Genomic DNA, 88,101 nt, shown 5'->3' with positions numbered 1-88,101 from the left:
ATCTGCAAGCCTAGCCCTTGAGTTATTATTCAAAAATCAGCTGCCTGATGTATTCATTTCAGATGAGGCTGAATAGTTACACTAAAATTAATTATTCCCATTCGATAGTTGCAGGTGGTTTACCTGAAATATCGTAAACAACACGAGAAATACCATCTATTTCATTGATGATACGGTTTGAAACCACACCTAAAAACTCATAAGGTAAATGTGACCAGCGCGCTGTCATAAAGTCGATTGTTTCCACACAACGAAGTGATACAACCCAATCGTACTTACGTGCATCACCCATAACCCCTACCGATTTAACAGGTAAGAATACAGTAAACGCTTGGCTTACTTTATGGTAAAGCTCAGCTTTGTGAAGCTCTTCGATGAAAATCGCATCAGCGCGGCGTAATAAATCACAGTATTCTTTTTTGATTTCGCCAAGTACACGCACACCTAAACCTGGTCCAGGGAAAGGATGACGGTAAAGCATGTCGTACGGTAAACCTAGCTCTAGGCCAATTTTACGTACTTCATCTTTGAATAATTCACGTAATGGCTCAACAAGGCCCATTTTCATGTCATCTGGTAATCCGCCCACATTGTGGTGAGATTTAATAACATGCGCTTTACCAGTTGCAGATGCCGCTGATTCAATTACATCAGGATAAATTGTACCTTGCGCTAACCATTTTGCATTTTTAAGCTTTTTGGCTTGCTCATCAAATACATTAATAAACGTGTGACCAATGGCTTTACGTTTATCTTCTGGGTCTGACTTACCCGCTAGATCATTTAAAAACTGCTCTTCAGCTTCAACCTTAACAATGTTTAAGCCAAATTTATTACCAAACATGTCCATTACTTGTTGGCCTTCGTTTAAACGAAGTAAACCATTATCAACAAATACACATGTTAGTCTTTCGCCAATTGCACGGTGAATAAGCATAGCCACAACCGATGAATCAACACCACCAGAGAGGCCTAAAATAACTTCGTCATCGCCTACAGTTTCTTTAATACGCTCGATAGCATCATCGATAATTTTTGCAGCAGTCCACAATTTTTCACAGCCACAAATATCAATAGCAAAACGCTCTAATAAGCGCTGACCTTGATGCGTGTGTGTTACTTCTGGGTGAAACTGTACACCGTAAAAACGTTTTTCTTCGTTAGACATTGCAGCATGTGGACAAGTAGATGTTTTAGCTGTTGTTGCAAAACCAGCTGGAATATCCATTACTTTGTCGCCATGGCTCATCCATACGTCGAGTATGCCGTTGCCGCCATCGGTAATGCTGTCTTCAATTGCATCAAATAATGCACAGCTGCCTACTTTTTCTACTTGTGCGTAACCAAACTCTTTTTTATCAGAGCTGTGTACACTTCCGCCAAGTTGAGCTGCCATTGTTTGCATACCGTAGCAAATACCTAGCACAGGCACGCCTGCATTAAATACATACTCAGGAGCGCGCGGGCTGTTTTCAAGTGTTGTTGATTCTGGACCACCAGAAAGAATAATACCTTGTGGGTTGAACTCGCGGATTTGCTCTTCAGTCACATCCCATGCCCAAAGTTCACAGTAAACACCAATTTCACGCACACGGCGGGCGATTAATTGAGTGTATTGTGAACCAAAGTCTAAAATGAGAATTCGTGAATCGTGAATATCTTTGCTCATGGAGTATCTCGTAAAGTCTGATGCTAAATGCCGCTTTGAATACCAATTTTATTAAACATTACTAATTCTTGCAGGCTAAATAACTCTCTAACCACGTTAAAAACTTCTTATTTAGAAGAAACTAAAAATCGAAATTTTTGCCTCGTTATTGAGCCATTTATCTGTCGCAATAATTGACCACTTTATTAATGCAATTGGTATTTATATAAACGACTAAAAAGAGGGCTTGCAAAGCAAGCCCAGTATATTAAATTAATTACGCTGCTTAACCTAAGCGGTAATTTGGTGCTTCTTTAGTGATTTGCACATCATGAACGTGCGACTCACCCATACCTGCTGAAGTAACACGTACAAATTGTGGTTTTGTATTTAGCTCTTCAATTGTTGCACAACCCGTTAAGCCCATAGCGCTTCGTAGGCCGCCCACTTGCTGATGAATAATCGTTGCAATAGGACCTTTGTAAGCTACGCGACCTTCTATACCTTCAGGTACTAACTTGTCTGCTTCGTTTGATTTTTGGAAGTAACGATCTGATGAACCTTCTTTTTGATCCATCGCGCCTAATGAGCCCATACCACGGTAAGATTTGTAATAACGGCCTTGGTATAATTCAACTTCACCTGGTGCTTCTTCAGTACCAGCAAGCAGTGAACCCACCATTACACACGATGCACCAGCAACAAGTGCTTTAACAATATCACCAGAAAAACGAATGCCACCATCAGCAATAACAGGAATGTCGCGACCTTTTAAGCCTTCAACAGCATCTGAAATAGCGGTAATTTGTGGAACGCCACAACCGGTAACAATACGTGTAGTACAGATAGAGCCTGGGCCGATACCTACTTTAACTGCATCCGCTCCGGCATCAGCAAGTGCAATCGCACCTTCAGCTGTTGCTATGTTGCCTGCAATAATTTGTAAGTCTGGGTACTCTTTACGTGTTTTAGTAACACGGTCAATAACACCTTGAGAGTGGCCATGCGATGTATCGATAAGTAAAACATCAATACCCGCTTCTACTAATGCAGCAATACGCTCATCAGTACCTGCACCAACACTTACAGCTGCACCTACACGTAAACGACCTTGGTCGTCTTTACATGCGTCAGGTTTGTCTTGGGCTTTTTGGTAATCTTTTACTGTGATCATGCCTTTAAGTTTAAATTCATCATCAACAACAAGGATTTTTTCAATGCGGTGTTCGTGCATTAAGCCTAAAATTTCTTCGCGTGCTGCGCCTTCTTTAACGGTAACAAGCTTTTCTTTTTTAGTCATAACGGTAGAAACAGGCTGTTCAAGCTTAGTTTCAAAACGCATATCACGACTAGTAACAATGCCTACAAGCACATTATTGCTATCGGTAACCGGAAAGCCTGAAAAACCTTTTTCGTGCGAAAGCTCAATTGCATCTGCAATTGTTAAATCGGCAGTAACCGTTACAGGGTATGAAACAATACCTGCTTCGTAGGTTTTAACTTTACGTACGTTTTTCGCTTGTTCTTCAATAGTCATGTTTTTATGAATAAAACCAAGACCACCTTCTTGCGCAAGGGCAATAGCTAAACGAGCTTCTGTAACAGTATCCATAGATGCTGAAATAAGCGGCAAGTTAAGTTTGATACCACGCGTTAAGCGAGTTGAAATATTTGCCGTGTGTGGCAAAACAGTAGAATGACCAGGTACTAAAAGTACGTCATCAAAGGTAAGAGCTTCTTTAGCGATTCTAAGCATTTTGGCAACTTCTCACATGTGGATCTAAGATAAGGAATTGCGGCCAAATTTTAACAGCGTTGTTGGCATGAGTAAATAATATTTCGCAAATATTTATGATAAAGTAGTGCAATAAATAGTTTTAGGTTGTTTTTTATGTTTTCGAAGCCTTCGCAGACGGTTTACACCGTGTCGCGCCTTAATAGAGAAATTCGCACAATCCTTGAGCAAGGTTTTGCATCTTTAGTGCTCACGGGCGAAATTTCTAACTTTATTACCCCTGCATCCGGCCATTGGTACTTTTCGTTAAAAGACGATAAAGCACAAATTAAAGCCGCTATGTGGCGTGGGAATAATCGCAACCAAAGCTATCGCCCTGCAAATGGCGCGCAAGTTACAGTAAAAGCGCGTGTATCACTTTATGAACCTCGCGGTGACTACCAGCTTATTGTTGAGCATATGGAACCGGCCGGCGAAGGTCAGCTAAAACAAGAATTCGATGCACTTAAAATGCGTTTGGCCGCCGAAGGATTATTTAGCTCTGCGTATAAAAAACCACTTCCGCAAAACATTAATCGTATTGGTGTTATTACCTCTGCAACCGGCGCTGCTATAAAAGATATTTTAACGGTACTTAAACGCCGTGCGCCGCAGCTAGAGGTAATCATTTACCCTGCTATGGTACAAGGCAAAGAAGCACACCTACATTTAATTAATCAAATTGAATTAGCTAATGTTCGTGATGAAGTAGACGTACTTATTTTAGGACGAGGCGGCGGATCACTTGAAGATTTATGGTGCTTTAATCACGAACAGCTCGCACGGGCTATTTTTGAAAGTGAATTACCTATAGTAAGTGCAGTAGGCCATGAAATAGATACAACCATTAGCGATTACGTTGCTGATGTTCGTGCAGCCACTCCATCAGCCGCAGCTGAGCTTGTAAGCCCAAATACGCAAGAGTTACACAACAAAGTAACGCAATTGGTTAATCGTTTATCTAACGCGTTTAAGCACGGTATTGCCGATAAACGCGCATTAGCAACACAGTTACAACACCGCCTTAATTTGTGTCATCCGCGTAATCAGCTTAGTCAAAAATCACAACGTTTGGATGAGCTAAGCATTGCGCTGCAACAAGCTATGCGCAATCGTTTATATCAACAAGAACGCACACTCAATAACTTAACGCCGCGTTTGATGCGCCAATCACCTGATAAAAAACTCGCTTCAGCAAGCCATCAACTCTCGCAATTACAAGCTAGGCTAAACCAAGCTATACAGCATCAGTTACAACAAGCGAATAATAGCTTAGCACTGCAAGCAAGCAGGTTAGACTCGATAAGTCCGCTTAATGTTTTAGCGCGCGGTTATAGCATCACTAAAACACAGCAAGGAAAAGTAGTTAAATCTGTGGGGCAAATTAAAACAGGCGATGTTTTAGTTACAGAGTTAGTCGATGGCTCTATAGAATCACAAATTATTTAAAGCTCTGTACTTAGCAACATTTTAAGTTCGCTATCGCTCGATGTGGAGGTAGTGCTTTTAAATTGTTGCCAAAACTCTTGTTCCATCAACTTATCGTTTAGCTCTCGCCATTGAGCATTACCAAATGTGTCGTTATCAGTGGGGGCGGCAAGTTCAAATTCACATACTGTTTTTTTACATTTTGCACTAACAACGTCAGGAATAATTGATAAATCAGCTGTTAATAAAAAATCTTGTAATGCCATCTCAGTACGATAAGCCCATTCTTCGTCGCGCGTTTGATTTTCAAATTTATCACGTAAAATCTGCTCAAAATCTGAAGGGCTCCTCATTTTCTTTAAAACACTTTTGAGCGCCGCTTTCTGTTCGGCGAGCTGCTGCTTAAGCTGAGTTACTTGCTCTTCTAAAGGTAGTTCATCAAGCATTTGGGTTTCTGAATTGGTTGTTGGCGTGTCTTCAGCGGGCTCTATACTAGCGACTTGCTCAGGTGCTGAACCTGTATTACTCAATACCTCATTACTTTGTTGTTCAGTATGAAGCTTTTTCTGTTTTTCATAACTTGGCTGCGACTTAACAGATTCCGGATAACTTGAAGCTGCATTAAAGTAGCTCCAAGTTAAACCTACACCCGCAATAAACCCAATCCCTAGAGCCAATAAACTATTCTTGTTCATGTTAATTCCTTTTAAGTTTTATTATTTTTAATTACTTATAGCATTGCACTCGTGTGCGATTCGTTTTCAGGCTCAGGATTTGCTAAAAAGTTTTGGTTCATACTTTGCGCCGGACACTCACAATCCGGTCGACCAATAATTTTAGCGGGTACGCCAACAGCGGTTGTGTGTGGTGGAACATTGCTAAGTACAACTGAGCCCGCACCAATTCGTGCGCCCTCACCTACTTCAATATTACCAAGTACTTTAGCGCCGGCGCCAATTAACACGCCCGCTCTAATTTTAGGATGACGATCGCCCTGCTCATTGCCTGTACCGCCAAGCGTTACAGATTGAAGTATTGATACGTTATCTTCAATTACCGCTGTTTCACCAATAACAATACCGGTTGCGTGGTCAAACATAATGCCTTTACCCACTTTACATGCTGGGTGAATATCGACCCCAAACACTTCAGAGTTACGGCTTTGAATAAAGCGCGCTAGCTCTTTGCGATTTTGTTGCCACAAGCAATTAGCCAAACGGTGCGCCTGAATAGCATGAAAACCTTTTAGATTTAATATAACCGTAAGATAGGTTTCTGATGCAGGGTCGCGGTCTTTTACCGCTTTAATATCCTCGGCAACAAAAGATAGCATACGATCACATTTTACAAATGCTTGGTCAAAAAGCTCTCGGATAGTGAATGCAGATACCACCGCATCAGCCAATTTATTAGCAACAATAAAGCTCAATGCCGAACCTAAACAATCATGATTCAAAATGCATGAATAAACATGACTTGCTAATAATGGTTCACGTTTTACTACATCGTTAGCTTCGTCGCGAAGCTGTTGCCAAATTGCATGACGCATAATACTGCACTGCCTTAAGTTGATATAAAATAGCCTTTTCCCAAGTCTAACGGATTTAACCACCAAGGTGTTAATCCCTTAGTTATTTGTTCTGGTTATTAGGTATAACTGTTTATTAAGTTTCATTATTAAATAATAAAAATGCCTCGATGCTTATAGCACCGAGGCATTATTTTAACGCTTAAAAAACACTTAAATTATTGAAATACTTTATCGACTTTCATCACTTCAATATTTTTTGCAGGAATTGCTAATTTATAATCAGCAATCACTTTATCTTCAGCCACTAATTCAGCAGGTTTATTAGTGTTATAAATCATTGGTGATGTTTGCTGCGATGCTAAACGTTTTTGCATATCAGCGCCGTCACCAGTAATAAATACATAGTGAACATTGTCTGTTTGTAAGTTTTCTTTAATAACGCGATTAACATCAGCAAGCGTTAGCGTTTTAAGTTTATTAGTTACGTAACTTACAAAGTTATCAGTGTTGTAAAATTCGCTATCAAGCGCGTAACCTAATTGGCGATTTTGACTTGCAACCATTTGCGGCACAAAGTTAATTAAAAAGTTACGCGTAGCTTCAAAATCACCTTCGCTCATACCATTTTTAATTAGCTTATCTAGCTCAAACAAGGCGGTACGTGTTGCAAAGTGCGCATCGTTATTAGAGCGAAGTGGGCGTAACCACACTTGAAATATTTGCTCTGAGCGCCCTAGGTTTGCATCTGGCTTGGTTTGAAACATACCACGTGGAAAGTATTCAATGTATGCGTAATCGCCATAGTTCATGCCGCGAGTTTCACGAATGCGCTCATATAAAAAGCTGTTAGAACTACGGTGCTCACCAAAGTACGAACGCACAAGCCAAAGGGCTGTCCAGTCTTCACTGCTTCTAATTGTATCAATAGGAAAACCAAACGATACAGCAGTCGATTGCGCCGATTTTTCTACAATCGTTGCATGATGACCTTTAAGCACTGGCGCATCAGGAATACTTAAACGGCTTTGCTCACCTTTTGGTAGCGTTGCAAAATCGCTCATCATTTTAGCTTTAAGGTTTGCAGGCACAGCCCCAATTAAGCCAACCGTGAGTTTAGATTGCGTAAGCTCGCTGTTATAAAACGCTTTAACATCATCTAGCGTCAACGCTTCTAAATCCGAAATATCACCGTAGTTGTAACTTTCGTAAGGGTGATTTTTGTAAAGTGCACTGTATAGCACTTCTTTGCCTAGCTCTTCATCGTTAGATGCTTTTAAGCCTGACTTAATACCGTCGATCATTTCTTTTTTAAGGCGTTTAAAGTCGTCATCTCTAAAACCTGGGTTTAATAATTGCTCGCTCACAAGTGAATACCACTGCGCTGCATTGTCTTTATGAATACGTCCTTGGAACGACAGCATTTCTTTATCTATTTGATAGCCAAAGCTACCCGCAAGCGGATAAAGTGCTTTTTGAATATCTTTATAGCTTATCGCCTCTGAGCCACCTTGTGCAAGCATAGCCGCAGTGAGCGCAGCAACACCTTTTTTGCCTTGTGGGTCGGCAGCCGCACCGGTATTGAATAAAAAGTTAACATCAATTAATGGCGAGCTATTCGTTTTATCAAGCACTTTAAATGCAGGTGCCGCAGATGCTTGTTCAAGTTTTGCAGTAAGCGCATTTAAATCAACTTCTTGCTCAAAACCTGGGGCTTTATCAAGTGCCGACATAGTTAATGTGGTACGTGCGTTATCGGTAAAGTATTTATTAGCAACGGCTTTAATATCTGCGCTGGTAATGTTATCTGCCGATTTATACAGCTGGTTTATAACCTCAGGATCGCGCTCAAAATGCATGTAGCTGGCAAGGGTTGATGCAATCGCTTGCGACGAATCAAGACCATTAATAAAGCTGTATTTAAGATTCGATTTCAAATCACTCAGTTTTTGACCATCAACAAGTTCAGTGCGTGCTTTTGCATAAGTTCGGTTAATTGCATCGCGTGCAGTGACTAAATCGTCTGCGTTTTCTACTTTAACAAATACGTGTAATAAACCCGGATCTTTAGTCTCTGGGTTATAGGCAAACATTTGGCTGGCAATTTGTTTGTCGACCACTAGCTCTTGATATAAATCAGAGTTATTTGAAAAATAAAGCTGTGAGATTAAATCAAGCGCCGCTCTGTCTTTTTTAGCAGGCTCCCACGCAGCGCCTTTGTACGATACAAGCAACCAATGCCCTGGTAGTGCTTCATCTTGCTGGTGCAAATATTTTGGCGCTTGTTGAACAGGCTCAGCTTTAATATCGGCAACATAGTTACCTTTTTTCCAGCTACCCCAATGCTTTTTAACCATTGCCATTGTAGCTTTTGGCTCTACATCGCCCACAATAACAAGTGACACATACTCAGGCTTATAAAATTTAGCAAAAAACTCTTTTCCGTACGCCATTTGATCAGGCATGGCTTCTATGTCTTTAAAAAAGCCCATAGTGGTGTGTTTATACGTGTGCTTATCAAACGCTTCTTCGCGTACAGCGCTTAATAATTTACGAATTGGGCTCGCGTTGTTTTTTAAGTACTCACCTTTTACCGTTTGCGCTTCGGTTCTAAATTGCTCTTCGGTGTAGGTTAAGTTTTGAAAAATATCAGCTTCTAGCTCAAGTACTTTATCAAGATGCTGCTTTGAAAAGTTTAAATGGTAATTTGTGTAATCGTTTGTTGTATATGCGCGGTTATCAACACCTGAATTTTTTAATATGTCTGAGTACACATCTTCAGGGTATTTTTGTGAGCCTTTAAACATCATGTGTTCAAAAAAGTGAGCAAAGCCTGTTTTGCCCTCTTCAACTTCGTTACGCGACCCTACCGATACCGGAATTTGCAGCGACACTACATCAGGGTAATCGGTTTTAACAACCATGACACGTAAGCCGTTTTCTAGCTCTTCAATTAAGTAATCTTGTGAAAAAACACGGTCATCAGCTTTATTTACTTGTTCTTGTTGTGCTGTTGTTTGCGTGCTTTGGTTTTGTTGCATGGCGCAACCCGTTAACGCCAGTGATACCGCTAAGCTGGTTGCTAATAATTTAAATTTCATTGTTGTCCCTTTTTAAATTGAGCAAATTTGTTATCAGATTTAACTCTTTAATTATGCCCCAAAGCCAATAAATATAAGAGCCCCAAGGGAATTTATTATGTAAACAACTGTGTCAATTATAAATTATGGGAACAAGCACAATGAATAAACATCATGTTAGTTGAAAAACTTTCACTAAATAAATCTATCTAGACGTCTAAATGGCTGCTATATTAAATCCATCTAAACAAACTTAGCTGGAATGAGGATTATGGCTTTATCACTAAAAGAGAAGATAGTGGACACCAACCAAGGTGTTTATCTTATTGGTACTACCCCGCCTAAAATTGGCACCGATAAAGCGCAATTAAAAATCATTGCAGAAAAGCTATTAGGTCGCTTACACGAAATTGAATACGACGGCGTGATAATTTACGACATTCAAGACGAAAGCAGCCGCACTAATCAAGACCGCCCATTTGCGTTTAAACAAACCGTTGATCCGCGTGAATACAGCCATTTACTTCGTAATTTATCTGCACAAGATGTGATTACTTATAAAAGTGTGGCGCAGCGTGGCGTAGGCGAATTTAAAGATTGGCTAAGTAAAACTAAAAACGACTACGATTTACAAAATGTTGTTTTAGTAGGTAGCCCATCATCGATAGGCGATATAAAGCTAAGCCTGCCAGATGCGTATAAAGCATTGGCTGAGCAATCAGATGATTTCTTTTTAGGTGGCGTTACGATTGCTGAGCGCCATTCAAGTAAACGAAATGAGCACGAACGATTAATAGAAAAAACAGCACAAGGTTGTCAGTTTTTTATATCGCAAGCTGTTTACGACGCACAAGCTACTATAGAGCTAATTACTAGCTACGCACGTACATGTAAAGCACAAGGGATTACACCTCAACGTATTATATTAACGTTTACCCCGTGCGGCGGCGAAAAAACCTTAGACTTTATGCAATGGTTGGGTATCTCAGTGCCAGAGGCAACTAAATGGCGCATGCTTGATGCAGACAATACATTAAGCGAATCAGTCCGTATTTGCCGCGAAAACCTCGACTTAATACTTAAAAGCTGTGCGCATTTAGATGTACCGCTGGGCCTAAATATTGAAAGCTTAACAAACCGTAAAGAAGAAATTGACGCGTCAATTAACCTATACCGTTTATTAAAAGCCATTATGGAATTAAACCTTGCGGAAAAGCTAATAGCTTAAAGACTAGGTTAGAGCTAATTAACACCCTTCTTGGCAAGCCTAATGGCTTGCTTTTTTATGTCCGTTCTTTGAAAAATTAATTAATAAATACAAGTAAAAATTTGCAGCTTAAGCTATCCATGAAAGCTATTTTTGGTTATTACTCTCAAGCCTTTTTAAGGCAAACCCCATAGAGGAGCACATAACACCAAAAATTATTCCCTCATTAGATATAAATCTAATGCTAGGAAACGTTTCAAATAAGCTTATTATTGCTAAGGAAAAAATAAAACCTATCGCAGAAAAAACCAGCCAAGTTTGTGTGGCATGAGTCATGACGAACCTCCTTTTATTGTGCTTTTTTAGCGAGCTTGTACGCTTGTTTATTTTTATACATTGCGTGGTCTGCATCACTTAATAGCGCTTCAAAGGGCTGCTTTTGTTTATTAGTAAAACTATAACCAATACTAAGCGATAAATCGCAAACGTCTTCTTTGAGTAAGGCTTTTGAACACTCAGTCGAAATTTTATCCATGATGTAGTTAATTTTGCTTTTATCGCTTACTTGCATTACTGCAACAAACTCATCGCCACCTAAGCGCCCTACTATATCAGCATCTCTTAAATGCGTTTTTAGCGTATCTGCCAATATAATTAAGGCTTTGTCGCCCACTTCATGTCCGCAGGTGTCGTTTAATTTTTTAAAGTCGTTTATATCAATAAACAAACAACACACGTCAAAGCCTAAACGTAGCGCTAAGTTAAGTTTTTGCTGGGCTAATAAGTTAAGTGCTCGGCGGTTATAAATATTCGTTAATGAGTCTAACATGGCTATTTCGCGCATTTGCTCATAGCTATACACAAGCGCTAGGTCGTCTTCAATTAAATCGCGTAGTTGCTCTATGAGTTCAAAGTATTCATCGGTATAGCTTGTTTTTTTAGTGTCTTTTAAACATAGCGTGCCAAATACTTCGCCTTCAGGCCAATGAATAGGTAAACCTAGGTAGGATTCAACACCATCTTCAACTACTTCTGGTAGGGTGTTCCATGCATCGTTATTGCTTGCATCATTAACATATAAAATATTTTTAGTTTCAGCAACGTACCGACAAAACAGAGGTGTTTGAGGAGGGAGTATAGGATTGGTCTCAAAGTTAGATCCACCTTCGTTGCTTCTAATAACAACGCGATAGCCTTTGCTTGTTGCCTGAACTATATAACCAGACGGGGCTGAAAAAAGCCCCGTTATAAGGTCGATTGTTTTTTGCCATTTATGCAAAGATATTTGGCCATCAATACCAGAAAATGCCCATTGATCAATTTCAAACATTGCTTTACCTCGGCTATTTAGTAGCTCCAGTATAGGCAAGAAAGCAAAGTAAAAGCTATTATTTACGACGTCTACTTGGCTCTCTTTTACCAGTGATGCGTTTTTTATCGCGATCTTTTCGCGACTTGTTAGTATTTTTACGATTATCTTTTGGCTTTTTATTAGGATCTGGCTCGTAACCTTCTAACCACTGCGGCGTTAAACGCGTATCGAGTAGTACTTCAATTTCTTCTAGCAGCCATTGCTCATCAAGACTTACCAGCGACATAGCAAGTCCTTGTTCGCCAGCACGACCTGTACGGCCAATACGGTGCACGTAATCCTCGGCAATGTACGGTAGTTCAAAGTTAATTACGTATCTAAGTGTAGAAATATCTAAACCACGCGCAGCTACATCGGTTGCAACAAGTACGCGTGTAATACCTTCTTTAAAGTTTTGCAATGCACGGTCGCGTGCGCCTTGCGATTTGTCGCCATGGATTGATTCGGTTTTTAAACCGTCTTTACACATTTCTTTAGCAAGCTGATCAGCCATTTGTTTTGTGCGAGTAAAAATAAGCACTTGGCGCCAGTTTTTCATACCAATCATGTGCGATACAAGTTCGCGCTTACGATCCTCATCTACAGCGTAAATAACTTGCTCTACTTCAACTGCGGCTGAGTTACGTTTATCAACTTCAATTAGTTCTGGGTTTTTAAGTAACTTTTTACTGAGTTCAAACACGCTGTCATCAAACGTAGCTGAAAATAGTAAAGTTTGGCGATCGCCCGGGATATGTCGCAATATACGTCTAATTTCATCAATAAAGCCCATATCAAGCATGCGGTCAGCTTCGTCAAACACTAAGGAGTCTACGCTTGAAAGTACCACACTGCCTTTAACTATATGATCAAGCAAACGCCCAGGTGTTGCCACTATAACTTGCGCTGTTTTAAGTGCTTTTATTTGAGGGCCAATACTTGCGCCACCATAGGCTAAAGCGCCATTGATATTAGTGCCTTGTGCGTACTTTTCAAAGCTTGCAAATACTTGCTGAGCAAGCTCACGGGTTGGCGTTAAAATGACTACACGTGCAAGGCCTTGCTCATCTTTTTTATGGGTATTTAAAAGCTTATGTAATAAAGGTAAAACAAAGGCGGCAGTTTTACCCGTTCCTGTTTGCGCGCTGCCCATTACATCACTTCCGGCTAAAATAGGCGGAATAGTTCTAATCTGAATTGCGGTTGGTTGAGTGTAATTATTTTGCTCAATCGCTGTTAATAATAACGGGTCGAGATTAAGTGATGAGAACGTAGTGGCAGACATAGGCTTAGCTTTAAAATAACAAAGAGCGCTATTGTACGCATATTACTGTACTGCGTAAATTAACCAGTCCAGAAAAGTATTTAATCGTGGTTGCTCACTTTCGCTTTAGCGCTAAAACAATAAAAAAACCAATAAAAAAGGCGCTAAATAACAGCTGTATTTAGCGCCTTTTATAATTTGCTGTAGCTTTATGCTGGCTTTAGTGTCGCTTTACGCTCGTTGTAAAACGCTATTAAATCGTCAACTGTTGCTTGGCAGTATTCGCGTATACCCGAAACCACCATGTGCTTTTCACCACTACCCACTTTAACGCCGTTTTCCAACAGGTTAAAACGTAGTGTGATTTTTCCGCGCTTACCAGCATACTCAAAACTAGGCTCTGCAAACTCAAGTTCTGGTTCTGTAATATCAAGATTATCAAGATTGATAAGCATTGATTCGTAAATCACCATCGGACGAGCAGGGTTTATCATTACCTCTTGCTTACCCATTAATGGAATAATTACATGCGGAAAAGTAGTACCAGAAAACTCAACATAATTTTTTATAAGACTATTAGTTAATGCTGGGCATTGGCTGGTTTTACCGCTGCGCTTTACCTTTAAAATTACTTTTTCGCCATTGGTTACATCAAACTCATCAGCTCCCTCAGGAAAATTAAGTTTGGTGTTTTCATCAACCATACCGGCAAAAGTAAATTCCATTTGTTCACTAATACCGTAGCGGTCTAGTACCAATGAAAAAAGTAAGTCTCCTGGCGCGCAAAACTTTTTGGCATCTTTGTCGTGAAGTGGATTGTAATCGTCGGCAACGCATTTAGCGAATCGACAACCCTGCTCACGAGAGATAGAAACATAATCAGCATGCTGCTGAAAAAAAGGACTTAACATAGTTTGTTCACTGCTTAAACTGCTTATAACCTATCTATATTACCAGAAAAAAAATATTGAGAGGTCGAATCTGTTAGATTAATGGCTAAATAAAACAGAGCAATAAAAAACAATGACTTTTTATTTATTAGCGCTATCAATTATATGTGTTTTTCCGTACTGCAAAATATCAATAATGCGACAACCCCTTTGGCACTACTTACTAGCTTTAGGTGTTGTAAGTGCGTATTTTCAAGGTTATATAAATTTATATGCTCTCCTGTTCACTGGGCTTTACGTTGTTTTATACTACTGTGTGCTAAATACAAAGCGGGCAATAATACGCGCTATATTAAGTACTGTTTTTATAGTTTCCTCATTGGCATTAGCACTTCATTGGGTACCTGGTTTTAATAACCTCCCTATTGTTATAGACGAGCGTATTACAAGCGATGCGATTACTTTTACCCTTTATGCTAACTTTGATAAAGCTATGGCTGGGTTATTCCTTTGTGCTTACTTTTATTCGAGTAAAAAAGCTTTAAAAGCAGGCCCATTAAACGTTAAACAACCTATTTTTATAATTATTGCTACTGTTTTAACTTCGCTCACTGCGGCTTTAACACTTGGACTTGTAAGCTTTAACCCAAAAGTGCCCAACTTTTGGTTAGCCTTTATTGCTATTAATCTTTTATTTACCTGTGTAGCTGAGGAAGCTTTGTTTAGAGGTTTATTACAAACCAAACTTAGCCAAATAATCACATCTCCTCGCCTAGCGCTACTTGCCCCAATAATGACAGCAGCAGTGTTTGCTTTGGCGCATTTTGCTGGAGGATTTAACTATGTATTGGTTTCATTTATTGCAGGCTTAGGATATAGCTATATTTTTTATAAAACGCAGCGCTTAGCGTGGGCTATTTTATGCCATTGGTTAGTTAATGTTTGCCACTTCTTTTTGTTTACTTACCCTATGCTCAGTAAAATCTAAATACATTTACAAATGCTAACAATTTACCTGTTGGCAAACATTGCCAGCATTTGATTTTGTTAGTAATTTACTACTTTAAATAATAAATTAAAGGACTAATAAATATGCCACGTTTTATAATGACAATAACAGTGCTGGCCACAATAACGGGTTGTTCAGGCATGACTTATCATACAGATATAGACAACGGTGTTTTATCTCAAGAAATTGGCACCTACGTTAATAAAAGAGATTTACAGCAATTTTATAGCGACCAAGAAGCACACGAAAGTGGCGCAACACTTTTAGGCCGAATAGAAGGTGAAAGCTGTGATGGCGACGGTATGGGTAACAATAATGTAAGTTACAATCGCTCTAAATCAAACGCGATTGATTTACTTAAAGCTGATGCTATGCGCAGGGGCGGGAATGCTTTTACTATTAATTCTTGTAGTGGAACGTCTGTATCGTACTGCGACTTATCTGTTTTATGCACCGGACAGGCCTACGACTATTAATAAGTAAAAGTGCAAATTATATATTAACCGCAAAGCTCAGTAGCACACGCTTTCCAGACTCGATTTTAGATACGCTGTGTTCGTACTTATCGGGTCTGAACAAATACACGCGATTAAATAAATTTATAATGCATTTTGAGCATTTAAATACCCCACCCGCTTTAGGTTTCTCTAATACAAAATTCAGCTTGTAATAGCGCCCTTGCTGCACAGGGTCAATATGGTTCATTACGCTATGATTAGTTGGGTAAGTAACAAGGTTTATCGAAAATGTGTTACTGCTAAAAATGGCTTTGTTTTTTACAGGTGCAATCATACTGCCTCCTATGAGTTTATATGCCGCATTGTAGCATTTAGTAAATTATGAATACTTTAGTTAAACAATATCAAAATACGATGTCATATAGCTAAACAGCCTGAAACAAAAAAGCCGAACTTATTTTACTAAGCTCGGCTTTTAAAAGTACATTGTTTAGCAATTATGCACTTGGGTATTCGCGGTACGCACGCTCTATATTTTTAGCCTGCTTTTTAGAAATACCTAAATGAGCAAGCGCTACACGTAAACGAGCACGTGATAAGTCAGAGCCTAATATTTCCATGGCATCAAGCACTGACGTACTTGATGTTTTGCCTGTAATTGCGACAAAAATTGGCTCTAAAAAGTCTTTAATTTTAAGCTCGTGGAATGTAGCCACTTCTTTTGCAATTGCAAAAATAGCGGGCTTATCAAAGCTACGCAAGCCTTCAAGCTGCCATACAAAAAATTGTAGCGCTTGGCGAATTACGTTTTCGTCTGCTTTGCCGGCTGTTAATAACGCAGGATCGTAAGTTGGAATTCCGCCTACAAAGTGCCCTGCTAGTTCAACCATATCCGACAGTGTATTAATACGTGTTTTAACTTCTGGTAATATTTTAGCGAGCATTTCGCCGTTAAACTTCCAATCAACAAAGCGCTGAATTAACTGTTCGTCGGTTAGGTTTTCGCGGATCCACATGCCGTTTAACCAGCTTAGTTTATCTACGTCAAATACCGGACCACCAAGCGATACACGCTTCATGTCAAAGTTTTCAATCATTTCATTAAGTGTGAATTTTTCACGCTCATCTGGCATTGACCAACCCATACGACCTAAGTAGTTAAGTACGGCTTCTGGCAGGTAACCCATTTCTTTATAGTAGTTAATAGACGTTGGATTTTTACGCTTAGATAGCTTTGATTTATCTGGGTTACGTAGTAATGGTAAATGACCAAGTACCGGCGCTTCCCAACCAAAATCTTCGTAAAGTTTTAATAACTTAGGTGCTGAGTTAATCCACTCTTCGCCACGGAAAATATGACTAATTTGCATATGGTGGTCATCAACTACGTTCGCTAAAAAGTACGTTGGGAAACCATCCGCTTTTAAAAGCACTTGCATGTCTACGTTTTCCCACGGGATCTCAATTTCATCTCGTAGGTAGTCGTTAAACTTAAATGTGCCTTCGCTTGGGATTTTCATACGTATAACGTAAGGTTTGCCTGCCGCTAAGTTTGCTTTAATTTCTTCATCTGTATGGTTTAAACCACGACCGTCGTATTTAGGGCGCAAGCCTTCTGCCATTTGCTCTTCACGCATTTGATCAAGCTCTTCGCTTGTTGCAAAGCAGTAAAACGCTTTACCATCGTCAACTAACTGATGCGCGTATTTTTTATATAAATCGCTACGCTCAGATTGACGGTAAGGACCAAATTCGCCACCCACATCAGGACCATGATCCCACTCAAGCCCTAACCAGCGTAAGCTATCCATAATCGCAAGTTCAGACTCTGGCGTGCTACGTACTTGGTCTGTATCTTCAATACGAAGTACAAATTCACCGCCTTGTTGTTTAGCAAAACAGTAGTTAAATAAGGCGATATAAGCGGTGCCAAGATGCGGGTCACCAGTTGGCGACGGGGCAACACGGGTGCGAATTGTCATGGTAAATTCTCTTTAAATAAGTGAGATAATAAAAGTGGTTTATGCAGCTACTTTGTTTAAGTAAGCAATAATATCGTTTGATTCATACAGCCATTGTACTTGGCCATTTTTCTCTATACGCAGACAAGGCACTTTAACTTTGCCGCCTTGTTCAAGAAGCTCTTGACGATATTGCTCATTATTTTTTGCATCACGCGTTTCTATGTTTAAGCCTTCGCGCTTAATGGCGCGACGTACTTTTACACAAAACGGGCATGCTTTAAATTGGTACAGTTTAAATTGTGAGGTTTGCTGATCAAGCTGTGCTTGCTCGTCGCTTGCACGCTTTTTACTGCGAGGAGTAAATACAAAATTAAAGAATAAGATTATACAACCTAAAAACCAACGAACTAATTTCATGTTCTGTGCTCTGCTTACAACAATTTAAGGAGCCAGATTTTAGCACAAATTTACAATCAAAAAAGCTCAATACTGTTATCTATCTTTGGTTCGTTATTAACTTCTAATTCACTGTAGGAGGCAACTCTATTACGACCAGCATTTTTAGAGTAGTAAAGCGCTAAATCAGCCTGGTTTACAATACTCGATACAGTATCAATACTCAATAACTCTAAAAAACCAATGCTAATGGTTAATTGGCCAATTTGTGGAAAAGGGTATTGGGCAACATTAAGGCGTAACCGGTTAAGTGCAACATGTGCATCACCCTCTGTTTCTGCTTGAAATAACATAGCAAATTCTTCACCACCATACCTAAATACATAGTCTTCTATTCTAAAATTATTTTTTAGTAGCCGTGCAATAAGTAAAATAACCTCATCGCCAATTACATGCCCGTAGTTATCATTAATATTTTTAAAGTTGTCGATATCGGCAATAGCTAAATACCAACGTCGCTTTTTATTGTTATCATTTCTTGGTAACAAAAAACCGTTACCCGATACAATCTCAATTACTTTTTTATCAAATGTTTGCCTATTTAAAAGCTCTGTAAGTGGATCTAACCGCGACTTATATAATAGCCCAAGCTGATTAGCATAAATATTTAAAATATGTACAGCTAACATAGTTGTTCGTTCTGGTAATTCTTGCTCGGTTTCTATTAATAAAGTGCCGACTACTTTTCCAAAATGATAAATAGGCACGTAACTTGTAGTACTACTAAAGGCATAGCTCACCCTAATTTTATTTTGAGTGACCTTTTGTAATAACAATGATGCTTCATCTGGGCTTAATTGCTCTAAATTACTATTTGAATTTATAAGAGTAGGGGGTATGGGGGCTGAAAAATTTTTATTGACGTAAATGGCAAAATTATCAACTTCGAGCAAGTCGCCAATTATTTGTATTAATGCGCTATCTAAATCACTTTCTTCCTCTTGCTGGGTAAGCTTAATAATCCATTCGTGCCCACACTTATTTGCCTTCATTACACTGCCTAAACTAATTAAACTTTTATTAGTCTAGACAATACTCATGAATTTACTAAGTTATGAGGTAATACTTATTAACTAATCCTTTAGAACAGGTATTAAAGTAATACTAAGTCGTCGCGATGCAATACTTCTGCGCCACTATCGTAATCGAGTAATTGGCCTATTTGACTAGAGTGCGCACCCTTTATTTTATTTACCTCAACGCTACTAAATCGCGTTAAGCCCCGTGCAATCACTTGATTTTTAGTATCTATTAAATCAATTAAATCACCGCGTTCAAAACGTCCAAATGCATTAGTAACGCCTTTAGCGAGTAAACTTGCGCCTTTATTTTGAAGGGCGCCAATAGCACCTGTATCAATAACAATTTGACCGGTACTTTTAGGCCCGGCTAGTAACCATTTTTTACGGCCATCTTTTGGGGCGGTGAGTTTTAAAAAACGCGTGCCTGGTAACTCGTCACTCATACATTTTAAAATAACGTTTTTACCTGCACCTTTAGCAATAATAACTTCAACGCCTGCGCGCCTTGCAATATCGGCGGCTTGCAGTTTAGTTGCCATACCGCCGGTGCCTAAATTTGTGCCACTGCCACCAGCAAGTTGGCGCAGTTCATCGTTTATATGTGTTACCTCGCCAATGAGGGTGGCATCGGCGTTTGTGCGCGGATCGCTGGTAAATAAGCCTTCTTGATCGGTAAGTAGCAATAGTTTATTAGCATTAGCCAAAATAGCGACAAGCGCCGATAAATTATCGTTGTCGCCTACTTTTATTTCACTGGTAGCTACTGCGTCATTTTCGTTAATGATGGGTACAACGTCGTAATTTAATAACGCATTGAGTGTATCGCGGGCATTAAGGTAGCGCTCTCTGTCGTCTACATCAGCGCGAGTAAGCAGCATTTGTCCTACATTTATCCCATATAAACCAAACAAGCTCTGCCAAATATGAATAAGTTGACCTTGTCCAATTGCAGCAAGCATTTGTTTATCAATTAAGCTTCTGCCACAGGGTTTTAATAGCTGTTCACGCCCAGCAGCTACCGCGCCGCTCGATACTAAAATAACGTGATGCCCCAGCTTTTTAAGCTCGCAGCATTGGCGTACTAATTCAACCATGTGCGCTTTATCTAGTTTATCGGTGCCGCCAGTAAGTACGCTTGTACCAAGCTTTACAACTATTACCTGTTCCCTTTGCATGTGCTTTTTACTAATCATTAATTAAAGATGAATTAATTTATACCAGCTCGGTATTTTTGAACAAGTTAAAAATATTCATGCTAGGATCTGATTTTATTAAATTATATAAATTACTCTCTATGCCTGCCAGTTTGTGTTTAATTATTGCCACCTTTTTATGGGGCAGCTCTTTTATAGCGCTTAAATATGCCATTGCCATTTACGACCCTGCCTTGGTAATATTTTTACGCATGCTCACCACGTTAGTTTTATCGCTTTGCTTATGGCGCTACGTTATTCGCTTTGAGTATTTAAAAGGTGATTGGAAGTATTTAGTGGGTATGTCGCTTGCTGAGCCTTGCTTGTACTTTTTATTTGAAGGCCATGCAATGGAATATACATCAGCCTCGCAGGCGGGTGTTATTGTGTCGTGCTTGCCTATAATTATTGCGCTGCTTGCCTTTTTATTACTTAAAGAATACATAAGCAAAGCCATTGTTGTTGGCTTTACGCTGTGTATTGGCGGCAGTATTTTACTTACGCTTCTTTCACCCAATTCTGAGCAAGCACCTAATCCGTTACTAGGTAACTTTTTAGAGCTGATGGCTATGGTGTGCGCTGCATTTTATACCGTAAGTATTAAACACTTAGCTAATCGCTACTCCCCCCTTACTTTAATTGCACTTCAAGGTATTAGCGGCAGCTTGTTTTTTGCACCGTTTTTGTTTTTTATCGACCTACCAAGCGAAAACCAACACGACTTAACCGCACTTATGAGTATTTTATACTTAGGTTCGTGTGTAACCCTTGGCGGCTACGGCATGTACAATTATGCTATTAGCAAAGTATCGGTATTAACCGCGGCTGCGTACTCTAATTTAATTCCTATTTTTACACTTATTTTGTCAGCCATTATTTTGGGCGAAGTGCTCAACGTGTGGCAATGGCTGAGCATATTTGTGGTATTTATTGGTGTAATGGTAAGCCAGCGCCATCAAGAACTTGTAGTTGATATACCTCTTAGTGAATCGGGTGAAGATATTTGCGCAGATACAAGCAATCTCAAATCAGTACCTGAGGCAAGCGAATCAAAAGGATAACAGGTCAGCAAGTACAATCCAGGTGTTTGTAAAAAGTCATGTTGAGATTGATGAATAACCTCAATCCCTGTTACTTTATAATTTTGTATCACCCCACTTTGCAGTTGCAAAGTAAACGCCTCTCCCACTTTTGCGTTTTGTAAAAATGCAAAGTGGGTGTCGTTATGCCCTGCTATTAGCGCGCCTTTTTCGTTTCCAAATTCTTTTCCGCCAAGCTCCCCTGCGGGTAAAAACTGGCTAGGCGCAAACGCTAAATTACGACCACTCGCTCCAGCCAATACACTTAATGTTTTATTATGACTTGGCCAATCAAGCTTTGCAGTAACGTAGCTGTCGGCGTAATACCACGGCTTTACTTTAGTGCCGGGTGATTTAAGCGCCTCTTGCCATGCTTGTTCAATTAATACTTGAGCAAGCCACGCTTTTGCCTGCATATAAGCACCGTGGCCAAATAATCCAAGCCCAGCTATTAGTAAGCCCGCGCTTAGCCACTTTTTCATTTACGTGCCCTGCTTAATTTAAATGATTGGTTTATTTTAAGAGCGCCATAGCCGAGTAATAAAATACATCCTAGCAATATATGTAACCTGCTTTGCCCATCGGTTTGCGGTAAACGCATTGCCATACCTTGTGGTACTGCATTAGTAGCTTGCGCCGTTTGCTTTGCCACTTCTTTTATTTGAGTTTGTTCAATCGCTATAAAAGCAGTAAACGGGCTAAGTAATTGATGAGTAAGCGCAAGCCCCTGTACTTCATCTTTAACGGTACTTTGCTCGTTGTATAAAAGTAATGACTTAATTTTTTGGCGTGCCCACAGTTTTGCTATACCTTTTGCATCTGAGCTATTTTGTGTACTTAATCTAATACTTAAGGGCCCTTGTGCAGTTTGCCCAGCAAGTACCACTCTTTTAACATTATTAAGTTTTATAGCGACCATGATAGGCTCGCCAAAATATAAATCAGGTAGTGGTGACGGCCAAAAATCTAAGCTGTTACCGCTTTCATCGCTTAGCGCCAAATTAGTAATCGCTGGATGTGCAAGCTTGTCAAACAATTGCTGCATTTTAGGTTGCACCTCGCTTGTGCTGCCTATAAACGTAAATGAGCCTTTGCCTATATCTGCCGCTCGGCGCATAAAAAAGCTGTTAGGTGCGCTGCCAATACCCACTGTAAATAAACGGCTATCACCTAATTTACTTTGAATGTTTTTAAACAATGCGTCTTCATTACTTACGCTGCCATCGGTTAAAAATACAACTTGGCGTACAAAACCATCAAACTGGCTGCCATCAAGTACGGCATTAAGCGCACCTTGTATTTCTGTGCCGCCGTCGGCTTCTAGGCTATAAATAAATCGCTCTGCACGGCGTAAATTAAAGTCGCTGGCTATAAGTGGTTTATCGCTCATTGGAGTCACTATGTTATCAAAACCAATAATATTAAAACTGTCGTCGCTATCAAGTAATGACAGCGCATAAAACAAGGCTTTTTTAGCTTGCTCCATAGATTGCCCGTGCATAGAGCCTGACGTATCAACTACAAATACCATTTCGCGAGGTAATCGCTGAGTTTGTGTAAAGTGATCCCCTGGTGGCATTAGCATAGCAAGCCCGTATCGGTCACCATTTTCAAACTGCTGAGTAAAAAATGCGGCTTGAGCTTGCTCTTTTTGCAATGGTTTAAACTCCAGTACAAAGTCGCGATTAACTGCATTTTTCTCATTTAACGCTATTTTATATTGCCCAAACGCGGTGTTTTGCACATTAACATTATGAAATTTAGAATTGATATCCACCAGCTCTAAGCCCACGTCTATATCAATGTTTAAGCTAAATTGGCTACTTGGTGTGTTATCAGTTTGAGTACTATTTTGAGTGATGTTTTGAGTGCTGTAAACAGGGCTCAACCATCCCGTTGGGAGCGGATTAACATGCGTTTGGTTTTGAGTATTAACTTCAACTTCACCACTAATCGCGTGATAACGCGGTGTAATGGTAGTAGGAAACCTAATAGCAAATGTGCCGCTGCTGTAATCAATTATTTCTTGGTACTCAAGATCAATAATTACTTGCTCACCAGGGCCAATGTTTGCCACATTCGTAATAAACATATTGGCGCGTTGCTGGCGTACGAGGGCCGCTTGCTTACCTGCTTTTTTAGCCTCCTCGTATTTTTTTTCAGCTTCCACTTTTTTATCAATTTGGCCTTTAATGACTCGCTCACCTATACGCATCGTCATGGCATGTACGGCGCTTTCATCTGGCAGTGGAAAAACATAGCGCGCATTAACCGCAAACGGGTTTTCGTTTTGATAGGTCTGCGTTACTACAACATGATTAATCAGGCCGGTTAAGGTCATATTAGCGTCGCTTTTTAATATTATTGCTGGCCCTGCTGGCGCACCATTGCTATCAAAAAGCTCTAACTTGGGTGATTGCGCATGGCTTTTAAAGCTCGCTAACAGCACAATCACTATGAATATAAAAATGCTTACTTTAGTAAGCATTTTGGTTGGTTTACTCAATTTAAACATAAATCACTCCATCGAACGCTTAGCTTTACTTAGATTCAGTTAGTTTTAGTTACTCGCCGTTTGGCCATTTACACTATTCATTGAGCGAGTGGTAAGCGTTACGCGTCTATCAAAAAAGTTGTCTTCCACCGTGTTGCTGTTAGCCAACGTTTGCTGCTCGCCAAATGCCTGCGTGCTTAAGCGCTTATGGCTCACACCGTGTTTTATTAAATAGCTTTGCACGGCATTTACACGCGCTTTAGAAAGTAAAAGATTTGCTTGCTCATCGCCGCGCTGATCGGCAAAGCCACTTAAATCAAGTGCGAGTTGTGGTTGGTTGTTTAACAAGGTAATGAGTTGATCTAACTGCAGCGCAAAATGCGGGGCAATAACACTTGAACCTGTTTTAAATTGTACTGTCATCGCCAATAAGTTATTAATTTGAACTTGAGTTAACTGCTCATTTTGATTGGCAAGCACTTCTACCTGTTGCTCTAACATATTGTTGTGGTTAAGCACGTGTTGGTAATCGCTGGTTTTTTCTTTCATAACCGTAATGGCACGCTCTTGCTCTGCAATTTTGTTATCAGCTACTTTTGAATCACCTATTAAGCCACCGGCAAATGCCCCAATAAACGCACCAATTGGCCCGCCCACTACGCCGCCAATAATAGCGCCTGCACCTAGCCCAATAGCCGTTTCTTTATGGGCTTCTTTTGATGGCGAGTTAGATGTTGAGGCAATTGCTGGAGTACAAAAACTAGCAACCAGTGTTAATGCAATTAATGTCTTCTTCATGATTTGATCCTTAAACTTACTTTTTAATTTGTGACGTTTTGTTTTGATGGCTGTATTAAAACAAGCTCAAGTGGCAATAAAGGGGATCAAAAATGGCAAACTGCTGAGCAATTGTGGCAAAAAAATGGCAATTGCCTTTTTAAGCGTACTTAGCTTAAAAACTTCGATATAGTGCACAGCAGAGCCGATAGGATAATGATTAAGATGAAAAAAATAGCCATCGTTGAAGATGAACCCGCAATCCGCGAAAACTACATAGAAATGCTGAGCGCACAGGGCTACCAAGTAAGTGGCTTTGCCGATCGCGCTTGCGCAGAAGCTGAATTTAAAAATGCCCTGCCCGATTTAGCCATTGTTGATATTGGCCTAGGCCATGAAATAGATGGTGGTTTTTTACTGTGCCAAACATTGCGATCGCTTTCTAAAACACTGCCTATTATTTTTTTAACCGCCCGCGATAGCGAAATAGATACCGTATGCGGCCTGCGCATGGGCGCCGACGACTACCTAACAAAAGACATAAGCTTGGCTCACTTGGCTGCACGTATTGGTGCGCTGTTTCGCCGAATGGAAGCACTTGAGCAACCCGCTGATGCAAACGCACTCATAACACGCGGGCAATTAACGCTCGACACACAACGTATGCAGGTATTTTGGCAACAACAATTAGTTGACTTAACCGTAACCGAATTTTGGATGCTGCATTCACTCGCCCAGCGACCAGGCCATGTTAAAAGCCGTAACGAATTAATGAGCGATGCTAAAATTTATGTAGACGACAGCACCATTACTTCACACGTAAAACGTATCCGTAAAAAGTTTATAGCACTCGACAGCGCCTTTGATTGCATAGATACCGTGTATGGCATGGGCTATCGGTGGGAACAACACTAATGCTACGATTTGGTCTGCGCAGTAAATTTATATTACTTTCATGTTTTTTGTTTTTGCTGCCGTGGCTTGGCTACGAGTACGTATGGGAAATGGAAAAGTTTTTACGCCAAGGCCAAGAAAAAACCCTCGTAGGCACTACTCGCGCACTTGCTACTGCACTACATGAGCGCCCCGCATTATTTGACGAGCAAACCAACTTTTTAGACCAAGTAGTAAAAGGCCGCGATTTATACGCTTATAATCTTAAAAATCCTATTCAGCTCGACGGTAAACTTAACGATTGGGACAGCTATCAACCGCTATTTTGGCATTACGATAAGCGCTACTTACAAAAAACAGATAACAAACATCAAGCCAGTGACTTATCGTTTGATCATATGGTGGGAAAATTTGATAACTACTTATACGCCGTATTTAAAGTCACCGACAATACCCTTATTTATCGCGCTAAAAATAGCTTAAGTATTACCAATAACGATTATTTACAAATTGGCTTAAAAACACCTGACGGCCAATTTAATACCTATATAATTGCGCCACGCCAAGATGGCTGGGTTAATGCGTTTGATGCAAATACCAAAGCCCCTTTTACAAAAATTCAGGGCTATTTTGAAAGTACCGAATCAGGTTATAACGTAGAGCTGCGCTTTCCAATTAGCATGCTGGGCAACAAACTTGGCTTTGCTATTGTTGACGTTGATAATAAAGAGGCATTATTAGAGCCTAAAATAATGTCGACCTCAAACTTAAATAACCCAAACGATTTGGGCTCGGTATTAGTCCCTTCTCCAGAAATTAGCCGTATTTTAAAAGGTATGGGCCACAGTGGTAGCCGCATTTGGGTGGTCGATAACCATCATCGCGTACTTGCGCAGTCGGGTACTATTCAAAATGCAGATGGCGTTTGGGCTGATGGACTTGCTAACCAAGCACCTGAAACTTGGTGGCAGCGCTTTGAGCAAAATTACTTACACCCAATTTACTATAAAATTTTAACGCGTCCCGAAAATGAGTTTTTAGATACTCTGCACGATGTAGCTTCTATGCAGGGCACACATTTAGCGAAAGCATTAAAAGGACAACCAGCATCGTCTTGGCGCTTAACCCCCGACAGCAAAGCCGTTATTTTATCGGCCGCTTATCCTATTTGGATCCAAGACCAAGTAATTGGCGCGGTAATAGCAGAGGAAACCACAAACGGCGTACGTACGCTGCGTAACAAATCACTCGAAAAACTGTTTAACGTTATTTTAGCTGTGATGCTAATTGGTACTGTGACTTTATTCTTTTTTGCCTCACGTATATCGAACCGAATTAGGCGGCTGCGCGATACAGCTGAACAAGCAATTGATGCGCAAGGGCGTGTTACTGGCAGTATTAATTACAGCGACGCTAACGATGAAATTGGCGACCTGTCTCGTAGTTTTTCAAACATTGTGAGCCGACTTGGTGGCTATACCGATTACTTAGAGAATATGTCGTCGCGGTTATCCCACGAACTGCGCACGCCGGTTGCCGTAGTGCGCTCATCACTCGAAAACTTACAAAGCTTGCCACAAAACGAGCTGAGTCAAAAATACCTCGATCGCGCCAGCGAAGGCGTTGAACGCTTAGGTAAAATAATAACCACCATGAGTGAAGCAACTCGCCTTGAGCAAAGTATTCAAAGCAACGAGCCTGAGCCTTTTGATTTACAAAAAGTAATAAATGGTTGCATGCAAGGCTATCAGCTTACTTACCCAAACCAGTTATTTACGCTTGATGTATGCCAAAACAAATTACCTATGCAAGGTGCACCGGAGTTTATAGCTCAGCTGCTTGATAAACTTATTAATAACGCGCTGGAGTTTAGTGAGGCCAATACGGCTATTAATGTAAGCCTTAAGCAGAGCGAAAATAAAGCAACATTAACAGTGAGTAACACAGGCCCCGCGTTACCCGAAGGATTAACTGAACATATTTTTGACTCTATGGTGTCGGTACGTAGCCAGCAAATGCAGCAACAGCCACATTTGGGGTTAGGTCTTTATATTGTAAGGCTGGTGTGCGACTACCATAAAGGCAGTGTAACAGCGCAAAACAACGAGCAAGGTAATGGTGTCGTGTTTACCGTAACACTGCCGTTAGCTAATGGTTAGGGCTGTATTTATACCGTTATATTTGTAGCCACAGCATTATATGTAAATAGTAAGTACGTAATAAATTCAGCTGTATATTTTTAGTTAAAAAGAGTTACTTTAATTTACCTTAACTCCATATAAATTAACAAACAAATTCCCCTCATCCCTTAAAACCCGCCGGTTACAATTTAGTACAACTTCAAATGTAACTATTCACTTTTAATTCAGTCGAATGACCATACCCTACATCATATTAAAGTATTAAATTGAAGGAATACTCATGAAACCATCACTAGAGCGTGAAGAACTAGACTTTATTTTTGACTTATACAGGCCCTCTAAAAAACCTGAGCCTGAAAATGTAAAACCAAAAAGTACAAACTACAAAGAGCTAAGAAAGCACGACGCGACCAAAAACCAAGGCGTATCGCACTACTTAGTCTAATTTTATTACGCTTGGGACTTCTCATGTTCTAAAAATGCTTTAATGCAGTTTATTTCTGCAAGTTTTACTTCTTCGCCTATTTCAGGGCCTTTTTTGCCATTTTTAAGTGCATTTTGCACTACCAGCTTCTTATCCATTTTTTGCAGTTCAGTATGAATTGCTCGCAGCTTAGCTGATTGCGGGTATGGCTTATCAACAAGTGTTTCACCACGCCCTTGTGCATCGCATTGGCATGCTTGGGTAAACGCTATAAAACGTTCTGGGTGCACCAACGCATTTAAGTTAGTCACTATTAGCTTGTGAATGGTTTGCGGCCTTAACTGATCAATCGTGTGGCAAAGGGTGTGATTATCACTGGTGAGTACGCCAATATCGCGAAAACGGTTAGGCACTTTTAAGCGCTCACAAAACGCCTCAATAACTGCAACACCTTCGCGTTCGTGCCCACGTAGGTTTCCATATTTTTTAAAACTAAGCGCTTTTCCAAAATCATGGGTTAGTGCAGCAAAACGTGTTTCTAAATTAAAATTTAAATCGGCTGCACGCCTAAGTACCAGCATAGTATGTACAAATACATCTCCTTCAGGATGATGGTTTGCCGGTTGCGGTACATTAACCATGCGCTCAAGTTCTGGAAAAATACCTAAGCCTTGCAGTGCTTCAAAATAAAGCTCAGGGTACTTTTCACCCAGTGCTTTTTCAGTTTCAAGCCACACGCGCTCAGGTACTAAATGATTTAGCTCACCTTTATTTTTAAGCTCGCGCATTAATGCATACGTACTTGGGTGAATACGCCAATCGCTGCCATAACGCGCTAAAAAACGGGCAATACGCAGCACTCGAACAGGGTCTTCTACAAATGCCTCAGTGGTGTGGCGCAGTGTTTTATTTTGTAAGTCAGCTTGGCCATTAAACGGGTCAATAATATTACCGCGTTCATCAAGCGCCATTGAATTTATGGTTAAATCGCGTCTTGCTAAATCTTCTTCGAGCGTTACCGTTGGGCTGGCATCAACCACAAAGCCAGTATAGCCTTTGCCGCTTTTACGCTCTGTGCGCCCAAGTGCATATTCTTCTTTTGTTTTTGGGTGTAAGTAAACCGGAAAGTCACTACCTATTGGCACAAAACCAAGCGATTCCATCGTTTTTGGTGTTTCCCCAATCACTACATAGTCGTTATCTTTTGATTTTATATTTAGCAGTTTGTCGCGCACTGCACCGCCAACGAGGTAAACTTGTTTTAAGTTACTTTTCACTTTATTCCCAATAACACTTGCCCAATTGTTTGACGCTAATCATATCATTAATTAAAAAATTCTGCGGTATTTGCCAAGCTTAAGTAAGCTCATTACAATGGCGCATTATTTTTAGCTATAGCCTCATAATTAATGAAAAACCATTCATCAAAAAAAGAACTCATGTTACTACCCATTTTATTAGTGGTTATTTTGATGTGTGTGGCGGGTCACTTTTTATTACAAGCAAATTTTCAAGACAGTAATGTGGTTGAATACATGTTGGCAGCACTGCCATTTGCTATGTTTGGGTTGGTTATTGTGGCGTTTAAAATGGCGGCTAAAAGCGAAAAAGATGAGCAAAACGAGCAGGATTCTTAATCCTGCTTTATCTTTTTAGAGCGCTCTATTTATTTAAAGTACGTGGTACCCAAACCAATCTGGTTTAATTGCTTGAGCTTGCCCACTAGGCGTGAGCTTAATGTTTAGCTGGCTGTCGAGTAAATCAATGGCAAAGCAATCGTCCACATCATGTAAATCATCTTTATGAATATGACTAAGCCCTGCGAGCAAATCGTTTTTAGCGCGCTCTTTAGCTTCATGGCTACTGCTTGCAACATACAGCGCAAAGTCATGTTGCTCAGCCATGGAATCACTTCTGTAAGCGCCTAAATTTACAAAATAGAGTTGTTTATTTTGCTCCACATAGCTATCAACAACTTCTACTTTAAAGCCATCAATATGATTAATTGCCATGTAGCTATCCATGTGAACACTACTTCTGTCGCCTACCCATTGGCTTTTTAACTTTGAGTAGGTTTGCTCTATATTCTCCCCTACTACAAAGCGAATATCGTGCATTTCAATGTGGCAACCTTGAATCCGGCCACCTAAATACACCATAAATAACTGCATGCTTTTCCTTAACCTAAATTATCAACATCAATATTATGCTTTTTAATCAACTTATAAAAATCTGAGCGATTGCGCTTGGCAAGCTTAGCGCCTTCAGCTACGTTACCACCTGCCATTTTTAAAGTGTTAATTACATAGTCGCGCTCAAACTCTTTTTTAGCGTCGTTTAGTGATAATGGTTCTACGTTTGTTTCGTTACTATTTAGCGCAGCTAACACCAAGTGCTCTGAAATAACATCGCTTGGCGTTAATGCTACAACCTGCTCTACTACGTTTTGTAATTGGCGGATATTACCTGGCCAGTCGTAACGTACAAGCGCATGCATAGCATCGCTTGCAAAGTGTTTTTCAGTTTGGTTCATGCGCTTAGCAATGCTTGCACTAAAGTGCTGTGCTAATAAGCTTATATCTTCGCGGCGCTCACACAGTGGCGGTAATTTTAAATTAACTACGTTTAAGCGATAGTATAAATCTTCTCTAAATTGCTGGTTTAAAATAGCTTCAGGAAGATTTTTATGTGTTGCCGACACTATGCGTACATCAATTGCTATCTCTTCTTGAAAACCTACTGGGCGAATTGTTTTTTCTTGTAATACGCGCAGTAACTTAACCTGTAAGTTAAGCGGCATATCGCCAATTTCGTCTAAAAATAACGTGCCACCCTGTGCTTGTTGAAACAAACCTTGGTGATCTTTAATTGCACCCGTAAACGAGCCTTTTTTATGACCAAATAATTCGGACTCTAAAAGCTCCCCTGGTACAGCACCGCAGTTAATTGCAACAAAAGGGCCACCGCTTACATGGCTATGCTGATGAATCGCCTGTGCGAGTAATTCTTTACCAGTACCACTAGCCCCCGAAATAAGTACATTAACTTGCGTTGGCCCAAGTAGTTTTACTTGCTCTAACAAGTGCAGCATTGCACCACTGCGCGTAACTATATTACTTTTAGGTGCAGCTTCATCGGCGTTAACACCATGAATTTCTATCGCTTTTGCAAGGCTGTCAAATAGCTCATCTTTATCCACTGGTTTAGTTATGAATGCAAAAATACCCTGCTTAGTTGCCTCTACTGCATCAGGAATTGAGCCGTGCGCTGTCATCATAATGACAGGTAATGCAGGGTAGCGGCTTTGCAACTGACGATGCAGCGCCATGCCATCCATTTCATCCATACGCAAGTCGGTTATTACGGCGTCAAACACTTGGCTTTTAAGTATTTGTAGTGCGGTTAAGCCGCTTTCACAGGTCGTTACTTCGTACCCTTTTGATTCGATACGAATAGCGAGCAGTTTTAATAAGCTAGCGTCGTCGTCAACGAGTAATACTTTTGCACCTTGCACTTTAGTTGCTGCCATAGTTACTGCTCCTTAGTTTCTTCTCGTAGTAAAAGCTGCTGCTCAATTGTTGCTAACGATGAGAGGGTTTCTTGCATTTTATTGTTAAGTGCTTGTTGCTCTTTTTTAGCATTTATTTGCATAGTCACTTGTTGCTTTTGAAGCCATAAATATTGCTTTATATCATCTGGCCAAAAGTAAGCAAGATCGAGTTTTAGCAACTTAGTCATTACTGTATTTGGATCATCATTTATGTTTAAGCACATAAATTTAAAAAAGCGTTTAAGATCGTTTTCGCCTGTAAAAATATCTTTTTTTGGCACCAATTTAAATCCGCCACACTGATTAGCGTGCCATGCAATAACTTGCTCTGCTGGAGGGTAGCTAGGTTCTATTTTTGGTCTGGGTTTTGGGCTTGGTTTGCTGTTTTTGTCGTTTTTTATTTTAGTATCGACCACAGGTGCTGGTGTAATTGACACACGCTCTTCTTGCCCATTATTAATTTCACAACCAGATATAACCATGCTGCTACTGAGCACACATAAAATAGCGATTAAACGCAAGCGCATGTTAATTAACTCCTAGATTTTTTGTTATGGGAATTTTAATTGAAAACCGGCAACCATGTGGCTCATTATGTTCAACAGTAAGTGTACCTCTTAGCTGTTCAACAGACTCTTTTACAATAGTTAAGCCCAGCCCACTGCCTTGCAGCGTAACATTTTTACTGTGTTTACCTTGATAAAATGCGCTGAAAATTTGAGTTTTTTCTTGCTCTTTAATACCGCACCCTCTATCGAGCACAGCGATACAAAGTTGATTTTGCTCAAGCGCTAAATTAATAGTAACGCTTTGCTTATCTTCTGAAAATTTTAAGCCATTTGAGATAAGCTGAATTAAAATCATCTCAATAAGCTCACTAGGTAAAGCAAGCGGTTTATTTGGTAAGTCATTTTTCCATTGCAGAGCCTGCTCACGCGCACTTAAGCGATGCTCAAAATGGCTATTTATTTTATTAATAAGGAGGCTAAATTCAACTTCGCTTAGACTGTCTTTACTGGTACGAATCGCATTATAACTCAATAAACTGTCAATCATTGTACGAAGGCGCACCATAGATTGGCTAATAAGCTCAAGTACCGCTTTTTGCTCACCTGTAATTGGGCCTACTATTTCATCAGTTAGTAAGTCAGTACCTTCGACCATTGAAGCTAACGGCGTTTTTAGCTCATGGGTGACATGGCGTAAAAAAGTATCTTTTTGCTGCTCAAGCATATGTAGTTGCTCTTGCACCCACTGAAGCTTCTCTCCTAGCTCAACTAGCTCGGCTGAACCTTTAACTGATATTTTTTGCTGCCAATGTCCCTGTCCTAACTTATCAATAACCGTGGTTAACCCTTTTAGTCGCCCACTTATGCGCCATAAAAAACCACCACCTACAATTAAAGTAAGTGGAATAAGTGCCACCAGCCAGTTTATAAATGAGGCTTGCAAGCTTGTCAGCTCATTTTGGTTATTGGTAATTTGCGCTTCGTTTTTATCACGTAACCATAAAGTAAGTTCAGCAATTAAATCGCTCACTGGCACAAATAGCTCAGCTTGTTGTTGTTTTTGCTCAACGAGTTTTACATGCGCGGTTTGTAAGGTGGTATATAAGCGTTGCCATTGGTTGATATACTCTTTATTCGTGTTTACAAATTTGAGTTCATCAATGCTTTGTATGGATGATTGCCATTTATCGACAATAAGCTTATCTAGCGATTCACTTTTTAATACCCAGTTTTGCCTAGTGGCGCGTTCAAGACTGTTGAGTTCTTGCTTTAAAGTGTTAAACGATTTAGTAACTTGGTAGTTGTTACTCACAATACTTTGAGTAACCGCTAATTGCTTATTAAGCGAATTTAAAAATACGATCACCACTATAGAAAGCGGAAGTAGCGAAAGCAGCATACTCATTGCAAATTGCCCAATTAAATTAGGCCGCCAGTTAAGCATTGCTTGGTATTTTTTAGCTATGGTTGCTGGCATTTCGTTTAGTCCTTTTAAGTTAAGCGCTCTATTATTAAGTGCTTACCTTATACACTAGCTGAACCAGCAATTATATTTAATACGATTAACAGCCAGCACTATAAAACAATGTGTCGCCAAATAGAGACAACGTAAACCATTGATTTTTTAAACCCTACCTTTAATCTCACTGCATAATGTTGCAAAAGGCGCACAAAAATTACAATAAACCCAGTAAAAAATTCTCACTCCCCTCAAGTTAAAACGCTAAGCATTTGAAAATTAATAACAATTATTATTGGCATCATTTTTGTAATGCTGTTACTAACTTTAATCAATAAGGAAATAATTATGAACAAACGCATTTTAGTAATTTCATCATTACTGGCTTTAGGCTTTTTAGGCGCTAATGCACACGCAATGGACGTTCACGCGACTTTTAACGAACTTGATAAAGACAGTAACGGCACATTAAGTGAAGCCGAAGCAGGTGAAGATGCTGTGTTACACGAGAATTTTTCTCAAATTGATACTAATCAAGATGGGCAATTGTCGCTAGATGAATTCAAAAAATTTATTCAATAAACTCATTTAATAAGGAACGTGATTATGAAACAACTTATAGCCGCTTTTTCATTAATGTTTTTAGCAATTAGTGCCACTGTAATTGCATCGCCAACAAATGTGCGTTTTGCCCACTTAGATAAAGACATGGACGGACAAATATCAATTGCAGAAGCAAAGGAAGACAAGGAAGTAATGAGACAATTTGCCGACTTAGATGAAGACGGTGATGAAAAAATCTCAAAAAAAGAATTTGAAAGCTTTAAACCTTAATCAGTAATTACTGATTAAGGTTTACTTAAGCTTGTTACAGGTAAACTGAGCTTAAAAGCATTTGCCATAATCCCTGAGGGAGTGTGTAAAAGGATTTAATGTTGGGAGTTAAATTACGGCAAGTGCTTTTTCCTTTTCACTTTATTTTAGCCACAAACTTTAAATACATCTTTTGGAAGGAACACCATGAAGATACTTCCCCTTATTGTAAGCATCTTAATGCTATTAAGCTTTGATGCCGCTGCACTTGATGTAAAGCAACGCTTTGATCACCTCGATAGCGACAAAAGTGGCTATTTAACGCATGACGAACTTGATCCCCAACCACAACTATTAAACACATTTGTAAAATGGGACAAAAACCAAGATAACCAAATTTCGTTAATCGAATTTAAAAATTACCTTACCAATAACCTCTACTGAGTATTTTTCATGAAAAAAACAAGCTATATAGCGCTTTTTGCGTTTAGTATTTTTAGCACATTAGGCTTTGCTGCAAGCAACAATGTTGCAGAGCAATTTGAAAAACTTGATAGAAACCAGGATGGTTTTTTAACACGTTCAGAAACCGCTGTAGACCCCGCTTTGTGGTCTCGGTTTTCAAGCTACGATCAAGACAAAGACGGCAAGCTAACGCTAAGTGAATACAGTTTATACGCTAGTAAATAAACCCTTTCAAAAGCTAGATATTTTATGTTCTAGCTTTACTGCTTTTTTCTTCATCATAATTTGTCTCACATATTGGTATTATAAAGTTGGGTTTGCTAGTGTTAACGCACTAACAATAAAAAATAATGCCTTATGTCGCTCAAAAAAATAATCAAACCACTCATACTAGCCAGCCTTTGCGCTAGTTCTAGTTACACTCTCGCACAAACAAAAGTAATTTATAACGCCAATGGTTATACCCCTTTATACAAAGGTGAAGTACAGCAGTTTTCTACCCTCGTTATTAAAAATGGCAAGGTAGTAAAACTAGGTAGCGAAACACTTAAAGATAGCTACCCAGATGCTAAGCTAATTGACGCGCACGGTAATACCTTATTACCTGGCTTAATTGATGCTCATGGGCACGTTATTGGCCTAGGAGATAATTTATCGCAACTTGACGTACGCGGCGCAAAATCGGTTGATGAAGTAACAAATAAACTAAAAGTATTTGCCGATAATAAACAAGGTTGGATTATAGGGCGAGGTTGGAACCAAGAGCTTTGGGCTGATACACGCTTTCCTACAGCTAAAGATTTAGACAAAATAGTTAGCGATCGACCTGTGGTTCTTTCGCGGGTTGACAGCCACGCCATTTTGGTTAATTCAAAAGCGCTCGAACTTGCTGGTATTACAGCCAAAACAAAAGCGCCTGAAGGCGGTGAAATAATTAAAGACGAATTTGGTAATCCTACAGGTATTTTTGTAGATAAAGCAGAATCGCTAATTACCCAGCATATGCCAGCCCCCTCAAAACAAGATATAAGTGACTCACTTGATGCAGCAGGTAAGCATTTATTAAGTTTAGGCATTACCTCTACTCACGATGCAGGTATTGATAAAACCACATGGGAGGTTTACAAAGAGCGCGGCGACCTTGGTAATTTACCATTACGTATTGTGGCAATGCTAAGTGGTGCAAGTCCTGATTTAGGCACAATGTTAAAGGCAGGCCGATACCACGACAAAAATGACTTTATGGAAATTCGCAGTGTTAAAGTTTACGCCGATGGCGCACTTGGCTCTCGCGGAGCCGCTCTGATTGAAGAATACGCAGACAGACCTGGTCACCATGGTTTAATGCTTGAAACACAAGAAAAACTCGAAGCGCTCTTTACACAAAGCTTTAAAAGCGGCTTTAGCGCAAATACCCACGCAATTGGCGATAAAGCAAATAAAGTAGTACTTGATGCTTATCAAAATGTGTTTAAAAAAACGGGCGGTATATTACTACGTAACCGAATAGAGCACGCACAAATTGTAACGCCTGAGGATATCCCTCGCTTTAAAGCGTTAAAAATAATCCCTTCAATGCAGCCAGTACATGCCACTTCTGATATGCATATGGCAGAGCAACGCTTAACTGAAAAACAATTAAGCGGTGCCTATGCTTGGCAAACATTTTTAAAGCAAGGATCGGTGGTTGCAGCAGGCTCTGATTACCCTGTAGAGCTTGCAAATCCATTTGATGGTTTGTATTCAGCCATTACACGCATGGATCATAACAAACTACCTGAAAACGGCTGGCGCGCAAGTGAAGTACTAAGCCGCGAAGATGCATTACGTGCATTTACTCTCGGTGGCGCTTATTCAGCCCATCAAGAATTTAAGGTGGGTAGTTTAGAAAAAGGTAAATGGGCCGACTTTATTTTAATTGATAAAGACTACTTTAAAGTGCCTGTTGACGAGATATACAAAACAAACGTACTGCAAACATGGGTAGCAGGAATAAAGCGATACGAAAAAACTAAGACAGAAAATACCACCGAAAAATAAAACTAAAAAAGGGTTAACGCAAGTTAACCCTTTTTGGTTGTGTAGGAAGGCACTTTTAGCTAAACATATTTTTCACATCTTTTAGCATGTCGTTGTACTCATCACTTGTGAATAGCTGCATAGACGGTATAACGCCTTTGTCTATATACGTTTGCAGCGCTGTCGACTTATCAGAAACTTGTAACGTGCCCTCTAAAATAGCCCCTACTCGAATAAAATCCACGTAACTTACTTTTTCAGGTTTGTAACTTGGGTCAGCCCAGCTCTGAGCTACATCAACAAACTCTTTAGGGAATTCCCACGCTTGCATAATAGATGAGCCAATTTTTCCACTCAGCTTTTGAATTGCGTGCGCTAAAAAGCTTGGGTTGGCAAATACCTCTGGGTGGCGCTCAGCTTCGGTTAAAATTGGTAATACACCAATATTATAAACAAGTGCGGCGAGTGTAATAGAATCGCGGTTTAGTGACGTGTGCTTACTATTTTTTAAATAAAATTCCATGAGTGATATTGAATGGCTAGCAACAGTTAATGTTTTTTGCCATGCCTTACCCATGTAGCCTTTAATTAGCTCATTATTTGATACAAATAATTGTTCCATAGCCATAGCTGTAGCAATGTTTTTAATTTGACGTAATCCAATACGAGTCACTGCTTGTTGTAAATTAGATACTTTTACAGAACGTCCCATAATCGCACTATTAGCTACTTTTATCATACGAGCTGAAAGCGCTGGATCTTGTGAGATTACATCTGACATTTGGATTAAATTCACATCTGGGTTATCTGCAGCTTGGCGAACCTTAATCGCTACTTCAGGTAGCGTTGGTAAAACCAACGTATCGTTATTTATTCTATCGACTAGAATCGTTAATAAAGCGTTTTCTGTAGACATAAAGCTGCCATCCTTTTGTGTTCAGCCTGTAAAGTAACTGCAAACTCAGGCAGTTAATTTTCGTATTAGTAATATAATTAGTATTGTCTAACTTACCGATAAAGTTAAGAAAATTATAGAAGTTTATTTTTATTTATAATGCTTTACCGCTCATGCTTGCCTTACAACGCCAAATACTTGCTATTTACCATTTAGTTTTGCTTTAATGCACTCACAATAAGGAAGCGTTTGTACATACTTAATATTTTAACTAAAGCAGTACAAATTATTAAACTTACTTTTTAACAGGCAATATAATGATCTTAAATAAAATTAGCCAAGCAATTATGCTCTCTGGTGTTGTTTTTCTTAGCGCATGTTCTGAACAAGCGCCGTCTTCTACCGACAACACAGCCGTAGAGCTTGCTCAAAAAAGCAGTGCACAGTCAGGCCCTAAGCTTATTAATGTAGATAAACAACGTTTAGATATTTACACCGACTTTAGCTTACAAAGTGATTTATCGCACTTAAGCGATAATCAACGAGCAATGGTTGCAAAGCTTATTGACGCTTCAAAAATAATGGATGAGTTATTTTGGAAGCAAGCATTTGGTGAAAATAAAGATGCTTTTTTAGCAAAACTAAACGATGGAAAAGTACGTAAATTTGCTGATATTAACTATGGTCCATGGGATCGTTTAAATGGTGATGAAGCATTTTTATCCAGCTATAAAGAAAAACCTCTTGGCGCACAGTTTTACCCTGCTGATATAACCAAAGAAGAGTTAAACAATGCAGACGTTGAAGACAAAACAGGGCTTTATTCTGTAATTAAGCGTGATGAGCAAGGTAAGCTTTACAGCGTACCTTATTCAAAGGAATACGCTGATGAGCTTGCAAAAGCCGCTGATATTTTACGTGAAGCAAGCAAACTTGCTGACGATAAAGAATTTGCTAACTATCTAAACTTGCGTGCCGATGCTCTACAAAAAGATGACTTCCAAGTATCTGACTTTGCTTGGATGGATATGAAAAATAACCCAGTAGATGTGGTTATTGGTCCAATTGAAACTTATGAAGATCAATTATTTGGTTACCGCGCAGCTTATGAATCTTACGTACTTATTAAAGATTTAAAATGGAGCGAACGCTTAGCTAAATTTGCAGCATTTTTACCTGAGCTTCAAAAAGGCTTACCTGTAGATGCTAAGTACAAACAAGAAGTACCAGGCTCTGACGCCGACCTAAATGCATATGATGTTGTTTACTACGCTGGGCATTCAAACGCGGGTAGTAAAACAATTGCAATTAACTTACCAAACGATGAGCAAGTACAGCTCGAAAAAGGAACTCGTCGTCTGCAACTTAAAAACGCAATGCGTGCTAAATTTGATAAAATTTTAGTGCCAATTTCAGAGCAGTTAATTGTACCAGAGCAGCGTAAACACATTACTTTTGATGCATTTTTTGCCAATACGATGTTCCATGAAGTGGCTCACGGTTTAGGTATTAAAAATACAATTACTGGTAAAGGTACTGTTCGTCAATCCTTACAAGAACACGCAAGTGCCCTTGAAGAAGGTAAAGCCGATATTTTAGGTCTATACATGATTGAACAGTTACTTAAAAAAGGCGAAATTACTGAAGGCACTATTGAAGATTATTACACGACCTTCATGGCAGGTATATTCCGCTCAGTTCGTTTTGGCGCATCAAGCGCGCATGGTAAAGCAAATATGATCCGCTTTAACTTTTTTGCTCAAGCAGGTGCTTTTTCTAAAAATGAAGAAGGCTTATACCGCGTTAATATGGAAAAAATGAGCATTGCAATGGCTAAGCTTTCTCGCTTAATTTTAACCTTACAAGGTGATGGCGATTACGAAAAAGTAGATCAACTAATTGCAACGCATGGCGACATTAAAGAAGAACTTGCTAAAGACTTAGAAAAACTAAGCAAAGCTAATATCCCTGTAGATGTAACATTTAAGCAAGGTAAGGAAATACTAGGGCTTAAATAAGTTTAGTTAAACTTAGTTAAACCCTAAAAAAGCGTTGCAGCTTATAACTGCAGCGCTTTTTTTAGCTCTGTGATTTGTAGATCTGTATAAGGCACTGCTGGGTGCTTACCCCAAATTGGCGCAGGCCATGCAGCATCACTCGTAAAACGCGCAATATGATGAATATGCAATTGCGGCACCATATTCCCTAAAGCCGCTATGTTTAATTTATCTGGTTTAAATACATCCATTAATAATTTACTTAGCTTGGCTGACTCTTTTAAATAAACAATTTGATCATCCTCAGATAAATCAATTATCTCTTTTAAGTTAGCCTGCCTAGGCACTAATACAAACCACGGATACAAGCTGTCGTTCAGTAAAAGCACTTTACACAGTGGCCAATCGGCAAGTTCTATACAGTCGCGTTTAAGTTCTGGCGCTAGTTTAAATTCAGGGTGAGTCATTGCTATGTCCTACTTTGTCTTTGATAATCGCCACTTTATAGCATTTAGTTGCAGTTGCACACGCTTGGCTTTACCATCAAAGCAATATTTATAATAAGCTAAGGCAACCTTGTGCTAAAAAAAATAAAACACCTCTCACTAGCTATACCGTTAATGGTTGGCGCTATTAGTGTTCAAGCAAAACCTTTATCGCTGGAGCGTATTTTTGACGATCCGAGCCTTTCTGGTAAATCGCCTGTACAACTTAAATTTTCGCCTGATGGCAGCCGTGTAACTTACCTACAAGGCAAAAGCGATGACTACAACCGCTACGATTTATGGGAGTACAATCTAAAAGATAACACCAACCGTGTGCTAGTTGATTCGGCAAAGTTATTTTCAGGCCCAGAAAACCTATCAGATGAAGAAAAAGCACGCCGCGAACGCCAACGTATTTTTGGTAAAGGCATACTTGAATACAAATGGTCTAAAGATAGCAAAGCACTTTTATTCCCACTCAATGGTGACCTTTATTATTACGATTTAGCCTCAGCTAAAAGTAAAAAACTAACCGACACTGAAGCATTTGAAACCGATGCACGCTTTTCACCTAAAGGTAACTACGTATCGTTTATTCGAGAGCAAAACCTTTATGCTTTAGAGCTTGAATCAGGTAAAGAGATTCAGCTTAGTAAAGATGGCGGCGGCGTAATTAAAAACGGCATGGCCGAATTTGTTGCTCAAGAAGAAATGAGCCGTATGACAGGTTACTGGTGGTCAGGTGATGAAACTAAAATTGCCTATACCCGCGTTGACGAAACCCCTGTAAAAGAAGCTATCCGTAACGAAATTTACGCTGACGAAGTTAAATTATTTAACCAGCGCTACCCGTTTACAGGTACCGATAACGTTAAAATTCAACTTGGTGTGGTTAAGCTAAACGACCAAAAAGTAGATTGGATTGATTTAGGTAAAGATGAAGACATTTACATTGCGCGCGCTAAATGGCTAAAAGACGGCAATACACTGTCGTACCAATGGCAAAATCGCTCGCAACATAAATTAGAACTGCGTTTTTATAACAGCGAAACTAAAGCCCAAAAAGTAGCACTGACCGAAAATAGCAAAACGTGGATTAACCTACATTTTGATCTTGAGTTTTTAAAAGACAAAAAACATTTTGTATGGGCATCTGAGCGAGACGGCTTTAAACATTTATATCTGTATCGCACAAACGGTCAACTTGTACGTCAAATCACCTCTGGTGATTGGGCTGTTGATAGCTTAAAAGGTATTGATGAGAAAAAAGGCATTGTTTACTTTGCCGGTCGAAAAGATACACCGCTTGAAAGCCATTTATACAGCGCGCCTTTATTTAAAAAAGGCGATGCCAAACGTATTACCGAAAAAGGTCAGTACCACAATGTTGTGCTAGCAAAAGACAATAAAACCTTTATCGATAATAGCTCGTCTGATAATAAACCAAACTCAGCAGCACTTCGTAAAGTAAACGGCGAATTCATTACCTGGCTTGAAGAAAATAAGCTTGATAGTAACCATCCGCTTACTCCTTATTTAAGCGACTTAGCAAAACCAGAATACGGCACAATTAAAGCCGATGATGGCCAAGTTATGCATTACCGTTTATTTAAGCCTAGCACCATTGCTGATGGCAAAAAGCACCCTGTTATTGTTAACGTATACGGCGGCCCGCATGCTCAGCGAGTAACGAATAGCTGGCGCAGTAAAAACTTGTACTTTCAGTACATGGCGCAACAAGGTTACGTAATTTTTCAACTGGATAACCGTGGTTCGTACAACCGTGGTAAAAAGTTTGAAGATGCTATTTATAAACATTTAGGTGTGGTTGAAGTTGCCGATCAAATTAAAGGCGTAGAGTTTTTACGTACACTGGATTACGTTGACCCACAACGCATCGGTGTTTATGGCCACAGTTACGGCGGTTACATGGCGCTTATGACTATGTTTAAAGCGGGCGATTACTTTCAAGCCGGCGTATCAGGTGCTCCAGTAACCGATTGGGCTCTATATGATACGCATTACACAGAGCGTTATTTAGGTCACCCCGATACAAATGCTAAAGGCTATGAAGACAGCGCAGTATTTCCATATGCAGATGGCTTAAAAGGCCCATTAATGATTTACCATGGAATGGCTGACGATAACGTATTGTTTACGCATTCAACTAAATTATTTAAACAACTACAAGATAACGAAAAACAGTTTGAAATGATGACCTACCCAGGCTCTAAGCACAGCCTACGTGGTAAACAAGTGCAAACGCACTTGCATCAAACAATTACAAATTTCTTTAATCGTCATTTTGATGTTAAATAGTTAAACAAGTTTAAAAAGTAGACTAAAGGCTGATTGATAAATCAGCCTTTTTTTTGCATTAATGGTTGTTAAGCCTAGATTAAACTCTCTTTTTAGCTACGCTTATTCAATGCGCAAAAGCGCCAATTTTTAAGGATGAATGTATGCCTAGTTTACGTAGCTTTAGTATATTTCAACGTTTCTCACTGTTAATAGCCATTGTAGTGCTTGGGCTTATAGTGCTGAGCATATCCAGCCTAACTAACCAATATAATGCCCTTAAAAACGAGCAGTACCTTAAAACACAAAATGTAGTAGAAACTGCTCACAGCATCATTGAGCACTTTCATGACCTTGAACAAAATAACTCACTCACCCAGCAGCAAGCTAAAACGCAAGCTCTTGAAACAATAAAAGCACTGCGCTATGACAGTACTAATTATTTTTGGATAAATGATTATCAGCCTACAATGATAATGCATCCGATTAAACCTGCCCTCGATAATAAAGATTTAAGTAATAATAAAGATCCCGATGGCAAAGCGCTCTTTGTAGAAATGGCTAATATAGTTAAGCGTGATGGTGAAGGGTTTATACCTTATAAGTGGCCAAAGCCAGGTAAAGACCAACCTGTAGAGAAAGTTGCTTTTGTTAAAGGGTTTAGTCAATGGCAATGGATTATTGGCTCGGGTGTATACCTTGATTCAATTGACGAGGCATTTAGCCAACAACGTAACCTAATTATAGTCAGTGCAATAATTATGATTATTGCTGTTATTTTGCTTAGTTACTTTATAGGTAAAAGTATTTTAATACCTACTCGCTTAGCAGCCGATATGATGAAGGACATTTCACAAGGCGAAGGCGACTTAACCCGTACATTAAATGAATCCGGTAACGATGAAATATCTGAACTATCGCGCTCATTTAATTTGTTTGTTTTAAAAATACGAGAGTCACTTGCTCATGTAGCACAAAGCGCAAACAGCGTAAGCAAGCATGCACAAATCGTTGACGAATCAAGTAAAACAAGCCACTCATTTATAGAGCTTCAAAACGATAGTTCAACCCAAGTTGCAGCTGCCATGGAGCAAATGACTCACCAAATACACGATGTGAGCCGTAACGCTGAAGCCGCAGAGCAAGCAGCTAAGGATGCAGCACAAAACGCATCAACGGGTAAAAATGTGGTTGCGCAAACAATTACAGCAATAGAAACACTCTCAAGCAACATTGAAACAGTCAGCCGTGTAACTGCTGATTTGGCCAACGAGAGTCATAATATAGGCTCGGTACTTGATGTAATAAGAAGTATATCGGAACAAACAAACTTACTGGCATTAAACGCCGCCATTGAGGCAGCTCGCGCAGGAGAGCACGGCCGAGGATTTGCAGTTGTTGCAGATGAAGTAAGAACATTGGCAAGCCGTACAGGGCAAAGTACTGACGAAATTCAAACCATGATCACTAAACTACAAGAAGGTGCAAAAGCAGCAGTAGAAGCAGTTAAATCAAGCCAAGCACTTTCGCTTTCTACCGTAGAACAGGCGTCGTCTGCCAATACTTCACTTAATGAAATAGAACGACTTGTTTCAATTATTACCGAAATGAACAGCCAAATTGCACGTGCCACAGAGCAACAAACTCAAGCCGCTGATGAAGTTAATTTACGTATTAACGAGCTATCACACTCAACAGAGCAGTCACTTAATAATACTAAACAGCTTACAAATGCCAGCGATAACCTTAAACAAAGTAGCCAAGGGCTTTCGAGCGTAGTTAATCGCTTTAAATTAGATTGATAGCGATACCGTTACCATGAAACGCAACAGCCCTGAATTAACAGGGCTTTTTTATTGCATGAAAGTTTTTAGCTTACATACAGTAACGTGCAAACAAGCTCGTTACTGATGCGGCAGTTGGCTTACCGTGCTGCCAATCACCACCTTCAACACCGCTTCCTGCAATGTCCATATGAACATAAGGTAGTGGCTGAACCGAATCGTTACCGTGTTTATCAAGCCCACCAACAATAGCCATAAATGCCATTGGGAACTGATGACCACGAGCGGTAACAGCCGATGCCGCGTTATTGCTAGATAAAACATCGTCAGCTAGTGTGCGTGGTTTAATAAAGTCGTAGTCTTCACGGCGTGAACGCGATACTTCAGCGCCATCGGCCCATAAGTCACCCAAATCAGCTATTTGACGTGAAACACCAGCGCTACGAGCTGGACCATTTTCAACATACGCACCGTAAGGACCCATTGCACGAGCTGCATGACCCGTTAATGTAGCTACAGTAAATAACGTTGGATTAACCTCTGTTTTAGCTAAATCTTTCATTTCGCTAAGCAGGTCGCCCATTGCTAAGCGCCCTTCTGCATCGGTATTACCAATACGTACACGAACACCTTCACGGCTAGTAATAATTTCATCTGGCACAAAACAATCCGAGCCAATAGAGTTACGAACAACAGCTAAGTACGATACCACTTTAACGCCTTTAGGCTGATAATCCGCAACGGCTTTCATAAAGCCAGCAACAGAAGCTGCGCCGCCTTTATCACGGCTCATGCCTGCCATATAACCGCCTACTTTTAAATCTGCACCGCCTGTATCGTATACAAGCCCCTTACCTACAAACATAAGTGTGCGAGTAATTTCGCCCTCTGGTACATATTCAAGCTTAACAACACGTGGGTGATGGCGCTCAACTGCATACGATGCGCGAGCAACTGTACTCAGCATTGGGTAGTTTTTATCAATAGCTGCAATATCGTCAATTACGTCAACCGCAATGTTTGAGCCTTTAAATAAATCAACACAGTAATCTGCAAAGCGTGGTGGAGCCATACGCTCAGGTTCAGTACCACACAGGTCACGCGCTGCATATTGGCCTGCTGCAATTGCATTAACAGCTTTAATCGTTTGCTCGCTTGCGCCAACTAAACCAATCTGTGTAATAGGTTCAATGCTTTCACCGTGATATTCACGCGCTTCTAATGGCTGCCATAAGGCTTGGCAAGCGCCTAAATAAGCAACTTCTAAAGCATGCTGATAACGGCTATCGCCATTTAAATTTGGTAAAAATAATGCAGGGTTAACACTGCCCGACGCTTTTGCTTCGTTAATTGCTAATTTAGCAGCATCAAAATAACGACGCACGTCGTCGTAATCTCTATTTAACGGACCGGTTGGCGCAAGTACAACGCGCTTGTTTTCAATTACTAATAAAGTAACTTGCTTACCGATGCGAGAATCTACGTTTGCTTGAGCTAAAATAGCATCACGTAATGAGTTATTTGGTAACTGAGAAAAGTCATTACTAATAATAATAAGCGCATCATGAGATGTGCATTCAAAGCTTGCACTAACCGCTTGAGGGTATGCCATAAATAAGGTCCTGTTAGAAAACATAAGCCCCTATTATCGTCGATTTATATATTGAAGACCAGCAAGGAGCGATGAGCTAATCACATAACCTATCAATAAATGGCAACTTGGAGTTACAGGCTTTACAGCTTAATCGAGAATACTAAGTTGGAAGTTTTGTTCTGGCTCGTTTTTAATCCCAACGCCTATGCCAAGTAATCTTACAGGCTGTTGTAGCCCTCGCTGGTAGGCCTTAGTAAGTAGTTGAACAAATATTTCTATATTTAGCTCGTGATATACCTGATCGGCTGAGGTCACTACAAAATTTGCAAACTTCACCTTAACACTCAATTTATTAATACGATTTTGTAACTGCTGTTTATTAAGCCTTAAAACTAATTCCTCTAACAACCTTGGCAGCTCATCTAAGCACTCCTGTAAACTCGTTTTGTTGTACTCGTAGGTATGTTCAACACTCAGCGATTTTCTTATGCGATCTGTGGATACTTTACCAACATACTCACCTGCACATTTTTGATAAAGCGACACACCAAAATTACCCACATGTTGCTGCATCCAGTTAATGCCTTTTTCACGTACATCCTTGCCGGTATATAAGCCTTTTAAATTTAGCTTTTCGAGCGTTACTTTGCCCACTCCTGGAATTTTCCCCAGCGGTAATTGCGCTAAAAAGTCATCAACCTCATCAGGCAAAACGACAAATTGACCATTCGGTTTATTTTCGTCACTGGCTATTTTAGCAATAAATTTAATCGGTGCAATACCAGCTGATGCAGTGAGCCCTGTAGCATTGTAAATATCGGCTCTTATTTGCTGTGCAATAAGTGTGGCACTGCCTTTACAAGCGGTGCTGTCTGTTACATCTAGATAGGCTTCGTCTAAAGAAAGAGGTTCAATTAAGTCTGTGTAGCGTCTAAATACTTCACGTATTTGGTTTGAAGCTTCTTTGTATACAGCCATGCGCCCTGGGACAATAACTAAATCGGGGCATAATTGTTTAGCATGATAGTTCGACATAGCCGATCGTACGCCATACTCTCTAGCTATATAGTTAGCGGTTGAGAGCACGCCTCGTCGGCTATTGCCTCCAATAGCAAGCGGTACACATGCAAGTTTTGGATTATCTCGCATTTCTACTGCTGCATAAAAGCAATCCATATCTATGTGAATAAACTTCTTCATCACCACAACAATAACTGGTTATTTATACAGTCATTATTATAGAATCAAATGTGATAAGCAAGCCTAGGGCCTGTTTATCTTTCGAGGTTAAATTTGCAGCAGTATATTTGGTATTTAGGCAAGGCAGAGCCTATGTAGTGTGGTTATTCCCCATAAATAGGCGATAACGTAGCACAAATGCCAAACATACGCTGCCCGAAGGGTTCTGCCTAGGGGCAATTTACTCTTTGTTGCTCGGCTTTTACTTAGCCCACTAGGTCACAAACCTCGCGCCGCGATTAAATAGCCCCTAGATTGAACAAATTTTAATCCTGAAAGGTCAACAGGCCCTAGTTAGCGATTAAAAAAAGCGCTTATTACCTTCTTGCTCTTTATAACCACGTAGCCAATACATAACCTCAAATAAAAATCCTGCCAACATTAAAATGATAGCGCCAGATTCATTCCCCATCGCGTAACAGGTAAAAGAGGCTATAAAAACCAAACAAGCTAAGGCCCAATTAATTATATTCTGCATATTTTTACCTTTGTGTGTTTTTGTGTGTCTGTGTAATTTAACTGTAGACCTAAAATTAAACAGGTACAATCATCTTATAAAAAAACATGCCATTAATTACCTTGAGCTCGTAACACCATGTTGATAATCTAAGTACTTTAAAAATCAAGGGCCAATAAATAATGCAAACGTTTAAAGATCAGCACCCTATTCATACCGATATCACCGTAGCATGGGCTGATATGGATGCGCTACAACACGTAAATAATGTAGTGTATTTACGTTACTTTGAAATAGCCCGGATCGACTTTTTAAATAAAATAAATCTGTTCGACACAATAAGCCCAAACGGTGTGGGCCCAGTAATCAGCGAAAATAGCGTTCGCTATAAACGCCCAGTAACTTTTCCCGACACACTCACTGTAGGCGTTACAATTACAGATCTTAAAACAGATCGCTTTACCATGAACTACACCGTTTACAGCCATGCACAAAAAGCAATAACGACTACGGGTGCATCTAAAGTTGTAATGTTTGATTTTACTACAGGGCAAAAAGCCCCAATCTCCGAGCCTCTTTTATCGGCTTTAATCAGCCATGCTCAAAACTAATTTAGTTAAGGAATTTTTATGCAATACAACCCACTAGGTAGCAGTGGCGTAAACGTATCTCGAGTGTGCCTAGGGAGTATGACTTGGGGTAAACAAAATACTCAAAGCGACGCTGATGAACAAATAGCCTACGCGCTCGAGCAAGGCGTAAACTTTATTGATACAGCCGAAATGTATGCTGTGCCTCCTTCGCCAGAGACCTATGGTAAAACCGAGGAAATTATTGGCAATTGGCTATCGCGTAATCAGCAAAAGCGCAGCGAAGTGGTACTAGCTACAAAAATTGCAGGCAATGGATTATCGTGGGTACGTGATGGCGGCAATATTACTCGCCAAACAGTAATAGAAGTCGTAGATGATTCACTTAAGCGACTTCAAACAGACTACATTGATTTATATCAACTACATTGGCCAAACCGCTCTACCCCTCACTTTGGCAGACAATGGCCCGGCACTCTTAAATTTACCGACGTAAATACACAAGAGCAACAAGCTAGTATGCTTGATATTCTAGAAGGCCTTAATGAATGTGTTAAAGCAGGTAAAATTAAGCACTGCGGTTTATCTGACGATACGCCATGGGGTATAAGCCAGTTCTTAAGTTTGGCCAAAGAGCATAACTTACCGCGTATGGTATCTATTCAAAATGAGTTTAGCTTAGCGCACGCTAAAGACTGGCCGTATTTAATAGAACAATGTGTACACGAAGATATTGCCTACTTACCGTGGTCGCCTTTAGCAGCCGGTTTATTAACGGGTAAATACCTAAACGGTGCTCGCCCTGAAGGCTCTCGTTGGACCTTCATGCAGCGTAACGGTATTTTTAGAGATACACCCAATGCAGAGCAAGCCACTAAGCAGTATGTTGAGCTGGCTCATGCAAACAATATTACTCCAGCACAACTAGCCTTAGCATGGTGTAACCAAGTAGATGGCGTAACTTCTTCAATTATCGGGGCAACATCTATAGCTCAATTAAAGGAAGATATAGACGCATTTAGCATAACGCTAAACGACGAAATTCTTAGTGATATTAACACCATATTTAGAAACCATCCGATGCCTTATTAAGCATGTATGAGTTAAAAGCAGCCTTGAATGAGGTTGCTTTTAAACTAAAATATTTGACCCTACTACAACCAACACTATACTTTTATTAAGTTTTCTTAATTCAACGAACACTTATCAATGCTGAAAAACGGATACTATGCATTTTGCTTATTAATTGTATTCAACGCGCACGCCGTTGAGCAAAAAGTACAACCTCTAGAAGAGATTATTTGGCTGCAAAGTTACACGCCCCCTTTTCATATAGCTAAAAGTGAAAGCGCACCACAAGGCGGTATTTGCGACAACCTAACCGAGCAACTCATCAGAACCATAACTGATGTAAAACATACCCGCTTAATTGTTCCTCAGCAGCGTATAAATAAATATTTAAATGAAGGAAAAAATGTATGTTTTCCGTGTGTTATTTATAAAAAAAATAATAACCAACAACTTAACTACTCAAATCCAACAACGGTATATCCCCCATTTTCAATTATCACGACTAAAGAGCTAAAGCCGCAATTAGAAGAAAAGCACGGCTCGCCTATTCACCTTATTAATTTATTAACCGACCCGCAATATGTATACGGGCAAGCGGCTGCACGTAAATTTACAACTAAAATTAATACAATTATTGAAAATACAAAACGAGATAAAGAGTCTTCGTTAAGTTGGAGTAGCGAAAATGAAAGTCAGGCTGTTATAGCACGCTTGAGTCACGGCTTTTTAGACTACTCAATTGATTACCCGTTTATGGCTGATTACTTTAATAAACAAGGGGAGTATACGTATATAGAAAGTGTGCCAATTGCAGAAAATGACATTCAATTTATAAGAGGAGCAATAGGCTGTGCGGCTAAAGCACCTAATAATTTTGCAGAGCAAGCCCTTAAAAAAATTAACCGCGCATTAAAAAATAATGTACTCCAATCGCCTGAGTATCAACAAAGTCAGCATAGTTGGCTTAAAACCACCTTTACTGACTTTGATAAACACTACCAACAGCAAGTCGTTAACTTTTACTTACTTGCCACTGATGCTCAAGCAAACACTGATCATTAGCATAAAGCGCCACTGCAAAAATACTTTTAGCTGTTACCTCACCTACGCCCGACGGTGTACCTGTCATTATTACATCACCGTCTTCTAAGCTCATAAATTCACTAATTTCTTGTAAAATTGAGTCAGGATTGTGCAGCATAAAATGAGTATCACCTCGCTGAATCACTTCATTATTAATTTTAAGTTCAAAGGTAAAGTGCTTCATTGCATCAGTTAGCGCTACAAAATCAGTTAAAATAACAGAGCCGTCGAACGCTTTAGCGCGCTCCCATGGAAGCCCTTTATTTTTTAATTTACTTTGCACAGTACGCTTAGTTAAATCAAGGCCGAGTCCAACACCTACAAATTTTTTATTTTTAACTACAAAACACAACTCGGTTTCATAATGCAGCGTATCGCCGTTGTGAGCTGCAAATAACGTATTAGTAATTGCGCTATTTGGCTTATTAAATAAAACCATTTGCTCTGGCGTTTCGTTATTTAGCTCTGCAATGTGTGCGGTATAATTACGCCCAACACACACTACTTTTGATGGTGTTAACTCTTCAGATACTAACTTTATTGAATGCATATAAATAATGTCTCAGTTATTAGGGCCTGTTGACCTTTCAGAATTAAAATTTGTTCAATCTAGGAGCTATCGGGCAACGCATGTTCGGCATTTTTGCTTCGCTATCGCCTATTTATAGGAAATAACCACACTACACAGGCTCAGCCTTGCCTAAACACCAAACATACTGATGAATTCAACCTAAAAAGAGAAACAGTCCTTAGCTAATAAGCGTTTCAAGTAAGCTCAAATTAATAGGTTTAAGTAAAACTCGGTCAATATTTAAATCTTTTATTTCTCTTGGATCTGGCTCTGCTCCACTTACAATCACTAAGCGTAATTCAGGGTATCGCTCATTAATTTGCTGGCCTAAGTCAACGCCACGACCATCAGGTAAATGCATATCTAACAATACCTTATTAAATTGCTGGTCGTGATTAAGTATTTGCAAACATTGTGCGCAGCTAGACGCAATGACGGTTTCAACACCTAAGCTTTCTAAAAGTAGCTGCGTAATTTGTGCTGCATCGTGGTCATCTTCAACCAGTAAAAAACGTTGTTTCTTCTCAGTTAAGTCCTTGCCACAGCTTATATCTTTAGCTTGCGGTGCATGCTCTGGCGCTACCAAGTAATCTTGTAAACATTGATATAAAGCCGCGCTATCAACAGGCTTTGGTATTACATCGTTAAAACCAAGTGCAGCAAGCTCTTCATGTATGCCTTTCATCGTAGCGGCAGTGAGCGCAATTATTGGGCCTTTATAGCCCATTTTTCTAAGCTCTATGGTAGCTTCCTTGCCGCCCATTACAGGCATATGAATATCAATAAAAATAATGTCGTAAGGCGCTTTATACGCATCTGCTATGCGTACTTTTTCAAGCGCTTGCTGGCCATGTTCGGCATAATCTACGCGCGCACCACAGGTACTGATCATATGACCAACTAGCATGCGTAAATCACGTAAATCATCAACTACTAATACTCGTCCGTGTACCTTACAAGGAGCTGATTTACTTTGTAATTGTGGTGCGCTACTAAAATTAAGCGTTTGGCGTTCTACTCCACTAATGTCACCCGGATAAACCGAAATAGTAAATGTAGAACCTTTGCCTATTTCAGAGTGCAAACTAATATCACCGTGCATACGCGCTAACAATTCAGCACATATTGCCAAACCTAAGCCTGCGCCACCTACAGAGCGTGATTCTACATCGGCTATTTGTTCAAAAGGCTTAAATATAAGTTCTTGTTTTTCAGGGGCAATGCCCATACCTGAATCTTTAATGCTAAAAAATAGCATTTCAGTGTCATCAACCCATTGCGTCCACGCATTAACAACAATTTCGCCTTTATCGGTAAATTTAACCGCATTATTTATTAGATTTATTAAAATTTGACGAACTCTTGTTGCATCCAGTCGTGCAACTAGAGGTAATGGCTTATGAGATTCAAAGCGCAACGTAAGGCCCTTATCAAGCACCGATACGCGCATTAGCGTGTATACATCGGCAAGCATGCTATCAAGGTTAACTTCGCTTAGGGTAAGTTCCAGTTTATCGGCTGCTATTTTTGACAAATCGAGCACATCGTTTAACAAGCTCAATAAGTGTTTACCGTTTCGATAAATAACACCCAATTCATTTTCTGCTTGCTGACTAAAGTCGCTCTGCATTAACAGTTCGGTGTAACCTAAAATAGACGATAGAGGGGTACGTAACTCATGGCTCAAATGAGCTAAAAATCGATCTTTTGAACGATTTTCGGCTTCAGCTTTTAAGCGTTCAACTCGCTCACCTTCTACATCTTTACGCGCTAAAGCATAACGAATAGCACGCGCAAATCGGCTCGAGCTCATTTCTGTTTTTATTAAGTAATCAACGGCGCCCGCATCAAGCGCAGCTGAGTCTAACTCATCATTAGATTGCCCCGTTAACATAATAATAGGACCGCTAAAACCGTTGGCTATCGCTTTTTTTAAAACGCTTAGCCCGTTAGATGCACCTAAGCGATAGTCGAGCAAACAAATATCGTGCTCATTTTTACTCAGCTTTTCAATTGCTTGCTCTGGAGAGCTTATCCATTCTACATTAAACGTATGTGAATCTAATTGTTGTAAATAGTCGCAGGTGAGTATGTAATCATCTTCATCGTCTTCAACTAGCAGCAGCTTAGTCACTTTATCTAACATAGAATCTCCCTTTAATCGTTAAATGTTGATGGTAGCTCTACAAATTCTACCCAGTATTTTCCTAGCGTTTTCATCAAATCAACTAAGCCATCAAACGTTACTGGTTTAGTGATGTAAGATGCGGCACCTAAGTTATACCCTTTTACCATGTCTTCTTCTTGTTTAGACGTAGTTAATATAACAACCGGAATTCCCTTTAAGCTAGGGTTTCCTTTTATGGCTTCAAGCGCTTCACGGCCATCCATTCTAGGCATATTTAAATCAAGTAATATAAGTCCAGGACGCGGCGAAACTGCTTTGTCTTCAAACTTACCTTTACGTTCTAAATATTCAAGTAACTCGACGCCATCTTCAACAAAGTGAAGCTCGTTAAGTACACGACTTTCAGCAAGGGCATCTTGTGTTAACAAACGATCATCTTCATCGTCGTCTGCCATTAAAATAGTAATCGGTTTTACTTTTGAATAGGGCATTTAAGCCTCTCCTTGCAATGTGAAAAGCTCAGCTTCCACAGGTAGTTTTATGATAAAGGTTGCACCTTCACCGTCTTTACTTTGGGCTGTAATTGTTCCGCCATGGCGCTCTACAATACGCCTACATACAGAAAGGCCAATACCCGTGCCTTTATATTGTGAGCGTCCATGTAATCGCTGAAACGGTACAAATATTTTATCGGCATAGTCTTGTGAAAAACCAATACCGTTATCTTCTATGGTAATAACTTGAAAACTTAAATGAGTATTATGATCAGAGCTGAAAATATCTTCATCTTGATAACTGATTTTTATGTGCGGGCTTATATTTGGACGCCTAAATTTAACAGCGTTCGACAACAAGTTTAAAAACAGCTGCTGCATTTGGCTTTTATCAGCCTGAATAACTGGCAAATCCTCCACATCAATTTGTGCTTCAGACTCTTTTATTGCTATCTCTAAATCACTTAATATATCAGCTACAACTTCATTTAAATTCGTATCGTCAAAGTCTTTGCCACGCGTTGTAATACGCGAAAACTCTAATAAGTCGTTTATTAGATTAGACATACGCTGCGCTGCATTTTTCATGCGCCCAATGTAATCCATCCCCTTTTCACCCAGCTCATCTTTAAACATAGTTTCGAGACGGTCACTAAAGGCTTGGATTTTTCTAAGAGGTTCTTGTAAGTCATGACTTGCTACAAAAGCAAACTCTTCAAGCTCTCGGTTACTTCGGCTCAATTCATCTGAATATAATGTTAGCTCTTGTGTCCGCTCAGAAACCTTAATTGCTAATGTTTCGTTTTGTTTTTCAAGCTCAAAACGATATTGTGCTGCATTTCTTAAATTAAGGCGCGTCATAATAAACATACCAATAATCAGCAACCCACTGGTTATTGCTGTTATAGCGAATGTAATTTTAGCCTCATTTTTAATCTGTGCTAATTTAGAAAAATGGCTTACTTTAAAGAGTAATTCACGGTCTTGAATTTCATTAACATACTCTCTAATTTGCTTATAAAGCTTTCTTCCTTTATGTGTATTTAATACATACATCGCACGTCTTTCTTTGTCATCTAGCGCAAGGTTTACAGTTTGTTTTAATTCTTTAATTTTACTATCTACAAGAACTAACAACTGGGCTATACGCTCAGCTTGACCGTCAATCTCAGAGTGAAGCGACTTGACATGATCTGTTTGCGCCTCAATTTGCCCAATAGCGTCATAATAAGGCGCTAAATAGTCAGCCTCTTCTGTCAATAAATAACCACGCTGCCCAGACTCAGCCTGCACTATGGATAGATGCAGCTTTTCAATTGCTGTGGTTAGCATGCTAGTGTTGTCTAAACTTTTTTGGGTTTGTGTTAAGCCTTGAATCGTATTCAATGCTAAAAATGCGTTGCCCACAATAATACCTAGCACAACCACCATAAATGTTGCCCACGTAATATTAGCCTTACCTTGCTGTTTTTTCTTGCTCATTTAGCTTCCCGAATTAAAGTTTATACAACACTTAATACTTATTGAGAGTCTGATATTTTTTGCAAACTTTCGCTGCACTGTTGGCAATTATTGATAATTTTATCAAGTGCATCTAACGCTTTTTCTTTTGGCATATCGTTTTCAAGTACCAATTTAATCAGCTCAGCATTCATCGAAATACGATTTAGCGGCCCTCTTGCATCGTGTACTAATTTATTGAGTTGCTCTGTTTGGTTATCGGATGTCATGCCCTTCCTCAAATCTATTTATATTCGCCAATACCGCCATATGCATTAAGGCGGTTATAAAGTGTTTTAGTACTAATACCCAGCATTTGTGCAGCAAGCGTTTTATTACCTTGCACCTTATCAAGCGTTGCATGAATAAGTTCTTTTTCAACTTCTTCAATTGTTTGCCCTGCTGATACAGGCTTTTCGGCAGCTTGATTATTAACGCGCGAAAAAGGTGACTCTAAGTTATCAGGTAAAATAATATCGCTAGTTTGTGGGTCGCTCATAATAAATGCACGGTGTATAGCATGGCGGAGCTCTCGCACATTACCCGGCCACTCATAGCTTTGCAGCTCTTTGAGCTGTGCGGCAGTCCAACTAAAGGCAGTGCCGTTTTCGTCATTAAGTTGATCTAAAAAGGCTTTTGCTAATAAAGGTACATCTTCTTTTCTATCGCGAAGTGGCGGTATATCAATAGGAAAAACAGCCAACCTAAAGTAAATATCTTCACGAATAACATTATTTTGTGCTAAATCGGTAAGCGAGCGGTTAGTAGCTGAAATAACACGGCAATTGGTTGGTATTTCTCTGTTACCACCTACGCGTGTTACCTTTTTAGTTTCAAGCACTCGCAGTAAATTTGGCTGCATATCAATTGGCATTTCAGTTACTTCATCTAAAAACAAAGTACCGTTATTTGATTGCTCAAATACACCTTCTTTACGTGCAATTGCGCCTGTAAATGCGCCTTTTTCGTGGCCAAATAACTCACTACCAATTAACTCTTTTGAAAGTGCGCCACAGTTGCTAGCAACTAATGGCCCTTCGCACTGGCTTGCGTTATGAATAGCTTGAGCCACTACTTCTTTACCTGCACCACTTTCACCCATAAGCATCACGTTAGCATTTGTTTTAGCTACACGTTCAATCATGTTGTAAAGCTTTTGCATTGGCTCAGATTCACCAATCAAACCGCCAAAGTGGCGTACAATACCGCTCGACTTTGCTTTTTTAACTGCTTTTTTAGGGCCATTTAAAACGAGTTCTAAATCTTCACGTTGTAATGGTTTTAATAAATGCCCTACATTTGGCTCACACATATCAGCTAAAATACCTTTAACTGAAGGATGACCCGAAATAAGTGTAATTTTTGGAGATTGCCCAATCGTTTTTAAGTGATCAAGTAAGTGCAAACCGCTACCATCAGGCAGCATAAAATCAAGCAGCACATGATCAAACGCATTATTTTCAAACCATTGATGTGCTTCTTTTAAACTGGTAGCTGTGCTTATATTGTGGCCGAGGAATTCGACTATGTGGCAAACAACGTCACTAAATTCAACGTCGTCATCTACTAAAAGTATGTCTAACATGATAAATCCCTATGCTTTTTTCTTATTCTACGCATCCTTGATATTAATTTAAAGGTGCGCCCAGAATCTAATTTTAAAATAAACTTAAGCGATTAAATGCTATTAATGTTACCAACCTAATATTTACGTATGCTGAAAAAAATCGATCATAAATTATGATTAATAATTAAAATCGTTTCTATTTATAGAATGGTAGCAACTATTATTAAAAACCTAAAAAAGGAGACGAAATGCAGCAATTAAAAACCTTAATACATTCAGGTATTAATATTGACCAAGGTACTCAATTTACACGCTTAACAGCTCGCGCTATTGTAATTAAAAATAATAAAATACTTTTAATGTATACAAACCGTAATGAAGACTACAGCCTACCCGGCGGTGGAGTAGATGACGGCGAAAGTATTGAGCAAGGCTTAATTCGCGAACTAAGCGAAGAAACTGGTGCACAACAAATAAGTGTAGTTAAAGCCTTTGGACTCTATGAAGAGTATCGCCCTTGGTATAAAGACGATTTTGATATTATTCATATTAAATCGTATTGCTTTGTATGCAGTATTGCCGACGAGTTTGGCAAAGCGCAGTTAGAGCATTACGAGCAGCAAAATGGCATGACAGCTAAATGGGTTGATATTAACGACGCAATTGCGCATAACGAGCGCACCATTGCTAACAGTGAAAAACAAGGGCTTTCTATTTTACGAGAAACTTACTTATTAAAGCGCATTGCAAAGGAGCTAATATAAAGCTCTGTGTTTGCCCCAGAGGGTGTTGTAAATTTTGCAACGCCCAGAATATTTTACTACCTCGAGCACCTCAATTTTTATATTTAAAAAATCCCCCTTCAGCAAAAATCTAAATTTAACTAATAAAATCAGATGGATAAAAACAAAAGCAACTTTTTTAAAAACTGGCTCTAGCCTTGCACCTTTTAAATAACTAAATTTGTAAGGAGATAGAAATGAGTAACACAGTTAAAACGATTAATCCCGCAACTGAGCAAACCATTGAAACCTATACACTACTTTCTCAAAAGGAAGCAGAACAGGTAATCGAAAAATCTCACGAAACATATTTAAAATGGCGATTAACGTCATTCACTGAACGTGCAAAATACCTTAATAAGTTAGCCTCACTCTTTGAAGATCAAAAAGAAGCTATTGCAAAACTCATGACCGAAGAAATGGGTAAAGTTTACGAGCAAGGCTTTCAAGAAGTTGAACTATGTGCAGGAATTTGTCGTTATACAGCCGAACAAGGCCCAGAAGTACTTGCTGACGAAGAACGTGATATGGACGGCGGCCGCGCAATTATCAGCTACCAACCAACAGGTGTATTATTAGGTATTCAACCGTGGAACTTTCCGCTTTATCAGGTAATTCGCTACAGTGCAGCTAACATCATGGCGGGTAACACAACCGTATTAAAACATGCTGGTAATGTATTTGGCATGGCTGAAAAAATAGAAGAGCTATTTAAACAAGCTGGTTTCCCAGAGTATTGCTTTAACAATCTACTTATCGACGGCAAAACAGCCAGTTCTTTAATTTCGCACAAAGCAATTAGCGGCGTAACCTTTACCGGTAGTGATGCGACAGGTAAAAAAGTAGCAGAAGAAGCAGGTAAACACGTTAAGAAAACAGTGTTAGAGCTTGGTAGTAACGACGCTTACTTAGTACTTGATGACGCAGACCTAGAGCTTGCAGTTAAAACCTGTGTAACCGGGCGCATGATCAATAACGGTGAAACGTGTGTTTCAGCTAAACGTTTTGTTGTTGTAGAGTCACTTTACGATGACTTTAAAGCGCAAATTAAAGAGCAATTTGAAGCCATGAAAATGGGCGACCCAATGGCTGACGATACAGACTTAGGCCCAATGGCTCGTGAAGATTTACGCGACGGCATTCACGACCAAGTAATGGAATCAGTTAAAGCAGGTGCAAACATAGTAACGGGCGGCGAAATACCTTCGCAAACGGGTTATTACTACCCACCTACTCTACTAGATAACTTAGCCCCTGGTATGCCAGCCTATGACGACGAATTATTTGGCCCAGTAGCTTCGCTTATTAAAGCCAAGGACAACGACGATGCAATGCGCATCGCTAACGACTCTCGCTACGGTTTAGGCGGCGGTATTTTCTCTAAAGATGAGAAAAAAGCCATTGAACTAGCTAAAAAGTACTTTGACACCGGTATGATCAATATTAACGGCTACGGTTTAGCACAACCTAACCTACCGTTTGGTGGTGTTAAAGAAAGTGGCTACGGCCGAGAGCACGGCGGCTTTGGTATGCGCGAATTTGTGAATATCAAATGTATTATGATCAATAGCTAATTTAGCCTTAAATACTAGTACATTAAAAAACCTAAAAGTGGGTAACCGCTTTTAGGTTTTTTTAACTTTAAAATTAGATTACAGAAGAGCTTAGTCTTTACTAAGTTCAAACCACAAAGCAACTACACAGTAATAACTGTAAATGAGCAGTTTGCTTTTTAATCATTATCAATATAAAAGAATAATATAATAAATTCAGAGGCACTAATTGCAGCTAGCTGCATTATCAGCAAAAACATAATACCAATCCCAGCCTGAGGGTCAGGTTCAATACCAAAGACAAGTACTGGCGCTAAAGTAATAGTACATAATGCAGCTATAATTCTAATAAAAATGAGCCGTTTATTTTTATAGTTTTTAGCGTTAGCTAAAAAATATAGAAGCAAATAAGGCAACAGCATAAACGCAAAGCCAATTTCAGTTGGCATCCAGTACTTAATAGCAACAGCAACTAAAGATAAAACAGCAAGCGCCTTAACTGGGTAGTATATTTTTTTATAATTCACATGCTTTCCTTTGCACGCAGTGCTTTATTAGCACCAAATAAAATATTGCCGAACAATATAAAAACTTTACCTATGCTATGCAATCTATTTCACTAGACCTAACCTGACAGGCAACAATGAGCGAGAAGTAGTCATTCAAAAGTTTTGATGTCTGAAGTCAAGATTTGATCCTCGTTGGCTTTTTCAAAACAAATGGGCACGAGCTTTTGTAATAGTGGCAAAACAAGCAAAGGCTCAGAGCGATTATCGACACAAACAACGGCATTTGCACTACTCAGCGCTCTCACCAATGCATCAACAGGGGTTATATCACCTACAGATTCAATAAAACAATTGTCTTTCTCAAATTCACTGATATCGTCGAAATATGCTTCAGGCGAAAACCAATATAACTCAAGCGACTTAACTACCACGTTATTGTTGTTTGATAGTTTTTTCCCTAAAACGATGAGGGGTTCGGCTTTTTTACCCAAACGGAGCTTAAGCAAAAGCGTTTTAATCAAACCCATGTGCTTACTATATACCCAATAAAATAGTGACATGTTTTATCGTGTATTATTAGGTACATTAAAACAATAGTTACTTTTGTGGACTACCAGCATTTGTGCTTTAAACTATTGGTTAATTAATTTAATCCACTCAATCGGATTCGACACAATGAATTGATATTTATTACCATCTTTTAATACGATTTCAATTGCATCACGTGTATAAGACAAAATACCCACAACTTTACCAGTGCACTTACTCACTTTTACAATTTCACGCCGTGCAAACATATAAGGTCCTAACCCAAATTGTGCATTAAACGGTGCAAAATGAATATCGGTGTTGGTTAACCAAAATCTGCCGTCGGCTTTGATTGCCCCTTGTTGAATCGTGGCGATTGTCGATTTGATTGTTATTGCATGCATAATAGTATCCCTTTATGTAGCTCTTAATGTGTCAGTTTTGCTGCTTTTAAGTCATTACCAAGTGACGACATTTAAGCTGGCTGTATTATCTTTTTCTTGGTTTGCCTACCGTTAAGTAGTGCGCCCAACCACGTATTTTTAACTAATAATAAATAACTTATTTGACCTATAAGTAATGTAACAACCACGCTAACTATAAACTTTACTAAAACTGGCAAATTAGTATTAATCAATGGCATCTGAATATAAATCAGCACTGGCACATGTATTAAATAAATCCAATATGATGCATTTGATATGCTGCGACTGAGCTTACTTTTGTGATTTAAAAAACGATGCCCAAGTAAAAACGTTATGGCGGTTAACAAAATAACACTTAGTCCTTGTGATAAAACATGCAATACATATAGCTCTCCCGCTGCGGCAAAATACCCCGTAGTTGCGGCAGCAATCACTTCATCTAAGCTTGGCGCGGCTGGTAATAAAGAAAAATAACCAGTCAGTGATATTGCAACACCCAAAATAAGAGGCCATAAGTACTTATGATATGACGAAATAAGCTGTTGTTTTTTATAAAGCCCCACTCCTAAGCAATAAAAACTGCCGTAAAAACCATACGACCACAACTGTGGAGTGAGTTTATCGGGAGCAGGAAATGGAATAGATTTCCCCATCAAAGAAAGCGTTAACACGATGGGAAGTACAACCCACATAAATAAAGGGTGAACGCTAAGCCCATCGAATTTATTACCTAATAAGTTAGTTGTTTTCAACAACCAGTGAATTAAGCAAAACTGGAATAAATTCCACAAAAACCATAAGTGCATAGTGCTAACAACAGGCTCTTTAATAACTTGAAACACAGCAAAAATCGGCGGTATTGGATTAGCTATACCGGCCCCAAAACTCAAGGCATGGTAGTAAATAGCAAAGCTTAGCGGTAAAAAAACAATAAAAGGCAGTAGAATATGTTTACTGCGATGACGTAAAAAGCCCGCGTTGCTCGATTTATCTATTAAAAGTGCACTGCAAAACCCTGCAATAATAAAAAATAACGGCATCCGAAATAAGTGCAGCGTATGCGTAATATAATCAAATAGACCATGTGTGCTTGGGTCTGCCGTAAACCAAATATTGCTAAAGAACGGACTGTAGGCTAAAGCGGCATGAAATACGATGCCGAGCAATAGCGCGAGGCTACGTAAATTATCAATATAGTGTAATCGAATGTCTTTATTCATTAATGTGCCCAACTAATTTTTATTAATAAAGCATAAATGAATGAGGTTTCATGGCACTAGTCACAAAGCTCATAGCCCGAGCTATGACAGATGTCACTGTTTTTACAATGCGAGTTCTGCAATAATTGCTAAAAAAATATGGCCGCAGTAATGGAATCAACTATACGACATACAACCGATTGGCATTTCTCAACATTGGCATCGTGGCTTGGGGTGACATCGGCGTGTGCCTATTATGCAAACTCAGAATTAGCACTATATTTGCAAATCATAGTAAGTGGTTCCATTTTAGCCATTTTGCTGTATGTGTTAAAACAACCCAATAAATTTGTTCACGGCGTAGCACTTGGCTATTTCCTGCTGATTTTGGTTATGATACAACTGAGTTCAACGTCCTTAGTTTTTATCCACCTAGTGATGTTCACAGCGGTTTTTAGTCCTCATTTTTCGCTTCCTAAAATACTGACTTGTGTTGTGGCCGTCATGCTGGTGTATGGTTTAACGCATTATTCGCGCTGGGAAAATGGCATTCCTTGGATCACGTTTACAATTTGGTTCTTCTTTTGCTTGATGAATTGGTTTGTTAGCCGGCGTATTGTCGAAAGTTTAAATACACATTACCAATCCCGCCAAAACTACAAAGAGTTAAAAGCCACCCAACACATGATGGGCGCGATGCATGCAGCGCAAGAGCGACAAAATATATCACGCGAGCTACATGACTCACTCGGCCATAAGCTTACCGCGCTCAGCATTAATTTAGATTTTGCTAAAAGAGCAGCAAATGAAGCCACCGTTGAAACCCTCTCTCTTTGCCACCAACTTAGCCAAGAAGTATTGGCAGAAGTACGCGAAATCGTTTCCACTCAACGCAATGACAAAACGATACTTAAGCAAGCTCTTGAGGCCATTTGCGAACTAACACCTAATTTACACTGTAATCTCCAACTAAGTAAGGGGACAGAGCAGCTCCCTCAAGACTACGCCCTGTGTGTATTGCGGTTTACCCAAGAGATGATCAGCAACACCCTTAAACATACCCAAGCAAACTATTTTACTTTGCATGTGAATGTCTCCCACGTTGGCCAACACCCGCTGTTAATTGCAAAAGCGTATCACAATCAACCAGAGACCCATTTACCTAAACAAGGAAACGGATTAGCAGGATTAAATGAGCGAATGGCACAATTTGGCGGTGAATTTTCACAACATATTGAGCAAGAAACACTGATCAATACCATGACATTACCACTAAATTTAGAAGAAAAAAGCCATGATAAAGTGCCTACTAGTTGAAGATCAGACCTTAGTTCGTTTAGGCCTCGCTAATTTACTTAACCTCGATAACGCCATTAATATAGAAGCCCAAGCTGAAGATGGCTTGCAAGCGCTTGCACTATTAGCTGAGCATAGTTTTGACATTGCTTTACTCGATATGAGAATGCCGAATTTAGATGGGCTCGGCGTGCTGCAAAAAATGCGCGAGAAGGGTGATAAAACCCCCGTGCTGATCATTACCACATTTGAAGATTGTGATGTATTAGTCAAAGCCCTTAATCTAGGTGCTCGTGGGTATGTGCTTAAAAACATTGAACTTGAAGAACTCATTAGCGCTATAAAGCAGGTCGTTGCAGGTGAGCGAGTATTGCAAAGTGCGGTGACTGATTTTTTACTCAAAAAGCAACTAAGCCCTCAACTCTGCTTAACGGGCAAAGAACAAACCGTACTGCAGTGTTTGTCTTTAGGTATGCCAAACAAAGTGATTGCCAAAAAATTAGATAACTCTGAGGGGACTATTCGTAATCATGTGTCACAAATTCTTGCCAAATTAGACGTAAAAGACCGCACTCAGGCCGTTATAAAAGCCATTAATCAAAACCTAATTTAATACGCGAACAACACCAAATTACTATTTTTGATTAGGGTATGTTGATGAGCAAAGAGCGCTTTTTAAGCGCCACTATTTGTCATTAGGCTTAAGTGGTGCAATTAACATAAATAAGAGTAAACAAAACCAGCTAATAAATAAACAGGCGACTATCCCGTCCCACTTTTTGTGGCCTAGCAATGGGTATGATTGGCATCACCCAAATCTTGATTTCAGACATTAAAGATCTTCAGTGTCTGCTCATGGCACTGAGCTCAAATTCGGCAAAGAGCGATAAGCCGTCACTCATGTAAGTTGTCATTAACTTAGTAAGAATAAGAGAAAACTTTCCTCTTTTTTACATGGTTATATAAGCCGCAGAAAGAGTAATATTTATAGTTGGCAATAACTTATGGTATTTGCTATTAATATAAGTTCACAAAATAAGGATGTTTTCGCACTAAAATAGGGAAAGTGTCCTCTGACAAAGATGCTAACTGGCTACCAATAGTTCATCATTTAAGGTTGTAATGAAGAAAATTTTAGTTATTGCGTTATCAACATATTTAGCTGGATGTGCAAGTTCTTCTGGTATTGTTGATGCAACAAAAGTTCCATCGTATTTCGATGGAGCACATTATTCAGGTAAGTTTACATTCGTAAATAGCGATACGTTTCCTAACCAAAAACAGTATCGGGTTTTTGAACAAGGAAGTGATAGCACAGCTCCGCTCAGTGAGTTGCGAGCTAAAGCTAATTATTCTGCAAGGTTTTTCTGTAGCAATAAAATAGGAAAGCCAAGAGTTGTAGTGGTATCGGAGATGACATCACAAGGGCCTCATATTTTGGGCAATTTTCCAAGATATGAACTCGTATTTATTTGCGTCCAACAAAAAGATGAGCCATTCCATGTAATGAATAGTGGGGAGGTAAATGTAGATAATACAAGTAATAAATATGAACAATTAAAGTTATTAAAAGAGCTTCTTGATAATGGGACTCTCAACGAAAAAGAGTTCAAAGTCGAGAAACAAAAGCTGCTGAATAAATAAGTAGCGCCAGTTAACAAAAAAATCCATGCGACCACCTTCGGCGGCGCACGATTTGGGCGTTACCAATGTCTGCAATTGGCACTTTCTAGCCACTCGACAACATAAACGTGGTAGTCGTGTTGTTGCTAGCCAATTCATTATTTTTGTCGGATGGCGTGGCTTCGCCACTTATCCGACCTACACTGCCTAATAGCTATAACTTCTCCTCAAACCTCGGCACTTTTCGCTTATCTGCCTTATTCATAGCAAGCTCTTGAATTTCTTCTTGCTTGTGCTGCGCCGATTTAGTTTCTAATGATTGCTGATTAGCGTTTTCGTAAGAAAGCTCAGTCAGTAGCGCAAAGTGATCAGAGCCATACTTAGCTAAGCGCTTAATACGTTTTACTTTAAAACCTTCGCTGTGAAATAAGTGATCGAGCGGCCAACGCATAAAAAAGTAACTTGCATGAAAGGTGTTATAAAAACCACGGCCTTTTCGAGGGTCTAAAAAGCCACTTATCTGCATAAACAAACGGGTGCTACGCGACCATGCTACGTCGTTTAAATCACCGGCAACTATGGTAGGTCGTGTTGGGTTTTTAAGTGCTTTAGCCACCATTATTAGCTCTGAGTCGCGCGGACGCGATGAGTCTTCTTCGGTCGGGCTTGGCGGTGCTGGGTGAATAAAGTGCCCTTGCATTTGCAGGCCTTCATCGTTTTCAAACAGAATATGAATTGAGGGAATATCTTCTTCTATGAGCTCACATATTTGTGCATCGAGTATTTTAAACTTGCTGTATAAGTGCATGCCGTAACGATTGTCTTTAGGGCATTCTATGTAATACGGGTAATTTTTTTTGATGACTGATAATTTATTTTCCCACCAGCTATCGCTCTCAAGCGTAATAAGTAGGTCGGGTTGATGCTCATCAACAAGGCTAATTAACTGCTCACTTTTATGGTTCGACATAAGTACATTTGCCGACATAATCCTTATACTATGATCTATATGCTTAGGTGCGCTTTGCACTTCTTTTTTAGCAAGCCACGTATACGGGTAAATCCATTTACCTTGTAAAATCATTATAAGTAATGAGGTTAAGGCTATAAACACGTAACCTATTTCGCTACTTTGCCATAATAAAAACAACGAAGTAACGGCGACAAAACTGGCAATATAAAAAACCTGTAAACGAACAAAGTCGCAGCTACGCACTAAGTAATGCTGGCTGTACGACATAGGTAGTAAGGTAACCAGTAAAAAAAAGCCAATAATTATAGCCAGCGCAATGAGCATTTTAATATCCTTATAAAGTTAATTTAGCGACTTAAAATTGAAAGTATTTCTCGAGTATCGTGCACCATATGGATAACTGTACGGTCTATTTCAATACTCACTGTACCATTATCTCTAGAGCGTTCAATCACTCTACCTCGTTTGTATAAATCACGATCTAAATAGTCGCCTCGGTGGTAGCTTTTACTTAGCACTGGTGGCGTCCAACCTGCACGAATTAGCTGCTTAGCCTCTTTTTTAGAAAGGTAGACATTGTCGTTATGCTTATGTGAATGATGCTTTTTTGTGGCCGTGTTTATGACCATGCTTATCTTTATGCGGTTTTGCATCTGCGCTTATTGAAAATAAAGCCAATGCTATTAGTACTGTGTGTATAGGTGCTCTCATAAATAATCTCTAGCATAATTAATAGCTAAAGATTAACAAACACGGATGAACATCATATGAAACAACTAACACTTATTTAACGTTGTTTATATTGTGTTTTACAGTGGCTTCGCATAATGGCGGGATCGCGTAATTTTAAATGTTTTGTTTTACGACCTGCATGGCGCTTACGCCACACTTTAAAACTGCCTTTTGAAACATTGTCTCGCATAAAAACCACCAGCTGCGGATACTTTAATCCGTATAGCTTCTCTATAGCCTCGTAGGGGGTTCTATCTTCCCACGCCATTTCGATAATGCGTGACTGCTGCTCTGCGTTAAACATGGTATATCTCACAAATTTTAACTTATACGCTAGGTAAAAATACTTAGATCAATGCAATTAAGCTCAGTAACTGTATAATTGGCGTTCAAGTTATGTACTTTAAAAGATATCGAATTTATATTTATGCGCGCAATATTTCTGTTTTTAGCCTTAACTTTTCCCTCGTTATTACTTGCAGCGCCAAGTAAAACTCTGCGCTGCGTTACAACGCACTACCCTCCTTTTACTATTTACGATGAAAAAGCCGATACATTTACAGGTTTAGATATTGATTACATTAAGTTTATTGAAAAAAACTTAAACCTCAAAATTGACGTTATTCATTTACCTTGGGCGCGTGTTAAAAAAGAGATGGAGCTGGGCTATTACGACTGCTATTTTTCATTGGCCAACTATAAAGAGCGTACAGAATATTTAGACTTTACTAGCGAGCCTTTGCATACCACTAAGTTTGGTTTATTCACGTTAAATGAAGATAATCTGCTTATTGATGATTTATCAAAAGCCGCTATAGCTATGTTACCCGGTGTTATTCTTCCCAAAATTATCGCTAAAAAGTACAGCCTTGATGAGAATAATCTGCTTCGTTCACTTTCAACTAAAGACACTTTTGAGCTACTTGAAAAAAACGCGTTGAATACGCAATAACTAACTATCAAGCGGGTTTGTGGTACTCAAAGGAATATAAAAACATTTATGCTCGGCAATTAAATGAGTTTACATTTCCTACTTACATTGCTTTTAAGCGTGGCGTAATTGATACAAAATTAGTTGATGAACAAATAAAGCGTTTTAAAGCACAAGCTCAATAATTAACTCTGCACACATTAAGAGATAACCAATGTTTACAAAACTACCAAAGTGGGTTGAATATGGCGCGTTTACACTGGCATTTATAGCGGGCATCGTTAACGCTGTAGGCTTATTAGGTTTTGAGCATCAAGCCATTTCGCACTTATCAGGCTCTGTTACTTTGTTGGGTATTAAGCTAATGAGCAATACCTCAGCCGCTTTGCTGTTATTTAGCATACTCATTAGCTTTATGTTGGGCTCGGCGCTTTCTGGTTTTTTACTTGCAGGGCGTTCATTAAAACTTGGCCGCCATTACGATACGCTCTTATTTATTGAAGGCGCTTTACTGTTAGCAAGTGCCTACCTACTTAATCAATCTTATGTTTATGCAATTACGCTTGCCTCTGCTGCTTGTGGGTTACAAAATGCGTTAGTCACTAATTACAGTGGTGCGGTCGTTCGTACCACACACTTAACCGGCATTTTTACTGACCTTGGTTTAATGATAGGTAAAGCCCTTAAAGGTGAGCAATTTGATACCCGTAAAGGCATTATGTTTTTACTCATTATTGCAGGCTTTTTATTAGGCGGTGTAGCCGGTTTTGTTTTATTTGAGCATTACTTAGTGCTGGCTTTGGTGTTTCCTGCTGTGGCTTGTTTTGTTTTATCAATTACGTATCGGGTTTACAGGTTACGTACGCTTTAACGCAACGAGTTTAAAAGCACATTAAAACCGCATATTATAGAGGCAATGCAATATAGATTACTTTCAAGGAATGTATGAAACCTTATTTTTTGCCGCTGTTATTACCCTTCAACCACACTGCGTTTGCCAACAATCAAAATAACGATGCAATAGAAACCATAACAACGACGGCATCACGTATTGAAGCGCTATCTACCCCACTGCCTTTATCAATAAGTACACTAAGTGAAGCGCAGCTAAATAGCATAGCGCCTACGCATATTGAAGAAGCCCTGCAACGTGTAGCGGGTGCTAATATTCAACGTGGAAATGGCCAAGAGTATTTACCCGCGCTTCGCTCACAAGTGCTTTCGGGCGCAGGCGCTTGTGGTGGCATATTGACTTTAGAAGATGGCATACCACTGAGAGCCGCTGGGTTTTGTAATATAAACGAGCTATTTGAAGCACACAGCGAAATGGCGCAGCGCATAGAAGTACTCAAAGGCCCTGGCTCTGCACTTTATGGCTCAAATGCTGTGCATGGTGTTATTAATGTAATAACGCCCGATACCACGCAAGGCGGTGGCTTAGTTGGTTTAGATTACGGCTCGTACGGCTATACTCGCTACAAATTACGTGCAGGACAAGATTACGGCAACAGCGGTATCGGCATTAACGCAAGTGTTACCGACGATAGCGGTTACCGCGACGACGAAAGCGTAGAGCAACAAAAAGTAAATATTCGCCATCGCTATTCAAATAATAATTTATTACTTACCTCAGGCCTTACTTATACAAATCTTGATCAGCAAACGGCTGGATTTATTACAGGCTTTGAAAGCTATAAAAACGAAGACCTCGCGCAAAAAAACTTTGACCCTGACGCATTTAGAAAAGCACGCGCATTTAGAGCATGGAGCAATGCAACCTGGCAATTAAATAACGATGATGTGCTCTCTACTACGTTATATTTTCGCGACCAAAGCATGGACTTTTTTAAGCACTTTTTACCCGGCACACCGCTTGAAACAAACAGTCAAACAGGCTTTGGCGTGCAATCGCTTTATCAACATAATTTACAAAGTAATGTAAAAATAAACCTAGGGCTTGATGGCGAATACACGCAAGCCGATTTTACTCAAAGCCAAAATGAGCCCACGCAAGGTTCTGCATTTTTAGTCGCGACAGTGCCACAAGGCAAACATTACGATTACGATGTAAACGCTACGCTTTATGCCCCTTTTGCATCTGTAGATTGGCAATTAAATAAGTGGTTACTAACAGCTGGTGTGCGCTACGAGCATATGCAGTACGACTATACCAATAATATGCTTGCAGGTAGAACAAAAGACGATGGCACAGAATGCGGGTTTGGTGGCTGCCGATACAGCCGCCCAGCGAGTGCTAAAAATAGTTTTAGTAATTTATCGCCAAAGCTTGGGTTGAGTTATCAGTACAATACAAATAACACGCTTTATGCGAACTTTTCTCGTGGTTACCGCGCCCCACAAGCCGCTGAGTTATACCAATTACAACGCGAGCAAACTACTGCAAATTTAAGCGCCGAAATAGCTAATAATGCAGAGCTGGGTATTAAAGGAATTTACGAAAAACTACGTTATGGTGTGTCGGTTTACGCTATGAGTAAACACAATACGATTTACCGTGATAGTGACTTTTTTACGGTAAATAATGGCAGCTCTCGCCATCGCGGTATTGAGCTTGAACTTGATTACCAGCTTACAAATACACTCTCACTCAACTTTGCAGGCACGCACGCAAAGCATACTTACACTGACAACCAAGTGCTTAACGGTCTAAATATAAACGGCAACGACATAGATACCGCACCGCGTAATATTGCTAATTTCGATTTAACATGGCAGGCACTAAACAATGCACAGTTTGCTTTGCAGTGGCAACGCGTTGGTAACTACTACACCGACCCAGAAAACTTAAATAAATACCAAGGGCATGGTATTTTAAGCCTGCGTGCGCAGTGGCAAGTTACTAGTAATCTTGAAGTACTTGCTCGCATTATTAATTTAACCAATGAAGCTTATGCAGAGCGCGCCGATTACACCAGTTTCACCGGCGACAGATACTTCCCGGGTAGACCTCGTAACGCGATGCTTTCGGCAACTTATACGTGGTAATGCTTATTTAAGGGCTAAGCTAATTTAGCTGATTTAAGTCGCTCATGTATTTCATGGGCGACTTTTTCATCACTTTTTTAAACATAGTAATAAATGCACTCACCGACTCATACCCTAATAACTCCGACACCTGCTGCACACTTTGCTTATCAGAAAGCGCTTTTAAGGCTGTAATTATATGCAATTGCGTACGCCATTTTCCAAATGTCATGCCTGTTTCTTTTTTAATTAACCGCGCTAATGTACGCTCAGTTAATGCAAACTGCTTAGCCCATTGTGGTAGTGTTTTTCGATTGTTTGGCTTGTTTATAAGCTGATCGCTCATAGTTTGAATTACCTCATTTTTAGATAATACAAAATCCAGTGGTTGTACGGGCATTTCAATAAGTTGATCAAATAACACCTGCGCTAAACGCGCTGTTTTACTATTTAAAGTATAGTGCTGATTATGCGCAGCCAACTCGCACATTAGCTCTTTAACCAGCGGCGTAATGGCTAAAGTACAAGTATTTAGCGGCATACCGTTTTTACTACTATCAATAAATAAATGACAAAGCTGCGCGTTATCAGACGCCCTATTACTATGCACCTTTTGTGCTGGGATCCAAATTGCACTATGCGTAGGCACCATCCACATTTTTGCTGACACTTCACACGTTACATAACCATGTAGCGCTAAAATTAATTGCCCTTTTGGATGGGTATGTAGTGGTATTTCGTGACTTGCATGCGCGTGCTCTATTTTCGCTATTATAGGCTGCGCCATAGTTTCAAAATTTTTAATGTCGTCCCAGCCAATTGCATCAAACATAGTTTTGTCTGTTTTTAGTTATTTAATGTCATTATCTCTAAATTATAGTTTTTGCTAAGCCTTTATACTAGCGCCCATTAAGTATTAGCTTTAATGGTCTTCCCTTTTGTTAAATAACACACCTAAATCACGCTTTGCTGGCATATTACTTGTGCTTGGCATATTACTTATTGCCGCAAATTTACGCGCCACATTTACAGGTATTGCACCTGTGCTTGAACAAATTATTAATCACTTTGGGCTTAGCGCATCGCAAGCTGGTTTTTTAACAACATTGCCACTCATTGCCTTTGCGGTTGTATCGCCAATGGCCGCAACTCTTGCTAAAAAGCAAGGGTTAGAGCGCACCTTGTTTGTGGCTTTGTTATTTATACTTGCAGGGGTTGCAGCGCGGGTAATAAATACCTCAGCTATGCTTTTTGTAGGCACCGCTATTATTGGTGTGGGCATTGCCATCGCAAACGTATTATTACCAAGTTTAATTAAGCGCGACTTCCCTGCAAAGGTTGCGTTAATGACCTCAGCCTACGTGCTTACTATGGGCGTGGTATCGGGTGGGTTTTCTACTTTAGTATTTCCGCTTAGTCAGTTAAACGGGTTAGGATGGCAACTTGCGCTGGGCTCATCAGCTCTTATTACTTTGGCGAGTATTATTGTATGGATGTCACAATTAAGTAAGCACACAAAACCCGCGAGTATTGATCAACACACCGATACGTCAAAAAGTGTATGGCGTTATTTACTAGCATGGCAAATTACCCTACTGCTGGGCTTAAACTCGTTTTTAAATTATATAATTATTACGTGGTTACCAAGCATATTAACCGAAACTGGTCACTCAGCTACCCAAGCAGGTGCTTATCATGGTGCTTTTCAAATAGCGACTGCATTACCGGGTTTAATATTAATCCCCCTATTGGCAAAATTAAAAGATCAAAGCGCGCTTAGCTTTATTTTAGCCATGTTGAGTGCACTCAGTGCATTGGGGCTACTTTATATGCCTAGCTTTGCTTTTGTTTGGACCCTAATGCTGGGCTTTTGCTCTGGGGCATGTTTTATATTGGGGCTGTCGTTTATTAGTTTACGAACTGACGATTCGCAACAAGCAGCGTCGCTTTCAGGAATGTCGCAAAGCGTAGGTTATTTGCTCGCGGCTATTGGTCCTATGCTAGCTGGTGCATTACACACTACAACAGGCAGTTGGAGTGCGCCATTGTGGTTGTGCGCTATTGCCGGAGTACTGTGTGCATTATGTGGTTTGGGCAGTGGTAAAAACACCACTTTAGCTAAATCAGCTAACTAGCTGCTGTAACCACGAAAATAAACCAGACGAAGGTTTACTACTCGCGTGCTTTTGCTCATAGCGTTTATTCGTTGCTTCGCGCTGTTCACGGCGCTCTTGTGCTAAATTAGCTTTTGCAGCAAAACGCAAGCGCTGCTCTTGAGTAAGCTCATCATTAAAACTAATGGCTGTTTTTTTCACTGCTCGGCTGCTTTTAGGTGAACTACACATATTATTCTCCAAATGACTGACTTATAAGTAGACAGTCATTTGGTTAAATAAATTTCAAACCGCTTACTAAAAAAGTGATTTTTTATCAGTATTACTAATAACCCCAACTAACTAGTTTTGTGGGCTTGTATCAAACGCAGGTACTTCGTGTAAGCCGCTCAACCAGCTCAATGTTGATTTAGCCCAAATTTGTGCTGTTGGCGTAAACTGATCACGCTGATCAACCGCACCAATACGCAAGCCATATACACGGTCAGCTTTAGCTTCGTTAGTTGCATAAAGTGTTGTACCACATGTGCCACAAAAACCTTGCGCACGCTTGTTACCACTTTGCGCTGTTTTAACAAACTCTTTTGGCTCACCTTGGGTAAACACGACCGAATTTGGCTCTGCAATTATGACTGCTCTAAATGGGCCGCTCGACATACGTTGGCAATCGCTACAATGGCAAACAAGTGCGTTGTTATTTTGAGACTTTGCTTGGTATTTAATTTCACCACAGTAACAGCTTCCAGTAATTTCCATTATTTAAATCCTTAATGCTTATGAAGATTGAATCGAGATATAAGAGCGGCAATATCGATTCATTATTTTTAAAATATAAAAAAACTGCTCGCCGGTTCATTTGTATGTTCGGTTAGATTTTTAATTTTTGAGAGTGATTTTCAACGTTGAACAAGTGCTAAAAACATGATCCGATGTTTTAAATAAAACAGCAATACCACGTTAAGCTAATAGCGTAACGTGGTGTGTTTAAGCTATCTTTTATGTGCGTTTAAATAATCAACAGCTAACAGGCTAAGCGCCTTAGTGCCTACTTTAAACGATGATTCGTCGGCATAAAAATAAGGTGAGTGATTACTAGCCACTGTATTTAAATCTTGCTCACTTGGTGTGCCGCCTAAAAATACAAATACACTCGGCACTTCTAATGCGTAAAACGAAAAGTCTTCTGCGCCGGTTATTTTTCCCATTTCAACTACGTTTTCATTACCTGCTGCTTTTTTAAGGCTAGGTAACATTTGCGCAGTTAACTTTGGGTTATTAATCGTTACCGGATAACCTTCGTGAATGTGTACCTCTGCAGTAGCACCTGACGATTTAGCAATGTGCGTGGCTGTGGTTTTTATTTTTTCAAATATTTGTGCTCGGTTATCCATATCAAAATTACGAATTGTACCTACCATTTCGACTTCTTCAGGAATAATATTATTACGTACCCCACCCGCTATCTTACCAAACGAGACAATAGCAGGCTCTTTGGTAATGTTGATTTGGCGACTAACAATATGATTTACGCCTGTTACTATTTGCGCAGCTGCGGCAATGGGGTCAACCCCAGTCCACGGTGCAGAGCCGTGTGCCTGCTTGCCATGTACTGTTATTTCAAATCGGTCTGCACTGGCCATAGCTGGGCCACTTCTATAACCAATTTTACCGCTGTGCAAACTAGATGTTATGTGTAACCCAAAAGCAGCTTCTGGTTTGTATTGTTTAAATATGCCTTCTTTAAGCATTAGCTCAGCGCCACCCTCTTCCCCCTCAGGTGCGCCTTCTTCTGCAGGCTGAAATACAAACATAATATTACCGTGTAGCTCATCTTTCATGTTTGCAAGCACTTGTGCAGCGCCCATTAGCATAGCCGCGTGCGTGTCGTGCCCACAAGCATGCATTATGCCTACATCTACACCACGGTAATTAGTGGTTTTAGTTGATTTAAAATCAACATCTGCTTTTTCAGTAACTGGCAGCGCGTCCATATCTGCGCGTAGCATTACTGTCGGGCCAGGCTTTGCGCCTTTTAATAGCCCCACAACACCTGTATAAGCAATCTCCGTTTGTACTTCCATACCCAGCGACTTTAAGTGCTTAGCGACGATATCTGCTGTGCGGGTTTCGCGATTTCCAAGCTCAGGGTTTTGATGAAAATAACGTCGCCAATCAATAACCTGCTGCTCTATCTTTTTAACTTGCTGATCAATGTTTGCATTGGCATTAAACGCACTAAGGGCAGCAAAGCCCAACGCTATTGAAATTAGTGATTTTTTCATCCTGTTTGTCCTTATTATATTTATTGGTTTTATAATATTGATGAGCACGAGCCCTTATGTATTATTGAGAACATAATTAGTTTGCTCTATAACCACTATTACTGAAGGCTCTACAATAATCAATCCCATTTAAGCTAGATGCTCAACTATGAAGGGCCACTTCACTTTTCACTGGTTTTATCTATTTTTAGTTTAAAGGTTTAGCGCTAATTAAGCCTACCACTTTTGCTTTTGTTGATTTAAAAATGCCACTAAATAGTCCACCAACGCACGGACAGTCGGGCTTAATAAACGTTGCGATGGGTAGAGTAAATTCACGGGTAATGGGCTTGGCACATAATCGCTATTCAAACTATATAATAAGAATAGTAATGCAGAACCTCCCCTTATGTTGGGGGTAATTATTTATACGCGTTAGCATTTTTAATGCTGTCAAAATCGTTAAAGCGCACGTTGTGCTGCGCCATTACTTTAAGTATTTTTTTACTTAGCATTTGGCGTAAATAAAACGGCTGATTTGGCACAAAATGATGGATGGTATGCGTTTTACCAAAGTTAAAACAAAATAAGTGAAACGGCATGAATAAACGACTCGTTAGCACATGAGTTTGTTCAAGCATGTTATTAACGCCACCATAGTAATGCATGCTTGAGGTAACAAAATTAAGCGAGCTTGAGCGAATAATATTAGGCACAATGAGCACAACCATTAAAAATTCAAACACATCCATTGTACTTAACAACCAACTAGGTGAATTTAGCGAAAGTGGTATAAATAAATCAACAATATGGAATAAAATAACGCTATATAAAATAGCAAAATACGCAGTCGCTATCGGAAATCCCGCATTAAAAACACTCGAAAAACTAAAGCCATTAATTTCTTTTCTAAAACGTTTAGTAGAAATAATTAGCCCTAATAACCCATCTACAATAACTAGCGCACGTAAAAATGGATTTTTAATACCGTTTCCCACCAAGCGTTCTTCTAGGTCTTGTTGTGTGCCTGAGGTTTTGTGATGGTGTAAATGCATTTTACGTCGGTACCATGGGCTAATAGTATTTGGCCGCATTAACCATACTACTAACATCATAGAATTATGCATGAAAGGCTGATTGCTAAAGTATTGTTTATGTATAAGGTCGTGCTCTAACTCATGGGAAATAGACGCAGCAATAGCCGCAAGTACTATACATACCCAAGCAGGTATTAGGGCTAAATAATATAAAGCACCAACACCAATTAACGCGCTAAATGATAGCAATAAAATAATTAACCCTAAGGTATTTTGATGTGCAAGTAATGGGTGCTGTTGACGAAGTAATGCTTCTTCTGCCTTAATAGCTTTAACAATCGATTGAATGTTCTGTTTGGCACTTAATTGGGTCATAATTAATGTCTTAAAAACCTTGTTGTACAAATAATACCTGAATCAAGCGCAAAATCGGCATAAATCAGGAATAATTATTGTAATACGGCTAACTATTATCAATAGTTCAATTGCTCATTTATTCAATCGCATAACAATTTAATAGCACTCATAACCCAAAATATTCGCTTTATATATCGGCCCAAAAAGACTTAAAAAATTTACCAGTGGAGTCTCCTTGCTATAAACGATTAATTATCAATCAGTTGTTTATGCAAATAAAAGAAAAGGCTTGCCGCCCCCTCTTTTGTTTGTATAATGCGGATACAGAATAAGAGGTATATAAGTATCCTTTTTATTTTAAGTGGTTTTTCTTTATCTTTTTATGCTTAAAAGATTAAAGAAAAATTATGCCAGCGTGATGAAATTGGTAGACATGGGGGATTCAAAATCCCCTTCCGAAAGGAGTGCCGGTTCGAGTCCGGCCGCTGGTACCACTTTTGAACCTCAGCTAATTATTGGCTGAGGTTTTTTTATGCCTAAAATTTAACTAGTAATCTATACCAATTCGCTTTACTAAGTGAGCTACTTTTAGGTAAGAAAACCGTGTCGATAACAAGGCAAAACCTAGTTAAGCTGAAGCAAAAGCCACAAGCCACAAGCCTTCCATTGAAGCCATCAACGTAATTAGAAAGTTACATAAATCTAATTAGCATGCGAGTTATGCGTCTTGCTCTTGATTTGTTATATTCCCAATTCGATTATTTAACTCTTCGTTACTAACATCTTCTTTATGTGTACCAATGATCCATATATGACCAAATGGGTCTTGTAGCGTGCCGGCCCTATCACCATAAAACTGATCATGTACGGGTCTTATTTCTGTTGCACCAAGCTCAATTGCTTTTTTAAATACGGTATCAACATCTTCAACATAAAGCATAAGGCTTAGCGCTGTACCACCGAGCTCTTTTGGGTTTTTTAAATGCTCTTCAGAACCATTATCTGAAAGCATAATATGCGAATCACCAATTATTATTTCTGCATGTGCTATTCCACCATCAGGTAAAGGCATCTGCATTACGTGTTCAGCACTAAATGCATCACAATAAAAATCTATCGCTTTTTGTGCGTCATTCATAATTAGATAAGGTGTAACTGAATGAAACCCTTTTGGTATTGCTGAGACTGCCATAATATTCTCCTTTACTTACGCGGTGATTTTTAATATTTAATTAACTAAATATGCGTTTAATTACCCCTAAATTTAAGCTTAGCTCATACAAAAAATTGCGTTACTTTTCGAGGTTTAAACGCTTATGCCAAGCAGCAATACTTTCATCAGGGTATTCTTCAAACTGCTTGTCACCTTCATTAATGGGCGCATTTACCCAATTTGCTTTACTACCAAGCATTAAATGAGTGCGCTCTGGCGGTATGGGTAACTCACTATCTATTGCACCTGCAAAGGGGTGAACTTGCTCAGGCCAACGTGCATCGTATAACCACAAGTTAGCACTACAATGCTTACAAAAATGACGCTCTGCAGGGCTGATTTTATCGCCTATTTTTGCATGATAAATAGTTATGTGTTCACGCCCTGTAACCTCAAGCGTACTGTATTGTGCGTTCAAATTAATAACAAACCCGCCGCCCCCTGCGGTTTTACGACATACAGAGCAATAGCATAAATTATAAGGATAAGGGTGTTTTGAGTTGACCGTAAATACCACTTTGCCACAGTGACAAGCGCCATTAAGCTTCATAATATATCCAATTTTATTGTTGGCTTGAACTAATACCTTAACTAGGTGAGCTAAAAAAACCACAACAATTACATGCTGTGGTTTTTTAATTATTGAGCTTACTAACGTTTCCAATATCTTAAATTACGTAATGTATTTATAAATTTATCGGCAGAGTGTGCCTCTAAATCAATCCAACCATCATCTGCTTTGTCATCGAGCCCTGCGGCTTTAAATAAAAGCTTAGCCTCTTGTGTGTAGCCTATGTATTTCATATGTGCATACGCATCGCTTACAAAGTCTTTAGCTTCTGCAATAGCAGCTAGTTTTTCGGCTCCCTCTTCAGTGGTGAGTACAAGTACCGCATCGTATAAAACCGATGGACCACCATTAATAACCTGATCAGCTTTAAAGTGCTTACCTTTACTGCATTTAGCACCGCCAACTTGTGGGGCAATAATTTCAAAGTTTGCGCCTTCACTTTTAAGTGCATTGGTAACCGATTCAAAGATGTCTGCATTAAAGCCATCACTTACTAAAATACCTAATTTACGGCCTTTGAAGGTGTTGGGCGCATTTTTCAAAATACTTAACGCATCAGATACAGGTAAGTCTTTACGTGTTGGCATAGCCGCTTCAGCTGGGTCTGGCATTTCTTGCAAGCCAAGTCCTTCGGCAACTTTATTTGCGAGGGTTTCGTCAATATTTAACAAGTGCGATACCAAACGCTCTCGTATTGGTAAATGCTCAACTTTAGAAAGCTCAAACACGTACGCAGATTGAATATGCGCCTGCTCTACCTCTGTTTGGCTTAAATAAAACTGACGAGCTTGACTGTAATGATCGCTGAATGTTTCTGAGCGATAACGCAGTTTATCACCGCCGCTTACTTCAGGTTCCTTTGAGCTTTTAAAGCCGTGTACTGGGCATTCGCGTGGGTTGTTTTCGTCGCCGCTCCATGAGTTTGGTTCGTAATTAACACGCCCTTTTGGATTATGCATTGCCATGTGGCCATCTTGCTGAAAATGACGCATTGGGCATTTAGGCGCATTGACCGGAATATGCGTAAAGTTAGGACCACCTAAACGCTTAGTTTGAGTATCTAAGTATGAAAAGTTACGACCTTGCAGTAGCGGGTCGGGTGTAAAATCGAGCCCTGGTACAATGTTTTGAGTACAAAATGCTACTTGCTCTGTTTCTGCAAAAAAGTTGTCTACAACACGGTCAAGCACCATACGGCCAACAATTTGCACTGGTACTTGCTCTTCAGGTATAAGCTTGGTGGCATCGAATACATCAAATTCAAATTCATCAGCAAATTGCTGATCAAACACCTGTACACCTAGCTCCCACTCTGGGAAGTCGCCGTTGCCAATAGATTTCCACATATCTCTGCGATGAAAATCAGGGTCTGCGCCATTTAATTTAAGCGCCTCGTTCCACACAACTGATTGCATGCCGCCTTTTGGTTTCCAGTGAAACTTAACGTATTTTTCATCACCTTTGGCATTAATAAATTTAAAGGTATGAACGCCAAAACCTTCCATAAAGCGTAAAGAGCGCGGAATAGCTCTATCAGACATTGCCCACATAACCATGTGCATTGACTCAGGCGATAAGCTCACAAAATCCCAAAAGTTATCATGTGCTGTTTGCGCTTGCGGAAAACCACGATCTGGCTCGGCTTTAGCTGAATGAACTAAGTCTGGAAACTTCATCGCATCCTGAATAAAGAATACCGGTATATTGTTACCAACTAAATCCCAGTTTCCTTCTTGGGTATAAAATTTTACCGCAAAACCACGTACATCACGTGCTAAATCTGGAGACCCTTTATTACCTGCAACTGTAGAGAAACGAGTAAATACTGGGGTTTTTTCACCTTTTCGCTGAAAAATATCTGCACAGGTTAAATCTTCAAGCGTGTCGTAAGTTTCAAAATATCCGTGTGCACCATAGCCTCTAGCGTGCACTACACGCTCAGGAATGCGCTCGTGATCAAAGTGAAAGATCTTCTCGCGCATTATGTGATCTTCTAATAATCCTGGGCCACGCTTTCCTGCACGTAATGAGTTTTGATCGTCACTTACAGGGCAGCCCTGCGCGGTGGTCATGGTAGGGTGTTCATCCGACGCTTTTTGATGCAATTCACCGCCATGCCCTTTATTACCTGAGTATTTAAATGATTCAGCCATGTTTAGTCCTTCATACAGTTTGATTTAATGGGTCAATAGTTTTTATGAGCTTTAAAGCTAAAAGCGACTATGCAAATGCAAAATAAAGACCAGCCATCTAACCTAGTAAAAAAGGGCTGTACAGATAAAAATGTAGTATTTGAGGTGATTTATAAAAGAAAAGGTTACACAGGTATGTAACTTTTTCACACAAAAAAAGAGCACTTAAAAGTGCTCTTAGATTTAAATCATTTTAAATTTAGTTAATCTTTGCTTTCGTTAACTAAAATAACTTTACGATGTGGGAAAGGTATTTCGATGTTGTTTTCATCCAGTGCTTTTTTAATTAACTCTGGCACCGTATAAAGAATATCGAAGTAATGCTCGCCCTTACAAAAAGGTCTTACTAAAAAGTCTACTGAGCTATTGTTAAGAGTTTCTACTTCAACAAAAGGCGCTGGATCTTTTAGTATGTGTGGGTGCGCTGCAAGTACGCCATCTATAATTTTACGTACAGCCGTTGTATCTTCACCGTAAGCAACACCAAAATGCATATCCACACCACGAATTGGATGATGTGAATGGTTTATAATTTGCGCGCCCCAAATTTGACTATTTGGTATAATAACCTGTTGATTATCGAACGTTTGTAAAATAGTAGTAAACATATCTACTTCTGTTACTTTACCAAAACGCCCTGCAGCCTCAATAAAGTCATTCACTTTATAAGGTCTAAATATTAGCAACATAACGCCTGCGGCAAGGTTCGACATTGCACCTTGTAACGCCAAGCCTATAGCAAGTCCCGCAGCACCGAGTAAAGCAATAATAGAGGCTGTTTGTACACCAAAGCGATTTAACACAGCAATAATAACGAACGCTAATATGATGTAGCGAGCCATGCTGCCTAAAAAGCGAAAAAGCGTATCGTCAAGATGAGTGTATTTATGACACAAGCCAATAATTAAATTGCGTACTTTGCCCGCTAACCATAAGCCCGCAAGTAAAATTGCAATTGTTAGTAATATGTTGGTTGCCCACGTAATTGCAGCGGGTAAATATTGATTAATATCAATGTTGTTTATTATGTCTTCCATTGTTTTTCCTGTTTTAAAAACTTTTAGCTAGTTTTGCTATACCAAGCGCAACAGTTTAATAAAAAGTTAACCAAAGTACGGATATAGGTTTAGTTTTATATGTATAAGCACTTTGAAGGATGGATTTCTTAACTACTGCTTTTAAAACTATGGATTGATAAAATATAATTTTAAGCCCTATTTAGCGCCAATTTTTAATTAAAGATTATACTCAGTAATATCTTGCTATAACGCAGTTTGGCTCATATAGTCAGCAAATTATCACACCTTATTTTGAACATCTTTGTTTATGAAATCTTCTGCTCCTGCTAGTGATTTTGGTACTTTATTAGGTTATGCACCTGGTAATGTTGCTGTTTACTCATCTGATTATGATACGGCTGATGAAAGCATTTATCCTAATCGTAGTGCCTATCGTAGTTACCTAGACGGTATTTACATGGGCTATAAATGGCAATGCGTTGAATTTGCCCGGAGATGGATGTACCTCAATCATGGTTATATTTTTGATGATATAGCTATGGCTTACGATATTTTTGAGTTGCGTTCAGTGCGCGATGTAAATAGCCAAAACAGATTGCCACTAAACGCGTTTAAAAATGGTGCTAAACATCACCCTCAAGTAGGTAGTTTACTTATATGGGAAGAAGGCGGCGAGTTTGAAGAAACAGGCCATGTTGCTGTCATTGTTGAAGTGCATGAAGATAAAATACGTCTTGCTGAGCAAAATGTAGGGCATCAAATATGGCCAACAAATCAAAACTGGTGCCGTGAACTAAAAGCAAAAGTAACTAAAGATGGCGACTATTGGATTGAGTGCTCTTACAGCGACGCCACTATTTTAGGTTGGATGACACAAACTGATGAAACAGAATATGCTGAGCCAACGTTTGAGCTAAACACTGACTTATTTACTATAGAAGCCCATAAAGCAGCAGATACAGGCCAAGCAAACAAGTCATGGTTAAATATTGCGAATGACGATGAAGCTGCCTACGTAGAAATGATGCAAGGCCATAAACTTACATCCGTAGATGAAGATCAGCATAATTACTTTGCAATATCTCAAACGGCGCAGCAAAGCATTGAGCATGCAACAAATGAGCTGCATGGTTTATTTATGCATGCAACCGACTATGTACTGCAGCACCCTGAGTTATTAAAAAAGTTTAATTTACCCGATGTTGTACTTAATAAAATTCGCCAATCGTGGGATAACCGCTTAAACCAATTAATTACCAGTCGGTTTGACTTTGCCTTAACAGCAGCAGGTTTAAAAGTTTACGAATACAATTGCGATTCGGCATCGTGTTACATGGAAAGCGGCAAAGTTCAGGGAAAGTGGGCAAAACACTTTAGTGTTAAAACGGGTGTAGATGCAGGCCAAAATTTATTTAAAGATCTCGTAAAAGCATGGCGTAAAAGTGAGGTAAAAGGTCTTGTTCATATTCTGCAAGATGATGAACCAGAAGAACATTACCACGCATTATTTATGAAAGAAGCTATTGAAGCCGCAGGCTTTGAATGTAAGCTAGTAATTGGCTTAAGCACACTTCGCTGGAATGAGTCAGGCAACATAGTAGATACTGATGGCGCACAACTGAGTTACGTATGGAAAACCTGGTCGTGGGAAACCGCACTTGATCAAATTCGTGAAGAATGCGAAGCCGACCAATCATTAGGTGATAACTTTGAACCACAATTCAAAGCTGGTGAAACGCCACGCTTAGTCGATGTATTACTGCGTAAAAATGTCATGGTGTTTGAACCGCTGTGGACATTAATTCCTAGTAACAAGGCTATTTTGCCAATACTGTGGAGCTTATTCCCTAATCATAAATATTTACTTAATACCGCGTTTGAGCTTAACGACGAGTTATTACAAACCGGATATGTAGTTAAACCAATAGTGGGACGCTGTGGCGCTAATATTCAACTTGTTGATGAACAGCAGCAAGTTATAGAAAAGACAATGGGGCACTTTGCCGAGCAAGACCAAATATACCAACAGCTATTTGCATTGCCTAAAGTAGATGATTACTTTGTACAAATATGTAGTTTTACAGCCGCCGGTAAATACTCCGGTGGTGGCGTGCGTGTTGATAAAAGCATGATCATAAACGGCCATAGCGATTGTATGGCGCTGCGTATTAAATAATAAACAATACTAAGCCCGCAATTTGCTGCGGGCTTAAGTTTGTGTAGCCCTTCCCTCTTTTAAGTTTTATAGCTATCTCAAGCGAGTTACTCCTGATAGAGTAAATTTATTAAACACCACTAATTAAGGTATTTCATGGCGAATCAATTTAATGTACTCGGCACACGCTTAAAACTATGTTGCGGTAATGGTGGCTACACACGTGAAGGGTTTTGTTATGTATCAGAATCAGATCTTGGCAATCACAGTGTGTGTGCAATTATGACTGATGAGTTTTTACAATTTTCAAAATCACAAGGTAACGATTTAATAAGCCCGAACCCTCTTTACGATTTTGAAGGTTTAAAAGCCGGTGATAAATGGTGCTTGTGTGCAGTAAGATGGCTTCATGCTATTTCAGCAAACGTTGCGCCACCAGTGGTACTTGAGGCTACAAATAAAAAATCATTAGAAATAGTGCCGCTCGATGTTTTAAAAGCGCACGAATATATAGCCAACGTTTAAATACATCTAAGAGTAACTAAATCGAAGTCTGCATATTTTACAAATATATGCAGGCTTTTCAAAAACCCAATCTCCTCTGCAGCCTTAAAAACCTTAATTTAAAATATAACCACATGTTTTTAAATTACTTTTTAAATAAATCAACTTACGGCATAGCAGTTGCTTTATTAAGTTTAAGTCACGCTCATCACGCAACACATTATATGAGCAACACATTAGTTAAGTAGGAGAAATTATGAGTAACAATAACGAATCAAACAAAACAACTAAATTTACCGCGCCAGGTATGAGTGACGAATCAGCTCAAAAAACAATAGCTACGCTAGATAACCGCATGGTTGCATTGATAGATTTACAGCTTACTTTAAAGCATATTCACTGGAACGTAGTGGGACCTAACTTTATTGGCGTACATGAAATGATAGACCCGCAAGTAGACATTGTACGCGAAATGACAGATACAATTGCAGAGCGAATTGCGACACTCGGTGCAGTACCTGTTGGCACACCAAAATCAATTGTAGATCGCCGTACTTGGGACGAATACTCTGTAGGCAAAGGCCTAGTCACCGAGCATTTGGCTGCGCTTGATAAAGTATATAACGGCGTTAATGCCGATCACCGCAAAGCAATCGAGACTCTTTCTGAGCTAGATCCGGTCTCTGAAGATATGATCACCAGCCAACTAGCCGATTTAGAGCAATTTCAGTGGTTCATACGAGCACATTTAGAATCATCTACAGGCGAATTACAGAGCTAATACATCTAAAGTAAGAAAGCCCAGCATTATTATGCTGGGCTTTTTTTGCGTAAAAATCTATTTATCGCTACCTAGTGTATCGCCCCCACCCCAGCTAGTACAAAATCAATATAAAAACAATAGAAAATTGGTATTACCAAAATGATTTTTAATTATTTTAACCTCTCCACTATTTCGCAAATTTATAAATCATTTAGAACTTTTAATGGTCGCTCTTCCAAGTCAATATCACTTAAAAAGTAAACTAAACACGTATAAAAGTACGGCATAAAATTTAAAAATAGTACTAACAAATGTATTAAATAGTACAAATAATATATAAAAATGCCTTTGGTAAAGATACTTCAATAAAATTCATTCAAAATACAAAAAATAAAAACACACTATAAACCTTTAAATTTATTAAATATAAGCAAAATAAAAGAAGCTTTTGTAATACACATTGTGAAATTTTGGTAAACAAAGATTGTAAATAAAGTTGAATTGGATTAATTTAAACCATACCACCTGTATGACACACTACAGGAAAGAAATAGTTAAATTGGTTAACCAAATCAGGTAGAAACACACACAATGACGCAAGTCGTACCCAAACGGGAGAGATACATGAAACTCAATCAAATTACTTCAACATTAATTAATAAGCATAAAAGAAGTAGCTCTACAGCAATCAGTGCCGCAGCCCTTTTACTAATGGCTTCTTCAAATATTGCAGCGCAAGAGGCTCCCGCAGCTTCAGAAACGGCAGCTGCAGACATTGAAGTTATTGAAGTAAAAGGCATGCTAGGCAGTATGAAAGCCGCCGCTATGCTTAAGCGTACTGACGGACGTATTGTAGATGCAATTGTTGCTGAAGACATTGGTAAGTTACCAGATAATAATATTGCAGAAGCGTTGCAACGTATTACTGGCGTATCTATTAATACCGATTTTGGTGTGGGTGACAGTGTTTCGATTCGTGGCTTACCTCAAAACCGTGTTGAATTAAATGGTCGCTCTACTATTGGTGACTCTCGTGACGGCATTAGCTTGCAAGATTACCCATCAAGCTTCTTAAAAACAGTAGAAGTAGTTAAGTCTCCTACTGCCGATATGATTGAGGGTGCATTAGGCGGAACAGTTAGTTTAAAGACAGTTCGCCCATTAGAGTTAGATAAACTAACTGGCGCAGTTTCATTAGATGGCGAATACGCTGATAAAACAGAAAATGTAGCTCCTATTTTTAGTGGTTCAATTGGTAACAACTGGGACTTTGATGAAATGGGTACCTTTGGTGCCATTGCTATGTTTTCATTCCAAGATCGCGAAATTCGCCAAGATGAAACATCTAGCCGTGTTAAACCTCAAGATATAGAAATTAATGGCCAAGAAGGTAATACACCTAGTGGCAACGCTATCGTAAGAGACGAGCACAGTGTTGAACAATATGTAGAACAACGTAAACGAACTGCTGTAAATTTATCTCTTCAATGGGCACCACAATCTGGTAATGGCATGGTGTATCTTGATTTAAGCGGCACAAAGCGCTCAGGTGAACAAGCTGGTAACTCTATTTTAGGTGTCGCAGGTTCGTTATCAACAGATGCAAATACAACTCAAGATGCTAACGGCGTAAACAATTACACGTTAACAAACGAATTTGGTATTCCTAAAACATACAGTGACTTTCGTGAAACTGACTCGTTTTCAAATGCACTTGGTGCAGAGTGGAACCTTACTGACAGCATCAAAATCTCTGGTGAAATTGCGGTAGCATCATCAGAAAGCGTAAGACCTGATTCTGAATTTACACTTCGCCCAATCGAAAGATCAACATTTGAAGCAAGTGGCGGAACTCAGCTAACAAATCATTTATATGATGGTGCATTCTCTCAAGACGGTAATAAATTACCAAGCATCATTCATTCAGATCCTAATGCATTTACTGACCCACAAAACTTAGCACTTCGTACGTTTAAAAGTGAAGATAGAAGAACAGACAATGACGAAACAGCTATTCGTTTTGATGTTGAAATGTTTGAGCCACTCAGCAGCTTAAGCTGGGTATCTAAAGTAAAAGCGGGTGTACGTGTTACTAACCGCGATTACGAATATGAGCAATACAAAGTTGAAATTAAAGACATTTATAAAAATGCATTTAACGACTCAGACGGTTCGTTAGCCACTTTATGGGTTGATGACTACAACGCTGCTTTTTCAAATAGCTTTACAACAGTTAGCCACGACAACTCTTTTGACCAACTAGGTCATTCGGGACAAAACGACCTACTAACCTTTTTAAGCTACAACGGTTTATCTAACCCGGCCAATACTTACGCTCAACTTCAGCAGTTACTTGCAGGTACTAACCTAGCGTCAACAGGTAGTCTTTCAGATAACCAAGAGTTCCAAGAAAGCGCATACCGTAACGTAGTTGAAGATACAGCTGCCGTGTATATATCAGCTTACTTAGACTTTGATAACATCACTGCAATTGTGGGTGGTCGTTATGTAACTACAGATTTAGAATCAAGCGTATTTCTTAATGGCGAAAAAGTAACTGGCGACAATGACTACAGCGACTTGTTACCAAGCTTAAACGTAACGTATAACTACTCAGACGAAACATTATTCCGCTTTGCTGCTGCAAAAGTTATGCGCCGCGCTGACTTTAGCGAACTAAGCCCTGCATTTGACGTTAATAACGACATTACAGGTGCAACGCAAGGCTCTATTGATTTAGAACCATATCGTGCAACGCAATACGACTTATCTGTAGAGCATTACTTTGACCAAGGTAACGTAATTTCTTTCGCAGTATTTTATAAAGATGTTGAATCTTTCTTAAGTAACGAAAGTAGCTGTGTAGCTGCATCAAGCACTTCAACAGGCCAAAACGTAACTCAATGGAACCAAGTATGTCAGCTTGACGTTGCAGGTGTTTCACAAGATAACCTAGTTTACTCGGATGCAACTGACTTCCCAGTAGATGCTGATGGCTTTAACCATGTAGCAGGCTTACGTGACGCAGGACTAACGGGTATCGATACTGTTAAAAATGTAAACGGTGAAAACGGCTCAGTACAAGGCTTTGAAGTTGGTTATCAACAGTTCTTTACAGACCTACCTGGTGCATTTTCTGGCTTAGGCATTAACGCAAACTACACATACGCAGACAGCGAGCAACCAAACGGTAACCCGTTATTAGATATTTCTAAAAATACGTATAACTTACAAGTATTTTGGGAATACGAAGGTTTCTCTACTCGTCTAGCTTATAACTACCGTGACAGTTTCTTAGATACTGAAAACGAGAAACGTGTAGAAAATATTAACTCAGACGGCAGTATTTCAGCAGAAGGTACTGTTTACGGTAATAACTACCGTGACGACAGAGGTCAGTTAGACTTCTCTGCAAGCTGGGATATTAACAAAAACGTGACCTTAGTAGGTAATGCGACCAACTTAACGGGTGAGCCTTCTATTTACCTATCTGAACTAGGTGGTGCTTGGAAGTACACTGAAGCGGATCGCCGTTACAGCTTTGGTATTCGCGCTAAATTTTAATTTTCCCTAGAAACTAAAGCCTGCTTTTATGCAGGCTTTTTTACGTCTACAAAAAAGTGGCACTTGTGTTAAAACATCGCACAATTTTTATAACTAAATATTTATTTAAAGCAATAAAACCTAGATTCAAATTGTAAGTGCATAACTTGTTTTGGCTAGATTAAGT

81 protein-coding genes, 1 tRNA gene and 1 pseudogene are annotated in these 88,101 nt (G+C 39.5%); 34 read left to right on the top strand and 49 right to left on the bottom strand.

Annotated features, from left to right (window positions below; all coding sequences use genetic code 11):
- Window positions 1-91: 91 nt before the first annotated feature.
- Window positions 92-1,669: a glutamine-hydrolyzing GMP synthase gene (gene guaA / locus GQR53_RS07625; RefSeq protein ID WP_024606053.1), complete on the bottom strand. Its 1,578-nt coding sequence runs from the start codon at window positions 1,667-1,669 to the stop codon at window positions 92-94.
- Window positions 1,670-1,934: 265 nt separating this feature from the next.
- Window positions 1,935-3,404 (bottom strand): IMP dehydrogenase, encoded by a 1,470-nt coding sequence (guaB, locus tag GQR53_RS07620; RefSeq protein WP_002958783.1) that lies wholly within the window; start codon window positions 3,402-3,404, stop codon window positions 1,935-1,937.
- 135 nt (window positions 3,405-3,539) lie between these two features.
- Between guaB and xseA the strand changes: the two genes are divergently transcribed.
- Complete coding sequence (gene xseA, locus GQR53_RS07615; RefSeq protein WP_024606054.1) at window positions 3,540-4,871, top strand: exodeoxyribonuclease VII large subunit; 1,332 nt, start codon at window positions 3,540-3,542, stop codon at window positions 4,869-4,871.
- Here the strand turns inward: xseA and GQR53_RS07610 are convergent.
- The 3 genes from GQR53_RS07610 to GQR53_RS07600 all read right to left on the bottom strand — a co-directional run bounded on the left by GQR53_RS07610 (window position 4,868) and on the right by GQR53_RS07600 (window position 9,479).
- Window positions 4,868-5,545: a hypothetical protein gene (locus GQR53_RS07610; RefSeq protein WP_024606055.1), complete on the bottom strand. Its 678-nt coding sequence runs from the start codon at window positions 5,543-5,545 to the stop codon at window positions 4,868-4,870. The genes xseA and GQR53_RS07610 overlap by 4 nt on opposite strands.
- 35 nt (window positions 5,546-5,580) lie before the next feature.
- Window positions 5,581-6,399 carry a serine O-acetyltransferase gene (gene cysE / locus GQR53_RS07605; protein ID WP_024606056.1) on the bottom strand — a complete coding sequence of 273 codons (819 nt, stop codon included), beginning with the start codon at window positions 6,397-6,399 and terminating at the stop codon, window positions 5,581-5,583.
- 197 nt (window positions 6,400-6,596) lie between these two features.
- The gene (locus GQR53_RS07600; RefSeq protein WP_024606057.1) at window positions 6,597-9,479 is read right to left on the bottom strand and encodes a pitrilysin family protein; all 2,883 of its coding nucleotides are present in this window, start codon (window positions 9,477-9,479) and stop codon (window positions 6,597-6,599) included.
- A 250-nt stretch (window positions 9,480-9,729) separates the two neighbouring features.
- Between GQR53_RS07600 and GQR53_RS07595 the strand changes: the two genes are divergently transcribed.
- Window positions 9,730-10,686: a methylenetetrahydrofolate reductase gene (locus tag GQR53_RS07595; protein WP_024606058.1), complete on the top strand. Its 957-nt coding sequence runs from the start codon at window positions 9,730-9,732 to the stop codon at window positions 10,684-10,686.
- 126 nt (window positions 10,687-10,812) lie between these two features.
- Here GQR53_RS07595 and GQR53_RS07590 read toward each other — a convergent pair whose 3' ends face one another.
- The 4 genes from GQR53_RS07590 to GQR53_RS07575 all read right to left on the bottom strand — a co-directional run bounded on the left by GQR53_RS07590 (window position 10,813) and on the right by GQR53_RS07575 (window position 14,191).
- Window positions 10,813-11,001 (bottom strand): hypothetical protein, encoded by a 189-nt coding sequence (locus GQR53_RS07590; RefSeq protein WP_024606059.1) that lies wholly within the window; start codon window positions 10,999-11,001, stop codon window positions 10,813-10,815.
- A gap of 13 nt (window positions 11,002-11,014) precedes the next feature.
- Window positions 11,015-11,995 (bottom strand): sensor domain-containing diguanylate cyclase, encoded by a 981-nt coding sequence (locus GQR53_RS07585; RefSeq protein WP_024606060.1) that lies wholly within the window; start codon window positions 11,993-11,995, stop codon window positions 11,015-11,017.
- Window positions 11,996-12,053: 58 nt separating this feature from the next.
- Window positions 12,054-13,301, bottom strand: coding sequence for a DEAD/DEAH box helicase (locus tag GQR53_RS07580; protein WP_024606061.1), 1,248 nt, complete (start codon window positions 13,299-13,301; stop codon window positions 12,054-12,056).
- Window positions 13,302-13,489: 188 nt separating this feature from the next.
- The gene (locus GQR53_RS07575) at window positions 13,490-14,191 is read right to left on the bottom strand and encodes a DUF3581 domain-containing protein (RefSeq protein ID WP_024598641.1); all 702 of its coding nucleotides are present in this window, start codon (window positions 14,189-14,191) and stop codon (window positions 13,490-13,492) included.
- A 358-nt stretch (window positions 14,192-14,549) separates the two neighbouring features.
- Here GQR53_RS07575 and GQR53_RS07570 point away from each other — a divergent pair, with 358 nt between their 5' ends.
- Window positions 14,550-15,158 carry a CPBP family intramembrane glutamic endopeptidase gene (locus tag GQR53_RS07570; protein ID WP_240917456.1) on the top strand — a complete coding sequence of 203 codons (609 nt, stop codon included), beginning with the start codon at window positions 14,550-14,552 and terminating at the stop codon, window positions 15,156-15,158.
- A 104-nt stretch (window positions 15,159-15,262) separates the two neighbouring features.
- A complete protein-coding gene (locus GQR53_RS07565; protein WP_024606063.1) occupies window positions 15,263-15,655 on the top strand; it encodes a hypothetical protein in 393 nt (130 codons plus the stop codon).
- A 16-nt stretch (window positions 15,656-15,671) separates the two neighbouring features.
- On the opposite strand, the gene GQR53_RS07560 is transcribed toward GQR53_RS07565, so the two are convergent.
- From GQR53_RS07560 to proB, 5 genes are all read right to left on the bottom strand, one after another.
- Window positions 15,672-15,971 carry a hypothetical protein gene (locus GQR53_RS07560; protein WP_024606064.1) on the bottom strand — a complete coding sequence of 100 codons (300 nt, stop codon included), beginning with the start codon at window positions 15,969-15,971 and terminating at the stop codon, window positions 15,672-15,674.
- 163 nt (window positions 15,972-16,134) lie between these two features.
- Entirely contained in the window at window positions 16,135-17,619 is a 1,485-nt protein-coding gene (gene gltX / locus GQR53_RS07555) for a glutamate--tRNA ligase (RefSeq protein ID WP_024606065.1), read from the bottom strand.
- Between the two features lie 39 nt (window positions 17,620-17,658).
- Window positions 17,659-18,018, bottom strand: coding sequence for a glutaredoxin domain-containing protein (locus GQR53_RS07550; protein ID WP_002961611.1), 360 nt, complete (start codon window positions 18,016-18,018; stop codon window positions 17,659-17,661).
- Between the two features lie 56 nt (window positions 18,019-18,074).
- Window positions 18,075-19,049, bottom strand: coding sequence for a GGDEF domain-containing protein (locus tag GQR53_RS07545; RefSeq protein ID WP_024606066.1), 975 nt, complete (start codon window positions 19,047-19,049; stop codon window positions 18,075-18,077).
- Window positions 19,050-19,150: 101 nt separating this feature from the next.
- Window positions 19,151-20,254 carry a glutamate 5-kinase gene (gene proB, locus GQR53_RS07540; protein ID WP_165743409.1) on the bottom strand — a complete coding sequence of 368 codons (1,104 nt, stop codon included), beginning with the start codon at window positions 20,252-20,254 and terminating at the stop codon, window positions 19,151-19,153.
- Window positions 20,255-20,373: 119 nt separating this feature from the next.
- Between proB and GQR53_RS07535 the strand changes: the two genes are divergently transcribed.
- The gene (locus GQR53_RS07535) at window positions 20,374-21,333 is read left to right on the top strand and encodes a DMT family transporter (RefSeq protein ID WP_024604368.1); all 960 of its coding nucleotides are present in this window, start codon (window positions 20,374-20,376) and stop codon (window positions 21,331-21,333) included.
- On the opposite strand, the gene GQR53_RS07530 is transcribed toward GQR53_RS07535, so the two are convergent.
- From GQR53_RS07530 to pdsO, 3 genes are read right to left on the bottom strand one after another with little or no spacing between them, the layout of a single operon-like run.
- A complete protein-coding gene (locus GQR53_RS07530) occupies window positions 21,228-21,833 on the bottom strand; it encodes a class GN sortase (RefSeq protein WP_165743407.1) in 606 nt (201 codons plus the stop codon). The two genes, GQR53_RS07535 and GQR53_RS07530, sit on opposite strands and share 106 nt — an antisense overlap.
- On the bottom strand, window positions 21,830-23,866 hold the full coding sequence (locus GQR53_RS07525) for a marine proteobacterial sortase target protein (RefSeq protein ID WP_029751613.1): 2,037 nt from the start codon (window positions 23,864-23,866) through the stop codon (window positions 21,830-21,832). The genes GQR53_RS07530 and GQR53_RS07525 overlap by 4 nt, the downstream gene beginning before the upstream one ends.
- 45 nt (window positions 23,867-23,911) lie before the next feature.
- Window positions 23,912-24,643 carry a sortase-associated OmpA-like protein PdsO gene (gene pdsO, locus GQR53_RS07520; protein WP_024604365.1) on the bottom strand — a complete coding sequence of 244 codons (732 nt, stop codon included), beginning with the start codon at window positions 24,641-24,643 and terminating at the stop codon, window positions 23,912-23,914.
- Between the two features lie 204 nt (window positions 24,644-24,847).
- On the opposite strand from pdsO, the gene pdsR reads away from it, so the two are divergent.
- The 3 genes from pdsR to GQR53_RS07505 all read left to right on the top strand — a co-directional run bounded on the left by pdsR (window position 24,848) and on the right by GQR53_RS07505 (window position 28,102).
- Window positions 24,848-25,537 carry a proteobacterial dedicated sortase system response regulator gene (gene pdsR / locus GQR53_RS07515; protein ID WP_024604364.1) on the top strand — a complete coding sequence of 230 codons (690 nt, stop codon included), beginning with the start codon at window positions 24,848-24,850 and terminating at the stop codon, window positions 25,535-25,537.
- Window positions 25,537-27,675, top strand: coding sequence for a proteobacterial dedicated sortase system histidine kinase (gene pdsS / locus GQR53_RS07510; RefSeq protein ID WP_024604363.1), 2,139 nt, complete (start codon window positions 25,537-25,539; stop codon window positions 27,673-27,675). Before pdsR ends, pdsS begins: the two co-directional genes overlap by 1 nt.
- Window positions 27,676-27,937: 262 nt before the next feature.
- Complete coding sequence (locus GQR53_RS07505) at window positions 27,938-28,102, top strand: hypothetical protein (RefSeq protein WP_165743405.1); 165 nt, start codon at window positions 27,938-27,940, stop codon at window positions 28,100-28,102.
- A 5-nt stretch (window positions 28,103-28,107) separates the two neighbouring features.
- Here GQR53_RS07505 and GQR53_RS07500 read toward each other — a convergent pair whose 3' ends face one another.
- Window positions 28,108-29,358: a multifunctional CCA addition/repair protein gene (locus GQR53_RS07500; RefSeq protein ID WP_024604362.1), complete on the bottom strand. Its 1,251-nt coding sequence runs from the start codon at window positions 29,356-29,358 to the stop codon at window positions 28,108-28,110.
- Window positions 29,359-29,490: 132 nt separating this feature from the next.
- On the opposite strand from GQR53_RS07500, the gene GQR53_RS07495 reads away from it, so the two are divergent.
- Window positions 29,491-29,718, top strand: a complete 228-nt coding sequence (locus GQR53_RS07495; RefSeq protein ID WP_007581571.1) for a hypothetical protein — start codon at window positions 29,491-29,493, stop codon at window positions 29,716-29,718.
- A gap of 33 nt (window positions 29,719-29,751) precedes the next feature.
- Here GQR53_RS07495 and GQR53_RS07490 read toward each other — a convergent pair whose 3' ends face one another.
- From GQR53_RS07490 to GQR53_RS07475, 4 genes are read right to left on the bottom strand one after another with little or no spacing between them, the layout of a single operon-like run.
- Window positions 29,752-30,252 carry a DUF1543 domain-containing protein gene (locus GQR53_RS07490; protein ID WP_024604361.1) on the bottom strand — a complete coding sequence of 167 codons (501 nt, stop codon included), beginning with the start codon at window positions 30,250-30,252 and terminating at the stop codon, window positions 29,752-29,754.
- Window positions 30,253-30,260: 8 nt separating this feature from the next.
- Window positions 30,261-31,610 carry a sigma 54-interacting transcriptional regulator gene (locus tag GQR53_RS07485; RefSeq protein ID WP_024597600.1) on the bottom strand — a complete coding sequence of 450 codons (1,350 nt, stop codon included), beginning with the start codon at window positions 31,608-31,610 and terminating at the stop codon, window positions 30,261-30,263.
- 2 nt (window positions 31,611-31,612) lie between these two features.
- Window positions 31,613-32,158 carry a hypothetical protein gene (locus GQR53_RS07480; RefSeq protein ID WP_024598655.1) on the bottom strand — a complete coding sequence of 182 codons (546 nt, stop codon included), beginning with the start codon at window positions 32,156-32,158 and terminating at the stop codon, window positions 31,613-31,615.
- Window position 32,159: 1 nt separating this feature from the next.
- Window positions 32,160-33,617, bottom strand: a complete 1,458-nt coding sequence (locus GQR53_RS07475; protein WP_024604360.1) for a HAMP domain-containing sensor histidine kinase — start codon at window positions 33,615-33,617, stop codon at window positions 32,160-32,162.
- Window positions 33,618-33,947: 330 nt separating this feature from the next.
- On the opposite strand from GQR53_RS07475, the gene GQR53_RS07470 reads away from it, so the two are divergent.
- The 5 genes from GQR53_RS07470 (at window position 33,948) to GQR53_RS07450 (ending at window position 36,917) form a co-directional block, all read left to right on the top strand.
- Window positions 33,948-34,181: an EF-hand domain-containing protein gene (locus GQR53_RS07470; protein WP_002961641.1), complete on the top strand. Its 234-nt coding sequence runs from the start codon at window positions 33,948-33,950 to the stop codon at window positions 34,179-34,181.
- A 24-nt stretch (window positions 34,182-34,205) separates the two neighbouring features.
- Window positions 34,206-34,433, top strand: a complete 228-nt coding sequence (locus GQR53_RS07465) for a hypothetical protein (RefSeq protein WP_024604359.1) — start codon at window positions 34,206-34,208, stop codon at window positions 34,431-34,433.
- A gap of 186 nt (window positions 34,434-34,619) precedes the next feature.
- Entirely contained in the window at window positions 34,620-34,856 is a 237-nt protein-coding gene (locus tag GQR53_RS07460; RefSeq protein WP_024604358.1) for a calcium dependent protein, read from the top strand.
- A 9-nt stretch (window positions 34,857-34,865) separates the two neighbouring features.
- On the top strand, window positions 34,866-35,102 hold the full coding sequence (locus GQR53_RS07455; protein WP_002961647.1) for a calcium-binding protein: 237 nt from the start codon (window positions 34,866-34,868) through the stop codon (window positions 35,100-35,102).
- A 132-nt stretch (window positions 35,103-35,234) separates the two neighbouring features.
- Window positions 35,235-36,917: an amidohydrolase gene (locus GQR53_RS07450; protein ID WP_165743403.1), complete on the top strand. Its 1,683-nt coding sequence runs from the start codon at window positions 35,235-35,237 to the stop codon at window positions 36,915-36,917.
- Window positions 36,918-36,972: 55 nt separating this feature from the next.
- Here the strand turns inward: GQR53_RS07450 and GQR53_RS07445 are convergent, their stop codons facing one another.
- The gene (locus GQR53_RS07445) at window positions 36,973-37,812 is read right to left on the bottom strand and encodes an HDOD domain-containing protein (protein ID WP_165743401.1); all 840 of its coding nucleotides are present in this window, start codon (window positions 37,810-37,812) and stop codon (window positions 36,973-36,975) included.
- Between the two features lie 296 nt (window positions 37,813-38,108).
- On the opposite strand from GQR53_RS07445, the gene GQR53_RS07440 reads away from it, so the two are divergent.
- On the top strand, window positions 38,109-39,809 hold the full coding sequence (locus GQR53_RS07440) for a Zn-dependent hydrolase (protein WP_165743399.1): 1,701 nt from the start codon (window positions 38,109-38,111) through the stop codon (window positions 39,807-39,809).
- A gap of 41 nt (window positions 39,810-39,850) precedes the next feature.
- Here GQR53_RS07440 and GQR53_RS07435 read toward each other — a convergent pair whose 3' ends face one another.
- Entirely contained in the window at window positions 39,851-40,255 is a 405-nt protein-coding gene (locus tag GQR53_RS07435; protein ID WP_165743397.1) for an HIT family protein, read from the bottom strand.
- Between the two features lie 111 nt (window positions 40,256-40,366).
- Between GQR53_RS07435 and GQR53_RS07430 the strand changes: the two genes are divergently transcribed.
- Together GQR53_RS07430 and GQR53_RS07425 are read left to right on the top strand one after the other, a co-directional pair.
- Window positions 40,367-42,592, top strand: coding sequence for a S9 family peptidase (locus GQR53_RS07430; RefSeq protein WP_165743395.1), 2,226 nt, complete (start codon window positions 40,367-40,369; stop codon window positions 42,590-42,592).
- A gap of 143 nt (window positions 42,593-42,735) precedes the next feature.
- Window positions 42,736-44,373 carry a methyl-accepting chemotaxis protein gene (locus tag GQR53_RS07425; protein WP_165743393.1) on the top strand — a complete coding sequence of 546 codons (1,638 nt, stop codon included), beginning with the start codon at window positions 42,736-42,738 and terminating at the stop codon, window positions 44,371-44,373.
- 73 nt (window positions 44,374-44,446) lie between these two features.
- Here GQR53_RS07425 and GQR53_RS07420 read toward each other — a convergent pair whose 3' ends face one another.
- From GQR53_RS07420 to GQR53_RS07410, 3 genes are all read right to left on the bottom strand, one after another.
- On the bottom strand, window positions 44,447-45,967 hold the full coding sequence (locus GQR53_RS07420) for a leucyl aminopeptidase family protein (RefSeq protein WP_165743391.1): 1,521 nt from the start codon (window positions 45,965-45,967) through the stop codon (window positions 44,447-44,449).
- 129 nt (window positions 45,968-46,096) lie between these two features.
- Window positions 46,097-47,149, bottom strand: coding sequence for a DNA polymerase IV (gene dinB / locus GQR53_RS07415; protein WP_165743389.1), 1,053 nt, complete (start codon window positions 47,147-47,149; stop codon window positions 46,097-46,099).
- Between the two features lie 340 nt (window positions 47,150-47,489).
- Window positions 47,490-47,666, bottom strand: coding sequence for a hypothetical protein (locus GQR53_RS07410; RefSeq protein ID WP_165743387.1), 177 nt, complete (start codon window positions 47,664-47,666; stop codon window positions 47,490-47,492).
- A gap of 161 nt (window positions 47,667-47,827) precedes the next feature.
- On the opposite strand from GQR53_RS07410, the gene GQR53_RS07405 reads away from it, so the two are divergent.
- From GQR53_RS07405 to GQR53_RS07395, 3 genes are all read left to right on the top strand, one after another.
- Window positions 47,828-48,256, top strand: coding sequence for a thioesterase family protein (locus tag GQR53_RS07405; protein ID WP_165743385.1), 429 nt, complete (start codon window positions 47,828-47,830; stop codon window positions 48,254-48,256).
- Window positions 48,257-48,274: 18 nt separating this feature from the next.
- Window positions 48,275-49,327, top strand: coding sequence for an aldo/keto reductase (locus GQR53_RS07400; protein ID WP_165743384.1), 1,053 nt, complete (start codon window positions 48,275-48,277; stop codon window positions 49,325-49,327).
- Window positions 49,328-49,444: 117 nt separating this feature from the next.
- Window positions 49,445-50,368 (top strand): ABC transporter substrate-binding protein, encoded by a 924-nt coding sequence (locus GQR53_RS07395; protein WP_165743382.1) that lies wholly within the window; start codon window positions 49,445-49,447, stop codon window positions 50,366-50,368.
- On the opposite strand, the gene GQR53_RS07390 is transcribed toward GQR53_RS07395, so the two are convergent.
- From GQR53_RS07390 to GQR53_RS07365, 6 genes are all read right to left on the bottom strand, one after another.
- Window positions 50,319-50,939, bottom strand: coding sequence for a fumarylacetoacetate hydrolase family protein (locus GQR53_RS07390; protein WP_024597249.1), 621 nt, complete (start codon window positions 50,937-50,939; stop codon window positions 50,319-50,321). The genes GQR53_RS07395 and GQR53_RS07390 overlap by 50 nt on opposite strands.
- Before the next feature lie 199 nt (window positions 50,940-51,138).
- Window positions 51,139-53,106 carry a hybrid sensor histidine kinase/response regulator gene (locus GQR53_RS07385; protein ID WP_165743380.1) on the bottom strand — a complete coding sequence of 656 codons (1,968 nt, stop codon included), beginning with the start codon at window positions 53,104-53,106 and terminating at the stop codon, window positions 51,139-51,141.
- 11 nt (window positions 53,107-53,117) lie between these two features.
- Window positions 53,118-53,579, bottom strand: coding sequence for a response regulator (locus GQR53_RS07380; protein WP_165743378.1), 462 nt, complete (start codon window positions 53,577-53,579; stop codon window positions 53,118-53,120).
- On the bottom strand, window positions 53,580-55,064 hold the full coding sequence (locus GQR53_RS07375) for a sensor histidine kinase (protein WP_024597247.1): 1,485 nt from the start codon (window positions 55,062-55,064) through the stop codon (window positions 53,580-53,582). It lies immediately after the preceding gene.
- A 38-nt stretch (window positions 55,065-55,102) separates the two neighbouring features.
- Window positions 55,103-55,312, bottom strand: coding sequence for a histidine kinase (locus GQR53_RS07370; protein WP_039485081.1), 210 nt, complete (start codon window positions 55,310-55,312; stop codon window positions 55,103-55,105).
- Between the two features lie 14 nt (window positions 55,313-55,326).
- Window positions 55,327-56,667, bottom strand: a complete 1,341-nt coding sequence (locus tag GQR53_RS07365; protein ID WP_039485084.1) for a sigma-54 dependent transcriptional regulator — start codon at window positions 56,665-56,667, stop codon at window positions 55,327-55,329.
- 230 nt (window positions 56,668-56,897) lie between these two features.
- Between GQR53_RS07365 and GQR53_RS07360 the strand changes: the two genes are divergently transcribed.
- Window positions 56,898-57,413, top strand: coding sequence for an NUDIX hydrolase (locus tag GQR53_RS07360; RefSeq protein WP_165743377.1), 516 nt, complete (start codon window positions 56,898-56,900; stop codon window positions 57,411-57,413).
- A 215-nt stretch (window positions 57,414-57,628) separates the two neighbouring features.
- Complete coding sequence (locus tag GQR53_RS07355; protein WP_039485091.1) at window positions 57,629-59,005, top strand: NAD-dependent succinate-semialdehyde dehydrogenase; 1,377 nt, start codon at window positions 57,629-57,631, stop codon at window positions 59,003-59,005.
- Between the two features lie 158 nt (window positions 59,006-59,163).
- On the opposite strand, the gene GQR53_RS07350 is transcribed toward GQR53_RS07355, so the two are convergent.
- The 4 genes from GQR53_RS07350 to GQR53_RS07335 all read right to left on the bottom strand — a co-directional run bounded on the left by GQR53_RS07350 (window position 59,164) and on the right by GQR53_RS07335 (window position 61,666).
- A complete protein-coding gene (locus GQR53_RS07350) occupies window positions 59,164-59,511 on the bottom strand; it encodes a hypothetical protein (protein ID WP_165743375.1) in 348 nt (115 codons plus the stop codon).
- A gap of 131 nt (window positions 59,512-59,642) precedes the next feature.
- Window positions 59,643-60,020: a hypothetical protein gene (locus GQR53_RS07345; protein WP_197098158.1), complete on the bottom strand. Its 378-nt coding sequence runs from the start codon at window positions 60,018-60,020 to the stop codon at window positions 59,643-59,645.
- 105 nt (window positions 60,021-60,125) lie between these two features.
- Window positions 60,126-60,425 (bottom strand): hypothetical protein, encoded by a 300-nt coding sequence (locus GQR53_RS07340; protein ID WP_165743373.1) that lies wholly within the window; start codon window positions 60,423-60,425, stop codon window positions 60,126-60,128.
- Between the two features lie 71 nt (window positions 60,426-60,496).
- Window positions 60,497-61,666, bottom strand: a complete 1,170-nt coding sequence (locus GQR53_RS07335) for an acyltransferase family protein (RefSeq protein ID WP_165743371.1) — start codon at window positions 61,664-61,666, stop codon at window positions 60,497-60,499.
- Between the two features lie 150 nt (window positions 61,667-61,816).
- On the opposite strand from GQR53_RS07335, the gene GQR53_RS07330 reads away from it, so the two are divergent.
- From GQR53_RS07330 to GQR53_RS07320, 3 genes are all read left to right on the top strand, one after another.
- Entirely contained in the window at window positions 61,817-62,962 is a 1,146-nt protein-coding gene (locus GQR53_RS07330) for a histidine kinase (RefSeq protein ID WP_165743369.1), read from the top strand.
- Window positions 62,940-63,554, top strand: a complete 615-nt coding sequence (locus GQR53_RS07325; protein ID WP_165743368.1) for a response regulator transcription factor — start codon at window positions 62,940-62,942, stop codon at window positions 63,552-63,554. Before GQR53_RS07330 ends, GQR53_RS07325 begins: the two co-directional genes overlap by 23 nt.
- A 509-nt stretch (window positions 63,555-64,063) precedes the next feature.
- Window positions 64,064-64,585 (top strand): hypothetical protein, encoded by a 522-nt coding sequence (locus tag GQR53_RS07320; RefSeq protein WP_165743367.1) that lies wholly within the window; start codon window positions 64,064-64,066, stop codon window positions 64,583-64,585.
- Window positions 64,586-64,778: 193 nt separating this feature from the next.
- Here the strand turns inward: GQR53_RS07320 and GQR53_RS07315 are convergent, their stop codons facing one another.
- From GQR53_RS07315 to GQR53_RS07305, 3 genes and pseudogenes are all read right to left on the bottom strand, one after another.
- Complete coding sequence (locus GQR53_RS07315) at window positions 64,779-65,861, bottom strand: endonuclease/exonuclease/phosphatase family protein (protein WP_165743365.1); 1,083 nt, start codon at window positions 65,859-65,861, stop codon at window positions 64,779-64,781.
- A gap of 23 nt (window positions 65,862-65,884) precedes the next feature.
- Window positions 65,885-66,248: pseudogene (locus GQR53_RS07310) on the bottom strand (hypothetical protein).
- Between the two features lie 76 nt (window positions 66,249-66,324).
- Window positions 66,325-66,573, bottom strand: coding sequence for a TIGR03643 family protein (locus GQR53_RS07305; protein WP_024605832.1), 249 nt, complete (start codon window positions 66,571-66,573; stop codon window positions 66,325-66,327).
- Between the two features lie 123 nt (window positions 66,574-66,696).
- On the opposite strand from GQR53_RS07305, the gene GQR53_RS07300 reads away from it, so the two are divergent.
- The 3 genes from GQR53_RS07300 (at window position 66,697) to GQR53_RS07290 (ending at window position 70,206) form a co-directional block, all read left to right on the top strand.
- Window positions 66,697-67,221, top strand: a complete 525-nt coding sequence (locus GQR53_RS07300; protein WP_240917455.1) for a transporter substrate-binding domain-containing protein — start codon at window positions 66,697-66,699, stop codon at window positions 67,219-67,221.
- A gap of 193 nt (window positions 67,222-67,414) precedes the next feature.
- On the top strand, window positions 67,415-68,071 hold the full coding sequence (locus GQR53_RS07295) for a YoaK family protein (protein WP_024605833.1): 657 nt from the start codon (window positions 67,415-67,417) through the stop codon (window positions 68,069-68,071).
- A 74-nt stretch (window positions 68,072-68,145) separates the two neighbouring features.
- Window positions 68,146-70,206 (top strand): TonB-dependent receptor, encoded by a 2,061-nt coding sequence (locus GQR53_RS07290; RefSeq protein ID WP_165743363.1) that lies wholly within the window; start codon window positions 68,146-68,148, stop codon window positions 70,204-70,206.
- A gap of 19 nt (window positions 70,207-70,225) precedes the next feature.
- On the opposite strand, the gene GQR53_RS07285 is transcribed toward GQR53_RS07290, so the two are convergent.
- Window positions 70,226-71,017 (bottom strand): helix-turn-helix transcriptional regulator, encoded by a 792-nt coding sequence (locus GQR53_RS07285; RefSeq protein ID WP_024605835.1) that lies wholly within the window; start codon window positions 71,015-71,017, stop codon window positions 70,226-70,228.
- A 106-nt stretch (window positions 71,018-71,123) separates the two neighbouring features.
- Between GQR53_RS07285 and GQR53_RS07280 the strand changes: the two genes are divergently transcribed.
- Window positions 71,124-72,320, top strand: coding sequence for an MFS transporter (locus GQR53_RS07280; protein ID WP_024605836.1), 1,197 nt, complete (start codon window positions 71,124-71,126; stop codon window positions 72,318-72,320).
- Here GQR53_RS07280 and GQR53_RS07275 read toward each other — a convergent pair.
- From GQR53_RS07275 to GQR53_RS07260, 4 genes are all read right to left on the bottom strand, one after another.
- The gene (locus GQR53_RS07275) at window positions 72,309-72,530 is read right to left on the bottom strand and encodes a hypothetical protein (RefSeq protein WP_024605837.1); all 222 of its coding nucleotides are present in this window, start codon (window positions 72,528-72,530) and stop codon (window positions 72,309-72,311) included. The genes GQR53_RS07280 and GQR53_RS07275 overlap by 12 nt on opposite strands.
- A 111-nt stretch (window positions 72,531-72,641) precedes the next feature.
- The gene (locus GQR53_RS07270) at window positions 72,642-73,055 is read right to left on the bottom strand and encodes a GFA family protein (RefSeq protein ID WP_024605838.1); all 414 of its coding nucleotides are present in this window, start codon (window positions 73,053-73,055) and stop codon (window positions 72,642-72,644) included.
- Between the two features lie 233 nt (window positions 73,056-73,288).
- Window positions 73,289-74,581: an amidohydrolase gene (locus GQR53_RS07265; RefSeq protein ID WP_024605839.1), complete on the bottom strand. Its 1,293-nt coding sequence runs from the start codon at window positions 74,579-74,581 to the stop codon at window positions 73,289-73,291.
- A gap of 401 nt (window positions 74,582-74,982) precedes the next feature.
- Complete coding sequence (locus GQR53_RS07260; RefSeq protein WP_024605840.1) at window positions 74,983-75,972, bottom strand: fatty acid desaturase; 990 nt, start codon at window positions 75,970-75,972, stop codon at window positions 74,983-74,985.
- A gap of 391 nt (window positions 75,973-76,363) precedes the next feature.
- On the opposite strand from GQR53_RS07260, the gene GQR53_RS07255 reads away from it, so the two are divergent.
- Window positions 76,364-76,448, top strand: a tRNA-Leu gene (locus GQR53_RS07255).
- A 224-nt stretch (window positions 76,449-76,672) separates the two neighbouring features.
- Here the strand turns inward: GQR53_RS07255 and GQR53_RS07250 are convergent.
- The 4 genes from GQR53_RS07250 to GQR53_RS07235 all read right to left on the bottom strand — a co-directional run bounded on the left by GQR53_RS07250 (window position 76,673) and on the right by GQR53_RS07235 (window position 80,967).
- Window positions 76,673-77,146 (bottom strand): VOC family protein, encoded by a 474-nt coding sequence (locus tag GQR53_RS07250; protein ID WP_024595441.1) that lies wholly within the window; start codon window positions 77,144-77,146, stop codon window positions 76,673-76,675.
- A gap of 100 nt (window positions 77,147-77,246) precedes the next feature.
- Window positions 77,247-77,717 (bottom strand): GFA family protein, encoded by a 471-nt coding sequence (locus tag GQR53_RS07245; protein WP_165743361.1) that lies wholly within the window; start codon window positions 77,715-77,717, stop codon window positions 77,247-77,249.
- A gap of 101 nt (window positions 77,718-77,818) precedes the next feature.
- Complete coding sequence (locus GQR53_RS07240) at window positions 77,819-79,891, bottom strand: catalase (protein ID WP_165743359.1); 2,073 nt, start codon at window positions 79,889-79,891, stop codon at window positions 77,819-77,821.
- 242 nt (window positions 79,892-80,133) lie between these two features.
- A complete protein-coding gene (locus tag GQR53_RS07235) occupies window positions 80,134-80,967 on the bottom strand; it encodes a mechanosensitive ion channel domain-containing protein (RefSeq protein ID WP_024605489.1) in 834 nt (277 codons plus the stop codon).
- A 289-nt stretch (window positions 80,968-81,256) separates the two neighbouring features.
- On the opposite strand from GQR53_RS07235, the gene gss reads away from it, so the two are divergent.
- The 4 genes from gss (at window position 81,257) to GQR53_RS07215 (ending at window position 87,935) form a co-directional block, all read left to right on the top strand.
- Entirely contained in the window at window positions 81,257-83,125 is a 1,869-nt protein-coding gene (gene gss, locus GQR53_RS07230; protein WP_165743357.1) for a bifunctional glutathionylspermidine amidase/synthase, read from the top strand.
- Between the two features lie 135 nt (window positions 83,126-83,260).
- Window positions 83,261-83,629 carry a DUF2237 domain-containing protein gene (locus GQR53_RS07225; protein WP_165743355.1) on the top strand — a complete coding sequence of 123 codons (369 nt, stop codon included), beginning with the start codon at window positions 83,261-83,263 and terminating at the stop codon, window positions 83,627-83,629.
- Window positions 83,630-83,864: 235 nt separating this feature from the next.
- Window positions 83,865-84,389 carry a DNA starvation/stationary phase protection protein Dps gene (gene dps / locus GQR53_RS07220; RefSeq protein ID WP_024595435.1) on the top strand — a complete coding sequence of 175 codons (525 nt, stop codon included), beginning with the start codon at window positions 83,865-83,867 and terminating at the stop codon, window positions 84,387-84,389.
- 606 nt (window positions 84,390-84,995) lie between these two features.
- Window positions 84,996-87,935: a TonB-dependent receptor gene (locus GQR53_RS07215; RefSeq protein ID WP_165743353.1), complete on the top strand. Its 2,940-nt coding sequence runs from the start codon at window positions 84,996-84,998 to the stop codon at window positions 87,933-87,935.
- Window positions 87,936-88,101: the final 166 nt, after the last annotated feature.

Source organism: Pseudoalteromonas sp. Z9A6, from assembly GCF_011378805.1.
Classification (GTDB): Bacteria; Pseudomonadota; Gammaproteobacteria; order Enterobacterales; family Alteromonadaceae; genus Pseudoalteromonas; species Pseudoalteromonas distincta.
This window is presented reverse-complemented; position numbering and strand designations above follow the sequence as displayed.

Bases quoted from the DNA above. Each gene is read 5' to 3' on its own strand.
- guaA (WP_024606053.1), bottom strand. From the start codon at position 1,669: ATGAGCAAAGATATTCACGATTCACGAATTCTCATTTTAGACTTTGGT.
- guaB (WP_002958783.1), bottom strand. From the start codon at position 3,404: ATGCTTAGAATCGCTAAAGAAGCTCTTACCTTTGATGACGTACTTTTA.
- xseA (WP_024606054.1), top strand. From the start codon at position 3,540: ATGTTTTCGAAGCCTTCGCAGACGGTTTACACCGTGTCGCGCCTTAAT.
- GQR53_RS07610 (WP_024606055.1), bottom strand. From the start codon at position 5,545: ATGAACAAGAATAGTTTATTGGCTCTAGGGATTGGGTTTATTGCGGGT.
- cysE (WP_024606056.1), bottom strand. From the start codon at position 6,399: ATGCGTCATGCAATTTGGCAACAGCTTCGCGACGAAGCTAACGATGTA.
- GQR53_RS07600 (WP_024606057.1), bottom strand. From the start codon at position 9,479: ATGAAATTTAAATTATTAGCAACCAGCTTAGCGGTATCACTGGCGTTA.
- GQR53_RS07595 (WP_024606058.1), top strand. From the start codon at position 9,730: ATGGCTTTATCACTAAAAGAGAAGATAGTGGACACCAACCAAGGTGTT.
- GQR53_RS07590 (WP_024606059.1), bottom strand. From the start codon at position 11,001: ATGACTCATGCCACACAAACTTGGCTGGTTTTTTCTGCGATAGGTTTT.
- GQR53_RS07585 (WP_024606060.1), bottom strand. From the start codon at position 11,995: ATGTTTGAAATTGATCAATGGGCATTTTCTGGTATTGATGGCCAAATA.
- GQR53_RS07580 (WP_024606061.1), bottom strand. From the start codon at position 13,301: ATGTCTGCCACTACGTTCTCATCACTTAATCTCGACCCGTTATTATTA.
- GQR53_RS07575 (WP_024598641.1), bottom strand. From the start codon at position 14,191: ATGTTAAGTCCTTTTTTTCAGCAGCATGCTGATTATGTTTCTATCTCT.
- GQR53_RS07565 (WP_024606063.1), top strand. From the start codon at position 15,263: ATGCCACGTTTTATAATGACAATAACAGTGCTGGCCACAATAACGGGT.
- GQR53_RS07560 (WP_024606064.1), bottom strand. From the start codon at position 15,971: ATGATTGCACCTGTAAAAAACAAAGCCATTTTTAGCAGTAACACATTT.
- gltX (WP_024606065.1), bottom strand. From the start codon at position 17,619: ATGACAATTCGCACCCGTGTTGCCCCGTCGCCAACTGGTGACCCGCAT.
- GQR53_RS07550 (WP_002961611.1), bottom strand. From the start codon at position 18,018: ATGAAATTAGTTCGTTGGTTTTTAGGTTGTATAATCTTATTCTTTAAT.
- GQR53_RS07545 (WP_024606066.1), bottom strand. From the start codon at position 19,049: ATGAAGGCAAATAAGTGTGGGCACGAATGGATTATTAAGCTTACCCAG.
- proB (WP_165743409.1), bottom strand. From the start codon at position 20,254: ATGCAAAGGGAACAGGTAATAGTTGTAAAGCTTGGTACAAGCGTACTT.
- GQR53_RS07535 (WP_024604368.1), top strand. From the start codon at position 20,374: ATGCCTGCCAGTTTGTGTTTAATTATTGCCACCTTTTTATGGGGCAGC.
- GQR53_RS07530 (WP_165743407.1), bottom strand. From the start codon at position 21,833: ATGAAAAAGTGGCTAAGCGCGGGCTTACTAATAGCTGGGCTTGGATTA.
- GQR53_RS07525 (WP_029751613.1), bottom strand. From the start codon at position 23,866: ATGTTTAAATTGAGTAAACCAACCAAAATGCTTACTAAAGTAAGCATT.
- pdsO (WP_024604365.1), bottom strand. From the start codon at position 24,643: ATGAAGAAGACATTAATTGCATTAACACTGGTTGCTAGTTTTTGTACT.
- pdsR (WP_024604364.1), top strand. From the start codon at position 24,848: ATGAAAAAAATAGCCATCGTTGAAGATGAACCCGCAATCCGCGAAAAC.
- pdsS (WP_024604363.1), top strand. From the start codon at position 25,537: ATGCTACGATTTGGTCTGCGCAGTAAATTTATATTACTTTCATGTTTT.
- GQR53_RS07505 (WP_165743405.1), top strand. From the start codon at position 27,938: ATGAAACCATCACTAGAGCGTGAAGAACTAGACTTTATTTTTGACTTA.
- GQR53_RS07495 (WP_007581571.1), top strand. From the start codon at position 29,491: ATGAAAAACCATTCATCAAAAAAAGAACTCATGTTACTACCCATTTTA.
- GQR53_RS07490 (WP_024604361.1), bottom strand. From the start codon at position 30,252: ATGCAGTTATTTATGGTGTATTTAGGTGGCCGGATTCAAGGTTGCCAC.
- GQR53_RS07485 (WP_024597600.1), bottom strand. From the start codon at position 31,610: ATGGCAGCAACTAAAGTGCAAGGTGCAAAAGTATTACTCGTTGACGAC.
- GQR53_RS07480 (WP_024598655.1), bottom strand. From the start codon at position 32,158: ATGCGCTTGCGTTTAATCGCTATTTTATGTGTGCTCAGTAGCAGCATG.
- GQR53_RS07475 (WP_024604360.1), bottom strand. From the start codon at position 33,617: ATGCCAGCAACCATAGCTAAAAAATACCAAGCAATGCTTAACTGGCGG.
- GQR53_RS07470 (WP_002961641.1), top strand. From the start codon at position 33,948: ATGAACAAACGCATTTTAGTAATTTCATCATTACTGGCTTTAGGCTTT.
- GQR53_RS07465 (WP_024604359.1), top strand. From the start codon at position 34,206: ATGAAACAACTTATAGCCGCTTTTTCATTAATGTTTTTAGCAATTAGT.
- GQR53_RS07460 (WP_024604358.1), top strand. From the start codon at position 34,620: ATGAAGATACTTCCCCTTATTGTAAGCATCTTAATGCTATTAAGCTTT.
- GQR53_RS07455 (WP_002961647.1), top strand. From the start codon at position 34,866: ATGAAAAAAACAAGCTATATAGCGCTTTTTGCGTTTAGTATTTTTAGC.
- GQR53_RS07450 (WP_165743403.1), top strand. From the start codon at position 35,235: ATGTCGCTCAAAAAAATAATCAAACCACTCATACTAGCCAGCCTTTGC.
- GQR53_RS07445 (WP_165743401.1), bottom strand. From the start codon at position 37,812: ATGTCTACAGAAAACGCTTTATTAACGATTCTAGTCGATAGAATAAAT.
- GQR53_RS07440 (WP_165743399.1), top strand. From the start codon at position 38,109: ATGATCTTAAATAAAATTAGCCAAGCAATTATGCTCTCTGGTGTTGTT.
- GQR53_RS07435 (WP_165743397.1), bottom strand. From the start codon at position 40,255: ATGACTCACCCTGAATTTAAACTAGCGCCAGAACTTAAACGCGACTGT.
- GQR53_RS07425 (WP_165743393.1), top strand. From the start codon at position 42,736: ATGCCTAGTTTACGTAGCTTTAGTATATTTCAACGTTTCTCACTGTTA.
- GQR53_RS07420 (WP_165743391.1), bottom strand. From the start codon at position 45,967: ATGGCATACCCTCAAGCGGTTAGTGCAAGCTTTGAATGCACATCTCAT.
- dinB (WP_165743389.1), bottom strand. From the start codon at position 47,149: ATGAAGAAGTTTATTCACATAGATATGGATTGCTTTTATGCAGCAGTA.
- GQR53_RS07410 (WP_165743387.1), bottom strand. From the start codon at position 47,666: ATGCAGAATATAATTAATTGGGCCTTAGCTTGTTTGGTTTTTATAGCC.
- GQR53_RS07405 (WP_165743385.1), top strand. From the start codon at position 47,828: ATGCAAACGTTTAAAGATCAGCACCCTATTCATACCGATATCACCGTA.
- GQR53_RS07400 (WP_165743384.1), top strand. From the start codon at position 48,275: ATGCAATACAACCCACTAGGTAGCAGTGGCGTAAACGTATCTCGAGTG.
- GQR53_RS07395 (WP_165743382.1), top strand. From the start codon at position 49,445: ATGCTGAAAAACGGATACTATGCATTTTGCTTATTAATTGTATTCAAC.
- GQR53_RS07390 (WP_024597249.1), bottom strand. From the start codon at position 50,939: ATGCATTCAATAAAGTTAGTATCTGAAGAGTTAACACCATCAAAAGTA.
- GQR53_RS07385 (WP_165743380.1), bottom strand. From the start codon at position 53,106: ATGTTAGATAAAGTGACTAAGCTGCTGCTAGTTGAAGACGATGAAGAT.
- GQR53_RS07380 (WP_165743378.1), bottom strand. From the start codon at position 53,579: ATGCCCTATTCAAAAGTAAAACCGATTACTATTTTAATGGCAGACGAC.
- GQR53_RS07375 (WP_024597247.1), bottom strand. From the start codon at position 55,064: ATGAGCAAGAAAAAACAGCAAGGTAAGGCTAATATTACGTGGGCAACA.
- GQR53_RS07370 (WP_039485081.1), bottom strand. From the start codon at position 55,312: ATGACATCCGATAACCAAACAGAGCAACTCAATAAATTAGTACACGAT.
- GQR53_RS07365 (WP_039485084.1), bottom strand. From the start codon at position 56,667: ATGTTAGACATACTTTTAGTAGATGACGACGTTGAATTTAGTGACGTT.
- GQR53_RS07360 (WP_165743377.1), top strand. From the start codon at position 56,898: ATGCAGCAATTAAAAACCTTAATACATTCAGGTATTAATATTGACCAA.
- GQR53_RS07355 (WP_039485091.1), top strand. From the start codon at position 57,629: ATGAGTAACACAGTTAAAACGATTAATCCCGCAACTGAGCAAACCATT.
- GQR53_RS07345 (WP_197098158.1), bottom strand. From the start codon at position 60,020: ATGGGTTTGATTAAAACGCTTTTGCTTAAGCTCCGTTTGGGTAAAAAA.
- GQR53_RS07340 (WP_165743373.1), bottom strand. From the start codon at position 60,425: ATGCATGCAATAACAATCAAATCGACAATCGCCACGATTCAACAAGGG.
- GQR53_RS07335 (WP_165743371.1), bottom strand. From the start codon at position 61,666: ATGAATAAAGACATTCGATTACACTATATTGATAATTTACGTAGCCTC.
- GQR53_RS07330 (WP_165743369.1), top strand. From the start codon at position 61,817: ATGGAATCAACTATACGACATACAACCGATTGGCATTTCTCAACATTG.
- GQR53_RS07325 (WP_165743368.1), top strand. From the start codon at position 62,940: ATGATAAAGTGCCTACTAGTTGAAGATCAGACCTTAGTTCGTTTAGGC.
- GQR53_RS07320 (WP_165743367.1), top strand. From the start codon at position 64,064: ATGAAGAAAATTTTAGTTATTGCGTTATCAACATATTTAGCTGGATGT.
- GQR53_RS07315 (WP_165743365.1), bottom strand. From the start codon at position 65,861: ATGCTCATTGCGCTGGCTATAATTATTGGCTTTTTTTTACTGGTTACC.
- GQR53_RS07305 (WP_024605832.1), bottom strand. From the start codon at position 66,573: ATGTTTAACGCAGAGCAGCAGTCACGCATTATCGAAATGGCGTGGGAA.
- GQR53_RS07300 (WP_240917455.1), top strand. From the start codon at position 66,697: ATGCGCGCAATATTTCTGTTTTTAGCCTTAACTTTTCCCTCGTTATTA.
- GQR53_RS07295 (WP_024605833.1), top strand. From the start codon at position 67,415: ATGTTTACAAAACTACCAAAGTGGGTTGAATATGGCGCGTTTACACTG.
- GQR53_RS07290 (WP_165743363.1), top strand. From the start codon at position 68,146: ATGAAACCTTATTTTTTGCCGCTGTTATTACCCTTCAACCACACTGCG.
- GQR53_RS07285 (WP_024605835.1), bottom strand. From the start codon at position 71,017: ATGTTTGATGCAATTGGCTGGGACGACATTAAAAATTTTGAAACTATG.
- GQR53_RS07275 (WP_024605837.1), bottom strand. From the start codon at position 72,530: ATGTGTAGTTCACCTAAAAGCAGCCGAGCAGTGAAAAAAACAGCCATT.
- GQR53_RS07270 (WP_024605838.1), bottom strand. From the start codon at position 73,055: ATGGAAATTACTGGAAGCTGTTACTGTGGTGAAATTAAATACCAAGCA.
- GQR53_RS07265 (WP_024605839.1), bottom strand. From the start codon at position 74,581: ATGAAAAAATCACTAATTTCAATAGCGTTGGGCTTTGCTGCCCTTAGT.
- GQR53_RS07260 (WP_024605840.1), bottom strand. From the start codon at position 75,972: ATGACCCAATTAAGTGCCAAACAGAACATTCAATCGATTGTTAAAGCT.
- GQR53_RS07250 (WP_024595441.1), bottom strand. From the start codon at position 77,146: ATGGCAGTCTCAGCAATACCAAAAGGGTTTCATTCAGTTACACCTTAT.
- GQR53_RS07245 (WP_165743361.1), bottom strand. From the start codon at position 77,717: ATGAAGCTTAATGGCGCTTGTCACTGTGGCAAAGTGGTATTTACGGTC.
- GQR53_RS07240 (WP_165743359.1), bottom strand. From the start codon at position 79,891: ATGGCTGAATCATTTAAATACTCAGGTAATAAAGGGCATGGCGGTGAA.
- GQR53_RS07235 (WP_024605489.1), bottom strand. From the start codon at position 80,967: ATGGAAGACATAATAAACAACATTGATATTAATCAATATTTACCCGCT.
- gss (WP_165743357.1), top strand. From the start codon at position 81,257: ATGAAATCTTCTGCTCCTGCTAGTGATTTTGGTACTTTATTAGGTTAT.
- GQR53_RS07225 (WP_165743355.1), top strand. From the start codon at position 83,261: ATGGCGAATCAATTTAATGTACTCGGCACACGCTTAAAACTATGTTGC.
- dps (WP_024595435.1), top strand. From the start codon at position 83,865: ATGAGTAACAATAACGAATCAAACAAAACAACTAAATTTACCGCGCCA.
- GQR53_RS07215 (WP_165743353.1), top strand. From the start codon at position 84,996: ATGAAACTCAATCAAATTACTTCAACATTAATTAATAAGCATAAAAGA.